Origin of the sequence: Paenibacillus albidus, from assembly GCF_014644435.1 — a bacterium.
Lineage (GTDB): Bacteria > Bacillota > Bacilli > Paenibacillales > Paenibacillaceae > Paenibacillus_AQ > Paenibacillus_AQ albidus.
In genome coordinates this window covers 57,352-172,694 of sequence record NZ_BMKR01000012.1, presented here as the reverse complement: position 1 = coordinate 172,694, position 115,343 = coordinate 57,352, and the positions used below count along the sequence as shown (strand labels likewise).

Annotated in this window: 102 protein-coding genes and 1 pseudogene (2 of these 103 only partly in view); 79 read left to right on the top strand and 24 right to left on the bottom strand. The window is 50.9% G+C overall.

Annotated features, from left to right (window positions below):
* Positions 1-1,414, bottom strand: partial view of a transglycosylase domain-containing protein gene (locus IEY53_RS16360; protein WP_189026739.1) — the 5' portion only. The gene continues 1,604 nt to the left of window position 1, outside the view; the window shows 1,414 of its 3,018 coding nt (coding positions 1-1,414); the start codon lies at positions 1,412-1,414; its stop codon lies off the left edge, out of view.
* Between the two features lie 164 nt (positions 1,415-1,578).
* Positions 1,579-2,178: a 30S ribosomal protein S4 gene (rpsD, locus tag IEY53_RS16355; protein WP_189026737.1), complete on the bottom strand. Its 600-nt coding sequence runs from the start codon at positions 2,176-2,178 to the stop codon at positions 1,579-1,581.
* 395 nt (positions 2,179-2,573) lie between these two features.
* Between rpsD and IEY53_RS16350 the strand changes: the two genes are divergently transcribed.
* The 5 genes from IEY53_RS16350 (at position 2,574) to IEY53_RS16330 (ending at position 7,577) form a co-directional block, all read left to right on the top strand.
* Positions 2,574-4,595 (top strand): diguanylate cyclase, encoded by a 2,022-nt coding sequence (locus tag IEY53_RS16350; protein ID WP_189026729.1) that lies wholly within the window; start codon positions 2,574-2,576, stop codon positions 4,593-4,595.
* A 97-nt stretch (positions 4,596-4,692) separates the two neighbouring features.
* Positions 4,693-5,562, top strand: a complete 870-nt coding sequence (locus tag IEY53_RS16345; protein ID WP_189026727.1) for a hypothetical protein — start codon at positions 4,693-4,695, stop codon at positions 5,560-5,562.
* A 97-nt stretch (positions 5,563-5,659) separates the two neighbouring features.
* Positions 5,660-6,775 (top strand): aminopeptidase, encoded by a 1,116-nt coding sequence (locus IEY53_RS16340; RefSeq protein ID WP_189026725.1) that lies wholly within the window; start codon positions 5,660-5,662, stop codon positions 6,773-6,775.
* A gap of 105 nt (positions 6,776-6,880) precedes the next feature.
* Positions 6,881-7,123: an HPr family phosphocarrier protein gene (locus IEY53_RS16335; RefSeq protein WP_189026724.1), complete on the top strand. Its 243-nt coding sequence runs from the start codon at positions 6,881-6,883 to the stop codon at positions 7,121-7,123.
* A 160-nt stretch (positions 7,124-7,283) separates the two neighbouring features.
* Positions 7,284-7,577, top strand: coding sequence for an Fpa/YlaN family protein (locus IEY53_RS16330; protein ID WP_189026723.1), 294 nt, complete (start codon positions 7,284-7,286; stop codon positions 7,575-7,577).
* A gap of 88 nt (positions 7,578-7,665) precedes the next feature.
* Here the strand turns inward: IEY53_RS16330 and cax are convergent, their stop codons facing one another.
* On the bottom strand, positions 7,666-8,736 hold the full coding sequence (gene cax / locus IEY53_RS16325; RefSeq protein WP_189026721.1) for a calcium/proton exchanger: 1,071 nt from the start codon (positions 8,734-8,736) through the stop codon (positions 7,666-7,668).
* A 164-nt stretch (positions 8,737-8,900) separates the two neighbouring features.
* Between cax and IEY53_RS16320 the strand changes: the two genes are divergently transcribed.
* The gene (locus tag IEY53_RS16320; protein WP_019911482.1) at positions 8,901-9,266 is read left to right on the top strand and encodes an Asp23/Gls24 family envelope stress response protein; all 366 of its coding nucleotides are present in this window, start codon (positions 8,901-8,903) and stop codon (positions 9,264-9,266) included.
* A 135-nt stretch (positions 9,267-9,401) separates the two neighbouring features.
* Here IEY53_RS16320 and ftsW read toward each other — a convergent pair whose 3' ends face one another.
* Both ftsW and IEY53_RS16310 read right to left on the bottom strand, forming a co-directional pair.
* Positions 9,402-10,631, bottom strand: coding sequence for a putative lipid II flippase FtsW (gene ftsW / locus IEY53_RS16315; RefSeq protein WP_189026719.1), 1,230 nt, complete (start codon positions 10,629-10,631; stop codon positions 9,402-9,404).
* A complete protein-coding gene (locus tag IEY53_RS16310) occupies positions 10,628-10,975 on the bottom strand; it encodes a YugN family protein (protein ID WP_189026717.1) in 348 nt (115 codons plus the stop codon). The genes ftsW and IEY53_RS16310 overlap by 4 nt, the downstream gene beginning before the upstream one ends.
* A gap of 172 nt (positions 10,976-11,147) precedes the next feature.
* On the opposite strand from IEY53_RS16310, the gene IEY53_RS16305 reads away from it, so the two are divergent.
* From IEY53_RS16305 to IEY53_RS16255, 11 genes are all read left to right on the top strand, one after another.
* Entirely contained in the window at positions 11,148-12,320 is a 1,173-nt protein-coding gene (locus tag IEY53_RS16305) for a M20 family metallopeptidase (protein ID WP_189026715.1), read from the top strand.
* A gap of 72 nt (positions 12,321-12,392) precedes the next feature.
* A complete protein-coding gene (locus tag IEY53_RS16300) occupies positions 12,393-12,836 on the top strand; it encodes a CBS domain-containing protein (protein ID WP_189026713.1) in 444 nt (147 codons plus the stop codon).
* Between the two features lie 75 nt (positions 12,837-12,911).
* A complete protein-coding gene (locus IEY53_RS16295; RefSeq protein ID WP_189026711.1) occupies positions 12,912-14,615 on the top strand; it encodes a DNA repair helicase XPB in 1,704 nt (567 codons plus the stop codon).
* Complete coding sequence (locus IEY53_RS16290) at positions 14,612-16,486, top strand: helicase-associated domain-containing protein (RefSeq protein WP_189026709.1); 1,875 nt, start codon at positions 14,612-14,614, stop codon at positions 16,484-16,486. The genes IEY53_RS16295 and IEY53_RS16290 overlap by 4 nt, the downstream gene beginning before the upstream one ends.
* A gap of 73 nt (positions 16,487-16,559) precedes the next feature.
* A complete protein-coding gene (locus IEY53_RS16285) occupies positions 16,560-16,997 on the top strand; it encodes a YlbF/YmcA family competence regulator (protein WP_189026707.1) in 438 nt (145 codons plus the stop codon).
* Between the two features lie 40 nt (positions 16,998-17,037).
* Positions 17,038-17,301: a YlbG family protein gene (locus IEY53_RS16280; protein WP_189026705.1), complete on the top strand. Its 264-nt coding sequence runs from the start codon at positions 17,038-17,040 to the stop codon at positions 17,299-17,301.
* A gap of 62 nt (positions 17,302-17,363) precedes the next feature.
* Positions 17,364-17,537 carry a hypothetical protein gene (locus tag IEY53_RS16275; RefSeq protein WP_189026703.1) on the top strand — a complete coding sequence of 58 codons (174 nt, stop codon included), beginning with the start codon at positions 17,364-17,366 and terminating at the stop codon, positions 17,535-17,537.
* 457 nt (positions 17,538-17,994) lie between these two features.
* On the top strand, positions 17,995-18,435 hold the full coding sequence (locus IEY53_RS16270; RefSeq protein ID WP_189026811.1) for a hypothetical protein: 441 nt from the start codon (positions 17,995-17,997) through the stop codon (positions 18,433-18,435).
* An 82-nt stretch (positions 18,436-18,517) separates the two neighbouring features.
* Entirely contained in the window at positions 18,518-19,420 is a 903-nt protein-coding gene (locus tag IEY53_RS16265; protein ID WP_189026701.1) for a selenium metabolism-associated LysR family transcriptional regulator, read from the top strand.
* A gap of 21 nt (positions 19,421-19,441) precedes the next feature.
* Entirely contained in the window at positions 19,442-20,041 is a 600-nt protein-coding gene (locus IEY53_RS16260) for a GNAT family N-acetyltransferase (RefSeq protein ID WP_189026699.1), read from the top strand.
* Between the two features lie 10 nt (positions 20,042-20,051).
* Positions 20,052-20,945, top strand: a complete 894-nt coding sequence (locus tag IEY53_RS16255; protein ID WP_189026810.1) for a PHP domain-containing protein — start codon at positions 20,052-20,054, stop codon at positions 20,943-20,945.
* Positions 20,946-21,082: 137 nt separating this feature from the next.
* Here the strand turns inward: IEY53_RS16255 and IEY53_RS36305 are convergent.
* Positions 21,083-21,238: pseudogene (locus tag IEY53_RS36305) on the bottom strand (transposase); the annotation flags it as partial.
* Positions 21,239-21,621: 383 nt separating this feature from the next.
* Positions 21,622-23,523 (bottom strand): Rqc2 family fibronectin-binding protein, encoded by a 1,902-nt coding sequence (locus tag IEY53_RS16250; protein ID WP_189026697.1) that lies wholly within the window; start codon positions 23,521-23,523, stop codon positions 21,622-21,624.
* Between the two features lie 193 nt (positions 23,524-23,716).
* Here IEY53_RS16250 and IEY53_RS16245 point away from each other — a divergent pair, with 193 nt between their 5' ends.
* The 5 genes from IEY53_RS16245 (at position 23,717) to IEY53_RS16225 (ending at position 31,665) form a co-directional block, all read left to right on the top strand.
* Entirely contained in the window at positions 23,717-26,548 is a 2,832-nt protein-coding gene (locus IEY53_RS16245; protein ID WP_189026695.1) for a calcium-translocating P-type ATPase, SERCA-type, read from the top strand.
* 122 nt (positions 26,549-26,670) lie between these two features.
* Complete coding sequence (dapF, locus tag IEY53_RS16240) at positions 26,671-27,507, top strand: diaminopimelate epimerase (RefSeq protein ID WP_189026692.1); 837 nt, start codon at positions 26,671-26,673, stop codon at positions 27,505-27,507.
* Between the two features lie 168 nt (positions 27,508-27,675).
* Positions 27,676-29,340 carry a spore germination protein gene (locus IEY53_RS16235; RefSeq protein WP_189026690.1) on the top strand — a complete coding sequence of 555 codons (1,665 nt, stop codon included), beginning with the start codon at positions 27,676-27,678 and terminating at the stop codon, positions 29,338-29,340.
* Positions 29,324-30,547, top strand: a complete 1,224-nt coding sequence (locus tag IEY53_RS16230) for a Ger(x)C family spore germination protein (protein ID WP_189026688.1) — start codon at positions 29,324-29,326, stop codon at positions 30,545-30,547. The genes IEY53_RS16235 and IEY53_RS16230 overlap by 17 nt, the downstream gene beginning before the upstream one ends.
* A gap of 20 nt (positions 30,548-30,567) precedes the next feature.
* Positions 30,568-31,665, top strand: a complete 1,098-nt coding sequence (locus IEY53_RS16225; RefSeq protein WP_189026686.1) for a GerAB/ArcD/ProY family transporter — start codon at positions 30,568-30,570, stop codon at positions 31,663-31,665.
* On the opposite strand, the gene IEY53_RS16220 is transcribed toward IEY53_RS16225, so the two are convergent.
* Complete coding sequence (locus IEY53_RS16220; protein ID WP_189026685.1) at positions 31,638-31,895, bottom strand: hypothetical protein; 258 nt, start codon at positions 31,893-31,895, stop codon at positions 31,638-31,640. The two genes, IEY53_RS16225 and IEY53_RS16220, sit on opposite strands and share 28 nt — an antisense overlap.
* A gap of 160 nt (positions 31,896-32,055) precedes the next feature.
* On the opposite strand from IEY53_RS16220, the gene IEY53_RS16215 reads away from it, so the two are divergent.
* The 16 genes from IEY53_RS16215 to spoVM all read left to right on the top strand — a co-directional run bounded on the left by IEY53_RS16215 (position 32,056) and on the right by spoVM (position 49,170).
* Positions 32,056-33,927, top strand: coding sequence for a bifunctional homocysteine S-methyltransferase/methylenetetrahydrofolate reductase (locus tag IEY53_RS16215; protein WP_189026683.1), 1,872 nt, complete (start codon positions 32,056-32,058; stop codon positions 33,925-33,927).
* A 38-nt stretch (positions 33,928-33,965) separates the two neighbouring features.
* Positions 33,966-34,865, top strand: coding sequence for a YicC/YloC family endoribonuclease (locus IEY53_RS16210; protein ID WP_189026681.1), 900 nt, complete (start codon positions 33,966-33,968; stop codon positions 34,863-34,865).
* Positions 34,866-34,917: 52 nt separating this feature from the next.
* Positions 34,918-35,178, top strand: a complete 261-nt coding sequence (gene remA, locus IEY53_RS16205; protein ID WP_006209218.1) for an extracellular matrix/biofilm regulator RemA — start codon at positions 34,918-34,920, stop codon at positions 35,176-35,178.
* Between the two features lie 18 nt (positions 35,179-35,196).
* Positions 35,197-35,766 carry a guanylate kinase gene (gene gmk / locus IEY53_RS16200; RefSeq protein WP_189026679.1) on the top strand — a complete coding sequence of 190 codons (570 nt, stop codon included), beginning with the start codon at positions 35,197-35,199 and terminating at the stop codon, positions 35,764-35,766.
* A 54-nt stretch (positions 35,767-35,820) separates the two neighbouring features.
* Positions 35,821-36,021, top strand: a complete 201-nt coding sequence (gene rpoZ / locus IEY53_RS16195) for a DNA-directed RNA polymerase subunit omega (RefSeq protein WP_189026677.1) — start codon at positions 35,821-35,823, stop codon at positions 36,019-36,021.
* Positions 36,022-36,324: 303 nt separating this feature from the next.
* On the top strand, positions 36,325-37,557 hold the full coding sequence (coaBC, locus tag IEY53_RS16190) for a bifunctional phosphopantothenoylcysteine decarboxylase/phosphopantothenate--cysteine ligase CoaBC (protein WP_189026675.1): 1,233 nt from the start codon (positions 36,325-36,327) through the stop codon (positions 37,555-37,557).
* A gap of 2 nt (positions 37,558-37,559) precedes the next feature.
* Entirely contained in the window at positions 37,560-40,094 is a 2,535-nt protein-coding gene (gene priA, locus IEY53_RS16185; RefSeq protein WP_189026673.1) for a primosomal protein N', read from the top strand.
* An 80-nt stretch (positions 40,095-40,174) separates the two neighbouring features.
* Positions 40,175-40,654: a peptide deformylase gene (gene def, locus IEY53_RS16180; protein WP_189026671.1), complete on the top strand. Its 480-nt coding sequence runs from the start codon at positions 40,175-40,177 to the stop codon at positions 40,652-40,654.
* A 6-nt stretch (positions 40,655-40,660) separates the two neighbouring features.
* Positions 40,661-41,599 (top strand): methionyl-tRNA formyltransferase, encoded by a 939-nt coding sequence (fmt, locus tag IEY53_RS16175; protein WP_189026669.1) that lies wholly within the window; start codon positions 40,661-40,663, stop codon positions 41,597-41,599.
* Positions 41,596-43,017, top strand: coding sequence for a 16S rRNA (cytosine(967)-C(5))-methyltransferase RsmB (gene rsmB / locus IEY53_RS16170; RefSeq protein ID WP_189026667.1), 1,422 nt, complete (start codon positions 41,596-41,598; stop codon positions 43,015-43,017). Before fmt ends, rsmB begins: the two co-directional genes overlap by 4 nt.
* A 153-nt stretch (positions 43,018-43,170) precedes the next feature.
* Entirely contained in the window at positions 43,171-44,211 is a 1,041-nt protein-coding gene (gene rlmN, locus IEY53_RS16165) for a dual-specificity RNA methyltransferase RlmN (protein WP_189026665.1), read from the top strand.
* A 6-nt stretch (positions 44,212-44,217) separates the two neighbouring features.
* Positions 44,218-44,994 (top strand): Stp1/IreP family PP2C-type Ser/Thr phosphatase, encoded by a 777-nt coding sequence (locus IEY53_RS16160; RefSeq protein WP_189026663.1) that lies wholly within the window; start codon positions 44,218-44,220, stop codon positions 44,992-44,994.
* On the top strand, positions 44,991-47,213 hold the full coding sequence (gene pknB, locus IEY53_RS16155; protein WP_189026661.1) for a Stk1 family PASTA domain-containing Ser/Thr kinase: 2,223 nt from the start codon (positions 44,991-44,993) through the stop codon (positions 47,211-47,213). The genes IEY53_RS16160 and pknB overlap by 4 nt, the downstream gene beginning before the upstream one ends.
* A gap of 118 nt (positions 47,214-47,331) precedes the next feature.
* Positions 47,332-48,237 (top strand): ribosome small subunit-dependent GTPase A, encoded by a 906-nt coding sequence (gene rsgA / locus IEY53_RS16150; RefSeq protein ID WP_189026659.1) that lies wholly within the window; start codon positions 47,332-47,334, stop codon positions 48,235-48,237.
* A gap of 4 nt (positions 48,238-48,241) precedes the next feature.
* Positions 48,242-48,907: a ribulose-phosphate 3-epimerase gene (gene rpe, locus IEY53_RS16145; RefSeq protein WP_189026657.1), complete on the top strand. Its 666-nt coding sequence runs from the start codon at positions 48,242-48,244 to the stop codon at positions 48,905-48,907.
* 182 nt (positions 48,908-49,089) lie between these two features.
* Positions 49,090-49,170: a stage V sporulation protein SpoVM gene (gene spoVM / locus IEY53_RS16140; RefSeq protein WP_020431362.1), complete on the top strand. Its 81-nt coding sequence runs from the start codon at positions 49,090-49,092 to the stop codon at positions 49,168-49,170.
* Positions 49,171-49,272: 102 nt separating this feature from the next.
* Here the strand turns inward: spoVM and rpmB are convergent, their stop codons facing one another.
* On the bottom strand, positions 49,273-49,461 hold the full coding sequence (gene rpmB, locus IEY53_RS16135) for a 50S ribosomal protein L28 (protein ID WP_189026655.1): 189 nt from the start codon (positions 49,459-49,461) through the stop codon (positions 49,273-49,275).
* A gap of 192 nt (positions 49,462-49,653) precedes the next feature.
* On the opposite strand from rpmB, the gene fakA reads away from it, so the two are divergent.
* The 4 genes from fakA (at position 49,654) to IEY53_RS16115 (ending at position 54,796) form a co-directional block, all read left to right on the top strand.
* Positions 49,654-51,435: a DAK2 domain-containing protein gene (gene fakA / locus IEY53_RS16130; RefSeq protein WP_189026653.1), complete on the top strand. Its 1,782-nt coding sequence runs from the start codon at positions 49,654-49,656 to the stop codon at positions 51,433-51,435.
* Between the two features lie 83 nt (positions 51,436-51,518).
* Positions 51,519-52,379: a DegV family protein gene (gene fakB / locus IEY53_RS16125; RefSeq protein WP_189026651.1), complete on the top strand. Its 861-nt coding sequence runs from the start codon at positions 51,519-51,521 to the stop codon at positions 52,377-52,379.
* Positions 52,380-52,391: 12 nt separating this feature from the next.
* Positions 52,392-54,443: an ATP-dependent DNA helicase RecG gene (recG, locus tag IEY53_RS16120; protein WP_189026649.1), complete on the top strand. Its 2,052-nt coding sequence runs from the start codon at positions 52,392-52,394 to the stop codon at positions 54,441-54,443.
* 65 nt (positions 54,444-54,508) lie between these two features.
* On the top strand, positions 54,509-54,796 hold the full coding sequence (locus IEY53_RS16115) for a stage VI sporulation protein F (protein WP_189026647.1): 288 nt from the start codon (positions 54,509-54,511) through the stop codon (positions 54,794-54,796).
* 79 nt (positions 54,797-54,875) lie between these two features.
* Here IEY53_RS16115 and IEY53_RS16110 read toward each other — a convergent pair whose 3' ends face one another.
* The 4 genes from IEY53_RS16110 to IEY53_RS16095 all read right to left on the bottom strand — a co-directional run bounded on the left by IEY53_RS16110 (position 54,876) and on the right by IEY53_RS16095 (position 57,966).
* On the bottom strand, positions 54,876-55,673 hold the full coding sequence (locus IEY53_RS16110) for a YitT family protein (protein ID WP_189026645.1): 798 nt from the start codon (positions 55,671-55,673) through the stop codon (positions 54,876-54,878).
* 104 nt (positions 55,674-55,777) lie between these two features.
* Positions 55,778-57,028, bottom strand: a complete 1,251-nt coding sequence (locus tag IEY53_RS16105) for a cation:proton antiporter (RefSeq protein ID WP_189026643.1) — start codon at positions 57,026-57,028, stop codon at positions 55,778-55,780.
* Positions 57,029-57,031: 3 nt separating this feature from the next.
* Positions 57,032-57,526 (bottom strand): cation:proton antiporter regulatory subunit, encoded by a 495-nt coding sequence (locus IEY53_RS16100; RefSeq protein WP_189026641.1) that lies wholly within the window; start codon positions 57,524-57,526, stop codon positions 57,032-57,034.
* Positions 57,527-57,585: 59 nt separating this feature from the next.
* Entirely contained in the window at positions 57,586-57,966 is a 381-nt protein-coding gene (locus tag IEY53_RS16095; RefSeq protein WP_189026640.1) for a hypothetical protein, read from the bottom strand.
* Positions 57,967-58,399: 433 nt separating this feature from the next.
* Between IEY53_RS16095 and IEY53_RS16090 the strand changes: the two genes are divergently transcribed.
* Positions 58,400-61,048 (top strand): calcium-translocating P-type ATPase, SERCA-type, encoded by a 2,649-nt coding sequence (locus IEY53_RS16090; protein WP_189026808.1) that lies wholly within the window; start codon positions 58,400-58,402, stop codon positions 61,046-61,048.
* A 1,091-nt stretch (positions 61,049-62,139) separates the two neighbouring features.
* On the opposite strand, the gene IEY53_RS16085 is transcribed toward IEY53_RS16090, so the two are convergent.
* Positions 62,140-63,066: a C40 family peptidase gene (locus tag IEY53_RS16085; protein WP_189026638.1), complete on the bottom strand. Its 927-nt coding sequence runs from the start codon at positions 63,064-63,066 to the stop codon at positions 62,140-62,142.
* Between the two features lie 295 nt (positions 63,067-63,361).
* Here IEY53_RS16085 and IEY53_RS16080 point away from each other — a divergent pair, with 295 nt between their 5' ends.
* From IEY53_RS16080 to IEY53_RS16015, 14 genes are all read left to right on the top strand, one after another.
* Positions 63,362-64,429, top strand: coding sequence for an ABC transporter substrate-binding protein (locus IEY53_RS16080; RefSeq protein ID WP_189026636.1), 1,068 nt, complete (start codon positions 63,362-63,364; stop codon positions 64,427-64,429).
* A 61-nt stretch (positions 64,430-64,490) separates the two neighbouring features.
* Positions 64,491-65,420, top strand: a complete 930-nt coding sequence (locus tag IEY53_RS16075; protein ID WP_189026634.1) for an ABC transporter permease — start codon at positions 64,491-64,493, stop codon at positions 65,418-65,420.
* Positions 65,404-66,198 carry an ABC transporter ATP-binding protein gene (locus IEY53_RS16070; protein WP_189026632.1) on the top strand — a complete coding sequence of 265 codons (795 nt, stop codon included), beginning with the start codon at positions 65,404-65,406 and terminating at the stop codon, positions 66,196-66,198. The genes IEY53_RS16075 and IEY53_RS16070 overlap by 17 nt, the downstream gene beginning before the upstream one ends.
* 216 nt (positions 66,199-66,414) lie before the next feature.
* On the top strand, positions 66,415-68,139 hold the full coding sequence (locus tag IEY53_RS16065; protein ID WP_189026630.1) for a sensor histidine kinase: 1,725 nt from the start codon (positions 66,415-66,417) through the stop codon (positions 68,137-68,139).
* Positions 68,132-69,697, top strand: coding sequence for a response regulator transcription factor (locus IEY53_RS16060; protein ID WP_189026628.1), 1,566 nt, complete (start codon positions 68,132-68,134; stop codon positions 69,695-69,697). Before IEY53_RS16065 ends, IEY53_RS16060 begins: the two co-directional genes overlap by 8 nt.
* Before the next feature lie 127 nt (positions 69,698-69,824).
* Entirely contained in the window at positions 69,825-71,147 is a 1,323-nt protein-coding gene (locus IEY53_RS16055) for an extracellular solute-binding protein (RefSeq protein WP_373293871.1), read from the top strand.
* Between the two features lie 122 nt (positions 71,148-71,269).
* Positions 71,270-72,154 (top strand): carbohydrate ABC transporter permease, encoded by an 885-nt coding sequence (locus IEY53_RS16050; protein WP_189026806.1) that lies wholly within the window; start codon positions 71,270-71,272, stop codon positions 72,152-72,154.
* 3 nt (positions 72,155-72,157) lie between these two features.
* Positions 72,158-72,997 (top strand): carbohydrate ABC transporter permease, encoded by an 840-nt coding sequence (locus IEY53_RS16045; protein WP_189026624.1) that lies wholly within the window; start codon positions 72,158-72,160, stop codon positions 72,995-72,997.
* A 32-nt stretch (positions 72,998-73,029) separates the two neighbouring features.
* Entirely contained in the window at positions 73,030-74,133 is a 1,104-nt protein-coding gene (locus tag IEY53_RS16040; protein ID WP_189026622.1) for a rhamnogalacturonan acetylesterase, read from the top strand.
* A gap of 125 nt (positions 74,134-74,258) precedes the next feature.
* Positions 74,259-75,050 (top strand): SDR family oxidoreductase, encoded by a 792-nt coding sequence (locus IEY53_RS16035; RefSeq protein WP_189026620.1) that lies wholly within the window; start codon positions 74,259-74,261, stop codon positions 75,048-75,050.
* A 190-nt stretch (positions 75,051-75,240) separates the two neighbouring features.
* A complete protein-coding gene (locus IEY53_RS16030; protein ID WP_189026618.1) occupies positions 75,241-75,957 on the top strand; it encodes an MgtC/SapB family protein in 717 nt (238 codons plus the stop codon).
* 84 nt (positions 75,958-76,041) lie between these two features.
* Entirely contained in the window at positions 76,042-77,031 is a 990-nt protein-coding gene (locus IEY53_RS16025; protein WP_189026617.1) for an aldose 1-epimerase, read from the top strand.
* 70 nt (positions 77,032-77,101) lie between these two features.
* Positions 77,102-77,770: a TraX family protein gene (locus tag IEY53_RS16020; RefSeq protein WP_189026615.1), complete on the top strand. Its 669-nt coding sequence runs from the start codon at positions 77,102-77,104 to the stop codon at positions 77,768-77,770.
* A gap of 96 nt (positions 77,771-77,866) precedes the next feature.
* Entirely contained in the window at positions 77,867-79,384 is a 1,518-nt protein-coding gene (locus IEY53_RS16015; RefSeq protein ID WP_189026613.1) for a copper amine oxidase N-terminal domain-containing protein, read from the top strand.
* 89 nt (positions 79,385-79,473) lie between these two features.
* On the opposite strand, the gene IEY53_RS16010 is transcribed toward IEY53_RS16015, so the two are convergent.
* Entirely contained in the window at positions 79,474-80,883 is a 1,410-nt protein-coding gene (locus IEY53_RS16010) for a metallophosphoesterase (RefSeq protein WP_189026611.1), read from the bottom strand.
* A gap of 218 nt (positions 80,884-81,101) precedes the next feature.
* Here IEY53_RS16010 and IEY53_RS16005 point away from each other — a divergent pair, with 218 nt between their 5' ends.
* Both IEY53_RS16005 and IEY53_RS16000 read left to right on the top strand, forming a co-directional pair.
* Positions 81,102-81,701, top strand: a complete 600-nt coding sequence (locus IEY53_RS16005; RefSeq protein WP_189026609.1) for a nitroreductase family protein — start codon at positions 81,102-81,104, stop codon at positions 81,699-81,701.
* 72 nt (positions 81,702-81,773) lie between these two features.
* Positions 81,774-81,968 carry a DUF2188 domain-containing protein gene (locus IEY53_RS16000; protein ID WP_189026607.1) on the top strand — a complete coding sequence of 65 codons (195 nt, stop codon included), beginning with the start codon at positions 81,774-81,776 and terminating at the stop codon, positions 81,966-81,968.
* A gap of 122 nt (positions 81,969-82,090) precedes the next feature.
* Here IEY53_RS16000 and IEY53_RS15995 read toward each other — a convergent pair whose 3' ends face one another.
* Both IEY53_RS15995 and IEY53_RS15990 read right to left on the bottom strand, forming a co-directional pair.
* Positions 82,091-83,281 carry a peptidylprolyl isomerase gene (locus IEY53_RS15995; protein ID WP_189026605.1) on the bottom strand — a complete coding sequence of 397 codons (1,191 nt, stop codon included), beginning with the start codon at positions 83,279-83,281 and terminating at the stop codon, positions 82,091-82,093.
* A gap of 216 nt (positions 83,282-83,497) precedes the next feature.
* The gene (locus tag IEY53_RS15990) at positions 83,498-83,836 is read right to left on the bottom strand and encodes a LytTR family transcriptional regulator DNA-binding domain-containing protein (protein ID WP_189026603.1); all 339 of its coding nucleotides are present in this window, start codon (positions 83,834-83,836) and stop codon (positions 83,498-83,500) included.
* Between the two features lie 215 nt (positions 83,837-84,051).
* Here IEY53_RS15990 and IEY53_RS15985 point away from each other — a divergent pair, with 215 nt between their 5' ends.
* Positions 84,052-85,170 carry a lactonase family protein gene (locus IEY53_RS15985; protein WP_189026601.1) on the top strand — a complete coding sequence of 373 codons (1,119 nt, stop codon included), beginning with the start codon at positions 84,052-84,054 and terminating at the stop codon, positions 85,168-85,170.
* Positions 85,171-85,302: 132 nt separating this feature from the next.
* Here the strand turns inward: IEY53_RS15985 and hfq are convergent, their stop codons facing one another.
* Entirely contained in the window at positions 85,303-85,524 is a 222-nt protein-coding gene (gene hfq, locus IEY53_RS15980; protein WP_189026599.1) for an RNA chaperone Hfq, read from the bottom strand.
* A gap of 251 nt (positions 85,525-85,775) precedes the next feature.
* On the opposite strand from hfq, the gene IEY53_RS15975 reads away from it, so the two are divergent.
* Positions 85,776-86,291, top strand: coding sequence for a phosphatase PAP2 family protein (locus IEY53_RS15975; protein WP_229696188.1), 516 nt, complete (start codon positions 85,776-85,778; stop codon positions 86,289-86,291).
* Positions 86,292-86,380: 89 nt separating this feature from the next.
* Here the strand turns inward: IEY53_RS15975 and IEY53_RS15970 are convergent, their stop codons facing one another.
* On the bottom strand, positions 86,381-86,872 hold the full coding sequence (locus IEY53_RS15970) for a hypothetical protein (protein WP_189026596.1): 492 nt from the start codon (positions 86,870-86,872) through the stop codon (positions 86,381-86,383).
* A 245-nt stretch (positions 86,873-87,117) separates the two neighbouring features.
* On the opposite strand from IEY53_RS15970, the gene IEY53_RS15965 reads away from it, so the two are divergent.
* Both IEY53_RS15965 and helD read left to right on the top strand, forming a co-directional pair.
* Complete coding sequence (locus IEY53_RS15965) at positions 87,118-88,179, top strand: FUSC family protein (protein WP_189026594.1); 1,062 nt, start codon at positions 87,118-87,120, stop codon at positions 88,177-88,179.
* Positions 88,180-88,406: 227 nt separating this feature from the next.
* Positions 88,407-90,761, top strand: a complete 2,355-nt coding sequence (gene helD, locus IEY53_RS15960; protein ID WP_373293870.1) for an RNA polymerase recycling motor HelD — start codon at positions 88,407-88,409, stop codon at positions 90,759-90,761.
* 123 nt (positions 90,762-90,884) lie between these two features.
* Here helD and IEY53_RS15955 read toward each other — a convergent pair whose 3' ends face one another.
* The 3 genes from IEY53_RS15955 to IEY53_RS15945 all read right to left on the bottom strand — a co-directional run bounded on the left by IEY53_RS15955 (position 90,885) and on the right by IEY53_RS15945 (position 93,503).
* Positions 90,885-92,096 carry an MFS transporter gene (locus tag IEY53_RS15955; RefSeq protein WP_229696187.1) on the bottom strand — a complete coding sequence of 404 codons (1,212 nt, stop codon included), beginning with the start codon at positions 92,094-92,096 and terminating at the stop codon, positions 90,885-90,887.
* Positions 92,097-92,110: 14 nt separating this feature from the next.
* Positions 92,111-92,470, bottom strand: coding sequence for a MarR family winged helix-turn-helix transcriptional regulator (locus IEY53_RS15950; RefSeq protein ID WP_229696186.1), 360 nt, complete (start codon positions 92,468-92,470; stop codon positions 92,111-92,113).
* 154 nt (positions 92,471-92,624) lie between these two features.
* The gene (locus IEY53_RS15945) at positions 92,625-93,503 is read right to left on the bottom strand and encodes an AraC family transcriptional regulator (RefSeq protein WP_189026589.1); all 879 of its coding nucleotides are present in this window, start codon (positions 93,501-93,503) and stop codon (positions 92,625-92,627) included.
* Between the two features lie 210 nt (positions 93,504-93,713).
* On the opposite strand from IEY53_RS15945, the gene IEY53_RS15940 reads away from it, so the two are divergent.
* From IEY53_RS15940 to IEY53_RS15890, 11 genes are all read left to right on the top strand, one after another.
* Positions 93,714-94,760: a glycoside hydrolase family 88/105 protein gene (locus IEY53_RS15940; protein WP_189026587.1), complete on the top strand. Its 1,047-nt coding sequence runs from the start codon at positions 93,714-93,716 to the stop codon at positions 94,758-94,760.
* A gap of 165 nt (positions 94,761-94,925) precedes the next feature.
* Complete coding sequence (locus IEY53_RS15935; RefSeq protein WP_189026585.1) at positions 94,926-97,238, top strand: helix-turn-helix domain-containing protein; 2,313 nt, start codon at positions 94,926-94,928, stop codon at positions 97,236-97,238.
* A 199-nt stretch (positions 97,239-97,437) separates the two neighbouring features.
* Entirely contained in the window at positions 97,438-98,409 is a 972-nt protein-coding gene (locus IEY53_RS15930) for an ABC transporter permease (RefSeq protein WP_189026583.1), read from the top strand.
* A gap of 3 nt (positions 98,410-98,412) precedes the next feature.
* The gene (locus tag IEY53_RS15925) at positions 98,413-99,303 is read left to right on the top strand and encodes a carbohydrate ABC transporter permease (protein WP_229696185.1); all 891 of its coding nucleotides are present in this window, start codon (positions 98,413-98,415) and stop codon (positions 99,301-99,303) included.
* A gap of 62 nt (positions 99,304-99,365) precedes the next feature.
* On the top strand, positions 99,366-100,964 hold the full coding sequence (locus IEY53_RS15920) for an extracellular solute-binding protein (RefSeq protein WP_189026581.1): 1,599 nt from the start codon (positions 99,366-99,368) through the stop codon (positions 100,962-100,964).
* Positions 100,965-100,999: 35 nt separating this feature from the next.
* On the top strand, positions 101,000-102,730 hold the full coding sequence (locus tag IEY53_RS15915; protein ID WP_189026579.1) for a DUF8769 domain-containing protein: 1,731 nt from the start codon (positions 101,000-101,002) through the stop codon (positions 102,728-102,730).
* A gap of 47 nt (positions 102,731-102,777) precedes the next feature.
* Positions 102,778-103,071 (top strand): CBM96 family carbohydrate-binding protein, encoded by a 294-nt coding sequence (locus tag IEY53_RS15910; RefSeq protein WP_189026577.1) that lies wholly within the window; start codon positions 102,778-102,780, stop codon positions 103,069-103,071.
* Complete coding sequence (locus IEY53_RS15905) at positions 103,061-107,434, top strand: CBM96 family carbohydrate-binding protein (protein ID WP_189026575.1); 4,374 nt, start codon at positions 103,061-103,063, stop codon at positions 107,432-107,434. Before IEY53_RS15910 ends, IEY53_RS15905 begins: the two co-directional genes overlap by 11 nt.
* 188 nt (positions 107,435-107,622) lie before the next feature.
* Entirely contained in the window at positions 107,623-108,822 is a 1,200-nt protein-coding gene (locus IEY53_RS15900) for a phosphoenolpyruvate hydrolase family protein (RefSeq protein WP_189026574.1), read from the top strand.
* A 115-nt stretch (positions 108,823-108,937) separates the two neighbouring features.
* Positions 108,938-110,146, top strand: a complete 1,209-nt coding sequence (locus IEY53_RS15895) for a Tm-1-like ATP-binding domain-containing protein (RefSeq protein ID WP_189026572.1) — start codon at positions 108,938-108,940, stop codon at positions 110,144-110,146.
* A gap of 331 nt (positions 110,147-110,477) precedes the next feature.
* Positions 110,478-111,311, top strand: coding sequence for a phosphoenolpyruvate hydrolase family protein (locus IEY53_RS15890; RefSeq protein ID WP_189026570.1), 834 nt, complete (start codon positions 110,478-110,480; stop codon positions 111,309-111,311).
* 163 nt (positions 111,312-111,474) lie between these two features.
* Here IEY53_RS15890 and fsa read toward each other — a convergent pair whose 3' ends face one another.
* Positions 111,475-112,122: a fructose-6-phosphate aldolase gene (gene fsa, locus IEY53_RS15885; protein WP_189026568.1), complete on the bottom strand. Its 648-nt coding sequence runs from the start codon at positions 112,120-112,122 to the stop codon at positions 111,475-111,477.
* 422 nt (positions 112,123-112,544) lie between these two features.
* On the opposite strand from fsa, the gene IEY53_RS15880 reads away from it, so the two are divergent.
* Entirely contained in the window at positions 112,545-113,045 is a 501-nt protein-coding gene (locus IEY53_RS15880; protein WP_189026566.1) for a hypothetical protein, read from the top strand.
* Between the two features lie 52 nt (positions 113,046-113,097).
* Entirely contained in the window at positions 113,098-113,571 is a 474-nt protein-coding gene (locus tag IEY53_RS15875) for a GNAT family N-acetyltransferase (RefSeq protein ID WP_229696184.1), read from the top strand.
* Between the two features lie 8 nt (positions 113,572-113,579).
* Here IEY53_RS15875 and IEY53_RS15870 read toward each other — a convergent pair whose 3' ends face one another.
* Positions 113,580-113,777: a hypothetical protein gene (locus tag IEY53_RS15870; protein ID WP_189026562.1), complete on the bottom strand. Its 198-nt coding sequence runs from the start codon at positions 113,775-113,777 to the stop codon at positions 113,580-113,582.
* A 72-nt stretch (positions 113,778-113,849) separates the two neighbouring features.
* Between IEY53_RS15870 and rpiA the strand changes: the two genes are divergently transcribed.
* From rpiA to IEY53_RS15855, 3 genes are all read left to right on the top strand, one after another.
* Positions 113,850-114,536: a ribose-5-phosphate isomerase RpiA gene (gene rpiA, locus IEY53_RS15865; RefSeq protein ID WP_189026560.1), complete on the top strand. Its 687-nt coding sequence runs from the start codon at positions 113,850-113,852 to the stop codon at positions 114,534-114,536.
* A gap of 68 nt (positions 114,537-114,604) precedes the next feature.
* The gene (locus tag IEY53_RS15860; protein WP_189026558.1) at positions 114,605-115,021 is read left to right on the top strand and encodes a VanZ family protein; all 417 of its coding nucleotides are present in this window, start codon (positions 114,605-114,607) and stop codon (positions 115,019-115,021) included.
* Between the two features lie 10 nt (positions 115,022-115,031).
* A protein-coding gene (locus IEY53_RS15855; protein WP_189026556.1) for a GNAT family N-acetyltransferase crosses the window boundary here: on the top strand, positions 115,032-115,343 show its 5' portion. 129 nt of this gene lie beyond the right edge of the window; only the first 312 of its 441 coding nucleotides appear in the window; its start codon is at positions 115,032-115,034; its stop codon lies off the right edge, out of view.

Genomic DNA, 115,343 nt, shown 5'->3' with positions numbered 1-115,343 from the left:
TCGGAATATGGAAACCATTGCTGCCGTCCTTCAAAATAATCGGCGCATCATCCAGAATTCCGGCAGGCTGAATCAGCCCTGCATTCAGTGCAGGCAAATAAGCGGCGATCGGCTTCATCGTCGAGCCGGGCTGGCGGACCATCTGGGTCGCGTAATTCATCTGTTCAATATTAAAGTCGCGCCCTTCGATCATGCCGAGTATGGCCCCGGTTTTGTTGTGGATCAGCATGCCGGCGGTTTGTTCCTTGCCTTTGGTCTTGCTGTCCTTGGTGAAGTTCTCACTGTTCTCGGAGATGTTGTGCATGGCACTGTATACTTTTTTGTCAATCGTCGTGTAGACACGGTATCCCCCGGTCATCAGCTGCTGGCGGGCTTCCTCCAGCCGGTCAGCACTGTTTGCCTTCTTGCCGGCTTCAGCTTCCGCAGGGGCGGTGGTTTCATCGGTAAGGGTCAGCAGAATCTCTGCCGCCTGGCGCTCTGTTTCGAGCATCAGATAGGGATAGGTGGCATAAGCCTTCTTGGCATGCGGTGCCAGTGCACCCTTGATATCGAATGCAAGGGCCTCCTCATATTGTGAGGTGGTGATTTTGTTCTCCTCCAGCATCCGCCGCAGCACCAGCCGCTGACGGTCCATAGCCCGTTTAAAAGCTTTCTCGTTGAACTCGCCCACTCCGTTAAATGCCGAATAAGCGGAGGGAAGCTGTGGCAGTCCGGACAAATATGCAGCTTGAGCGACATTGAGCTTGTCTAGATCATCCAAGCCGAAGATGCCCTTGGCCGCTGCCTTGATACCGTATACGCTATAGCCGTTGGAACCATTGCCAAAAGGAACCTTGTTCAGATATGCCGTTAATATCTCCTGTTTGGATAAGAAACGCTCCAGTCTCAGGGAGAGAAGGATTTCCTTAACTTTACGGTCCTCCGTTTTGTCGAGACTAAGGAACATGCGTCTGGCGAGCTGCTGCGTAAGTGTGCTGCCCCCGGTCTGAACGGATTCGTTCAACAGCTTTTGCTTGACTGCACGCAAGGTGCCTTTCAAATCCACGCCACTATGTTCATAAAAGTTATTGTCCTCTATAGCGAGAACTGCATCAATAATAAGCTGTGGGATATTGTTGAATTCAATAATTCTGCGGTCTTCATCGGTCCGCAGCTGACCGATCGGTGTACCGTCACGGAAATAGGCAAATCCGGTGATGGAGTTCTGGCTGACTTGCTGCTGAATCAATTCCCCGGAGCGGACAGGGTCATCTTTTACAATGGAGCTGACATAACCTGCGACGGCGCCTCCGCCAAACAGAATGCCCATTATCCCGAGAATAAACATCCATTTAACGACAGAACCGAACCTGCGGAGCCAGGATCTACGAGGTGGATGCTTTTTTGCGGTGTTTTTCTTGTTCTCCTCAACCATCGACGATAATCCTCCTTTTAACGGAACTATTATAGCACAAATTGGCGATTTTGAATGCGCTTCTCCCGGAATAGGCTGTTTATGTATCTTTTTGGGTAATTGGACATAATAAAACCCCCCGGAAAGCTCCGAGGGGTTCTATTAGACTCGCTATAAGCGAGAGATTAACGGTTGTAGAACTCGACGATTTGTTTCTCATCGATATCCTGGGACAATTCAGCACGTTCCGGCAAACGGATATATTTGCCTTCCAAAGCTGCATCGTTGTATTCCAGGTAACCCGGCAGGTGCGAACGGTTAGCAAGTGCTTCTTTGATGGAAGCCATGCTTTGGCTTCTTTCACGAAGACCGATAACGTCGCCCAGGCTTACACGGTAAGAAGCGATATCGACTTTTTTGCCGTTAACAGTTACGTGACCGTGGGATACCAACTGACGTGCTCCGGCACGGGAGTTAGCAAAACCAAGACGGTACACGAGGTTGTCCAGGCGGCTCTCAAGCAAGAACATGAAGTTTTCGCCCGCGATACCTTGGATTTTTTGTGCTTTGGTGAAAAGAGTTTTAAACTGCTTTTCGCCCAAGCCGTACATGTGGCGCAGTTTTTGTTTTTCCAAAAGCTGCATTCCGTAGTTACTTACTTTTCTGCGTTGGTTAGCGCCGTGTTGTCCTGGTGGGAAAGGGCGTTTCAGGTCTTTGCCTGTACCGCTAAGGGAAATGCCCAGACGGCGGCTGAGTTTGAATTTAGGTCCGGTGTAACGTGCCATGTTATAGTAGACTCCTTTATAATTGAAATTTCTGGGTTAGGGCCTATTTGCGCCGCTATTCGTATTCAGTGGATAATAGTAGTCCACACTGCAGAGAAGTTCAGCCGCTGCCCTGACAGTAACGAAAAGCGTGAGGGTGACACAACGTTACGCCCAATATAAGACCTGTTACAGTCTTGTTCAACAATAAATATTATATGAAAACGACAGCCAAAGTCAAGCGCATTATATAAAAGTTTTTGTCTATCTTTGTCGTTAGTGCTTAGGTCCTAAAAAAAATCCCGGAAATCAGGAAAATATAATGCAATACAGGAAGAAAGAGAGTAAAATATAACTAAATTAGATGCTTTCGGAAAGAGCAGTAATCCATAAAAGATGCAAAGGGGATCCTCTTTATGTCAGAACAGGAAGCTTACGGTCCAGTCAGGGACAATCGTATGCTGTTGCAGGACATCGTGCAGGCAAGCGGAGATTTCGAAGATCCCGCCGCTTGGCTAAGGGAAATGGACATTGTATCCCATGATTTTCCTTATGCAGCCAATCTGATTGCAGACAGCTACTATGAATGGCGCGAAGGGCAGTCCGCCCTTGTTTTTGCCGATTCATGGCACTGGGGTGTCCTTAATTATAAAGGTCAATGGATAAATAATATACAATTCTCTCAAGATTATTGGAGGCCGCAATGGGAGGCGGCTGCGGGCATAAGTCTGGCTACCGGCAGAACGCACACCCTTCAAGACAACAAAGACGGACAGGACATGAGGATTCTTACCATTCCCGTGTTCTCCCGCAAAGACGGGGAAATCTTTGCACTGCTCGGCTGCGCCATGCCCGCCGGGCAATATGAACAAGGCGGAGCCCAGACCGCCGAAGCTATGGCTCTGCACTACCGGACCTGCTTCTACCGCAGATTCGAGCATGTGTTTGTGTCTGATCTTGCAGGGGTACACCAGCATGCGGAGCGGGAGAGCAGCCGCCGTTCCCTGCTTTTCCAGATTGTGCAGCGCATGCATGACAACATCGATGTGGATGCTGTGCTGACAGAGGTGATCGGCAGTATATCTGCAATGTACCCCGGGGCCAGGCTGGAGCTCTTTATGTCCCAGGATCATCGGAGCACCCATCCGCAGGTCAAGCCGCTGCCTATGGTCTGGACAAGCAATGATGTATGCGCCAAGGCCTTTAAGGACGGAAAAGTTGCCATCCATCCCGGGGACAGGGGATTTGATCGTCTGGAGGATCACCAGTTTGTGGAAATCGGTCTCCCGCTCAGCGGCAAACAAGGCGTGTACGGTGTGTTTCACATGATCGTGGACAATCCGTCCCTCCAGGGCATTGATCTGCATTTTCTTTCCATGGTGGCCGATACTGCCGGAACAGCGTTTGAGAACGCCAAGCTGTATGAGCGCTCCAACCAGCTGATCCGTGAGCTGCGGATGAGCAATGAGCTGACACAACGCCTGAATCAGAGTCTGCGTCTCGCGGATATTTTTCAATTTGCTTTTGAAGAGCTGCTGGAAATGTTTGGGGCGGACTATTGCTGCATCCTGCATCTGAACGAAGAAAAAGGAGGGCTTGAGGTTGTAGCCTGCAATTATCAGCCACTTCGCAACATGATCCTGGAACCGGGGAAAGGGCTCGGAAGTATGGTATATGCAACGGGAGAATCCCTGATCCTGTCCGATTATAAGGAGAATCCCGGCATGACTTCCCAATTGATGGAGGCGACGGCGTCACAGTCGCTGATCGTCACTCCGCTTAATGTGGGCGGTGAAATACGCGGTGCGATCATGCTGGCTCACCGGGATGCACATTACTTCTCTTATGACAACTTCAGATTGCTGCAAGCCATGGCTGGCCACATTGGTCTTGCGGTCGGCAACGCCCGGCTGCATGCGGAGGTGCGGCGTCTGGCCAACCGCGATAGTCTAACCGGGCTGTACGCCCGCCACTATCTGGATGAAGAAATCAAAGACCGGCAGTCAACCGATTTCTGCGGAACGTTAATTGTGGTTGATATCGACCAATTCAAAACTGTAAATGATACCTATGGCCATCAAAAAGGTGATAAAATCCTTAAGCAGGTCAGTGAGATTGTGAAATCTTCGATCCGCCAAGGCGATATTGCCGCGAGATGGGGCGGTGAGGAGCTGGCGGTCTATCTGCCGCAGCTTGGTGTGCAGCAGGCCGTCTATGTGGCGGAACGGATCCGCAAACGGGTGATGGTCGAGACGGAACCGACAGTTACCGTATCCTGCGGGATTGCGGAATGGAGCTGGACCGATGATCGCGTTAGTGTGGAGTCGCTTTTCTACCGGGCAGATATGGCATTATATGAAGCAAAGAATAATGGCCGCAATCAGGTCGTTATTGACACTAAAAAAAATGAGACGATAATCAAGAACCCTTGGACGTAAGTTCCGGGGTCTTTTTTTGTATAAGCCTTTGCCGCCAGGAGAACCTAACCTCAGGCAAGATTGCTGCTGCAGGATTCAGGGATGAGGGGTGGGCATAATGAACGGCAACAGAACAACGGCAGGGAGCAAGCGAAGAATAGGAGGGCTTATACTGGCTGCAAGTATCGTTTGCTGCAGCTGTGGCTCGATGAATGACAGACCGGCCCAAGAGGGTCTGGCGTTGGCATTGGCCGGAATGGCCGGCAGTGACGGGGTAAGCTTTGAGGGCGGAGCAGCGCTGCTGCAGGGAGGCAAAGCCTTCCCGGGCTCAACGATTTATTATGGAGGACACGTGAAGGACCACAAGAAGGTCAGTCTGTTTACGCTGCTGCCCGATGAGCGTCCCTCTCCTGCAGCGGCCGGAACAGAAGCGCTTAAGCAGCAAGAAACCATCGCGCCTGCCTATTACAGCCAGCTGGAAAAGAGAGAGGGAAAGTGGCAGCTGCTGAACAATAAGACCTCCGCCGGGGAGAATAATCCGTTGCCTGCACTCAACCCGCTCCGCCAGCTGGAGGAACTGGAGCGAATGGACAAAAAAGTAAGCGAGGAGACAGGCGCGGCCAGTGGCACCCGGGTGCTACGCATTGAGCTGACCGCTGCACAGGCTCATGAACAACTCGCTGCCGAGCTGGAGCAGGAAATGCAGGCGCTGCGGCCGGGAAGGGGCTTTTCAGACGCCGGGGCTGCGGCTGGGCGCAAACAGCAGGCCACAGAAGCCATGGTGGCGTTATGGGAGAAGCGCAACAGCGAGATGAAGCTTAGGCTAGAGCAGGCGGAGATCAAGACCGTCTATCACCTAACCGTGGATACGAGGCACAGCCTGCCCAAACGGCTTGCCTGGACCAGAGTAGTCAGTTACCCTGGAGCGGCGAACCGGTCTGCTGACGAGACTTATGTCATGGAGGTGAGCTTCTACGGGTACCGCTGATTAGACTTGCCGCTTGAAGGTCTTGCGCTCAACAATGGGCATGCTACAATAGAAAGGCATTTTTATTTCCGTTTATTAGGAAGGAAGAGAGAGACGAATGAAAGATCCGAGAATTCAGAAGCTGGCGGAGAACCTTGTAAGTTATTCCGTAGATGTACAACCCGGCGAGAATGTGCTCATCGAAATGATCGGCAGTGAGAAGGATTTGATTAAAGCGGTTGTGGAAGAGGTAGGGAAAGCCGGCGGACACGCTTTTGTACAGCTGACAGACCGTACGGTTCTCCGCAGCATGCTCAAATATGCGACCCGTGAAAGTCTTCAGACGTGGGCAGAGATTGACCTGAACCGGATGAAGCAAATGGATTGTTATATCGGAATCCGTGCAGGCGAGAACGTAAACGACCTCTCTGATGTGCCGGAAGAGAATATGAAACTCTATAACTCCGTATATTCCCATCCTGTACATAGCGAGCAGCGTGTAAAGCATACTAAGTGGGTCGTTTTGCGTTATCCGAATGCCAGTATGGCCCAGCTCGCCAATGTCAGCACAGAGGCATTTGAGGATTTCTACTTTGCAGTCTGCAATTTGGATTATGCCAAAATGGACAAGGCACAGGATGCTCTTGCTGAACTGATGAACAGAACCGATAAGGTGCGGATCTTTGGACCGGGAACGGATCTGACCTTTTCGATCAAGGGAATCGGCGGGCAGAAATGCTCCGGCCAAAGAAATATTCCCGATGGCGAGGTATACACAGCGCCTGTCCGCGATTCAGTCAACGGCACCATCAGCTACAATGCGGCTACCCTGTACAACGGCATTACTTTTGAGAATGTGAAATTCCGCTTTGAGAACGGCAAAATTGTCGAAGCAACCAGCAATGACACAACACGTCTGAATGACATTTTGGACTCGGATGACGGTGCACGCCATATCGGGGAGTTTGCTATCGGCTTCAATCCCTACATTCTGCATCCGATGAAGGATATATTGTTTGATGAGAAAATTGCCGGAAGTCTTCACTTTACACCGGGTCAGGCTTATGAAGTAACCGATAACGGCAACCGTTCCTCGATTCACTGGGACCTGGTGCTGATTCAACGTCCGGAGTATGGCGGCGGAGAGATCTATTTTGATGATATTCTGATTCGCAAGGATGGAATATTTGTACTGCCCGAACTCGAAGGTCTGAACCCCGAAAACCTGAAATAAAATGTAAAGAAAAGAAAATCACCTTGCGCGAGTAAGCGGATTCAATGTATCATGGAATTGATTACAAAGACTACAGGTTCATAATCAAGTTGCGGAGGGATTCTTATGTCCAGTAACAATGCGGCAATCGTGGATATTGCCCAAACGGCAAGCCAGTTTAACTCATCGATCGTTCTTCAAGCAGACAACAAGTACATTGATGTCAAAAGTATTCTGGGATTGTTCACCACGCTGGTATCAAGCCAAAGCTACGAGCTTCATGTTCACGGAACAGATGCCGAAGAAGCTAAGAAGGCCATGAGCGAAGTCTTCGCCAAGCACGGTCTGAACTTTACCGTTGTAGCCTAATATCGAAGAGGTTTGAGAACGCCCTGCCGACTGCGGCAGGGCGTTTTTAGGCATAATACAAACTATAATGAACTGAATTCTTGTATTGGGTTCCGATTTCGACTAATATTAAATAAACTAGTAACGCAGCTGTAACTTTTGGACATGGGGGGGAAGAAGCATGACTTCATCGGATTTACAGGAACAGATTAATCTTAAAGCGATCACTCTTCTACAAGAAGATGCCGATAAAATTGAGAAGCTTATTGAAGTACAGATGGAAAATCTGGCCACACGCTACTGCCCTCTCTACGAGGAAGTGCTGGATACTCAGATGTACGGTTTCTCCAGAGAGGTCGATTTTGCGGTCAGAGCGGGTCTGGTGCCCGAAGTTGCAGGAAAACTGATTCTAAGCAAGCTGGAACGCAATTTGGCTGTGCTCTATGAGGCGCTGAACAATAAAGCGACACAATGATAGGTATGCCGAAAGCGCACATGAGGACGGTGGGGTCGCTCATGTGCGCTTTTTGTATTGTCCGGTTGTCTTGCTGCCCGGCTGTGATCTACACGAGATAAAAGGAGACGCCGAGTATCAGGTAGACGACCAGCAGCAGCAATCCTTCGTACCAGTTGGTTGCCCCGTCCTGCGTAATCGACTTGGCTATGAATACGGCGACAGCGATCGCCACCAGCTCTATGGTCGTGAATACGATATCCATGGTATTGCCCATGAAATAACTTGCAAAGATAAGTACAGGTGCGACGAACAGAGCGATCTGCAAGCTGCTGCCGACAGCGATTTCTACCGCAGCTCCCATCTTGTTCTTCATGGCAAGCAGAATGGCGGCACTGTGTTCGGCGGCATTACCGATAATAGCTACCAGGAAAGCGCCAACGAAGAGTTCGCTGAATCCAAAACGTTCCGTCAATGTCTCAAGCGTCCCAACGAGCCACTCACTGACAAAAGCAACCATAACGGTAGCCAGGATCAGGTACAGGATGGAGCGGTTTCTCGACCAGACTGGTGCATGCTCGTTAGGCAGGACCTCATCCTTCTTGTCGGTGACGTCCTCCAGGTACTTCTTGTGCGTAATCATGGAGAAGGATAGCCAGGCCATATAGGATACAATCAGGATGCCGGCCACAATCAGACTCAGCAGCTTGGTGTCCTCGTCCGTAATAGAATGGGTGTTGAAGAACATGGCCGGTACAAACAGGGCGATAATGGCCACAATCATCAGCGAGCCGTTAAGCCCGGCCAGTGTGACATTGAAGTTCTGCACTTTGAACTTCAGACCTCCGGCAAAAATACTTAGTCCCAGGACGAGCAGCAGATTGCCGATAATCGAACCGGTCAGGGATGCCTTCACCATATCGAAGAGTCCTTCCTTGACAAGGAAGAAAGCGATAATCAGTTCAGCGGCATTGCCGAAGGTTGCATTCAGGAAGCCGCCAAGGCGCTGTCCGGCATAATGGGCTACGCTTTCCGTGGCCCGGCCCAGAAATCCGGCCACAAACACGACCGCGATGGAGGACAGAATGAACTGCAAGGTGTGATCCCAGTTCGCATAATGTGCGACGGCGCTAAGGATAAAGGTGATTGCCAGCAGCGCCGGCGATATCCACTTTTTCATTGTAAGCACGCTCCAGTCTCTTATATGTAGGATGAATTCTTAATCAATATACCCAAATTGATTCATAGTGTAAACGGGGAATGATACAAGAAATAGAAAGTCATTTGCTTTTTAGCCTGTTTTGGAATTACAATAATTGATAATGAGTGTAGGGGGGATATGGCATGGCAGAACAACTTCAACTGGAAATGGGAAATATACGGATTTCAAATGATGTCGTCTCCAAAATTGCCGGTTTGGCAGCCCTGGAGACACCGGGAATTGCGGCCATGTCCGGCGGCCTGTCGGAAGGCTGGGCGAAACGCCTGAGCGGCAAAAATGTGCAGAAGGGCGTGACCGTTGAAGTAGGTCAACTGGAAGCTGCGGTAGACTTGCGGATTATTGTGCTCTATGAGACGCCGATCCACGAAGTGTGCCGGATGCTTCAGCAGAACGTACGCGAGGCTGTGGAGAGCATGACCGGCCTGCACATTGTTGAAGTCAATGTCAAGGTGGAAGGCGTCGCTTTCAAGAATGATGAGATTTCCTAGATGACGAATTCTGCAGCACAAGAATAAACCAAACGAGGGTGTCCCATCAGCCAGATTGGCTGCCGGGACACCCTCGTTTGGTGTTTGATGGTATCACCCTGCTTGAAGAAGCGCTGCCTCTTGGGCACGGAGTGCTCAGCGGGCACGACGGATCTGGCGGACAGTAGTTACCGATTTGGTAACCTCTTCTTTCACCGGCAGGTTGGTTTCCCGCGAGATGCTCAGCATGATTCCCATGGACAACATGCTTACCAGCAGCGAGGAACCGCCATAGCTGATGAAGGGCAAAGTCACCCCGGTGAGCGGGATCGTTTTGGTGACGCCCCCGATGTTGACAAAGGCCTGGATGGCGAACAACCCCATCACACCAATACCGACCAAGGTGCCGAACGGGTCCTTGCATCTTAGCGCAATCAGAATGCCCCTCCAGATAAAGTAGAGGTAAATAATCAGGAAGATGGCGGTGCCGATAAACCCGAATTCTTCTCCAATTATAGCAAAGATAAAATCGGTGTAAGGTTCAGGAAGGTAATGCAGCTTCTGCACGCTTTGTCCGAAGCCGGACCCGGTGACACCGCCTTCCCCTAAAGCAATCAGGGACTGGATAATATGATAGCCGCTGCCGTCTTCATCAGCATCTGGATTGAGGAAGGCTTCCAGGCGTTCTATTTTGTAGTTATCATTGAGGGCCTCCCCGGTAGCGGGAGTAAGCGAATCAATGGCGGCCTTGGCCCCCATCACGATTCCGACCCCAAGCACAAGCAGGGCAACCGAGGCCATGATATGTTTCATGCTGGCGCCGCCGGCATAGATCACAAGTCCGCTTGTGGCCACAAGAATCATGCAGGAACCCAAATCGGGCTGCATCATAATCAGGCCGGCTACAATGCCGACGATGACCATAACTGGGATATAGCCTGTCCGGAGATCTCTCAGCCGCTCGCCTTTTTTGCTGATCAGTGCCGCAAGATAAAGGATGATGGCGATTTTGGCCAGCTCGGTAGGTTGAATGCCCAGCGTACCGATGCCGATCCAGCTCTTCGCCCCGTTGATTCTTTCACCAAAGGCCACGATGAGCAGCATAATGAGTGTGATAATAAAGATAGGCGCGTACCATTTCTTGAACTTGGAGTAATGAATATTCATAACGGTAAACATGACGAAAGTGCCCAGCATGATCCAGACGATCTGGCGTTTCACAAAATACAGCGGATCATTCCGGAAAAAAAGACTGGAGCTGGAGCTGAAGACCATAATGAGGCCAAAGCCTACCAGCAGCAGGGTCAGAATAAGCAGTTGAAAATCGGGTGTGCCTCTTTTGGGCAGGTTGACTTTTTTGTTTGTCGTTCCCTTACCCTTACTCAAGCCTCCAGCAGCTGCTTAAGCTCGAGGATGCGTTTGGCAGCCACGTCAAGGACGGGTTTGGGTACAGGGGACTCATATTCCAGGCCATGCGGGAAGGTAGCTCTGCCCAAGTAAACGGCTTCAATGGAAAGGACGGTTTCCGGCTTCTCCAGCTTCCCTTCAACAGCGCGTGTGTTCACACGGAGGAAGTATTCATCGCCGCTTTGTTCATCTTCAATCTTGCTGTCGTAGGTGGCACGGTAATATTCCCACTGCCAACGGATGAAACCTGCTTTTGTCGCACTTTCGTCCAGATAGTGCAGATCACTCTTAAGTCCTACGAGACCCGTGTTCTCAAAAATCATAGCGCACAACTCCCCCTTATGAAGTATAATGATTAATTTGCCATCTGCTTGCAATGTTCTTCCTCATGATAGTATGTTTCCAAGGGTTGTGCAAGGGTGTACAATGCTTATCCATACCCACATTTTTGTGTTTCTGCTACAATAAAAGAAATAGGAAAGGGATGGGGAAGATATGGAGATGTTGCCGATTGAACAACTGCTGCCGGAGCTGGTGAAATGGCGCCGTTATCTGCACAGGCATCCGGAGCTGTCGTATCAGGAGAAAGAAACATCAGCTTTTGTAGCGGGGAAGCTCGCGGAATTTGGAATGGAAGTCAGGAGAAGCCAGACAGGTTATGGGGTAACAGGTGTTTTGCGGGGGACAAGCCCCGGTAAGACGATTGTGCTGCGGGCCGATATGGACGCCTTACCCATTCAGGAAGAGAACAATACCGATTATGTCTCGGAAAAGGAAGGGGTCATGCATGCCTGCGGCCATGATGGCCATACCGCAATACTCCTGGCTGCCGCTTCCTATTACTGCAGCCGCAAAGAGACTCTAAAGGGGGAACTGCGCTTCCTGTTTCAGCCTGCGGAAGAGGTCTGTCCAGGCGGAGCGCTGGGCATGATTGAGGAGGGAGTGCTGGCGGGAGCGGATGCCGTCTACGGACTTCATTTGTGGACTCCGCTTCCGGTTGGAACGGTTGGCACAACGCCGGGTCCGATGATGGCCTCTGCCGATGAATTTTTTATTGATATTATCGGCAAAGGCGGTCATGGCGGCATGCCGCACCGCACAGTCGACAGCATTGTTGCCGGAGCCGCGCTGGTCACCCAGCTGCAGAGCATCGTGAGCCGGTCTGTAGATCCGCTTAGTCCGGCTGTGCTTAGCGTAGGGACTATTCAAGGGGGATTCGCCCAGAATGTTATTGCCGAGAAATGCCGGATTACAGGAACGGTCCGGGCGTTTGATGAAGAGACCCGGCATTTGATCCGGCGCCGGATTGAAGAATTGTCCTCTTCCCTGGCGGCCGCTTACGGTACGGAAGTGAAGATCGACTATGTAATGGGATACCCGCCGCTGGTCAATGATGCAGCGGAAGCCGAGCGTTTTAACCGTGTGGCTCCGGCAGCGCTGGGTGAATCGGTAAAGGTGATCACGCTGGAGAAGCTGATGCCCGCCGAGGATTTTGCATATTATCTCAGACAACTTCCCGGCTGTTTTATGTTTGTAGGCGCGGGCAATCCGGAGAAAGGCCTGATCTATCCGCATCATCACAGCAAGTTTGATTTTGACGAGGATGCCCTGCTGCATGGTGTTAAGCTTCTGGTCGCCATGGCGGATTCTGCTCTGAATGAGAAGTAAGCTCCGTATAATTCAAGCCTATGAGGGAGAACCTATTTCCGTAACATGGAAATTTAGACAGGAGGCTCTTTCATGACAAACAGCAAAACGGTTAAAGAGGTTATGACCCCGAATCCGGTATCGGTTACTTTGAATGATAATATATACGAAGTTGCCGTCAAGATGAAAGATCATGACACCGGTTTTATTCCAGTGGTCCAGTCGGAAGAGGATCAGATTCTGATCGGCGTTATCACGGACCGGGACCTTGTACTCCGCGGGTATGCAGACAAGCACTCCGGCTCTGCCGCAGTGGAGAAGGTAATGACTTCGGATGTCCGTTCGGTTTCCGAAGAGATTTCCGTGGATGAGGCCGCCCGGCTGATGGCTGTGGGCCAGATCCGCCGCCTGCCTGTTGTCAGCGGCAAGAAACTGATCGGGATCGTATCCATTGGCGATCTGGCGGTTCATCATTCTTTTGCGGATGAGGCCGGAGAAGCACTGAGCGGAATTTCACAGCAGCAGCATTTGCATTAAATCATATGAAAGTGGGGAGCTCATGTCCGGCAGCCGGAGGTGGGCTTTTTCTAAGTTGGGTAAGGAGGAGATGAAATGGAAGCTTCAGGTGCCATTATTGTGCAGAGAGACCGGACCCTGCTGCTGGAATGTGCTCATCCCGGATTTGAGACGGCCAGGGAAGAGCTGGCCGCGTTCGCAGAGCTCAGCAAGAGCCCTTCGCTCTACCACACTTACCGGATTACACCGTTGTCGCTCTGGCATGCGGCGGCGCTTGGGCAGACCGCTGAGCAAATCAACTCAACGCTAGCCAGGCTCGCACGCTGGGGGGTGCCGGCAGGGCTTCAAGAGGAGATCAGCTTGCTGCTGTCCAGATATGGCCAATTGACTCTGCACAGGCATGTCGATCAGCCTGACCGGCTTACGCTGCGGGCCGAAGCTGCGGCACTTCTCGATGAGCTGGAGCAGCAGCCCGGCTGGACAGAAATAGGGCTTACGCGGAGCGGGCCTGCGGAGTGTGACTGTTGTGTTGCCTCACGCGGCAAGCTGAAGCAGGAGCTGACCCGGCTGGGTTATCCGGTGCTGGATTATGCCGGCTATCATAAAGGACAGCGGTTAAGCGTGGAATGGCGGAGACCTGACCGGGGCGGGAAAGGCAATGACGGTTCTTTTGAACTGCGTCCCTATCAGCAGGAGGCGCTTCAGCGGTTTCAGGGTGAAGGCGGCATGGGAGGCAGCGGGGTAGTTGTACTGCCCTGCGGGGCCGGAAAAACGGTCGTCGGAATAGGAGTACTGGAAAGCCTGCAATGCGAAACGTTGATTCTGACATCAAATGCCACTTCGGTCAGGCAGTGGATAGAAGAGCTGCGGGAACGGACACAGCTGCAGGATGAAGAGATCGGCGAATATTCGGGCGAAAGGCGCCAGGTGCGGCCGGTAACTGTGGCAACGTATCAGATATTGACACACCGCCGCTCCAAAGGAGGGCCCTTTGTCCATATGAATCTGTTCAATGAGCGGAACTGGGGCTTGATCATCTACGATGAAGTACATTTGCTGCCCGCTCCGGTGTTCCGGGCTACAGCGGAGATTCAGGCCACGCGGCGCCTGGGGCTGACGGCTACCCTGGTAAGGGAGGATGGCAGGGAAGGGGATGTGTTCTCTTTAATCGGCCCTAAACGCTATGATATGCCCTGGAAGATGCTCGAACGGCAGGGCTGGATTGCTTCGGTAGAGTGCATTGAAATAGCTGTGCCTATGGAACCGGTGCTGCGGCGCCAATATTTATATGCGGAGGGGAAAGAGAAATTTCGCCTGGCCGCAGCCAATCCGGCAAAAAGGGCTCTGGTGGCCCAACTGGTGAAAGCGCACCGCGGGGCTGCCGTTCTGGTTATCGGCCAGTATCTTGACCAGCTGGACCAGCTGGCCGAATATATCCGGGCCCCCTTAATTACCGGGAAAACCCCGCAGGAAGAGAGAAACCGGCTGTACGCAGCTTTTAATGAAGGGCGGATTGAGGTGCTGATTGTATCCAAGGTGGCGAACTTTGCGGTTAATCTGCCTGATGCTTCCGTAGCGATTGAGGTGTCCGGCGCCTTTGGTTCCCGGCAGGAGGAGGCGCAGCGGCTGGGCCGTATTCTGCGTCCGAAAGCAGGCGGGAACCGGGCCTATTTCTATACCCTGGTCACCGCAGACAGCCGGGAACAGGATTTCGCTCTGCGCCGGCGGTTGTTTCTGACAGAACAAGGATATGAGTACGCAGTGAGAACAGCGGCGTATGGAGAGGAGAATGTGCTTTGAGACCCTTGTCCCCGGAAGGAAGTGAAGTGCTGCAGCGGATCTGTGCGGCTCATGCCGCGTTGCCTTTTCCCGCAGACAAAGCCGACAGATTGCGGCCGCAGAATCTGTGCCGGGCAGAACATAAACTGGCTATAGCCGAACTATTGGACGCGGGAGTCCTGCAATTGCGCCAGAAAGTATGGGGAGAGCGATTGTATCAGATACCGGCAGAAAAGCTGCCCCTCATTCAGCAGAGCTTCTTCCCCTATGAGCCGCCGTCCGCCGCTGACAGTCAAATACGAATCACTGCTGAAGCCGGACCGGGGCTGGCGGCGGATCTGTTCCGGGCACTGCTGTATACGGGCCGCGAAGGGCTGCCGCTGACGGGCAAAGGCAGTATCCACAAAAAAAACCTCAACCGTCTGGCAGAGCAGCTGTCTTTCAGGGGCGAGCAGCTGATAGGTTTGTCTGTTTCCACGGCCTTGGACGGACCGTATCCGCTCCATACTGCCGTTGCCATAGATCTTATGCTGACACTTGGTCTTCTAGAGCGGGCCGGCACAGCATATTCTTTGCAGCCTGCTGTACTGGAGAAGTGGCTCCGGCTCAGTGAGGACGGGATGAATACCATTCTCTATGAGAGTGTGCTGAACCGTTATGGCAGTGCCAGACCGGCAGAGCAGCATTTGAGGGTATTGATATCGGCCCCCCGGTTTGTACCAGGCGAGTGGTTCGTGCTGGGGGAGGTTCTGGAATGGATGACGGCTTCGGGACTTGCCGCTGCCGAATCAGGCGGCGGCAGTCTGGAGGCCGCAAGTCTAAGCTGGCTGCAGGGACTGGCCAGCTTCGGGTGGTGCGAGACCGGAGAGCTTCGCAGCGGTGCGCCTTGCTTCCGGTGGACAGCAGCGAAGCCGCAGTTGTCCAGTGGTGCCCCCCAGGCGTTGCTCCTCCAGGATGAAGATGCTTCCATGCTTATGGTTCAGCCGGATTTCGAAGTCCTTGTTCCTCCCGGAGTTCCTTACACCGTCCGCTGGACCCTGGCGTGCTGCGCCGAGCTGCGGCAGTGGGAGGGGATGTGGGTCTTTCGACTGACCCGGGAGAAGTTTGCGGCTGCAGCCGATCTGGGGCTGGCTGCGGACGACATTATTTCCTGGCTGAACAGGCTGGCAGCAGGTGGACTGCCGCAAGGCGTTAAGCAGTCTCTGGAGCAGTGGGCCAGAGGGATGGGCCGGACCGTATTGGCCGAGGTTATCGTGCTGGCTTGCCGTCATGCAGAAGATGCAGAGGTTATTGCCGGCCATCCGCGCCTGCAGCAGAGCTTAAGCCGCCTGGGACCGCTTCATTTTGCTGTAAGCTCCGGGGAGGTGGCCCGGGTTCGTCAAGAGCTGGCTGCAGCCGGAATGGCTCCGCCGCGCTTGATAGAAGGGCAGCAGGATGCGGATACGCCGAGAATTCCGCTGTATCTCGGCAAGGAAGCCGCAGCTGCCGATGTTTATAAGATCCCGGATTCAGGTCTGGACTGCGGGCTGTATGGTGCTGGGGCTGAATTCTGCCCCGGGACGTCCGTCTCCCCTGAATCCATGGAGGAGCTGCTGCCGGGAGTGGCCGGAGTGCCAGCGATGTGGAGCAGGGATTGGCGGGTGTATCATACCACTACTGCGCAAAAAATAATGGAGCAGGCGGTGGAGTGGGGCATACGGGTCCAAATTGTGCTCGGTGACGAGCGGGTGGATTTGATTCCCGAAAGAATCACCCGGAACCCCTGGAGGGTAAGCGGGTATATCCTGCGGGCCGGTGAAAGCGATGCGGAGGAGGCCGGGCTTTCGGCAGCGGACTGGAAGGAAATGAAGCTGATGATTCCGGCCGGCTGCAGAAATTCCTCTTCTGCTTGAGCAACCGGTTATGTTATGATAGGAAAGTCTACTGGAAATGGTAGAACATTCACGTAGAAAAGAGTTGAAGTTCATGAGCGTAGCGGAAATAAATACGGTCGATATGGCCGAAGTGCTGACATACGCCTATGAATTGGGCGACATGATTAATCAATCCGCCGAGGTATCGGATTACTTATACTGGAAAGGCCGGGTAGATCAGAACCCCGCCATCCAGGCCATGGTCAAACGGCTTCACCAGAAAAAGGAGCTCTTTGAAGAGACCCAGCGTTTTGGACATTTCCACCCGAATTATCATTCGGCCAAGGATGAAGTGTCGGCAGTAGAGGCTGAGCTTGAGCAGTTCGAGGAGGTTGTCCGCTTTAAGCAGGCGGAGAAGACCCTGGATGAAATACTGCATTCGATGTCGGAAGCGATTGCTTTTTCCGTATCGGACAGCATCAAAGTTCCCAGCAACGACCCATCGCCCAAAGGCGGATGCGGCAGCGGCGGGAAATGCTCCTGCGGATAAGCTGCCCCGGGGCAAGAGAGACAGAAAGGCGGATGAGCTTATGTTTGCGGAACGCACAGGATATATAGTTTGGGTGAGCGACGTCAAGGCGGCGCGCAACCTGGAGAAATACGGCACCTTGCATTACGTCTCCCGCAAGATGCACTACGCGGTTATGTATGTGAATTCGGATCGTGCCGAGGAAGTCATGAAGAATGTCCGCAGGCTGTCCTACGTACGCAAGATCGAAAGATCATACCGTAACGAACTTAAGACGGAATACACCAGCAACGGACCGGACAAGTCCCGCTATTACGGATTGTAACGAGGCTGGTTCTGACAGGCGCCCATGGCGCCTGTTTTTTTGGATACATAGGAAATTATACAATGCCCAAAAATGTGGATATCCTGGAAGCTTCAGATGAAATAGGCGGTGCAGGGGGATTGGGTTCTATCAGCGGAGTGAAGCGGACAGAGAAGCCCTTATTTTGTGAAAAAGTCTACTTTCCTGGCGAATCCGGACTCAGAAGCCGTTATATCGTTCATTTGAGCCTGGAATGAGGGGAGAGGGGGCAATTAGCGGAATCTCTGTCCGTAAGTCCTGCAGAATCGACGAATCCTCCCCAATAAGGGATTTCCTGTCCGCATCAGCGGCGGATAGATCGTGAAGAGACCGAATCAGCCGCGGATAGATCGTGAAGGGAGCTCATCGTGTCCGCAGAAGGACCCCCGCACAATCGCAAAGTACAACAAGGGTCTTAACCACGCTATATGGGCGAGAGTTATGCACGTTTTACAACAGTGTGAGTGCTAAGCAAGCCAAATGATGATAATGTTGCCTCTTGTCTGTTGTACAACAATTAGGGCATCGTAAGCTCCGAGTTGTTATTCAACCGTAGGGTGATTTTGTTCATACACGTGCAAGCAATGCGCTATTCGCGGCCGCTTAGCTTGAACAACCTGCAGCAATAAGGTAAGATGACAACAATAAGTGCATGCCACGGTGGAGTTGATGATGATGCGCGGCAAGGGTACGGAGCGATGGGGGACGTATGAGCCCTTTCACCTCATGCTGAATAACTACAGGGTCGCCAATATTGTAATTTCGAACCACGCCAAAAGCCGGTATATGGACCGGATCAGTCTGGACAGCAGTGATGCCGGGGAAGAGATTGCCGCATGGATGTGGCAATGTCTCAAGCAAAAGCGGATCAAAGCCTATTCGCACAGCGAGTATAATGCATACTTGATTGACGACGATCTGGTCATGATTGCCGAGTTCAACAAGCTGGAAGACGAAAAAAGCCTCTCGGGACAACCCCTTTACAGCATGATTGTTGTTTCGTTCCTGGGCAAAGTATCGCTGACCCCCCAGCTGCGGGAACTGCGGAGTTATTATACGTGGCTGCGGAATTCCCGCCGGATCAAGCTGATGAAGCGAAGGCGTAAGCGCAGATAGCTTGGTTCATACACGACAAGAAGGCATGCGGCTTAGCCGTGTGTTCTTTTTTTGACATTCGTACAAGAAGGAGCAGCAAAGCATGAATTTTCATCAGCTACATATCTTTTATACGGTATCCGAGCGCGGCAGCTTCTCGGCGGCAGCCCAGACGCTGCATATGACGCAGCCGGCGGTGACCATGCAGGTGCAGGCACTGGAGGATTATTTCGGCACGAAACTCTTCAACCGTTCCACCAAAAAAATTGTATTGTCCGAGGCCGGGCAAACACTGATGCCCTTCGCGCTGCGCAGTATTCAGCTGATGCGGGAGACGGATCTTGCGATGTCCGCATTTACGCATATGCTGGAGGGGCGGCTGCAGCTGGGAGCCAGTCTGACGATCGGCGAATATGTGCTTCCCCGGCTGCTGGGTCCTTTCGGAAAAGAATATCCCAATATATCCATTATGATGAAAGTGATGAACACCACGCAAATTATGGAGGAAATCAACAAACATCAGTTGAACTTTGGACTGATCGAAGCTCCGGTAACTCATCCCGATATGGTCATTGAGCCGGTTATGGGGGATGAGCTGAAGTTAATTGTGCCGGCGGAACATCCGCTCGCAGACCAGAATGAGGTTACACTTGAGGAAGCGCTCCGCCATCCGTTTGTGCTGCGTGAGCGGGGCTCCGGGACGCGGCGTGTCATGGAGGAGCAGATGCTGGCTAAAGGCCTTGATCCGGCAGCAATGACAGTGGTTATGGAGCTTGGGAGTACCGGTGCGGTAAAGTCCGCAGTGGAGGCGGGCCTGGGCATCACCATGATCTCCACCTCTTCAGTCAAACATGAGGTAGCCCTCGGTCTGCTCAAAATCGTCAACATTTCGGATGCCTCCTTCAAAAGACAATTTTATGCGATCCATTTAAAGTCCACGCTGCTGCCGATTTCGGCGGTGACGTTTCTGACTTTTTTGCGCCAGCATACGAGTGAAGAGACGTAATTGAGGCTTGGAGGGAGAAAAGTGAGTATTCAACTGATTGGAGAAAAGGTTACTTTGCGTGATATTACGGAAGCGGACATCCATGAAATGTATTTTCACTGCTATGAGTCCGATGACCGCGAACATTTGAAATGGAACGGACCTTATAGGACTCAAGAATGGATCAGCTACAAAGAATTTGCCAGGAAATACGAACCTGAGGTAGTGCTAACAGGCACGGACATGCCACGCAATCATCTGATGATTGAGATTGAAGGTGAACTTAAAGGGACCGTAGGACGATACTGGGTCTCTGAGGTCACCAATTGGTTCGAGATCGGTATTGTAATCTACGATTCCAACTACTGGTCAGGGGGATATGGTACAGAAGCTTTTCGGTTGTGGATGGGATATCTATTCAATTCACTTGATACGGTGCGTTTGGGTATTGGGACTTGGTCTGGCAATGAGCGTATGATAAGGCTGGCGGCAAGATGCGGGATGATCGAGGAAGCGCGTGTTCGGAAGGCGCGTATCGTGCGCGGTGAGTATTTTGACGCCATCAAAATGGGCATTCTGCGGGAAGAGTGGGCAGCAGCCGAAAGCCATAGGATTTCAGACGGAGGTACCATACATGGATAAGGATCTGAAAATGACTACAAAAGCGGACAACGGCACGCAGCCTCTCTCCGGGGACTGCGATCTGCATACGCATACCCAAGCTTCCGACGGCATGCAGCCGCCGGCTGAGAATGTGCGGCTGGCCCGGGAAAAGGGTCTTGCTGCCGTAGCGATAACCGACCATGATACGGTAGCCGGTATCGCTGAAGCTCTGGAAGCTGGACGCACGTATGGGATTACAGTTGTGCCCGGTGTAGAAATCAGCACACGCGCTGGCGGGAAAGATATTCACGTGCTGGGTTATTACATTGATCCTGACGACCCCCTGCTGCGCTCACGTCTGGCTGATCTGCGAAATACCCGTAACCAGCGGAATGAAGCCATACTGGCGAAGCTCCGGGCGCTGGGGATAGAGATCACGCTGCCGCGTGTTATTGCAGGCCTCGGACGTGAACTGAAACCGGACGAGAGCGTCGGCAGGCCCCATATTGCCGATGAGCTGGTCCGGCTGGGAGCAGCCAAGGACATGCGGGATGCCTTTGACCGTTACCTGGCTGAAGGAGCGGCAGCTTTTGTGTCGCCTCCGCGAATCACGCCGGAGGAAGCGGCCAAGTGGATCAATGAAGCCGGCGGCGCTGCGGTATTGGCCCATCCCGGTCTTTATGGCGATGACGGGCTGGTTCGGGACATTGTTCAGCGGTCGGGGTTAGCGGGAATGGAGGTCTATCATTCCGATCACGGCCCTGCCGAGGAGGAACGTTATCTGGCCATGGCCAAGGAGTTTGGCCTGGCGGTGACCGGCGGCTCGGATTTTCACGGAGCGCGGCAGGGCGTGGTTTTTCATGGGGAGCTGGGTAGTAGGACTGTTACTGTGGAAGTGCTTAGCGTACTGAGGGCTTCGCTGGGCAACCGGAACAAGGAATAACAGGCAGACGGGGCGGCGCCCCGAACAGAAGCTGCCCCCAGTAATAAGAGGCTGTCCCAAAAGTAGTTTTCTACGAGCGGAGACAAACCACGTTCATTCTCAAAACCGTAAAATTCAACAGAACAGCGATTCTCCTGTTATTGAAGGATCGCTGCTCTGCGTTTTTGGTCATTTGCAGCTTGCTTCAGTAGATTATGAGCAAGCGAAAGTCATCCGACCTTAAGCGACACTTTTTCCATGCCACGAAGCAGAAATCTCCGGAAGTCCCGGTTGTTCTTCAGTTGGCCAAACACCATCCATTGGCAAGCAAAGTTGGTTCATGGTATATTGGATGTACAAAAGAAACCTCTCCTTTGGAATGGTTGTGTGGTAACTCCATTTTACCAAAAGAGTGGTTTCTTTTTTGCGCTTTTTTAAGAATGTAGATACGTTTCCCGCTTAAACAGCGGAGAGAACGGAACGACCCGCGGAAAAGCGATAGCGTTCGCCTTTGTGTCCGGATTTTTACCACTAAGAGAAATAAATAAAATTCTGGACACAACAGCGATTGGAACAACGGTCCGTTCGCGGAGCGTCCTCACCGAGCGCAACCGTCTATCCAACTCCAAAAACAAGGGTTGTCCCAGTAGCCATTTCATGGCTTTTGGGACAGCCCCTTTTTGGTACAGCAAGGCAATCAGCTTTTGAAGATATTCGGCAAACCCTTAATCCGCTCCTCATCCGGGGTAACGAACAGGGTCTTCTGATGATCATAGATAACAAACCCCGGCTTGGAGCCGCTTGGCTTGCGTACATGACGGATCAGGGTATAGTCCACAGGCACACTGCTGGATAATTTGGCCTGACTGAAATAGGCAGCCAGCTGAGCGGCCTCTTCAAGTGTCGTGTCGCCAAAGGTTTCGCTGCGGATAACGACATGGGAGCCCGGAATATCTTTGGTATGCAGCCAGGTGTCATTTGATGATGCAAGCTTGTTGGTAACATATTCGTTCTGCAGATTGTTTTTGCCGACATAGATGTCGATGCCTTCAGACGAAGTAAATACCTGCAAGGTTGGGCGTGTTGTTTTTTTCTTCTTTTTGCCTTTTTTGCTGCGGTCGCGCAGGTATCCCTGGCTGACGAGCTCCTCGCGGATTTCATCGATATCATGAAGTGAAGCATGGGCGAGCTGCTGGAGCAAATTGTCCATATAGGCGATTTCCTCATGGGTCCTCAGCAGCTGCTCATTGATGATCAGCAGGCTGTTTTTGTATTTGTTGTACTTTTTGAAGTAACGCTGCGCATTATCCGACGGAGTGAGCAGCGGGTCCAGCGGAATCCTGATTTCGGCCTGATTCTCATCGTAATAGTTAATAAGAGAGGCCTCTTTGTCGCCTTTGGATACAGCATGCAGCGAAGCAAACAGCAGCTCGCCCCAGATCCGGTAGCGTTCGGCATCCTGGGCTTCATCCAGATCCTTTTGCAGATTGGCCAGCTTCTTAATGTTTTTGCTGCGTTCATTGCCGAGGAAACGGATCAGATCGCTTACCCGCTGCTTGACGGTATCCCGTTCCGCCTTGTCCCCGTAGAAATCCTCCAGGCACTGGCTGATTGAGCTGTATGATTTCACAGGTTCTCCGATAGACGTCAAGGAAATCGCCGAGAACATCGGTTTGCCTTTGGGATTACGTCCGGATACAGGGGAGAAGCGGAACTCGCGTACAGGCTCCAGAGCGGAGTCAAAAGCTTCCCACAACGCCACCGGCGGTTCTTGTCCGGCAGCTCCGGGAGCCCCCCCAGCCTGCAATATATGGCTGCAGCGTTGAACAATCTCTCCGGCGATCAGCGGACTGATACCGCTGAAGGCGTGCACCATCCAGCCCGCAGGGTCTGACGATGGGGCTGGTCCTCCGGAACCGTCTGCTGGCTGCGGCACCGCTTCGCGCTGAATTAAATTCCCCAGCTCCCCCTCAAATTCCAAACGATCGTCTTCAGCCTCGGGTTCCGGCTCCATGCTTCTAAGCAGTGCCGCTTGCTCTGCTGCAGCAATCAGCTTCAGGAACTCAGGCTTGTGTATGGATAGAGGGTCCAGCTTGTGCTGCTCAGGAGGCTGCGTATAGGCAACACCGGGCATCACTATCCGGTAGCTGCTGATGGACGGCGTGACATGATGGATGCCGTCAATGATGATGCCGGATGCCAGGTCTGTAAGAATGATATTGCTGTGCCTTCCCATCAGCTCGATAATGAGTTTTTTGGCCGACACGTCGCCGAGCTCGTCCCGGGTCTTGATGGTTATTTGAATGATGCGTTCCATTCCCACCTGCAGGATGCTCTCAATGGTGCCGCCTTCGCAGTGCTTGCGGAGCAGCATGCAGAACATGGGAGCTTCGGCAGGGTTAAGGGTACTTCTTTCGGTCAGATGCAGGCGCGGGTATGTAGGATTCGCGGACAACAACAGCTTTCCGCCTCCCCCGGAGCCTCTCAGGGTGAAAATAAGGTCATGAGTGCCGGGTTGATATATTTTGCTGATGCGTGCCCCTGTAAAGGCTTGCAGTTCGTGTACGATCGCTCGCGTAACAATGCCGTCCAATGCCATGATAAAGTTCTCCTGTCGCCTTAAAATTAAAATCTTACTTCTCTATGATGCCACACTTTATCGTGTTCGCGCAAAAGGAGAGCTGCATGCGGTGATATTTTGGGACGACCCTGAATAGACTGGGTCATGAACAGGTGGAAAAGCTGTACGCTACCGAAAGTCAAGAAATGTGGTGGGAGGGGAAAGAAAAGCTATGGAACAAAACAGTTGGCACCGGCTCGGTGCAGAGGAACTGCAGGGAATGTTCAATGTTCAGCCGGATAAGGGTCTTAGCGGAGAGGAGGCCGAAGAGAGACGTAAACAGAGCGGGAGCAATGAGCTGTCGGAAGGGAAAACAGCTTCCCCGCTGCTGCTGCTGCTGAACCAGTTCAAGGATTTTATGGTACTGGTGCTTATGGGGGCTACTTTGGTATCCGGGCTGCTTGGTGAATACCTGGATGCGATTACGATTGTCGCGATTATTCTGCTGAACGGAGTTCTCGGATTCGTGCAGGAGTTCCGGGCCGAGCGTTCGCTCCGGGCCCTGAAGCAGCTGTCTGCACCGTCTGCTAAAGTGCTTCGCAATGGCACGAGCGAGATCATCCCGGCCAAAATGCTGGTGCCCGGAGATATCGTGCTGCTCGAGAGCGGGGACCGGATACCGGCGGATGTGCGTTGGCTGGAGTGCAGCGCCCTGTATGCCGAGGAATCTGCACTGACGGGGGAATCGCTGCCTGTATCCAAACATGCCCTGCCGATTCATGCTGAGGAGATTCCGCTCGGTGACCAGAAGAACATCGGTTTCATGGGCACAATGGTTACAAGGGGAACGGGAAAGGCGATTGTGGTAAGAACCGGTATGGACACGGAGATGGGCAAGATTGCCGATCTCATCCAGAATACCGAATCGCAGGAAACACCGTTGCAGCACAGGCTGGAGCAGCTTGGCAAAATCCTGATCTATGTCTCGCTGGGCCTGACCATTGTCGTCGTTGTTGCCGGTATCCTGCACGGACAGCCGGCCACGGCCATGTTCCTGGCCGGCGTCAGCCTTGCCGTAGCGGCCATTCCGGAGGGCCTGCCGGCCATTGTAACCATTGCACTGGCCCTGGGCGTACAGCGGATGATTAAGCGCAAGGCGATTGTACGCAAGCTGCCCTCGGTGGAGACGCTGGGCTGCGCCTCTGTGATCTGTTCAGACAAGACAGGCACCCTGACCCAGAACAAAATGACGGTAACCCGGTTATGGACCGGAGGACGCGGCATGGACGTTACGGGCCAGGGGTATGAGCCGAACGGGCAGATTCTGCTGAATGGCCGTCCCGTCGATCTCAAGAATGACCAAAGTCTGCGGCGCCTGCTTCAGGTAGGGGCTCTTTGCAACAATGCGGAGATTGTAGAGACGTATCCGGCGGAGCAGCGTGGCAAACGCAAATCCAAGGAGAAAGTGGCGGAAGCCGAAAATATAAATGAGAATCCTTCGACTTGGGTGCTGAAGGGAGATCCGACAGAAGGGGCGCTTGTCGCTTTGTCCGCCAAAATGGGGCTGAACGCCCAATCGCTGGCGGTCACCTATACCCGCGAGCAGGAGTTCCCGTTCGACTCGGAGCGAAAGCTGATGTCTGTGATTGTCGGGCATCCCGGCGGACGGATGCTCTGCACCAAGGGGGCGCCCGATGTCTTGCTCAGCCGCTGTGCATACATGCTGTGGGAAGGCGCGGTTGTGCCCTGCACACCAACACTCCGGCAGAGGGTTATGGATGCCAATGAGGAAATGGCGTCCGGGGCGCTGCGGGTACTCGGCATGGCCTATCGGGATTTGCGCCAGAATGAAGTTGCCGAGAATGAGAAGGACGCTGAAAGCCAGCTGATCTTTGTGGGCCTTACCGGAATGATTGACCCGCCGCGCCGTGAAGTACGGGATGCGATCAGCATTACGCGCCGTGCAGGGATCAAGACCGTAATGATCACCGGAGACCACGGGACAACGGCGGAGGCCATTGCCCATCAGCTGGGGATTCTGCAGCGCGGCGGAACTGTATTGACCGGGAGCCAGCTGACCCGTATGGATGATAAAGAGCTGGATAAAATGTCGGACAGTGTGTACGTGTATGCCCGCGTTTCGCCTGAACACAAGCTGCGGATCGTCAAGTCGCTGCAGCGGCACGGCCACGTGGTGGCCATGACCGGAGATGGGGTCAATGATGCGCCGGCCATCAAAGCGGCGGACATCGGGATTTCTATGGGGATTACCGGAACCGATGTCACCAAGGAGGCGTCTTCCCTCGTTCTGGGCGATGATAATTTCTCGACTATTGTTGCTGCGATTGAAGAAGGACGGAATATTTATGAGAATATCCGCAAGTTCATCCGTTACCTGCTAGCTTCCAATGTCGGAGAGATTCTGACCATGTTCTTCGCCATGATGATGGGTTTGCCGCTGCCGCTCGTGCCCATTCAGATCCTGTGGGTCAATCTGGTGACCGATGGGTTGCCGGCAATGGCGCTTGGTGTGGATCAGCCAGAGAAGGACTTGATGGAGCACAAGCCCCGCGGTGCCAAGGAGAATATTTTTGCCCGCCGGCTGGGCTGGAAAATTATCAGCCGCGGCTTTCTGATTGGCTTATGCACACTGGGAGCCTTCTGGCTCACCCTGCGGATTGCACCGGAGAATCCCGCACAGCTGATCCGGGCTCAGTCTGTGGCTTTTGCAACGCTGGTCATGGCGCAGCTGATCCATGTCTTTGACTGCCGCAGCTCCCGCTCCGTGTTCCACCGCAATCCGTTCCAGAACAAATACCTGGTGCTGGCAGTATTGTCCTCCGTCGTGCTGATGGTTGCCGTGATGTATCTGCCGCTGCTGCAGCCTGTCTTCAAAACGGTGCCGTTAAGCTTCCGTGAATGGTGCCTCGTCCTGGTGGCCGCCGGTATCCCGACCTTCGTGATGGGCGCAGGCAGTGTATGGGGCGGCAAACGTAACCGTAACCGCACCCGCGGCCATGGCGGTAACCGGACGATGATAAAAAGTACAAAAATTTCGGCATAAAGTCAATAGCAATGCTCCACTTCTTACGTTATGCTTGTTGCAGTCAACGGCTCGTACCCGCTGTGCAGCAAAATCTTGAGCGCATAGCGCCAACATAACCTTTTATAGGAGTGGAAATGTCGATGGAATTTACAAAAATGCATGGTTTAGGCAACGACTTTATCGTTGTATTTGGAGAACAGGAGCTTCCCGGCAATGCTGCCGAGCTGGCGGTAACTTTGTGCAACCGGTTCTTCGGCATCGGAGCGGACGGTTTGGTGTACATTCTTCCTTCCGAACGCGGGGATTATATGATGCGGATTATGAACTCGGACGGCTCGGAGGCTGAACAATGCGGAAATGCGATCCGGTGTGTTTCCAAATATGTCTATGAACATGGCCTAGTGAGCTCGGAGCAAATTGTGATTGAAACGATTGGTGCAGGGGAACAGAAGGTTACGCTTTCGGTCAAGGATGGACAGGTGGAGACCGTTACGGTCGATATGGGGGAGCCAGTGCTGTCCGGCCTGCAAATTCCCGTGGCCATCGATGCCGAGCCGGTGCAGGATCAGCCCATTGAAGCGGACGGGACGGAATTCAGATTTACAGCCGTATCTATGGGCAATCCGCATTGTGTGATTTACGTTGACGATGCCGTATCCTTTGATCTTGCCGCTTGGGGGCCGAAGCTGGAGGTTCACCCGCTGTTCCCGAGAAAAGTAAATGTCGAGTTCGCTACGGTTGTGGACCGGAGCCATGTCGATATGCGCGTCTGGGAGCGCGGTGCCGGACCTACATTAGCCTGTGGAACCGGAGCCTGTGCAACGCTGGTGTCTTCCGTGCTGAATGATCTGACGGATCGTGCAGCCTGGATTAGCCTGAAAGGCGGCGATCTGTATATTGAATGGAATGAAGAGGACAATCATGTGTACATGAGCGGCCCTGCTGAGGTGGTATATACGGGTTCAGTGGATATTTAAACACGATAAAGTAGTCTTCTATTTCTAAGAGAAACGGTTACCCTCCTCTTCCAGAGGACGGCGTAGCCGTTTCTTTTTGTGTTGCCGTTAAAGCCCCTGCTGGAGAAGCCGAATAATGGAAGGGCCGGCGGTGAATAATACGGTTAGTGCAGGAAAGGGGAGGGGCGGATGAACATCAAACGATCTGCAAGCCGGAAAGCGGGAACCGGAGAATCCGCTTCGCTTGAGTATTCCGGCCCCAAACTGACCGACAATCTGCAGCAGACCCTGGAGAATATCGTAACGGAGCTTGGAGATGCGCCGGATCTCAAAATCCGCCGGGTCCGGCTGAGCGGCGACCGGAATGTGTTGGCTGCAGCGGTCCACCTAAGTGAACTGGCCGACACTACCGCAGTGAATGAGTTCGTCATCGGCTCCCTGCTCGATCAGACCGGCGAATGGAACGCTGATACCTCCGCATCCGCGGACACCCTGCCGGAGCTTATTTTAAGCCATGCCCTTAACGTCGGGGAAGCGGTGCTGCAGGAAGACTGGAAGGAGATCATGCTGGCCATTCTATCTGGAGACACTGCCATTCTGCTGGAAGGATACAGTGTTTCGATTGTGTGCCAGACCAAAGGCGGGGAATCACGCCAGGTCAGCGAGTCTACGGCACAGCTGGTGGTGCGCGGTTCCAAAGACAGCTTTGTGGAATCGGTCGCCACCAATGTTTCATTGATCCGCCGCAGGATCAAGTCTTCCAAGCTGCGCCTGGAATATATGCAGATTGGCACCGTTACCCGTACCCATGTGGCCCTGATGTTCATTCAGGAGACAGCGGATGCGGATCAGGTGGACGAGGTCCGCAGGCGCCTGGCGAAAATATCGATTGATGGCATTCTGGAGTCCGGCTACATTGAAGAATTGATTCAGGACAAGACCTTTACGCCTTTCCCGACAATCTACAATACGGAACGCCCTGATGTGGTGGCAGGCAATCTCTTGGAGGGGAGAATCATTGTCATTGTGGACGGCACGCCTTTTGTGCTGATTCTGCCGGCTGTATTTACCCAGTTTTTTCAGTCGGCAGAGGATTACTCGCAAAGATTCGACATCGTTATTCTGATGCGTCTGATCCGCTATATCAGCTTTATCGTATTGATTCTGGGGCCTTCCATTTATGTAGCCTTGACTACATATCATTATGAGATGATACCCACGACGCTCCTGATCAATTTACTCGCCCAGCGCGAGAACGTGCCTTTCCCGGCTTTTGTGGAAGCTATGCTGATGGAGATCACCTTTGAGATATTGCGCGAAGCCGGGGTGCGGATGCCCCGTGTCATTGGCCAGACGGTATCGGTCGTCGGTGCGCTCATACTCGGACAAGCCGTTGTCGAAGCCGGAATTATTACGCCGATTATGGTAATCGTCGTGGCTCTGACCGGAATCGCAAGCTTTGCCATTCCGGCTTACAATCTGGCGATTGCCGGGCGGATTATTCGTTTCGGATTCACTCTGCTGGCGGGGATGTTCGGATTCTATGGCGTGACTCTGGGTCTGATTGTGCTCGTGGCACACATGAACAGCCTTCGTTCTTTCGGGATTCCTTATTTGTTCCCCTTTGTGCCGCTCTCCGTCAAGGGACAGAAGGACACCATCCTGAGACTGCCGCTGTGGGCCATGAAGCCCCACCGGTCTCCACAGGAGGCCCGTGAGGACAGACCGGCTGGCACAAAGGTCACTTCAGGCCACAAGGAGAATCTAGCTCCCCAAATCCGCCGGAAAAGCGACGGGGATACGGCTGGGGGAGAAGTTGGACAGGAAGGTGGATGGGATGAAAACAAGAGCTAAAGCTGCTTTTTCGGTCTTGCTGGTTTGTTTGCAGCTGATGTTTTTCCTTAGCCTTACCGGCTGCTGGGACAGTGTAGAGCTGAACCGGAGAGCCATTGTATCCGGAGTAGCGATTGACCGGGGGCCGAATGAAGAGCAGAAATATGTCATCTCCTTTCAAATTATCGTCGCCGACGAAATTTCCGGGGAGAATTCCAGGGGCGTTTCGCCGGTAACCCTGTATACGGGGCGTGGACGCACCATGTTCGAAGCCCTGGCGAATGCCTCCCGGCAGACGGCTCGTTTCCTGTCTCTTGGACATGTAAGAGTTCTGGTCATTTCGGAGGCGTTCGCCCGGGAAGGGATCAAAGGTATCATGGATGTACTGGAACGGGAAAGCGATATGCGGCTCACCACATTGTTCTTCATCTCCAAAGGACAGCCGGCAATAGACTGCATGTCTACCCTGACGGTATTTGGCAAAATTCCTTCCAATGATCTGGTGGAGAAGCTCGAAACTACCTCCAAACAGTTCGGCTACAGTTATAAAATGGAGGTGGACGATGTGATCAGAGGGATTCAGACCATAGGGGGAGGTCCGCTAATCAACGGGGTCTATGTCAGCGGCGCCAGGAGCAAAGCCGATACCAAAAAGAATCTGGAAACTATAGAACCGCAGGCGATTATAAGGATTAAGGGGCTGGCGGTATTTAAGGACGATAAGCTGAAAGGCTGGCTGGAAGGAGAGGCGGCGGCGGGGGCTGCTTTAATAAGGAATAAAATTAAACATCTTCCCGTGATCATCAAAATGAAGGATGGCTCCTATGTTTCCTGTAATGTATATCAGTCCCAGGTGCATATTAAAGCAGAACTTACGGACCCCGAACATCCCGTTTTTTCCGTCAGAATCACCCAGCAGGCAGCGATCAAGGAATCTTCCAATGATTTGGAGCTTACAGACCCTCAGGTGCTTAAAGACATCTCCGTGAAGATTGCCGAGGTTACGCATCAACAACTGGAGACGGCAATTGTTTCTACCCAAAAGCTGAAAAGTGACGTGCTGGGCTTCGGCGAGGTTCTAGAACGGAGCCATCCGCGCGGCTGGAAAAAGATCAGAGACCGCTGGAGCCGGATTTATGCCACAAGCAGAATTGAGATTGCGACGGAAGCGGTGATCAGGCATACGGATATGCGCACGGATTCCTTCCAGGTCAATAAACCGGAATAGGAGCGGAGGTCAATAAAGAGATGAACATCAGGATTGGGTTGATCCAGTTTTTTTCGATAACTCTTTTGTTTGAACTGGGCACGGCATTGGTTGTTAATCTGGGCCTGGAGGCGGGCAAAGACGCATGGCTGTCCATTTTGACGGGAACAGTGATCGGTGTGATTGTGTTCATGGGTTATGCCTATCTGTACTGGACTTACCCGAAACTTACTCTGACAGGCTACACCCGCAAGCTGCTCGGTAAATATATCGGCATACCGGTTTCGCTGCTCTACATCATTCTTTTTCTGAATTTGGCGGGGCGCGATTTGCGGGACGGGAGCACTATGCTGGCCATGGCCACCATGCATAATACACCGCTGTTCATCATCAGCACCTTAATGATCCTGTCTGTTGCCTATGTGCTGCATAAAGGTGTGGAAGTGCTGACGCGGACTTCTCTGGTGTTTACGTTTATTGTCCTGCTGATCGGCATATTCTGTACGCTGCTGCTCATGCTGTCGGGTTCCATCCATTTGCATCGCCTGCTGCCTGTTATGGAGGACGGGTTGAGGCCGATTGCAGCCGCGGTGCTTCAGCAGAATTACATGTTTCCTTTTGGAGAAATGATCAGCTTCACGATGCTGATGCCTTATCTGTCCAATGTCAAAAAAGGCCCATGGGTGATCGCAGCCGCCATCCTGACCTCAGGTCTTCTGCTCAGCTTCACCATGGCCCTGAATATCTCTGTACTGGGGGCCGATATCGTTTCCCGCGCCCCCCTGCCGCTGATGCCGGTCATCAGCAAGATTAGCCTTTCCGATTTCATTCAAAGGGTGGATGTCTTTGTTGTTATGGTGCTGATAATCGGCGTTTTTTTCAAAATTGCCGTCTTTTTTGCCGCCGCCATGATCGGTATTTCGGAGCTGTTCGGATTGCCTTACCGGAGAATGCTGTATCCTTCTGCGTTAATCATTTTGTTCACATCGATGCTGGACGCCCGCAATTTCACCGAGCATTTGGAAGAAGGGGGCAGGCTTTTGTACAGGGTCTATCCGATATTTGTCCTGCTGATTCCTGCCATTCTTATGGTTCTGGCCGCCATCCGGCATCACCGCTCAGCTCCCCGCTCCGGGTAATTGCCAGTGAACCAATAGATCAGATCCGGAAGGAATAGTGCGAGCAGCATGAGGCTCGCTACCAGTTTTTCGGAGAGGGTGTACAGCAGATAATCCAGAATAAAAGCGATATTGCCCAGTCCATATCCGAACAGCCAGTCACCCAGGTACAGATAGCCAAGAGACAGGACAGAGAGCAGCAGGATCACTGCATATTTGCGCAGCAGCAGTTTCCTTATTTTTTTCTTCATGGGACAGCTCCTTTGGCGGGGGATACCGCTAGTATGAAGCATTTGCCGCAGCGTCATACACAGTGGAAGGAGCCGGTGTGCCGCTTTTACGTGTGAAAGCTTATCAAGCCTCCCGATTTATGTTACATTAGTATGAAACTAATGTCAGGGAGGTCTTGCAGTGAAGCCGGATTTACGTTCCGCATGGGGAAATAAAGTGCTGGTTGGCGATGGAGCGATGGGTACCTTTTTATATCAAAAAGGCTTCCCTGTCGGCATCTCCTACGAAGAACTGAACCTGACCTCTCCGGAGGTCATAGAAGAAGTGCACCGCAGTTACATAGAAGCGGGAGCCGTGCTGCTGGAGAGCAATACCTTCTCCGCGAATTATGACAAGCTGTCCAAATACGGGCTGGAGTCCAAAGTTGAAGAAATTAACCGTGCCGGAGTAAGGATTGCCCGCCGTGCAGCCGGAACAAACGGATATGTGGTTGGGGCGGTTGGCTCCATCCGTTCAGGCAAGCGGGCGAATCTGTCTTCCTCCGAGCTGAAAAAATATTTCACGCAGCAGATTGCCGCCTTGCTTGATGAGGATGTCGACGGCATCATGCTGGAGACGTTTTATGATGTAGAGGAGTTGCACCTGGCCCTGCGAACGGTCCGCAAGCACAGCGCCCTGCCGGTCATTTGCCAGCTGGCGGTGGATGATTCGGCGCGTACGCTGGACGGGTTGACGCTGCCGGAAGCTTTCCGCATTCTTGAGGATGACGGGGCGGACATCATTGGATTTAATTGCCGAACCGGGCCCAACGGCATGAAGAGAGCACTTAAACATCTGCAGGGAAGTCTCGTGCTGCCGGTCTCGGTCTATCCGAATGCCGGTATAGCGGATTATGTGGACGGAGAATACCGTTATGGGGCGTCGCCTGAATATTTCGGGCAAATGGCCCGGACTTTCGCCGAAATGGGCAGCCGGATTATCGGCGGCTGCTGCGGCACCACGCCGCAGCATATTGCCGAAATCTCAGCCGCCCTGCGCGAGTACGTACTACAGCCTTTGCCGGAGCCGACGCTACGCAGTGTGGAGCGTGTGACGCTGCAGGAGCATTTGGGTGAGGATCAAGGGAAGGACGGCGGCGAGCCGACCCTGGTAGACCTCGTCAAAGAACGCCACACAGTAATCGTGGAGCTGGACCCCCCGAGGGATCTGGACATCGCCAAGTTCATGAGAGGGGCAGAGGCGCTGCGCCGGGCGGGTGCGGATGCACTTACCCTTGCGGACAATTCACTGGCCGTGACCCGGATGAGCAATATGGCTCTCGGTTCCCTTGTGCAGGCGCGCACCGGTCTGCGGCCTCTAGTGCATATTGCCTGCCGCGACCGCAACCTGATCGGAACACAGTCGCATTTGATGGGCTTTGACGCGCTGGGCATCGACCATGTGCTTGCCGTGACCGGTGACCCGGCACGATTCGGCGATTTGCCGGGCTCCAGCTCGGTCTATGATTTGACTTCTTTTGAAATTATCCGCATGATAAAACAGCTGAATGACGGGATTGCCTTTTCCGGCAAGCCGCTGAAGCAAAAAGCGAACTTTGTTATTGGGGCCGCCTTCAATCCCAATGTCAAACATCTGGACAAGGCTGTGCAGCGGCTGGAGAAGAAGATTGCCTCCGGTGCGGATTACATTATGACCCAGCCCGTGTACGACAAGGAATTGATCGCGAATATTGCCAAGGCTACCGCGCATTTGGATATACCGGTGTTTATCGGCATCATGCCTCTGGCCAGCGGCCGCAATGCGGAGTACCTACATAATGAGGTGCCGGGCATTCAGCTCTCCGAGGAAGTGCGGCAGCGGATGAGCGGACTGGAAGGAGAAGCGGGCCGGGCCGAGGGTGTGGCCATCGCCAAAGAGCTACTGGACGCCGCCACCGAATATTTTAACGGGATCTATCTGATGACCCCTTTTATGTTCTATGAAATGAGCGCAGAGCTCCTGGAGTATGTGTGGGAGAAGTCCGGACGCAAATTGTCCCCCTTGTTTCGCTAGTAAGAATCAATTACAATAGTGTAATGGATGTGATTCCGTTGTCATTTAGCATGACCGGATACGGTCAATCTTCCCTGCAATTCGGCGGCTACAAGATCAGTGTCGAGGTCAAATCGGTAAACCACCGCTACTGTGAAGTTGTACTGCGAATGCCCCGGGATTGGACGGGTTATGAGGATATGCTGCGAAGAAAGGTCCAGCAGCATATCAAACGGGGGCGTGTTGATGTTATTATCAACCGGGAGCTGGACGAAGAAACGGCTGCCGGGCCGGTACTTAACCGGTCTGCCGTGAAGAGTTATCTGGAAGCGGCGGAGCTGCTCAGGCTGGAATTCGGCTTGACAGGCGAGCTGAGTCTCCAGGAGATTCTGGCGTTGCCCGGCATCATGGATAATCCGGAGAGTTCGTCAGCACCGGCTGCCGCCGGGGAGGCATCCGATTATTCAGAGGTTCTGGCAGCCGGGCTGGAAGAAAGTCTGCAGTCCCTGCTTCTTATGCGGAACCGTGAAGGCAGATATCTTGCGTCTGATCTGGAGGGACGCCTGAATCATTTAGAGGAGCTTCATACCGCAATGGCCGAGCTGGCTCCGCATGTGGTCACCGAATACCGCGACAAGCTGCGCCAGCGGCTGCGTGAGCTGAATGACGGAACGTTCCCTTTTGACGAGCATAAATTCGGAATGGAAATTGCAATCTTTGCCGACCGCTGCAATATCGATGAAGAACTGACCCGGCTGGACAGTCATTTTGAACAATGCAGAACCCTGCTGAAGGGGGATGAACCCATTGGACGCAAACTGGATTTTCTCATACAGGAGATGAACAGGGAGACGAATACGATCGGTTCCAAATGCAATCATTTGACACTGGTAGGCTATGTGCTGGAGATGAAGGCGGAGCTGGAGAAGATTCGTGAACAAGCTGCGAATTTAGAGTAGCAGGGTTATTGTATGAAGCAAAGATGTAATTCATGGGGGGAACAACCGGAACATGGCTATCAAACTTATCAACATCGGCTTTGGGAATATCGTATCGGCTAACCGTATTATTTCCATAGTCAGCCCGGAATCTGCACCGATCAAACGGATTATCCAGGAGGCCAGAGACCGGCATATGCTGATTGACGCCACTTACGGCCGCAGAACCCGCGCCGTAATCATTACAGACAGTGATCATGTCATCCTCTCGGCGGTTCAGCCGGAGACTGTCGCCCATCGTTTATCCAGTAAAGACGATGATAATGACGAATAAGATTAAATGGAGTGTACTATGTCAAAAGGATTGCTGATCATTTTATCCGGACCGTCCGGTGTAGGTAAAGGAACTGTGTGCACGGCCCTGCGGCCGAAGATGCCAGAACTGATCTATTCGGTTTCTGCCACCACACGCAGTCCGCGTATGGGCGAAGAGGACGGCGTCAACTATTTCTTCAAAAGCAGAGAGCAATTCGCGGACATGATTGAAGGCGATCAATTGCTCGAATATGCGGAGTACGTAGGCAATTATTACGGGACTCCGCGTGACTTTGTGGAAAGAACTCTCGAAAGCGGAAGGGATATTATTCTGGAGATCGAGGTTCAGGGAGCGCTCAAGGTCAAAGAGAAATTCCCCGAAGGCATTTTTGTGTTCCTGCTGCCCCCGTCCATGGACGAGTTGAAAGACCGCATACGTGGCCGCGGCACAGAACATCCGGATGTAATTAACCACCGCATGTCCGTGGCGGAAGATGAGATTGGCCTTATGCGCCACTATGATTACGCCGTGGTGAATGACGAGATCGATCTGGCCTGCAAGCGAATAGAAAGCATCATTATCGCCGAACATTGTAAAGTGAGATAATGGTTCCGGAAGAAGAATTGCCGTATTAACAGTAAATGACGAAGAGGTGTCTATGTGCTATATCCATCTATTGATGAAATGATGACCAAGGTTGACAGCAAATATTCGCTCGTGGTTGCAGCAGCAAGACGGGCAAGACAATTGCGCGAAGGCGGCAAGACGGAGATCAAGGCGCCGAAATCTCATAAATATGTCGGTGTTGCGCTGGAAGAGATTTACGAAGACCGGATTACGGTAACCCGCGGCGAAGAGTAGGACCTGCCGGCATTTGCCGTTTTCGGGGATCAAAACTTTGAGATATAAGCAATTTATAATCTACTGTTGTAAATTGCTTATATTTTTAGGTTTGACCTGCAGCAACTTAACGATCATAAGCCCGGACCGGGCTGTTCCTGACAACCGGAAGGTTGTTATTTTTTTCTCCAAATATCAATAAAGGGAGCGCTTCTTAGGCTTACCTGGTATTTCTGCGGGAACGGGGACATTTATTAGGATCATGGAGCAGCCGTTATGGCAGGCAGATGAAACATTCTGGAGGACAGGGAAGAGGGGGAGATCATGTTGAATAGCTTAAAGGACAAAACGATACTGCTCGGAATCACCGGGGGAATTGCTGCATACAAGGCTGCTACCCTGACCAGCATGTTGGTCAAAAAGGGAGCAAAGGTCCATGTCATTATGACGGATTCTGCCAAACAGTTCATCACGGAGCTGACACTGCAGACGCTGTCCAAACAGCGGGTATACAGTGACACCTTTCAGGAACGCGATCCCGCTTCCGTGTCTCATATTGATTTGGCAGATGCCGCTGATCTGGTCCTGGTTGCTCCGGCTACTGCCAATATGATCGCCAAAATGGCCCATGGTCTTGCAGACGATATGCTGTCCACAACGCTGCTTGCGACGACAGCTCCGATTATGGTCGCTCCGGCGATGAATGTCCATATGTACCAGCATCCGGCTGTCCTCAGCAACATTGAGCTTCTGGCCAGCCGCGGTGTTCAGTTCATTGAACCGGGTTCGGGTCTCCTGGCCTGCGGCTATGTGGGCAAAGGAAGACTTGAAGAGCCGGAGGAGATTGTTCGGGTAGTTGAGGCTTTTTTTGCGCGGCAAGCCGAGGCGGCAGCCGGACCATTGGCAGGGCGGAAGGTGGTTGTGACCGCCGGAGGGACCGTGGAACGGATTGATCCGGTCCGCTATATCTCCAATGATTCATCCGGCAAAATGGGTTTTGCCCTGGCCCGCGCCGCACAGGCGATGGGTGCAGAGGTCACTCTGGTCGCGGCGCGTACAGATGAAGCACCGCCGCAGAACCCGGGCATCAAGGTCATTCGTGTTCAATCTGCACAAGAGATGTATGAGGCGGTTACCGGAGTATGGGACGGCTGCGACATGCTGATTAAGGCAGCGGCTGTCGCGGATTACCGCCCCAAGGAAGCAGCGCCCTCCAAGCTCAAAAAAAGCGGAGACACCATGACGCTTGAACTGATAAAAACAAAGGATATCCTGGAGACGCTGGGTTCCACGAAGCAGCAGCAGCTGCTAATCGGCTTTGCCGCCGAAACTGGTGGTGCTGAAGCGTATGCCAGAGAGAAGCTGGCCCGTAAGAATTGTGACCTGATCGTTGCCAACGATGTGGGGACCCCTGGCGCCGGCTTTGGTCTGGATACCAATATTGTTTCTATTTATGACAAGGATGGCTTGGTGCTTGAGCTGCCCCTGTTGTCCAAGGATGAGGTGGCAAAGCAGCTGCTGACGCTGGCTGTGAAACGCCTGCCCGGAGCTGAATAGTGATGGATATAGCGAAGGTCATTGTCGATGTTCCTGTTCGCAGCACTGACCGTCCTTATGATTATCTGATCCCGGAATCATTGAAATTGTGGATTGAGGTGGGCAGCCGGGTGGCGGTGCCTTTTGGACACCGCACTGTCCAAGGCTTCGTGGTATCTCTGGAATCGGGGGAGAAGGGGACGATCCCCGGGCTGAAAGCGATCCAGGAGGTGCTGGATCTGCTTCCTCCATTATCCCCGGAGCTAGTAGAGCTGGCGGATTGGATGAGCCGCCGTTATGCCTGCAGGCGGATATCCGCCCTGCAGGCGATGCTGCCTACAGCCCTCAAAGGCAAAGCGGAGCGGCTGATCGCACTGGGCGATACGGCCGAAGAGTCTGAGGCTGCTCAGGAAGACGAGTTGTTCCTGATGTTCCCGGATACAGGCGGGGAGGAAAGGGAGATCACCGAGTTCGTCAGACGGGGCGGTGAAGTCTCCATGAAGCAGCTCACCCGGGCTTTTCCGGAAGCGGCGGAAACCGTCAAATTCATGCTGCGGCGCGGTGTGTTGACGGAAAGCCAGTCGATCAAGGATAAGATGGGCAAAAAAAAGCTGAAGGCTGTGGAGCTGGCAATCGGCATTGATTCGGCCCAGGAAGCGCTGGAGAGCTTCCCGGCCCGTTCAGCGCGCCAAAAGGAAGTGCTGGCGTTCCTTGTTGAGATGGAGGCCATGCTTCCGTTGCCGCTGAAAGAAGTGCTGTCCATCCTGCAGGTGACCGCGGGTACCGTTAAAGCCCTGGAAGAAAAGGGATACATCGAGATCATTGAGATCGAGGTGTACCGGGACCCTTATCGCGGCCGTGATTTCAAGCCGAGCTCACCTCTGCCGCTTACAGCGGAGCAGCAATCCGTGTATAACCGGATTTCGCGGACAGTGGATGAGCAGCTGCATGAGGTTTTCCTGCTGCATGGGGTGACCGGTAGCGGGAAGACCGAGATTTATTTGCAGTGTATTGAACGCTGCATGAACCAGGGCCGGCAGGCTGTTGTGCTGGTGCCCGAGATTGCGCTGACGCCGCAGATGGTGGAGCGGTTCAAGGGCCGTTTTGGCAGCGGCGTTGCCGTCATGCACAGCCGCCTCTCTGTTGGTGAGCGCTATGACGAATGGCGTAAAATCCGGGAAGGCAAGGCGACTGTGGCTGTCGGTGCGCGTTCGGCAGTTTTTGCGCCTTTTGCCAATCTCGGACTTATTATTATGGATGAAGAACACGAGACTTCCTACAAGCAGGAAGAGAACCCGAAATACAACGCCCGTGATGTGGCGGTCCGCAGAGCGGAGCAAGGAGGGGCAGCGGTTATTCTTGGCTCTGCCACACCTTCTTTGGAGAGCTACCATGCCGCAAGGGCGCAAAGCGATATTCATTTCTCGCCGGTGCTGCTGGAAATGCCATCCCGGGCGCTCGGCAATGAATTACCGAAGGTGCATGTTGTGGACATGCGCGAGGAGCTGAAGGAAGGCAACCGATCTATGTTCAGCCGCAGGCTGCACAGCGCGCTGTCCGACAGGCTGGAGAACGGCCAGCAGACCGTATTGCTGCTGAACCGCAGAGGGTTCTCAACCTTTGTGATGTGCCGCAGCTGCGGTTATGTGGCCGGCTGCCCGGATTGTGATATATCGCTGACCTATCATAGCCGCAGCGATAATCTGCGCTGCCATTATTGCGGCCATGCCGAGCCGGCTCCGAAGGTATGCCCGGAATGTGCCAGCGAGCATATCCGCTTTTTTGGAACGGGCACACAGCGGGTGGAAGAAGAGCTGGGCAAGCTGTTTCCCGGTATTCGGGTCATCCGGATGGATGTGGATACAACAACTGAGAAGGGCTCCCATGAGAAGCTGTTGAACCAGTTCAGGGACAAGAAGGCGGATGTGCTGCTGGGTACACAGATGGTGGCGAAGGGACTGGATTTCCCCGATGTGACTCTGGTGGGCGTAATTACGGCCGATTCGGCACTGAATCTGCCGGATTTCCGCGCTGCCGAGAAGACCTTCCAACTGCTGACCCAGGTAGCCGGCCGGGCTGGCCGGCATCAGCTTCCCGGTGAGGTTGTGGTCCAATCGTATACACCCGAGCATTACTCGATTGTCCACGCGAGCGGGCATGATTACTATTCTTTTGTCCGTGAAGAGCTGAAGCACCGCAAAGGGCTGCATTATCCTCCTTACTGCAGGCTGATTCTCGTCACGCTCTCTCATGAGCAGCTGCCGCTGCTGCTCCGTCTGGCCGAGAATTATGCGCTGAATATCCAAGGTAAGGCGCGGCAGCTCAGATGGTATGGCAGCCTGGACAAGCTCTCCTCCGATGCGCTTGATTTACTGGGCCCGGTAGCATCGCCTATTCCGCGACTCAAAGGCAGATACCGGTTCCAGTGCATGATTAAATGGCGGGGCACCATTGACGCCATTGGACTGGCCCGTCAAGTGGCGGAGGAGCTGGAGGATTCGGCGCGTGATACGGGGCTGCAGATCAGCATTGACGTAGATCCGCAGATGTTGATGTAACGGCATGATGTTCGAATGAAATACTAAAGAACCGCTATACTTATGATAAAGATATGTTCAGACAGGGAAGGTGTTAAGGAATGGCAATCAGAATGATCGTTATAGACCCGGATGAGGTGCTGCACAAAACAGCAAAAGCAGTAAGTGTGGTTACCCCCAATGTAAAGAAACTGCTGGATGATATGGCGGATACTATGTATGATGCTGAGGGTGTTGGTCTTGCCGCGCCGCAGGTCGGTATCCTGAAACGGCTTATTGTTATCGATGCCGATGAAGAACACGGACTGATCAAAATGATCAATCCGGAAATAGTATCTACCGAAGGTGAACAGCTTGGACCGGAAGGATGCCTCAGTATTCCCGGGATCAATGGTGATGTACGGCGTGCAGAGACTGTGACCGTGCGTGGACTGGACCGCGAGGGCAAAGAAATCACAATTACCGGGAGCGGACTGCTGGCGCGGGCTTTTCAGCATGAAATCGACCATTTGAACGGGGTGCTGTTCACGGATATCGCCGAGAAAATCTATGAGATGACCGCAGACGAAACCGAGGAGTGAAGCTAAGTGAGGATCGTATTTATGGGAACCCCCGCTTTTGCGGTACCCAGTCTGCAAATGCTGGTGGAGGAAGGCTACAATGTCGTCGCAGTTGTCTCTCAGCCTGACCGGCCGCAAGGAAGGAAAAAGACGCTGATGCCTTCGCCGGTTAAAGAAGCTGCGCTGGCACTGGGTCTGCCTGTATTCCAGCCGGAACGGCTGCGGCGCCCGGAGGCGGTGGCTGAGCTTGCTGCCTATAAGCCGGATTTGATCGTTACTGCGGCCTACGGGCAGATTCTGCCCAAGGCCGTGCTGGACCTGCCGCAGAATGGCTGTGTGAACGTACACGGATCACTGCTCCCCAAATACCGGGGAGGTGCACCTATCCAGCGCTGCATCATTAATGGCGAGGAGGTCACCGGTGTCACGCTGATGTATATGGCGGAAGGACTTGATACCGGCGACATGATCTCCCGTGTGGAAGTGCCGATTGAGCAGACAGACACTTCAGGGACCCTGTTTGACAAACTCAGCCTGGCCGGCCGTGATTTGCTGAAGGCGCAGATGCCGAATCTGCTGTCTGGACGCGTACAGGCTACTCCGCAGAATGACAGTGAAGCCAGCTACGCGCCGAATCTGAGCCGTGACGACGAACGGATTGTCTGGAGTGCGGAATCGCGGGAGATCTACAACCGCATTCGCGGGCTGGTGCCGTTCTCGGGCGCATTTACCCTCTGGAACGGCGAAACGTTTAAGGTGTGGGCTTCTGAACTTCCCCGTTCAGGGAGCACTGCCGGTCCTGAGCTGCCCGGCACGGTCCTTGCGGTCAATGAGAGCGGTGTTGAGGTGCGCTCCGGTGACGGCAGCCTCCTGCTGACCACGGTCCAGCCGGCTGGCAAAAAAGCCATGAGTGCCGCCGATTTCAGCCGAGGCGCAGCCATGAAGCCCGGCACGGTGCTGGAATGAGCGCGGGCGGTAACGGCGGCGGCCAAAGACGCGGAACAGGCAACCCCAAGAACAAACCCGCAGCTCCCCCGGCTTCAGCCCGGGAGGTCGCTCTTGATGTCCTTGTCCGGGTAGAGCAGCAGGGGGCCTACAGCAACTTGCTGCTGAACAGCAGCCTGCAGAAGTCTTCACTCAGCCGGGAAGATACAGGCCTTGCCACAGAACTGGTCTATGGCACCATTTCGCGCATGAACACCCTGGACTACGTGCTTGGCAGCTTTGTCAGCAAAGGGATCGCGAAGCTGCAGCCCTGGGTACGAAGCCTGCTGCGGCTGAGCTTATACCAAATCCTGTATCTTGACCGTATTCCTTCGCATGCTGCGGTCAACGAGGCTGTGAATCTGTCCAAGAAACGCGGACACCAGGGGATCTCCGGGATGGTTAACGGGGTACTTCGCAGCGTGCTCCGTGCCGGGGACCTGCCGGTCTTGGCCGAGGGTCTCAGTCAGGAAGAACGCATTGCGATCCTGCATTCCCATCCGCTCTGGATGGTTCGGCGCTGGATTGCCGAGTATGGGGCCGAGACAGCTGAGGCCATCTGTGCGGCCAATAATGAACCCCCTGCGGTCAGTGTCCGTGTGAATACCACGATGATCAGCCGCGAATCCTTGCTGGAGCAAATAGAGGCCCAAGGTCTGCAGGCAGCGGCATCGGAACTTAGCCCTTATGGAATAGTCGTCAAAGGCGGCGGCAATCTGGCATTGTCTTCCTGGTACCGTGACGGCTACCTGTCTGTTCAGGATGAAAGCTCCATGCTGGTGGCAGAAGCCGTAGCCCCGGAACCCGGAATGCGGGTACTGGACTGCTGCGCGGCACCGGGCGGCAAAAGTGCACATATGGGTGAGCTGATGAAAGATCAGGGTTATATTTACGCCAATGATCTGCATCTTCACAAAGCGAAGCTGATCTCTGATCAGGCTTCCCGTCTTGGGCTTGAGAGCATCCATACAGGGCATGCCGATGCCTTGGATTTGGAGAGCAAGCTTGAGCCTGAATCCTTTGACCGAATCCTGCTGGATGCTCCCTGCTCGGGACTTGGCGTGATCCGCCGCAAGCCGGATCTGAAATGGCGCAAACAGCAGGAGGATGTGGAAAGTGTAGCGGTATTGCAGGAACAATTGCTGCAATCTGTGTCCGCTTTGCTCAAGCCTGGCGGCATTCTGGTCTATAGTACCTGCACCACGGAAAAGAAGGAAAATGATGAGGTGGTGGCAGCTTTCCTGCAGCGGAATCCCGGCTTTAAGGCAGTGAGTTTTGATACGCCTTTGTGGGACAGGCTAAAGGGCACTGCGCTGGCCGGGAGCGAAGGGATTCAGCTGCTGCCTCAGCATTATGGCAGTGACGGATTTTATATTTGCCGGCTTCAAAGAGTCTTGTAGTCAACACTTTGGCAGTCAATGGTTGTTCTGCCCCGCCCGACGGGCTCCCGTGCGGCGGGGTATTTCTTTTTACCGTCTCTGAATTTTGTGTTAAAATAGGAAGAATGAGAAACAATAAGCATATCCTTAAGGAAAGAACAGGTGCAAATTACAATGAAACCTTTAATATATGATTTATCTTTGGAAGAGTTGCAAGAGTGGGCCAAGGCGAATGGTGAACCTGCGTTTCGGGGAGGCCAGATTTTTGACTGGCTCTATGTGAAGCGTGTTAACGAATTTGAGTCCATGAGCAATTTGTCCAAGGGGCTGCGCCAGAAGCTGAATGATCAATTCACTCTTTCGGCGCTCTCGGAAATAACCAAGCTGGAGTCCAAGGACGGAACCGTGAAGTTCCTGTTTGGCCTGCATGATGACCATGCCATCGAGACCGTAATTATGAAGCACAATTATGGCAACAGTGTCTGTGTTACAACTCAGGTTGGCTGCCGCATAGGCTGTACCTTCTGTGCTTCTACGCTTGGAGGATTGAAGCGGGACCTGACGGCAGGCGAAATTGTAGCCCAGGTGGTCCGCTCCCAGCAAATCCTGGATGCCCGCGGCGAACGTGTCAGCAGCATTGTGATCATGGGTACAGGCGAGCCTTTCGAAAATTATGATGCCACCATGAGATTTCTGCGCCTGATGATCCATGAGAAAGGTCTGAACATCGGACAGCGTCATATTACAGTCTCCACAAGCGGTATTGTGCCAAGCATCTACAAATTTGCCGAGGAGAATACCCAGATTAATCTGGCTATTTCGATTCATGCGCCCAATGATGCGCTGCGTTCAAAGCTGATGCCGGTGAACCGCCGTTATCCTTTTGATGATGTGATTGAATCCTTGCGGTACTACCAGGCCAAGACCGGCCGGCGCATCAGCTTTGAGTACGCCCTGATTGGTGGGGTCAATGATCAGAAGGAGCATGCAGAAGAGCTTGCCGGTGTTATTAAGAACATGCTCTGCCATGTCAATCTGATACCGGTCAACCATGTGCCGGAGCGTAAATATGTGCGTACTTCCCGCAATGATATTTTTGAGTTTCAACGTATTCTGGCCGACCACGGCGTGAACGTTACTATTCGCCGGGAGCAGGGCCATGATATTGCGGCCGCATGCGGTCAGCTGCGCGCCAAACATATGGAGTTGGGGTGAGGATATTTGATCAGAACAGTTCATGCCAGCGATATTGGCCGGGTTCGGACGGTCAATGAAGATTCCGTCTGGATCGGCACCATTTGTCACGGATATACCCTCGGCATTATTGCCGATGGAATGGGAGGACATCTGGCGGGTGATATCGCAAGCAGGCTAGCACTAGAGACCATTAAGAACAGGCTCGAAGGTCTGGAGCCCGATCTGCCGGGTGAAGAGCTGGGCACCGAATTATCCGCTGCGATTCTGGAAGCAAATGACAAGGTCTTCAAGGAAGCGGCAAGCGATGAGAAGTATCATAATATGGGTACTACTGTCGTAGCCGTTCTGTTGAAGGGATCGGCCGGATATATTGGACATATCGGTGACAGCAGGGCATATCTGGTTAAAGACGGAGCCGCCTTGCAGCTAACCGAGGATCATACGCTGGTTAATGAGCTGTTCAGAAACGGCCAGATCAGCGAAGAGGAGATGGGTAACCATCCGCGCCGCAATGTGCTTACCCGCGCACTTGGCACCGATGCGGTGACCGCTGTTGACCTGGTTCCGATTGCACTTGAAGAAGAGGATGTGCTTCTTTTATGCAGTGACGGGTTAAGCAACTTTGTCAGTCCGGAGCATATGGGCAAGGTTGCGGGTATTCTTGAGATATCGCTTGAGGAAAGAGCAGACCGCTTGCTTCAGCTGGCGTTGCTTGCCGGCGGCGGTGATAATATCAGCGTCGCTATGTTAGAACATCAAGGAGAGGCCGCTGTGCCCGAAGCAAAGGAGTGGGATAGATGATCGGTCACGAATTGGGCGGCCGCTACCAAGTCATTGAACGGATCGGCGGAGGTGGAATGGCGCTTGTCTATCGGGCCCATGACATTTTATTGAATCGCAACGTCGCCATTAAAGTATTGCGCAGCCAGTTTGTACATGATGAGGAATTTATACGCCGGTTCCGGCGGGAAGCGCAATCTGCGGCATCATTGTCTCATCCGAATGTGGTTAGCATATATGATGTAGGACAGGAAGACGAAATTCATTATATCGTTATGGAGTATGTGGAAGGCAAGAATCTGAACGAAATTATCAAAGAACGGGCCCCGCTGCAAGTGGATGAATCGGTGCGGATAGCTTCGCAGATTTGTGATGCGCTGGACCATGCCCACCAGAATCAGATTATCCATAGGGATATCAAACCTCATAATATATTGATCGGACGGAACGGGCGGGTCAAGGTAACCGACTTCGGAATCGCACGTGCGGTCACCTCCACTACAATTACACAGACCGGTTCTGTCGTGGGTTCAGTCCATTATTTTTCCCCGGAGCATGCCAAAGGCGTCACCACAGGTGAAAAGTCCGATTTGTATTCACTGGGCATTGTACTCTACCAAATGCTGACCGGTAGCCTGCCTTTTCTGGGGGAAAGCCCGATCAGTGTAGCCCTGAAGCATCTGCAGGAGGAGTTTGAGGAGCCGAAGCTCCTTAATCCGCTGATTCCGCAAAGCGTCGAGAATATTATTCTAAGATCCATGCGCAAGAACCCGGAGGAGCGTTACCAGTCTGCCAAGGAGATGCTGCAGGATCTGGAGACTTGCCTGCTGCCTGAAAGGCGCAGTGAATCAAAGGTGTTCTTCGATGATGAAGATGACGAGGAACGCACCCGGATCATTCCGGCCATTAAGCCGATTCAGCGCACCGGTGGTGCAAAGAATTCCGGTGAAGATCAGATGAGACGTGAAGATGAACGCACACCCTTGCCAAAGGGCAAGAAGAAATGGAGCCGTCCGGCCTTATGGATCAGTCTTACCTTGGTACTGTTATTGGCTATGTTCAGTGTAGTTTGGTATGTGAATGCGAAGCTGGTTGTTCATGAGGTTGCAGTTCCCAGTGTAATCAATCTTCCCCTGGAGGAGGCCAAGGCCAAACTCACCGCTTTGGCCATTGAAGTGGAGGAGCCGGTCATTCAGGAATATAACCCGAATTTCGCGGAGAATGCTGTGTGGAAGCAGAGCAAGAAAGAGGGGACAATGGTCAAGGAAGGCAGCACCATTGTGCTTACAGTCAGCATAACCAAACCACTGCCGACCATGCCGGAATTATCGGGCAAGACTTATGATGAAGCTGTACAGGAACTGATCGAGATGGGAGTGCCGCAGAATAAGATAAGTCAAGATCCCCGTTTCAGTGCAGAAGTCGAACCAGGCCTCGTTATCAGCTCTGATCCGGCGGCACAGGGCGAGTTTGACCCGGAGATTGCTTCAATCGTGCTTATGGTAAGCAAAGGCGAAGAGAGCGTTGCGATGCCGGATCTGATGAACCTGACGGAGAAAGAAGCCAAGGCGAAGCTGGAAGAGAAAGGTCTAGTCCTTGAAGAGGTGCTGGAAGACAACAGCTTTTCAGTAGAAAAGGGCCAGGTCATGAAACAGTGGCCCTTCGACAAGGGGGCACCGGCAGCACCGGGTTCCAAGGTGACCATTACGCTCAGTAAAGGATATCCACCGGAAGCCCTGAATTATACATTTAATGTACCGGTTGCTCCAGCACAAGACGGGAAGAAGTCTAAAATCCAGATTGAGTTCTACGATGCACGCAATAATGGCGAAAAACAGGAATGGGGCGACCGTACCATTGGCAAAAGCCAGGTGCTGCCGGTCAATCTGGTGCTGGCTCCCAACAAAGATGGGGTGATCTCCGTTTTCCGTGATGACGAACTCATCGAGACGTATTCCGTTTCCTACATGGATGCCAAGAATGGGACAGTGGAGCAGCCGGAGCCATCCACAGATCCGACACCGGAACCTACAGAAGCTCCTCCTGAGCCTACGCCGACTCCTGAGCCTACACCTACACCGGAACCAACCATTGAACCGGAGATTCTGCCGGAGCCGGGTGCGGAGAACGGCGGTGAAACACCGGTGAATGGAAGTGTGGATCAGACGGGACTTCTAAGCGATTCACCTGCAAGCAACAAGGCGTCTGAGAAGGCTAAGAACAAAGTTAAGAAAGAATGATACAAGCGGCAGCGATACGGAATCCTAACCGATTTGCGATGTCTGCCGCAGCGAAATGACCCGGGGAGTTCAAGCTTGGGTCATTTTCGTAAAATCAGGAGAGGAAGGCTAACGATGTATGCCTGAAGGAATAATCGTTAAGGCACTAAGCGGATATTATTATGTCAAACCGCTCCGTGAAGGGTTGATCGCATCCCATGAGACATCGGTTCAATGCAGAGGCCGGGGAATCTTCAAAAAAAGAGGAGAGTCTCCTCTTGTTGGTGACCGGGTTGTCTATAGTCTGACTGAGAATGGGGAAGGCATGGTGGATGAGCTGCATCCGCGTGAATCCGAGCTGATTCGTCCTCCTGTAGCCAATGTGACGCTGGCTGTGCTGTTATTCTCGGTGCGCGAGCCCGATATGAACCTGAATCTGCTCGATAAGTTCCTGGTTCATATTGAGCATTCAGGGCTGGATACGCTGATTGTGTTAACAAAGCAGGATTTGGCGGATGATGATGGCGAGGCCACCCAAGTGGTTAAGGAGATGTACGAGCGTATTGGCTACGAGGTAATGGTTACCAGCTCGCGAACAGGTATCGGCAGCGAGGACCTGCGGAAGCGGCTTGGCGGTGGCATCAGTGTCTTTGCCGGACAGTCCGGAGTAGGCAAGTCTACCTTGCTGAACCGTATTGTTCCGGGGCTTGAGCTGGAGACAGGAGAGATCAGCCTGCGCCTGGGGCGCGGCCGTCATACTACCCGGCATGTCGAGCTGATGGATATCGGAGATGGCGGTTTTGTTGCGGATACTCCCGGCTTTAGCCAATTGGATTTTCTGGAGCTGGGTGTGGAAGAGCTGTCCACTTGTTTCCGGGAGTTCGCGGATTATGCAGGACAATGCAAATTCCGCGGCTGCACCCATTTGCATGAACCTGGCTGCCATGTCATCAAAGCCTGGGAAGCAGGGGAGATTGCGGATAGCCGTTATGAGCATTACAAACTGTTTTTTAATGAAATGAAAGACAAAAAACGGAGGTACTGAAACGATGATTTTATTAGCACCATCCATATTGTCGGCGGATTTCGCTGCCCTCGGCACCGAAGTGGCAGAAGTGCAGGCCTGCGGTGCGGACTGGATCCATGTAGATGTCATGGATGGGCATTTTGTGCCGAACATAACGCTGGGCCCGCCGATTGTAAAAGCAGTCTCAGCGCATACATCCCTGCCGCTGGACGTTCATTTGATGATCTCCTCTCCGGAACGTTATATTGCCGATTTTGCTGCGGCCGGAGCAGCGGTTATCACCGTTCATGCGGAAGCCTGCGTGCATTTGCACCGCGTAGTGCATCAGATTAAAGAGCTGGGCCTTATGGCGGGGGTAGCCATCAATCCGGGAACTCCGGCTTCCGCGCTGCGTGAAGTGTTGGAGGATCTGGATCTGGCCCTCGTGATGACTGTGAACCCGGGTTTCGGCGGACAAGCGTTTATACCGAATACCCTGCGTAAAATCCGGCAAATCCGCCAATGGGCGAACGAAGTGAATCCGGGACTGCGGATTGAAGTGGATGGCGGTGTTGGAGAAGCGACAGCACCGCTTGTTGCAGAAGCGGGGGCGGATGTGCTGGTTGCCGGAAATGCCGTGTTTGGCCAGCCTGACCGTGCGGCTGCCATTTCGGCGATCCGGGCTGCTGCGGAAGCGGCCGTCCGCTAACGCCCAGATATGAGGTCTTGTGGTATAGGCCAAGTCCTTCATGCATAAATATGGTTACATGAGCAGAAATCTCATGTAGCCTTTTTTTGTGGAGCCGGAGAGGTCTGCAGTACGTTTGCGCTTGGTAATCAGAAGAGAATAAGGTCTCCTGCGTACGGCATGAATTGATGGGAGGGTAAACCATGAAATTTTACACATTTAAGCTGCCAAGATTTTTGGGAGGTTTTGTTAAAGCGATTTTGAACACATTTCAGAAAAGCTAAAGGTTTAAAAGAAAAGAAAACATGAAAAAAAGCACCTTACATACGTAAAGGGTGCTTTTTGCTTCATATGAGATATCGTTCGGTCTTATGAATTGCTAAAGACTAAACGCGTTCAACTTTACCGGCTTTCAAAGCACGGGTGCTGACGTACACGCGTTTCGGTTTGCCGTTCACCAAGATACGGACCTTCTGAACGTTAACTCCCCAAGAACGACGGTTGCGGTTGTTCGCGTGAGACACGTGGTTACCGCTGCTCGGTTTCTTTCCAGTAATAGCACATTTGCGGGACATAGATTACACCTCCTTGTTACTTACACCTGCATAAAACAATACTTAAATATAATATCACAGCAAAAATTGCTTCGTCAACCGATTCAAAAACATTTATTTCTTTTGGCTATTATAGTACAATATAAATTAGTGTATTATGTCCAGAGATTCTACAGAGTTGAATAGGCATGAAGTTAGGAAGGGGAATTCTCATTGAGTAAGCGTTCTATCAACGGAACTGATTTTACCGCAATGGTACTCGCCGGAGCGGAGAAGCTGCAGCAGCATGCAGAGCACGTCAATTCCCTGAATGTGTTCCCGGTACCGGATGGAGATACGGGAACCAACATGAATTTGACGATGACCGCAGGTGCAAATGAATTGAAGAGAAACAATACCGCCTCATTCGGACAATGTGCCGGTGTGCTCTCCAAAGGCCTGCTTATGGGCGCGCGAGGGAACTCCGGAGTTATTCTGTCCCAATTGTTCAGAGGCCTTAGCCGATACGCGGCACAGCATGATGAATTAAATACCCAGCAGTTTGCGGCCGCGCTGCAAACTGGAGTGGATACTGCATACAAAGCGGTTGTGAAGCCTGTAGAAGGAACGATCCTTACTGTAGCAAAAGAAGCTGCCAGGCATGCGGTTTATTTTGCACGCCGCACAACCGATGTTATCGAACTGATGACCGAAGTATTAGCCAAGGCCAAGGAAGCTTTGGCCAATACGCCAGAGTTGCTGCCTGTGCTTAAGCAGGTAGGCGTAGTGGATTCCGGCGGACAAGGTTTGGTCTATATTTATGAAGGCTTCCATCAGCATTTGACCGGCGGCAGTACCAACGTGCCAGCGACGGCAGTGCAAGGACAGGCTCCGGCAGCTGTGCAGGTTCAGGTTCCCGTACTGACGAAACCCGAGCATGTGACATCATCCGTGCAATCTTCGGCCCAATCGCAGCTGTCTACGGAAGACATCGAATTTCTATATGATATGGAGTTTTTCATTAATCGTCAGCTTGAAAGCAGCCAGGGAGCGGATTTTGATGAGGAAAAGTTTAGACAAGCGTTGTCAGTGAACGGAGATTCCATCATTGTAATCTCCGACGATGAGACAATCAAAGTGCATGTGCATTCCAAGGCTCCGGGCGAAGTGATGAACCTGGCCCTCCAGTATGGGGAGATTACCCAGATCCACATCCTGAATATGCGCGAGCAGCACAGGGACTTGCTTACGGCGGGGATGGATATTGCCCCGATGCCTGAGGTATTCGCTGATATTCCGAAAGAGAAAAGCAGTGTAGCTGCTCCTGCCGTTCCTCCGGCGGATGATATGGCGCCTTATGGCTTCATTGCCGTCTCTTCCGGTGCAGGCATTGCCGATATCTTCACCAGCCTTGGCGTTGATGTGGTATTGGCCGGCGGACAAACGATGAACCCGAGCACAGAGGATTTTGTCAATGCGATCTCTTCCATTTCTGCGAAGCATGTCTATCTCTTGCCGAACAACTCCAACATTGTGCTTGCCGCACAGCAGGCCAAGGATTTGCTTGAGGGTGAACGCGACGTAACGGTGATTCCGAGCAAGAGCATTCCGCAGGGAATCGCAGCTGCTTTTGCCTTCCAGGAGGATGACGCTGTTGAGACCAATACCGGCAATATGCTGGAAGCCATCTCGCAGGTCAAGTCCGGTCAGGTCACCCATGCCGTCCGCGATACAGTAATTGATGAAATGCAAATTAAGTCGGGACAATATATTGGAATCTCGAACTCCAAAATTGTGGCTGCGGCGGATGATCTGCTGGGGGCCAGCCAGTCACTGCTGTCCAGAATGCTGGAGAATGGTGATGAGATTATCACCTTGCTGACTGGTGAAGAAGCCGATCCAGAGGTAACGGAAGCGCTGAACACATGGCTGAACGAGAGTTATCCGGATGCCGAAGTTGAAATTCATCAAGGCGGGCAACCGATCTATTATTATCTTTTTTCGGTGGAGTCCTAGACCCTTAGTGCTTAGTTTCCGGGGCTGTGTGATTAACTGGCTGAATGGCGGTTTTTGTTAAATACAGATTGGGGAGGAAGCCTATGAATCGTACTATTATCGTTACCGACAGCACCTCTGATATTCCACCGGAAATGGTGGAGGCTTACGGCATAGAGGTTGTGCCCCTGACACTGATGTTCGGTGAAGAGGCTTTCCGGGACAAAGTGGACATGACACCAGAGCAGTTCTATGAACGCCTTCCCCGTTCCCCGCAGCTGCCAACGACTTCCCAGCCGTCACCGGTTCAGTATATGGAAGTGTACCGCAATATTCTGGAACGAAATCCTGACTGTTCTATTCTTTCTTTTCATATCTCTTCCGGCTTAAGCGGAACTTACCAATCCGCCGTTATGGCTAAATCTATGCTGGAGGAAGATGGGGAGGGGATCACTGTTGTCGATACCCTCTCAGCTTCCTACGGATTCGGATTTATGGTTGTAGAGGCGGCGAGGATGTCGGCAGAAGGCAAAACGCCTCAGGAGATTCTGGAGACGACGGAGAGAATGCGGGTAGCGCGCAAGCTATACTTTCTGGTCGATACCCTGGAATATTTGCAAAAAGGAGGGCGAATCGGCAAAGCGTCGGCCATTCTGGGGACGCTGCTGAACATCAAGCCGATTCTCTCTATTGATCCGGAAGGAACCATATATGCAGTAGAGAAAGTCAGAGGCCGTAAAAAGGCAGTTGCCCGCATGATTGAGCTGTTCAAAAAAGATTTGCCGGGCGTGGACAAAATCAATGTGGCCGTGGGTCATACGGCTGAACCGGCTTCCGGTGAAGAATTTATGAATGAGCTGAAGGGTCACTTCACATTGGAAGAAAAGGTGCTGACGAATGTGGGCCCAGTTGTAGGGAGCCATGTCGGCAACGGTACGTTAGCCGTATTTATCTGGCCCGCATAATGAGGGATGAACATGACACTGTCTTTAAACGAAATTGAAGTGAAGAAAATAACTGGCGTGAGCGCTCCAAAGCAAGCTGAGCTTCACGCCTTTGGCGTATTTACAGTGAAGGATATGCTGGAGTATTATCCTTTTCGGTACGAAGATTACCGTCCCCGTACGCTGAGCGAGGTCAAACACGGAGATAAGGTAACTGTAGAAGCAAAGGTAATCGGCATACCGGTGCTGCAGCGCTTCGGGGGCAAATCACGGCTGAGCTGCAAAATGGTGGCGGAGCCGTGGATGTTCACAGCCACCTGGTTCAACCGCCATTATGTGCGGGAGCAGCTGACCGTCGGGCGGGAGATAGTGATCACCGGCAAATGGGATCAGAAGCGCAGCCAGATCACGGTGACGGATTCCGAATTTCCGGACCGAGGGGAAGGGAAGACGGGAACGCTGCAGCCGGTCTATTCGGTTGGGGGCAAGATTACCCAATCCTGGCTGCGGAAGACGATTAATCAGGCTCTACAGCAGTATGGAGAGCTGATCCCGGAGATTTTGCCGCAGTCTATTCTGCGTAAATATGATTTTATGCCCCGCAAACGGGCGATCGCAACGATCCACCGGCCCGAGGATACACGGGAAGGCCAGCAGGGACGGCGCCGCATGGTCTATGAGGAGCTGTTTCTGTTCCAACTGAAGGTACAGGCGTTCCGGGTGCTTAACCGCGGCAGAATGGACGGTGTGGTCCATACCGTTGATAACGCTACGGTGCGTCAGTTTGTACGCAGTCTGCCGTTTGAGCTTACGGATGCCCAAAAGCATGTGGAGCTGGAGATCTTGCATGATATGCGCTCATCCTACTGTATGAACCGGCTGCTGCAAGGAGATGTAGGTTCCGGCAAAACCGTGCTGGCGGCGATTGCCCTTTATGCATCGGTGAAATCGGGATATCAGGGGGCGCTGATGGTGCCTACCGAAATTCTGGCCGAACAGCATATGCGCTCACTTCTGAGGATGTTTGAGCCTTTCGGCATTACGGTAGCTCTGTTGACCGGAAGTGTGAACGGGCGCAAGCGCAAGGATCTGTTGGCTTCGCTGCAAATGGGCCTCATTGATGTGGTTGTCGGCACCCATGCGCTGATTCAGGAGGATGTCTTTTTCCACAGGCTTGGCATGGTTGTTACGGACGAGCAGCACCGTTTCGGCGTAAATCAACGAAGTGTACTGCGGCGTAAAGGGTACAACCCCGATGTACTCACGATGACCGCGACGCCGATACCACGGACTCTGGCGATTACAGTTTTTGGCGATATGGATGTCTCAACGTTGTCCGAGCGGCCCAAGGGGCGTGTCCCTATCACCACCTATTGGGTCAAACATGACCTGATGGAGCGGGTGTATAAGCTGATCAGCCGGGAGATCGACCAGGGCCGGCAGGCTTATCTGATCTGCCCCCTGATCGAGGAGTCAGAGAAGCTTGATGTGCAGAATGCGATTGATCTGCATATTTCAATGTCGCAGGCTTTTCCGAATTATAAGGTGGGTTTGCTGCATGGGCGGATGACCCCCGGCGAGAAGGATGAAGTTATGCGCGCTTTTTACAGCAATGAGCTGCAGCTGCTTGTGTCGACAACAGTGGTGGAAGTGGGAGTTGATGTACCGAACGCCACGCTGATGATTATTATGGACGCTGACCGGTTCGGTTTGTCCCAGCTGCATCAGCTGCGCGGCCGGGTGGGAAGAGGCGAACATGCCTCTTATTGTGTACTTGTAGCCGATCCGAAGTCGGAGATTGGGCGGGAACGGATGAGTGCGATGACAGACACCGATGACGGCTTTGAAGTGTCCCGGCGCGATCTGGAGCTGCGGGGACCGGGGGATTTTTTTGGGACCAAACAAAGCGGCCTGCCGGAGTTCCGTCTTGCCGATATGACGGCGGATTTCGAGGTGCTGGAGCAGGCACGTGATGATGCTGCCGAATTGCTGCGGGATACGGCCTTCTGGACTTCAGCGGATTATGCTGCGCTGCGGAACTATTTACAGCAGGAACAGATTTTTCAGGGGGATTTAATTGACTGATTAGGCACATGTGCTCTCCGGCGATCATATACTGATAAAGTTGGATATGACGGGAGGTGCTGCGTTTGAGCTATCAGCAATACGGAATCAGTCCTCAGCTCGTGGCCCGCATTAAGCTGAAGATGAAGAATCCTGCGGTCAAAGACCGGATCAAAAACATGATTAACGGGATTTCCAAACATGAGCTTCAGGACACTTCGGTTGTGCGTAGGCTGGTGCGTAATGCATCAGGAGTGCTGGGTGAAAAGCTGACGTCCACACAGGAAGATCAGATTGTCAAGTTTGTGATTGCCCAAAAGATTGATCCGAGCAATACGTTTCATCTGATTCGTCTGTGGGGGATGTTCCGCTAAGGAGAAGGTCAAGAATGAACAGTAGGGATCAAAAAGAGACTGCCCCGGCTATTTTGGCCGTTAAGGGGCAGTCTCTTTTTTACTTGTGGAGAACTCTGCGTGTCCGGTAGCTCTCTGCGGAGCGGATCACGATATGACATTCCGGGTCATGCCGGCGTACAAGGCTCTGAAGCTGCTTAAGCTCTGACCGGTGGATGAGACAGAATAAAGTACCGCTTTTCCCCTCCTGCCAGGATTCCGCAAGAAGAGCCGCTTCACATTGAAGGGAATGTAAAAGCACCTGCTGAATCTCACCCGGGCGTTTGGTGGTCAACCAGACGGCCCGGGAATGAGACAAGCTCCTTAGTGACAAACGAAGACTTTCAAAGGCAAGCAGATAGGCAATAATGGAATACATGGCTTGATACCAGCCAAAGAGAGCGCCTGCGGCGAAAAGAATGGCACAATTCAGCGCCATAATGATCACTTCCGCCGACCTGGGCGGTCCTCCGCTCAGCAGGGAGAAACCTTGTTCACTGGCTTGAGTATACATGCCGCCAAAACGGACAGAGATCCCGATGCCTGAACCGAGACAGATGCCGCCGAGTATTGCGGCGGGAAGCGGATCACTGATCACGGCGGGATAATGATGCAGCGCCAGTGAAGCAATAGCCAGGCAGACCACACCCAGAATGGTATATAGTGCAAAACGCAGATTGATATGCTTGCGCGACATAAAAATGAACGGAAGATTGAATAAAAACAGGAATAGTCCAAGCCGCATTTCTGTAGTATGGGCGAATAAGGCGGAAAGGCCCGTAATTCCGCCAACGATCAAGCCATGCGGCATGAGGAACAGCTCCAGGCCAACAGCGGCCAGCAAGGCTCCGCATATCACGGCAGCCAGGCGGAGCAGTTTGTTCCCACGGCGCTCATATAGGCCGTTGTTAACGCCGGTATCGATAGCAATCTCCTCCCTTCAACAGGAGAAAATGATGAAGCTCAATCACTGTCACCGACAGGTACAGGCTTCTCCTTGGCTTTACGGGCCTGGTACCGCTTTTCAAAGCCGAACACTTTGTCCAGCAGGTTGTAGATCGTTTTGGATTCTTTGGTCAGAATAGGGCCCAGAATAGCCAGCATGAGCACATACATGGCTGCAAACGGCTGGAGAATGGCCAGGAGACCGCCGGCTTTGCCTAAATTCGCCATGATAATAGAGAATTCGCCGCGTGACACGATCGTCAGCCCGATATTGGAGGACGCGCGCGGGCTCAGACCGGCGGTCCGTCCGGCCAGCATACCGGCCAGAAAGTTGCCGAACAAGGTGATAATTACTGCAGCGATTGAATACCATAAGGCTTCTCCGCCCAGTGTCATCGGGTCGATGGTCAGCCCGAAGCTGAAAAAGAAGATGGCTCCGAAAAAGTCGCGGAACGGAATAACCAGCTTCTCAATGCGTTTGACGTGTTCGGTCTCGGCGAGAACAAGTCCAACGAGCAGGGCGCCGATGGCTTCCGCGACATGAATGGTCTCGGAAAATCCGGCGATCAGGAACAGGACGGCAAAAATCACGATGGCGAACAGCTCGCTGGAACGGATATTCAGCACCCGGTTCAGCCAGGGGACAAGCTTTCTGCCGACAATCAACAGCGCCAGCATATAACCCAGTGCAATCAAGGCAGATAACAGGACGCCACCGAGTGAAGATGAACCGCTAAGGACGAGTCCGGACAGAATCGAGATATAGACTGCCAGAAAAACATCTTCAAACATGATTATGCCGAGAATCATCTCGGTTTCGGGATTGGCCGTCCGTTTCAGATCGACCAATACTTTGGCTACAATCGCGCTGGAGGAGATGGTGGTGATCCCTGCGATCACCAATATTTCCTCCAGCGGGAATCTTAGCGCCCAGCCCAGAATAAGTCCCAGGGAGAAATTGATCACAATATAGATGGTCCCGCCGGTTGCGATGGATTTCCCCGCTTTCATCAGCCGGCCAACCGAGAACTCCAACCCCAGATAGAACAAAAGGAATAGGACGCCGATCCGGCCCATAAATTCTATCAGTGCCGTACTTTCAATAAAACGGAAATCCAGATACCAGATTTTGAAAGCGTGAGGACCCACCGCCATCCCGATCAGAATATAAAAAGGGATGACGGAGAAGCGGAGCCTCGTGGCAATAAGTCCAACTATAGCAATAAGGGCGATGGCGAGCCCAACTTCAAGTACAAGATAGTGATGCATCAATTAACCACACCCATTCCGCAGAATGTGCTTAAATTGTTTATGCTGATGTCTCTCGCCGGCGGCAACCACGGTACATTCCGTTGTTAATACCACATCCGGTCCGGGATTGATATGTTTGTTGTGGTTCTTCTCAATTACGGCAATGATACTGACACCGGCGCGTGCCCGGATATCCAGTTGTCCGATGGTATTGCCGACACATTTGAAGCCAGGCTCGAGACGGTACCACTCGATAATCAGATCATCCAGCGCGACTTCGATGGATTCCAGCGCTTTGGGTTTGTAAGTTACTCCGCCCATAATGGCCGAGATATGTCTGGCTTCATCGTCATCAAGCGTCACCATGGAAATGCTCTGGTCAGGATCGTCATATTCAAAATGGTACAGCTCACGTCTTCCATCATCATGAACAATGACCACAAGCTTGTCGCCACTGCGGGTCTGCAGCACAAACTTTTTGCCGATTCCCGGTAAATCACATTCTCTGTAATTCATATAAGTCCAGCCTCCAGTTAGTAGGTTGTATGATTATTCCGCGATTAGCGTTAATTCATTCAGGCGATACCAAGACATACTGGAGGAGGAGCCACAAAATGTGAGGTGAACTTAAGCGGATACAAGAGCAGCCGCTTGAGAAATTTGTAGATCAGGGGCAAAAAAGATACGCAGAGTACTGGCAGCAGCAAAGCTGACGGCACTTCGAAGGTGTTCACCGGATACGTTATCCTGCTTAAAGCAAGCGGGCCGGGGGAATGGTAATGGACCCGGTTATGCTTTATTACTTTCCGGTCAGAATGGTCAGGTTCGTAGGCTTTTTGTTCCTGGACGCTGCTGTGTAAGGCTTCAACATTCAGAGACGGAAAAGAGAACGTCATGACCACAATCAGAACCGTCTGAACCCACCAAATTAAAGGGAAACGCGCTAGATATCGCATGTAGAGAACACCTCCTTACTGCATATAGTATATAAAGCATAACATACACCTTGCTGCTGAGCCAAATTTAAATTTGATATTTACGAAAATAGCAAGTGATGAAAAAACGAAACCGATGCGATAAAACAGCGTATTTCACAGCAAAGTACGCTTTTATGATTATAATCTCATCAGGATGAAATAATTTGAACCAATGGGACGAATTTAGGGTTATTTTACATTTGTTACAGGCACGGAAATAGTCCGTATGGGAGCTGGGCTTCCTGGGTTTCCGCGAATTTTTGCCAAATATACATATCCTTTTAGAATTCTCGCTTGAGTTTTGGGTAAAGCTCTATATAAGGAGTACTACTTGATTAACAGACGGCCGGGAGGAGTGGATGGTTTGAATACAAGATCAACCGAGGTAAAGCAGGAGGAAACCCAGTTTCATATGCTGGAGTCGGAAGAAGTGCTGAAACGGTTGGGCAGCAGTAAAGCCGGGTTGTCGGCGAAAGAGGCGCAGCAGCTGGCGGAGCGGCATGGCAAAAATATGTTGCAGGAAACAAAAGCCAAATCATTATTGGCCAAGTTTATAGAGCAATTCAAAAACGTAATGATTTTTATTTTGCTGGCGGCTGCGGTGTTGTCAGGAATTCTGGGCGAATGGACCGATACCATCATCATTTTGCTGGTAGTCTTGCTGAATGCAGTTCTCGGTGTAGTCCAGGAGAATAAAGCGGAACAGGCGCTTGAAGCGCTCAAAAGCATGTCTTCCCCACTGGCAAGAGTCCGCCGCGGCGGACAGGTAGCCGAGATCAAAAGCGAAGATTTGGTACCCGGAGATATCGTGCTGCTGGAGGCGGGAAATGTGGTTCCTGCTGATCTCAGACTGCTGGAGGCCGCATCCCTGCAGATTGAAGAGGCTGCATTGACAGGGGAATCAGTACCTTCGGATAAGAGCACGGATGTACTTTCCGGAAGCAATCTTGTGATCGGAGACCGCTCCAACATGGCTTACATGAGCAGCAGTGTTACTTATGGGCGTGGTGTAGGAGTTGTAGCTGCTACGGGTATGAATACCGAAGTAGGCAAAATAGCCGGATTTATCTCGGAGGAAGAAACGGATGTAACCCCGCTGCAGAAAAAGCTGGATGAGCTCGGGAAATACTTTACCTTCATTATTCTGGGTGTTTGCCTTGTTATTTTTGCTGTAGGTCTGCTGGAAGGCAGAGACCTGCTGGATATGCTGCTGACCTCCATCTCGCTTGCGGTAGCGGCGATTCCCGAGGGGTTGCCTGCGATTGTGACCATTATTCTTGCCCTGGGGGTTCAGCGGATGGCCGGGCGTAAAGCCATTATCCGCAAGCTCCCCGCGGTGGAGACGCTGGGCAGTACTGAAATTATATGCTCCGACAAGACGGGAACGCTGACCCTGAACAAGATGACTGTCGAGAAGGTGCATGTCAACGGAACAACGATGGATGCCAATGAAACCTTAACTACAGCGCCGGGTGGCGAAGTGCTTCTTCAAGCCATGGCCTTGTGCAATGATTCCAGTATTGATGAAGACAAGTCAGACGATCAGTCCAAAAGCGGAAAAGCCCTTATCGGCGATCCCACTGAAACGGCTCTGGTTGATTATTCATTGAGTATTGGTACCGACAAGCGGGAGCTGGAAAAACGGTATCCCCGTAAAAGCGAGCTGCCGTTTGATTCGGACCGCAAGCTGATGACAACCATTCACGAAATGGAGGCAGGCCATTACCGGGCATTGACCAAAGGGGCCCCGGATGTCCTGGTATCCAGATGCAGTCATATTCTGATTAACGGTGAAACCGTGCCGATTACAGAAGAGCATACCCGGCAAATTACCGCCAGCAATAAAAGCCTGGCGGATGAAGCGCTGCGTGTATTGGCTTTTGCTTTCCGGGACCACGGCGAGCTTCCGGTGAGTCCTTCCCCCGACAAGACGGAGACCGGACTTGTTTTTGTGGGGCTGGTAGGCATGATTGATCCGCCGCGCGACGAAGTGCGCGATGCCGTATCAGTGTGCCGGGCCGCTGGAATTCGGCCGGTGATGATTACCGGTGACCATCGTGATACAGCCGCGGCCATCGCCATGCGGCTGGGCATCATTGAAGATGACAGCAGTGTGCTGACAGGCCGCGAGCTGGATGAGATCAGCGAGGCGGATTTTGCGGAAAGAGTCAGTGATTACAGCGTATATGCCCGGGTGTCGCCAGAGCACAAAGTGCGGATCGTCAAAGCCTGGAAGAAAAAGGGTAAAATCGTGGCTATGACCGGGGATGGAGTGAATGATGCGCCCGCCTTGAAATCCTCCGACATCGGGGTCGGGATGGGAATTACCGGGACAGATGTTGCAAAAGGCGTGTCCGACATGGTACTTGCCGACGACAACTTTACGACCATTGTGGTTGCTGTGGAAGAAGGACGCAAGGTGTACAGCAACATCCGCAAAGCGATTCAATTCCTGCTCTCGGCGAATCTGGGAGAAGTGCTGACCCTGTTCATTGCCACGATGATTGGCTGGCGCATCCTGGAGCCGATTCATATCTTGTGGATCAACCTGGTCACGGACACGCTGCCTGCCTTGGCCCTGGGATTAGAGAAGGCGGGAAGTGATGTAATGTCCAGGAAACCCCGCAAATCCAGCAGCAGTATTTTTGCCGGCGGGGTAGGCGTGGGCATCATCTATCAGGGGATTGTGGAAGCTGCGCTCACACTGCTGGTATACCACTGGGCTCATACGCATTACGATGAAGGGATCGCTGTCACCATGGCATTTGCCACCCTTGGTTTACTGCAGATCACCCATGCTTTTAATGTCAGATCCAATACCAAATCCTTGTTCCAGATCGGATGGTTCAGTAACCGCTATATGCTCGGGGCTTCGGTGATTTCCGGCCTGCTGCTGGTGCTGGTGATTATTATTCCGGGCCTTAACGACTGGTTTGGGGTTTCGCATTTGAACGGACTGCAATGGGGGATTGTATGTGCTGCGGCAATTGCAATAGTAGTGATTGTGGAAATCGTAAAGCTGATTATCCGGCTAAGCGGAAAAGGCAAGTCGTGGGATTAAAAAATATAGTATTTGAGTAGGGTTGACATTAGCACTCGTGTGGACGCTCCGCGAACGGACCGTTGTTCCAAGCGCTGTGTTCTCCGGATTTTTTTTATTTCACTTAGCGGTGAAAATCCGGAGACCAAGGCGAACGCTGCCGCTTTTCCGCGGGTCGTTCCGTCCTCTCCGCTGTTTAAGCGGGAAAAGTTTCAGCCCTACTTCAAAATAAGCTGTTGACGGACTTAACGGACTGGAGAAACGTTATTTTGCGAAATCAACTCATTTTTCTGACCCAACGGACTCAGGAGCCGCTAAATGTTCCATGGACCCTCGTTTTGGGCTAGAGATCATGAAGTAAGCGCTCCTGAGTCCGTATAAAAGGGAAACATCCTTCGTTTCCTCAAATAAGGTCCATGGAGTCCGCTTCCTTGCACAGCTGGTCCCGGTGACGAGTTGTTGCCCGGCCCAAGTCAACCGCTGATTATGGATTTGAGCACAAGTTCTACAATATTTTTAAGATAAAAAAAGAAACCTCTCTTTGATAAAATGGCGTTACCCCCATTTCAAATCAAAGGAGAGGTTTTCTTTTGTACATTCAATATACCAAGATGATATTCCAGAACATCACATCGTTCGTGTCGTTAACGCAGCCGTGAACGACTGGACGACGCTATCTTTGCTGTAGCCTATTTCGGTGCGGTTGTGACAGCTACCATCCTGAAATGCTGACTAAAGTCATTATCTACGCCAACACATACGCACTCTATTCCTCCCGGCGAATTGTTGGGAAGAACAGGAACACCACAGAAACGACCTTGCCGAACTCGGCGGAACTTCGGCCATCAACAGTGAGAAACTTGAAGAACGGACCGTGGCGCTTTACCACAGGGTGATTTCTTTTTTGCAGTTTTTAAGGGTTGTAGCAACTTTTTCTGCTCAAAGCAGCGGAGAGGACGGAACGACCCGCGGAAAAGCAGAGCGTTCGCCTTTGTCCCCGGATTTTCACCGCTAAAGAGAATAAATAAAAATCTGGGGACAAGAGCGATTGGAACAACGGTCCGTTCGCGGAGCGTCCTCCCAAGCAGCCATTTCGCGGCCCTTCGTGCATTTTATAGAACCCGCTGCATGTGCAGGATAACATTGCTCCAGTAGCCGTTATCCAGATCACTGATTTGAACGCCGGGGTCGCCCCAGGTATGAATGAACTCCCCGTTGCCGATGTAAATGCCGACGTGGCCGGGAATAGCATCGCTCTCGAAACGGCCGGGAACGGTAAAAAAGATCAGATCCCCTATCACCAGTTCATTGCGTGTTACCCGGCTGCCGAGATTGTCCTGATCCTTGGCCAGACGGGGCAGATCGACTCCGAATTTCTCGAAGACATGCCTGGTGAAAGAGGAACAGTCAAATGTACGGTTGTCTTCGTAAGGGCCTGCACCGAATTCATAAGGAACGCCCAGAAACTTCTTGGCATAAGCGACGAGCTCCCGGCTGTCCGCCCCCGACAAGCTTTGGGCACGGATCGGCTTGGGCTCATCCTGCCGGTCGCTTTCACCGATAATTTTAGATTCCGAAGGCGGGGCTATATTAATCTCATAGGTGTATGGATTCCAGCCCACTTCGGTTTGCAGCAGCTTGGACAATGCACGGGGGGTGACGTAGATTTTTCCCTTCCGGCGCTGCGGAGTATCCGGCAGCTCCAGCTTATGCCCCAGTGAAATCGCCTGTTTGGTGTCGGGCTGCAGCATAAACATAACATCGCTGTAGCCGATTTTGGCATAACCGCCTGAGGTGCTTTCATCCTTCATGCGGTAACCTAACGCAGCAACTGCGGGCTTCAGCGGAATCCAGAAGATGCCCTGGCGGTCCGTGAAATACTCTTTTTCGTAATAGCTGGCAGAGGCGCTCCCCGCAGGCGTGACGGTGCTCACTTTAGGGGTTTGCTTGCTGGCGGTGTACCCGCATCCTCCGATTGTGAGGCTGACTGACAACACAACGGCGACAGCGGCAGTTTGTTTTGTGGTTTTCTTTGGCATTAAGGCACACTCCATGTTCAAACTTTACTTTAAGTTTGCGTTAGGAGTCTCTTTTTTATGTGCAAAGGTTGCAATGGAATGATGTCAAAAATTATGATTACCACAATTTTCATTAAGCGGGATAAGTGATTGACGGATAAAGCACCTCCATATAATATAAGTTTAATAGATTGGCTGGTGATGATGGAAGAGTGGCGCAAGCTGTCGCTTTAATGCTTTTAAAGAGGAAAGCGACAATGCTGTGTTGCTCCTTTCAGGGCACGCGCTGATACCTTAAACGAAATGGGGTTATTTCATGAAAAGAAAGAAAATTTGGTTAGGGCTGAGTCTGTGTCTGACACTTGTGACTGCCGGTTGCGGAAGCAACAACAATGCAGCCGTAAATTCGGGGAATACGCCAAATTCCGGCACTGCTGCCACTGAAGCCCCTGCGAGTACAGAGACTAAATCCTATAAGATTGCCATCTCCCAATATGTGGAACATCCTTCACTGGATGCTACACGTGAAGGGTTTCTGGCCGCTCTGAAAGATGCCGGACTGGTCGAAGGGGAGAACCTGAAGGTTAATCTGGAGAATGCCCAAGCTGACCAGGCCAACAATCTCTCCATTGCCCAAAAAATTGCGGCTGACGGCAACGATTTGGTGTTGGCGATTGCCACACCGTCTGCCCAAGCTGTGGTGCAAAATGTAAAAAAAGATACTCCGGTTTTGTTCGCAGCGGTAACGGACCCGCTCGATGCCAAAATTGTAACGGATCTTGAGAAACCCGGCGCTAATGTCTCCGGTGCTTCCGATACGAACCCGGCGGCTATCTCACAACTGATGGACTTCATTGCCGAGCAGTTCCCTAACGTGAAGAAGCTGGGACTGGTCATTAATGAAGGGGAACAAAATGCCGTCGTGATGTCAGGTATCGCCAAGGAAGCGCTCGACAAGCATGGGATTGAACTGGTGAAAGCAGCCATTACCAATACTTCCGAAGTAAAACAGGCGGCAGAGTCATTGGTTGGCCGTGTGGATGCCATGTATATTACACTGGACAATACTGTAGTCAGCGGTGTCGACACTATCATTCAAACCGCGAATGAGCATAAGATTCCTTTCTTCTCCAGTGACCGCGATACGGTGGAGAAAGGCGCTTTTGCGACAGTTGGCTTCAAATATTATGATCACGGCTACCAGGTAGGGGAGATGGCTGTGGAGATCTTGAAGGACGGCAAAAATCCGGGCGAGATGAAGGTAACGATGCAGGAGAAGCTGGACCTGATTCTTAACCTCAAAGCGGCGGCGGCGCAAGGCATTGAAGTGACGGATGCCATGAAGGCGGCAGTAACCGATCCGGACAACAATATTATTCAATAAAAGCTTACAAAGGGGCGCTTCCTGAGGGACGCCCTTTGCCGCTTGAAGGAGGAAGTCACCCATGTTTGATTCAATGCTCGGTGCTGTAGAAAGTGGGTTTTTATACGCATTTATGGCCTTGGGCGTATATATCACCTTTCGGATTTTGGATTTTCCCGATTTGACTGTAGATGGAAGTTTTACAACCGGCGGTGCGATTGCAGCCGTTATGATTACGAATGGCTATGAGCCATTTCTCTCTACGCTTGCTGCACTGGCAGGCGGAATGGTGGCGGGGATGTGTACGGGACTGCTGCATACCAAAGGCAAGATTAACGGGCTGCTGTCCGGTATTCTGATGATGATCGCGCTTCACTCCATTAATCTGCGGATTCTGGGCAGGCCGAATGTTTCGCTGATGGGGGAGAACTCCATTTTTACCACGATTGATCCTTTGTATGTTATGCCGTTTGTCCTCATTCTTGTCAAAATATTGATGGATCTTTTTTTGCGCACCGACCTGGGGCTTGCGCTCCGGGCGACCGGAGACAATGCACGAATGATCCGCAGCTTTGGCGTCAACACAGACAACACCAAGATTCTGGGTATCAGCTTATCGAACGGCTTAGTGGCGCTGGCGGGTGCACTGGTTACACAGTATTCTACGTTCGCCGACTCCTCTATGGGGATCGGGATGATCGTCATCGGTTTGGCTTCGGTGATTATTGGTGAGGCTATCTTCGGAAGCCGTACCGTGTTCCGGGCTACGCTGGCCGTTGTGCTGGGTTCTATCGTATACCGTATCGTAGTTGCGCTGGCCTTGCGTGTGCCTTGGCTGGATGCATCCGATCTGAAGCTGATTACAGCGATTATCGTCATTATTGCACTTGTGTTCCCATCCATTCAGCGCTATATGAAACAGAAGAATACAGCGCGCAGGCGGACTGCCGAACTGGCAGAGCAAGTGCTGAGCAGCAAGAGAGGGGGAAGCGCCGATGCTAAAGCTAGATAATGTATCCAAGCTGTTCAACCCCGGTACGGCAGATGAGAAGATTGCGCTGCTTGGTATTGACCTGGAGCTTCATCCCGGCGATTTCGTCACCATTATTGGCAGCAACGGTGCCGGTAAATCAACCTTGATGAATATCATTTCCGGGGTCATGAAGCCGGATTTGGGTGAAGCCCGTATTGAAGGCAGCTCGATCAGCCATTTGGCGGAACATCAGCGCAGCCACTGGGTTGGCCGGGTCTTTCAGGACCCGATGGCGGGAACGGCGCCCCATATGACGATTGAAGAGAATCTGGCCATGGCCTACAAACGCGGAAAAAGCAGAGGCCTGTCCTTCGGAGTAAATGCGAAGAGACGAGCCCTGTTCCGCGAGCAATTAAGCCGTCTGGGCATCGGCCTTGAGAATCGCCTGCGTGCCAAGGTAGGGTTGTTATCCGGCGGGGAAAGGCAGGCGCTCAGCCTGCTCATGGCGACCTTTACCCAGCCGCAGATTCTGCTGCTGGATGAGCATACGGCAGCGCTTGACCCTTCCCGGGCCGAGCTGATTACCAAGCTTACAGAGACGATTGTCCGGGAGATGAAGCTGACCACTCTGATGGTTACACACAATATGGAACAAGCCATTCGTCTCGGCAACCGGCTGATTATGATGGATAAAGGAAGAATTATTCTCGATATTGACGAGACCCGCAAAAAGGATCTGACCGTCGAGCACCTGCTTAGCGAATTTGAAACGATCAGCGGACACAAGCTGGCCGATGACCGCATCGTGCTGGGATAAGAATAGCTAGGATTATACGTGACAGCCATAAGAGGCTTGGAAGTGAAATCTGAAATCAGACTTCAAATCCAGGCCTTTTATGTTGTTTTTATGTTCACATATATTCAAAGCAGTTTATGATACAGTAAAGTAACAGTTGATGATTTCGGGAATGGAGGCTGATTTACGATTCGTATTTATAAGAACGCTTTCAAAAATTCGGGTATTTTTAACAAGATGATTATGCTGATTTCTTTTCTGCTGCTGTTATCGTTTCTTTTTTCCCTGACCGTGCTTCAGTATGTCTACCGGATTTATGACCAGCAAATTTATGAAAAGGCTTCCGAAGTGCTCGGCATGTCTTCCATCAGTATTGAGAATGAGCTTAAAGAATTGGAGCAGCTTTCTTTCACGGTTGTTTCCGACGAACAGATTCAGCAGTCACTGCGCCAGCTTCTGGACGATCCGACACCCTACGAAAGAATGGTGCTGCACAACAAAATAATCAATCGTCTGGTTGCCTTTGCCGGCGCTGAAAAATATGTCTATACCATGATGCTGATGGACGCAAGGGATGGGGTGATGACGGCCGGCAACCGTGAGAGTTTCTCCCAATCGCTCCAGGACCAGCTAAAACCGCTGGCAGCCGGGGCGAAAGGCAGCAATGTCTGGCATATCCAGGGGAGCAAAAACTCCCTGCTTGCAGTCCGGCAGATTAAATCCTACAGAGGTTCAACGTTTACGCTCGATAACTTGGGAACGCTGGTCATTAGAATCCGGATTGACCGCATCATTGCCGACAGCACAGACCATTCTGCCAAAGACGGTCAGCTTATTGTTGCAGATGCTTCCTCAAGGCAGGCGGTTTATCCTGAGGAGGCTATCCTGGAGCCGGACGAGCTCTCTCAAATCATCGACCTTCCGGACGCTTATCACACAGAGAGCTACGGAAAAGGCACCTATTTCATTGCCAAAACAAACTCCTCCTATATGAACTGGACTTATATCAACGCTACCCCTTTTAGCGGGATGTTCAGGCAGATCACGCTGGTCAAACGTCTGGTTGTTATTATTTTTGCTTGTATTCTGCTGCTCGGATTGCTGCTTGGCTATCGTCTCGCCCGGAGTGTCGTACGGCCCATTACTAAATTGACCGGAAAAATGAGGAGGATTGAAAGCGGAGATCTCGATAATCTGGAGGAACAGTCCCTGGGCATCGTCTCCCAGACTGCGGAGGATGAGGTGAGCCAGCTGAACCGCACTTTCAAAATGATGATCCGCCGGATCAGGGAGCTGATTGAGGAGAATTATGCGAAGCAGCTGGTGATTCGGGATACCGAGCTCAAGGCGCTGCAGGCGCAGATTAATCCGCATTTTTTGTACAATACGCTGGAGTCCATTAATTGGCTGGCCAAGCTGAACAAGCAATCCAAAATTTCAGAAATGGTAGAAGCGCTTGGCTACCTGCTCCGCAGTTCCATCGGGATTAAAGTGCCGCTGATCACACTTGAAAAAGAATTAAGCATCGTTCAGAGCTATGTCACCATACAAAAGACCCGCTTTGAAGAACGGCTGGATTTCCATCTGGAGGTACCCGGTGGTCTGGAAGGTACTCTGATCCCCAAACTCACGCTGCAGCCGCTGATTGAGAATGCGATCCGTTACGCGCTGGAGCCGAATATTGAGCCGTGCAGAATCTCGGTGTCCGTCAGGCAGCGGGAGCAAATGCTGGAGCTTACGGTCAGTGATACCGGTCCCGGGATGACGGTGGAATTCATCCGTGATCTGCAGCAGGGCCGGATTCAGACACGGGGTCAGGGCATTGGTCTGGCTAATATTACGGAACGGGTCCAGCTGCTGTTTGGTCAGGAGTGGGGAACAGTCATTGAGAGTAAGCCGGGGTCCGGAACGACGATCCATGTACGTATTCCTTATTTGAAAGGAGAAGAGAGACATGTATAAGCTGCTGCTGGTAGATGATGAACGGCTGATTCTGGAGGGGATTTCACAGGTGGTAGATTGGGGGAAGGCCGGAACTGAGCTGGTCGGGACGGCCCGGAACGGAATCGAAGCGCTGGACAAAATAGCGGCTCTGAATCCCGATATTGTGATTACCGATATCTCGATGCCTGGTCTGGACGGACTGGAGCTGGTAAAGCGGTGCAGTGTAAGTTATCCGCAACTGAAGTTCGTCATGTTGACCGGATACAAGGACTTCGACTATGCCTGTACAGCCATGTTGCATGGGGTGAAGCATTATCTGCTGAAGCCCTGTAACGAGAATCAGATTCACGATGCTCTGGCAGAATTGGTACAGGAGCTGGAAGAGAGAAGCAGCAAAGAACAGTTCGTTAGCGGCATGAAAGAGCGTTTCGCCAAGGTGCTTCCACATGTCAAAGAGCAGTTTCTGAAGGAATGGATCTCCAACAAAACCTATGGCAGCCGGGATCTGGAATATTACCAGGATCTGTTCGGCATGGAGCTGAACGACAAAACGGTCCGCCTGGTTCTGTTCCGTCTGGAGGATTCTTACGAATATGAGCATTTGTTCGCTCTGCAAAATATCGGCCAGGATATTCTCGGCGAGATCCTGCTGAGTGCAACAATCAGCAGCTATCTGCTATTTCTGGTGGAGCATAAGCCGGATGCCGAAGGGGAGGACACGCTGCTTAACCGGATTCAGGAGGCCCGGGAAGTATTCTGCAGATTCTATAATATCACGGTTACGGTTGCCGTAAGCGACGCGGACCAGATGATCCATTCCCGTAAGCTGTACCGCCAGACCCTACAGTGCATGAACCACCGTTTCTATCTGGATGAAGGGAGTCTGATCACCGGCAGCGATATAGAAGGAGCCGAGTTGAGCGAGGGGCAAGAGATCGAACTGGATGAGGATCTAATCTGCCAGCTGATCAAGGCCGGCGACAAAAGCGCGGTAGAGACAGAGCTTGAACGGTTGTTCGGCATATTGTCCGCTCAGCGTCTGGATATCAGCGTAACCCGTTCCTATGTGCTCCAGCTCTATTCCGCGATGATTCGTTTATGTCTGCCGGAAGAAAGAGCCGCTTTCACCTCAGGAATGGCCGAGCTGGCCGGGCTGCGGACATTATGCGCACTGAAAGAGTATGTCAAAGCGGCTGCGGGCCGCTTAAGCGGGATGTATGACCGCCATTTCGTCTCCCGCCAATCGTCCATTGTAGAGAAGATGAAGCGGATTATCGAAGAGGATTATGGAAATGCGGAGTTATCTCTTGGCACGGTAGCTGCGGGTATGCTGTATATGAATCCCGATTATTTAGGGAAGATCTTCAAAAAGATTACGGGCGAGAAGTTCTCCAATTACGTTACGAATTACCGGATCAGCCGGGCCTCGGAGCATATTCTCCGCAGCGGGGATGTCAAGGTATTTGAGCTGGCCGAAATGTTCGGCTTTGGCGGCAATGCGCAATACTTCAGCCAAGTGTTCAAAAAAGTGACCGGGAAAACGCCAACCGACTTTATGCGCCCGCAAACGGACTGATTATTAAACAAACAAGACGGTTTTTTGTATTCTAACCTAACGCGAAATTTGAGAGAATTTGACTATGGAAGCGCTAACAGTGATAACGGCACTTTCAAAATATAGTATGACAAGGGGAGAGTTGAATTTGAAAAAGAGAAGCGCTTTATTGGCAATCCCGTTATTGTTATCACTGCTGTCCGGCTGTGGAGGAGGGAACAACACGGCAACCACCGAAACGAATGGAGGTACGGATGCAGCAGGCAATAAACAGGCGGCAACGACCTCCACAGAACCGGTGACGCTCCGGATCGCCTGGTGGGGCGGAGACACAAGACATTCCTATACACAGCAAGTTATTGATATGTATGAAGAGATGAACCCGCATGTCACCATAGAACCGGAATACGCTTCTTTTGATGACTATTGGAAGAAGCTGGCTCCGCAGGCTGCCGCGAACCGGCTCCCGGACATTGTGCAAATGGATATCTCCTACATCAATCAATATGGTACGAATGGACAGCTGGAAGACATGACTCCTTATCTGAATAAACAAATCCAGGTTGGCGATGTGAACGAAAATGTGCTGAATACCGGCAAAATCGGGGATAAGCAATACGGCGTTCCACTTGGTGTCAATGTGCTTGGATTCCATTATGACCCGGCGTTGCTGAAAAAAGCAGGCGTAGACTCCATTCCGGAGAACTGGACCTGGGATCAATATAAGGAAGTTGCCTTAAAAGCAAAGGCTGCGGGTCTGTATATGGACAGCTCCATGGCAGCCGATATCTTCTTCAATTATTTCCTGCGGACCAAGGGGCTGGCGCTGTACAACAATGAAGGGACGGGGCTTGGTTATGAAGATGATGCCCTGTTCGCTGAATTCTTCGGAATGCTCTCGGGTCTGATTGAGCAGGGCGCTGTGCCTACCCAGGACAAACTCAGCCAGAACAAAGGTGTTGTGGAAGAATCGGATATCGTCAAAGGAACCGGGATCGGGATCTGGCAGTGGTCCAACCAGTATGTAGCCCTGCAAATTGCCGTGAACCGTCCAATGGAGCTGGCACAAATGCCGGGGCCGGATATGGAAAAAGGACTTTATATGCAGCCTAGTATGTACTGGTCCGTTACGGCCAGTTCCAAAGCCAAGGAAGAGGCTGCCAAGTTCATTGATTTCTGGACCAACAATGCAGAAGCCAACAAGCTGATCAAAGGCGAACGCGGAGTGCCGATTTCCAGCAAAATCAAAGAGTCCCTCGCAACTGAACTGACCGAATCCGGCAAACAGGTATTCAAATTCGTGGCCGACATGGAGCCGCTTACTTCACCAATGAGCCCGCCGGTTGGATCGCCGGAGGTAGTTGCCTTGCTTACGGACCTTGCGGAGCAGATGAATTTCGGCCAGATTAAACCGGAAGCCGCCGCTGCGCAATTCCGTAAAGAAGCGAGCGAGATTCTCGCGAACCGGTAATTTAAAGCAGAGCCTGCTGTGTTCCACACACATATAAAAAGGAGTTGGAGATCTTGGCGTTAAGCAATCCGCTTCCTGTACCCCAGCCGGTATTTAGCAAGAAAAAAAACCGTAACCAGCGGCTGAAAAAAAATCTGACCGGCTATGCGTTCATCAGTCCGTTCGTTATCGGATTTCTGTGCTTCACGCTGGTGCCGATGATTATTTCCCTCTACTTGTCCTTTACCAAATATAATCTGTTCTCCCCGCCTCGCTGGGTGGGGATGGACAATTATATCAAGATGTTCACGAATGATCCGAAATATCTGCAATCATTGAAGGTTACACTGCTCTATGTGTTCATCGGGGTTCCCTTGCGTCTGACCTTTGCCTTATTCGTGGCGATGATTCTGAATACGAAATCGCGGATGGTAGGCGCTTATCGGACGATCTATTATCTTCCGTCCATTATCGGCGGCAGTGTTGCCGTATCGATTATGTGGCGCAACATTTTCAGCGATACCGGCATTATCAACGGTTTGCTCGGATTTTTTGGAGTAGGCCCGGTGAGCTGGTTCGGCAATCCGAGTGCAGCGCTGATCATGCTGATTTCCTTGTCGGTTTGGCAATTCGGCTCCTCCATGCTGATCTTTCTGGCGGGACTAAAGAACATTCCTGCGGAAATGTACGAAGCGGCCAGTGTCGATGGTGCAGGATTCTTCCGCAAATTCTTCAAGATAACCATGCCGCTGCTTAGCTCGGTAATTCTGTTCAATCTGGTCATGCAGACGATCAGTGCCTTTATGACCTTTGTGCCAGCCTACATCATCTCCAAGGGTGAAGGGGGTCCGATGGACGGCACCTTGCTGTACTCCCTCTATTTATTCCGCCAGGCCTTTATGTTCAACAACATGGGTTATGCTTCGGCTATGGCTTGGGTGATGCTTCTGCTAGTGGGAATCATGACAGGGATTTTGTTCAAGACCTCAAAATCTTGGGTTTTCTATGAATCGGGAGGAGGTAAGTGATTTATGGCGAAGATTAAAGTCAGATGGCCCATTTACCACATTTTGATCGGCGGGCTTGCCATTGTCATGCTCTACCCGATTCTGTGGATGATCATGAGCTCCTTCAAGGAGAGCCGCCTGGTGTTTGTTACTGCGCAGCAGCTTTTGCCTCATCCTTGGGAGTGGGGCAACTATGCCAAAGGCTGGGAGGGGGTTGCGGGATACTCCTTTGGCGTCTTTATCAAAAACTCGCTTGTAATCGTGGTAGTCGCTACAGTCGGTGCCGTGCTTTCGTCGTCCCTGGTGGCTTTCGGGTTCGCGCGTAACAAGTTCGTAGGTCACGGCCTCTGGTTCGGAATTATGATGATGACCCTGATGCTGCCATCGGACGTCGTGCTGGTGCCGCAATATATTATTTACACCAAGCTGGGCTGGCTGGACAGTATCAGACCTATCGTCATTCCGCAATTTTTCGGAGTTCCGTTTTTTATCTTCCTGATGCTGCAGTTTATCCGGACTATTCCGGCCGAACTGGACGAAGCGGCAACGATTGACGGCTGCGGCAAATTCCGGCTCTACTACAAAATCATCCTTCCGCTGATTCGCCCCGCCATGGCGACTGCGGCAATCTTTTCCTTTTATTGGCGCTGGGAGGATTTGCTCGGACCGGTGCTCTATCTGAACTCACCGTCCAAGTATACCGTCTCTATGGGTCTCAAAATGTTTCTGGACAGTGAATCCGTCTCTAACTGGGGACCGATGTTCGCCATGTCCGTCCTTAGTCTGATGCCGGTAATGCTGATCTTCTTCCTGTTCCAGAAGCAGATTGTGGATGGGATCAGCACAAGCGGGCTGAAAGGCTGAGCTTAAAAAAGTAAAGAAGGGTGCGGCTGAATTTGAATTCCTATCATTTTGATTTCGGCCTCGAAGCGGCGGAGCCGGGCTTTACAAAGGTAAAACCGGATACGCAGTATACCCCGGAGTGCGGATACGGATTCACATCCGGCTCCGTGGTTTTCGGGCGTTACCGGGGCGGAACTGATATTCTGAGAAACGATTTTTGCATTCCGCAGCGTGCCGTCTTACTCATCGATCTACCAGACGGGTTCTATCGGGTTACGGTCCGTCTGGGCGATGCGTGCGCCGAGACCCACACCGTTATCCGGGCCGGAGATGCCCGGTTTGTGCTGCATCCACTCCGGGTGCCGGCAGAACAATATCTGCAGGAAGGTTTCTCCGTACATGTAACCAGCGGACAACTGAGACTGTCGTTCTCAGGAGCTGCACCCCGGATCAATGAGCTTCTTATCACTCCTGACCCTGAAGCGCGGGGATTGTTTCTGGCCGGAGACTCCACTGTAACCGACCAGGGGGAAACGGGCTTTCCTTATGCCGGGTGGGGGCAAATGCTTCCGCTGTTCTTCAAGCCGGGTGTGGCGGTAGACAATCGGGCGCTTTCCGGCCGAAGCTCCAGAAGCTTCATTCAGGAAGGCCATCTGAAGGCTATTATGAGCGCCATCCGTCCCAAGGATTATTTGTTTCTCCAGTTCGGCCATAACGATTCCAAACCGGATGAATTCCGCCATACCGAGCCTTTTACCACGTACAAGGAGCATTTGCTGCAATATATCACGGAAGCAAGGCAGGCCGGTGCTTATCCGGTCCTGGTGACATCGGTACACCGCCGGATGTTTAACCCGCACGGGGAGATCATTGACAGTCATGGCGATTACCTGGTGGCGATGAAGGAGCTGGCCGCTGCCGAGCAGGTGCCGCTGATTGACCTGGCGGCCAAAAGCCGCAAGCTGTTTGAAGAATATGGCCCTGAAGGCACCAAGGAATTGTTTATGTGGACTCATCCGGGCGAATACCTCCACCATCCGGCAGGGGTGCAGGACAATACCCATTTTCAGGTTAAGGGTGCACAGCTGGTTGCAGGCCTGGTGGCCGAAGGAATTCGGGAAGCCGGACTATATGATCTGACCGTTTACATGCGATAGGCAGAAATTACTGTGCTTGATGATAAAGTGTGCGTTCACGATTCATCCTCTGGTATGTGAGGTAAAAGTTAAGGGAAGAACTTAACTGACAAACTTTGCATAGCGATAAGGAGGAGCCCGGAATTATGGCAGACCAAAAGCTTAAAGGCAAGGTAGCGATTGTAACAGGTGGAGGTTCGGGAATCGGCCGTGCGTCCGTGCTGGAATTCGCACGTCACGGTGCCAAGGTAGTCCTGCTTGACCGGACTGTGGAAAAGGCGGAGAAGGTTAAACGCCAGGTTGAGCAGGAGGGCGGCGAAGCGATCGTTATTGGATGTGACGTTTCTCAACCGGAGCAGGTGGAGGCAGCGGTCAATCAAGCTGCTGAACAATGGGGCCGGCTCGATGTCGTGTTCGCCAATGCCGGTATCAACGGAACAATGGCCCCTATTGAGACGATGAAGATGGAGGAATGGGATCAGACGATCCAGATTAACCTTCGCGGAACCTTTGCGACTGTGAAATATGCGATTCCGCACTTGAAGAACCACGGCGGCAGCATTCTTATCAACAGTTCGATCAATGGCAACCGTGTATTCTCGAATATCGGATTCTCTGCATACAGCACCACCAAGGCTGGACAAGTCGCTTTCATGAAGATGGCGGCACTGGAGCTGGCCCAGTTCAAAATCAGGGTCAACGCCATCTGTCCAGGGGCAATTAAGACGGAAATAGGGGACAACACCTTCCCTTCCGACGATCTGGAGGAAGTGAAGATTCCAGTGGAATTCCCCGAAGGGGATCAACCCCTGGAAGAAGGGCCGGGCAGTGCTGCCCAGGTAGCTAAGCTGGCGCTTTTCCTGGCTTCTGAAGACTCGAATCACATCACAGGTACGGAAATTTACTGCGACGGCGCAGAGTCGCTGCTGCATGGCTAAAAGCAAATTGAATAAGGGTCCGTAAAGTGACGGATTCCCTTCCCCTAGCATAAGAAGCCCTGGCGGCTTTGCGAATATGTGAGGGAAGGTGAGTCCGTTTTTTCTGTTTTGGGTAAACCTAAAAATAATGCTAATCATCCACCCTTATTTCCTGTATAATAGATTATTCGTGAAGATAGGAGGAATTCAGATGGATTTACACCTGGAATCAATAATTAAACTGCTGGTGGCCATGCTGTTCGGGCTGTTCATCGGTATCGACCGGCAGATCAAACAAAAACCGCTGGGCATCCGGACCAGTATGGTCATAAGTATTGCCAGCTGCCTGGTAACGCTTGTATCCATCCATGCTTTTGATAAATTTGCCGGTCCCGAGCATCCCAACATGGACCCGATGCGGCTGGCGGCGCAGATTGTAAGCGGGATTGGTTTTCTGGGCGCTGGCGTGATTCTGCGCAGAGGCGGCGATGCCATCACCGGGCTGACTTCGGCGGCGCTCATCTGGACAGCATCCGGGATTGGGATTGCGGTGGGGGCAGGTTTTTACGTAGAGGCATTTTATGCTGTAGTGCTGCTGATGTTTGCCGTCAACGTCGTGCCTCAAATGATTAAGGCGGTAGGCCCGCAGGTACTGAACAAACATGAGGTTTCGGTCAAGATCATTATGGAAGCCAACTTTGTCCTGACCGAGGTCATTCAGAACATTGAGAAACGTCCAGCCAGTGAGAACCGCAAATCGCGGCCTCAGGCCCGTTCTATCCGGCGGATGAAGATCAAGGATCTGGATGATGGCAGACAAATGATTGAGATGGTGTTGTCTGCACCCGACCGTGATTATGCTACTGAAATTTATTATGATGTCAAAAAGATTGCCCATGTCATGAGCGTTGAAGTGGAGCAGTTATAAAATTGCCATGTTTCCACTTGTGAAGATGTGGTAATCTAACAAGTGGAGAGTGATTCTAAGAGAATTGAAGGGAGATTGAGAGTCATGACAATTAGTGCCTATGAAGGGCAATATGAAGGTGAAGCAGCCGTCTGGTTGAAAGCCGGACGTTATGAGGCGGCTATTCTGCCGGGAATCGGAGGCAACCTGATTTGTTTCCGCGATCACGAAAACGGTTACCGTTTCCTGCATGAACCCGGTGCGGAAGAAATGGAGGCCTTCAAAGCAAACCCGGGCATTTACGGGATTCCTGTGTTGTTCCCTCCGAATCGTTATGAGGACGGAGAATTCCCATGGAATGGCCAAACGTATAAATTCCCGGTCAATGAGGCCGCAACACGCAACCATTTGCACGGATTCTTACATACTACAGCGTGGGAGGTTGAAGACTTCGGAAGCAGCAAGACGGAAAGTTTCGTCACCGTTACCGTACGGGTCGATGAGAAGCATCCTTCCTATATCTATCTGCCTCATAAATATACGATAAAGCTGCGTTACAGCCTTGGTGAAGCCGGATTGTCCCAGCAGCTGCTGGTGCATAATGACGGAGAGGAAGTTATGCCTTGTCTCTTGGCTTTCCATACTGCGGTTAATGCCCCATTCGCACCTGGCAGCACAGCCAAGGATTATAAGGTTAAGCTGACGATTGGCGAACGCTGGGAGCTGAGTGACCGGATGCTGCCAACCGGATCGTTCCAGGAATTGCAGCCGGAAGAGCTGGCTCTGCAGGGAGAAGGCGTGAATCCTTTTTATGCGCCGATGGACAATCATTATACCGCCGTGGCCCAGAACGGGCGCAACCGGATGGAATTGACTGACAGCAAAGCGGGAGTAACGCTGGTCTATGATGTAGGTACTTCCTACAAACAGTGGATGATCTGGAACAATGGCGCTACGGAGGGTTTCTTTTGCCCTGAACCGCAAATCAATCTGGTCAATGCACCAAAGGTGGACCTGCCTGCCGATGAGATCGGGTTGTTCAGTCTGAAACCGGGCGAATATTGGGAAGAGAGCAGCCGCTTGTATCTGAAATAACAAACAGTAATAACATCGGGCTGTCTCCATGTTGGGAGACAGCCTTTTGTTCCGCAGAAGGAGGATGCCCATGCAGATTATCGCCATGCTGACTATGCTGATTGACCATATCGGCTATATCTTTTTTCCGGTGGACATAACTTGGCGGGTTGTGGGCCGTATCGCCTTTCCAATCTATTGTTATGCATTGGTCCAAGGTTATCTTTACACCTCCTCAAGGGCGAGATATTTGCGGCGGCTGTTGATCATTGCCGTCATTTCACAGATTCCGTACAATCTGGCCCTAAGTCCAGGAGGCTGGAACGTAGTCTTTACACTGCTGATATCGGCACTTGTGCTGCTCGTATTGGACAAGCTGCCCTCATTGTGGCTGGGGATTCCGGTGGTGGCTGCCGTAATACTGGTCATGGAATTTTTTCCGCTGGATTATAACGCATATGGACTGTTGCTGGTGCTGATTTTCCGGTATACACGTTCCTATGGGCTGGTCCTGGCACATCTGATCCTAAATGCCGTTTACCTGGTCTATTACGGCTGGACTGTACAAATGATCAGCATAGTGCCGACACTGTTTATTGCATATGCACCCGTAGTCTGGAATAAAATCGAGAAATGGCGTATTCCACGCTGGGCCTGGTGGTCTTTTTATCCGGGGCATTTGGCAATTTTAGCCATGGTAAAGATTCTCTGGTTTCGGGAATGGGTAAGTATAGAATGGCGGAGTTTACTCAATTTATGATTTTTTGACCTTTGACGTCAACTCCATTTACAATTCATGCCTCTACCTGAGATAATGAATTGGATTCACACAAATATGATTCAGAGGAGAAATGCTATGAGGAAACTAAAAGCAAAAGCCAAGTGGTTCCTTCCGTTCGTTGCACTGCTGCTGGTGCTATCCGGTTGCCAGTCTGTAGGAGGGCTCGATATCAATAAGGCACTTCTCGACGGGCTGGATGTCAAATCGTCGGAATCAAACACGACATTCTCCATGAACGTTGTGCCCGCTGCAGGAATCAGTGCAGAAGATCAAGAGATGGTTGAACTTATCAATTCCTTTTCCGTCAGTATCAGCAGTCTCAAGCAGCAGGACAATGGCAACCTCTCTGCCAGAGGTACAGTAGGCTACAAACAAATGAAGCTCCCATTCTCCCTCTTCGTGGATAAAGAATCATTGGTGTTCACCGTTGATGGAGCCAAGCAGCCTTTCTATTATCCTATTGCGGGTGTGGATACCCTGCTGGGCACCGCTGCATTTGATACAGAGAAAGCAGAGGCTGTAACCAAGCTGTTCTCTGAATTTGTTGTGAAGAATCTTCCTAATGCCTCCGTAATTAATGTCACGCCGGTCAATGAGGCCGTATACGGAGAGCAGATGAACCTCACGAAGCTACATACAGAAATTACAGGAGATGAGCTTCCCGGCTTATTCAAACAATTCCTTAAATCCATCTCCAAGGATACAGAGGGATTCACTAAGCTGATCGGCGGTCTTTACGACTATTTGTACCCTATCTTCCAGGAAGAAGGGATGGGCAGCCTTAATCTGAATGAATTTGGTTTTGGAGAAATTCCTTTGGACAACAAAGAAGACGTGGTGACTGTTCTGCACGACGCCGCCAAGCTGGCAGTAGATGCTTTACTGCTTGTCTACGATAAAGAGCTGAACAACCTCTATGAGAGCACACCTGAAATCAGCACCGTATTAAGCAAAGATACGAAACTTCAGTATGATGTTTTTGTAGACAGCAGTCTGCATGTGCGCAAACAGAATATTGATCTGCATGTCGTACTGCCGGAAGACGAATATATTCCAATTCGCAGTATCAGCTTCAAATCCCAGAGTGAAGTCTGGAACATCAATGGCCCGGTTACTGCTGATGTCCTAAACAAAGATAACGCTCTGGATGTATCCTCGATTGAGCTTACACCGGGAGAGACTTTGCGGAATTTTGATCCGAATTCCGACATATATCGCTTGCTCAAAAACGAGATGGGAATCACCAAGAAATCCATCAATATCGCTCCGGATGACGAATATTACTATCCGATTGTCGAAGATGGCAACACCTATGTCCCTCTGCGCTACCTGGCTGAAGATCTGGATGCCAAGGTAGAGTGGGATGGAACCTCCCGTTCCATCATCATCACGGAAGACTTAAACGGCGATCAGCTAATCTTCAAGATTGGCTCCGCAGAAGCTACAGTGAACGGAACGAAAGTGAAACTTCCTAAAGCGATCTTTGTAGATGAATACGGGGATGCTTATGTATCGGTCCGCATGTTTGCCGAAGCCCTTCACGCAGAAGTGGAGAAGGACGCCGAGGGATGGATTTATATCAGTCGTGAATAGCAGGTTAATTACATGAAACCCGGCTAACCAACGCAGTATTGCGGACGGTTAGCCGGGTTTTATATTGGGGTACTGCTGATTAAGGCCAGTTATTGCTTCGATAAGACCATCTGGAGAGCCACATTTCCAGGCTGTTTCTCCGCTGCCATGCTTTGAATATAAGCGCTCATAAATCCATCGGCTGTGCTCTCCCATAACTTGTATCCAGGCATCAGTTGAATGTCTTTGGACGAGCTGCCTGCAGTGCCGGCGAAATAATGTAAGTTAAGCTTTGCCATCACTTCGCTCATGGAATGCCGCTGTGCTGTGGAGAAGGGGCTGTCCTTAAGACTGTCCAGCGCTTTGCGATAGGAGGCTTGGCTGAAGCTTTTCGCTGCGTAAGCTCTGAAGTTCAACAGATTAGGGTCCGTGCTTCCGCTGGCCCTGGCCCATCCCTCCACATCGACAGCGGCCGTATGGTAATCCAGGACTCCCGTGAGGGGATCAAAGCTCAAACTTCCATATTGGTGTGGGTTGACAGCAAGTGCGCTTGTAGCAATATCGTACACAGGAATTGCCTGCGGATCTTCAGCAGGAACAGCCGGCTCAAGACGAATATCCTGCATATGAATATGGCCTGATAAAACAAGGTTAAGTCTGTTCTTCCGCAGGGTATTCAGGGCCTCCTGGCTGTTGTTGAGCTTGAAGCCGGATACAGGCATGGATGTATGATCCAGCAGATTATGATGCATTACAGTGACAATAGAGGCATGCTCCGCCGCTGCCAGTTGTACACTTTCATTGATCCAGGAGAGCGTAGAGGCGGCAATACGTCCATCGGTCTGCGGGAATCCGTATTCCCGGTTGTGATGATATTGACTGCTGTCAATCATCAGCAGCCATAAGCCGGGGGCTGCCCGGACGATATAACTGAGCGTTTCCTGATCTCTGGAGAGGGCTTCACTGTAACCAAAATCTCCATACAGTTTAGTAAAATCACTATCGGATATGGAATCAGCGATGACTTGCCGGGTTCCCTTAAATGATCGGGCCCAGGGATTAAACAGATCATGATTGCCGGGGATAACGTAAACCTGAGTTCCTTGTGCTTCCAGACGCTTCAGTTTAGCAGCCAGTTTCTCATGACTGCTCCGTTCCCCGTTGTTGGTCAGATCACCGCTGAGTATAAGGAACTTCGGCCGTTGCTGCTTAGCGGTATAGACCAGGGATTCGGCGATTTCATCACTATAGGGGAGCATTTTGCCGTCACCACCGGAGACATAGGTCTGAAAAGCCTGACCGCCATCCTCAAGGTTTTTATCCAGATAATGCACATCGGTGGCTACCCAGAAGGAGACCGGAGCCAGCTTGTCTCCATGATTCGGAAGGGGGGATTTTTGTTGAGGCAAATTTGTGTCCTCACAGCCGCCCAGGAGGAGGGACAGGGTGAGTAACGCCCACAAGCCGAAATAAAAAGCTGATGGGGCGGTAACATAGCCTTTTTGGTGTCGGAATTTCATGATCTGGACCTTCTTTCCAATGATTTGCTGAATCATTGTAGCTTAACTGGCCCGTTTCTGTATATCGGAAAAAAGATCAGGGAATATTGAAAGGCAGGTCAGCCGGAATAAAGGTCCCGATATCCGACAAAAAAAGTGGTATATTGCTGTTGTAATTCAGGAAGAAAAGTGTTAAGATTTAGAAAAGTAAGCAACTAAATAAATGGAGGTAATTATTTATGTCTAAAAGTTTTTTTGGAGCAGTAAAAGGCAGACGTTCCATTTACGCGATCAGCAAAGAATCTACAATTTCCGATGCCAAAATTCAAGAAATTGTGGAAGAGGCTGTACTACATAGCCCAACCTCCTTCAATTCCCAAAGCTCCAGAGCTGTAGTTCTTCTGGGTGAAGCACATGACAAGCTGTGGGATATTACAACCGACGCTTTGCGCAAAATCGTTCCCGCCGAGCAATTTGAAGGCACCGCGCAAAAACTGGCTTCTTTCAAAGCCGGCTACGGTTCGGTATTGTTTTTTGAAGATCAAACTGTGGTGAAGTCCTTACAGGAGAACTTTGCACTGTACGCCGAGAACTTCCCGATCTGGTCGAACCAATCTTCCGGTATTCTCCAATTTGTAGTATGGACAGCACTGGCCGAAGAAGGCCTTGGCGCTTCCTTGCAGCACTACAATCCGCTGATTGACGATGAAGTTAGATCGGCTTGGGGCATCCCGGCTGAATGGAAGCTAATTGCGCAAATGCCATTTGGTAAGACAGCTGCACCTGCAGGCGAGAAGGAATTTCAGCCGATTGAAGAGCGCGTAAAAGTCTTTAAATAATCTGCAAAAAGGGTTTAAGACCTCCTTGACCGGGCTAATAATGACTATAGCCCAATCAAGGAGGTTTTTGTGATGCCATGGAACAAGGAGAATTACCCGGATTCTTTAAAGAATTTCACAGCGCCGGTACGGAGCAAAGCCATAGATATCGCCAATGCACTGCTGAGTGACGGCTACGATGAGGGGCGGGCCATTTCGATTGCCACAGCTGAGGCCAAGGAGTGGGGCGAGAACCACGATAAGCAGATTCGTAAAAAAGGCCATTGAAAAAGCGGACACAGAGGAAGAGTTCGCATGAAGCAGGTATAAAATAGTAAACAAACAGGACAAGCGGAGAACCGCTTGTCCTGTTATATGTTACCCCGCCCGGGGGCATAAATGTTATAAGCTTACTTCGCAGGTGCTTCGGTTGGAGCCGCACTTGCCTCAGCGGATGGAGCTGGCGTAGCTTCAGCTTCCTTCTCATCAGTTAAGGTGTTGGTGATCTTTGCTTTGGTTGTGGTCTCCTGCAGCCAAGTGGAGGAGAGCTCACTGATCTTTTGGGAAGTCAGAGTTTTCTTGATTTCTTCTTTCTTCTCATCAAGCGTGTAGTTTTTGGCTTCTTTACGGTCGGTCACCTTGATGATGTGGTAACCAAATTCGCTCTTAACCGCAGCGCTGCTGGTTTCACCGACCTTCATTTTGAAGGCTGCGTCAGAGAACTCGGGAACCATTGCTTCCTTGGCAAAGAAATTCAGGTCGCCGCCATTTGCCTTGGAGGCTGTATCCGTTGATTTCTCTGAAGCCAGCTTGGCAAAATCTGCTCCGTCCTTAAGCTGCTTGAGGATCGCATCCGCTTCTTCTTTGGTGGCTACCAAAATATGGGAAGCACGGACTTGTTCCGGTGTATTAAAAGTAGCTTTGTTCTCGTCATAGTATTTTTGAATGTCTTCATCGGTCAGCTTAACTTGCGGCTCGAGAATCTTGCGCAGCTCTACTTGCAGCGGCATTTGCTTCTTGAGGTCGTCAACAGTCATGCCGCTCTGTGCGAGTGCCGCCTGGAAGGCTTCTTCTCCGCCGAATTGCGTTCTCAGATCTTCCAGCTCTTGATTGATATCGGCATCCGTAACGGTGACGTTCGCTTTCTTGGCTTCCTGACTCACAAGTGTTTCGGTAATTAGGGATTGCAGTGTAGTCTCGCCGCCGGCTTCAACCAGCTTGTCATATAATTGAGCTTGGGTGATGTCTTCTCCATTGACAGTGGCGACCGCAGTTTTGCTGTCGTCTTGTTGGAACGGAGGTTTGATCAGCACCACAATAAGCACTGCCGCCAGAAGGATGGAGGCTATCATCCAGCCCTTGCTGCTCTTGGAAGCCGGAGGGGCAGGCGGCGTTGCTTCGCCGATTCTGTTCATTACAGGAACGTTGTCCTTTCTATCTGTATCCGAAGGTGCTTTAGTCAGCCGTCCCTCATTTTCCGTTATAGAAGGAGTGGGTTCTGCATTCGTTGCTGCATCGGCTGGTGTGGAAGGGTTGGGATCTTCCGGTTGTAGAGGGTTGTTATCCAGGTGTTCATTTTCGTTCAAATCTTTTTTGTCCATTATAAGTAATGACTCCCTTCAATATAGGTGTTGCCTGTCTTTCTACAACTTTACCAGAAAACGTGTTCTCAAACCTTAAGAAAGTATAAAAAAGCGCTTTTTCTTTTTAAGTTAATATTAAGAAAAGCAAAAGGTTCTGCTTGATCTCACATGAAACGCAAACAGCGTGCCGACTAGAATTCGGCACGCTGTTTGCGAATCAGCTTCCTTATTTGTTTAAGAGCGGAGACCCTTAAGCAGATGGCGGATACTTTCCTGTTTCCTTTTCGGAACACGGATATTCTTTGCATATAGTCCCTTTTCACCGAAGAAGATGCAGTCATCCTCAATGGAGCTGATTCTGCTCAGATTGACATAACAACCACTGTAGACCTGATAAAAGTTGGAGCTCTTAAGCAAACGGTTTAATTGCTGGGCAGACATTCTCTTTTTAATATTATAGTTTCTGCCGTGAAAAATGACCAGATCATGGTCACCGACCTTAAAGAACAGAATGTCCGTTTCCACCTCGAAGTCCTCATATACGTTTCTGGCTTCCAGCAGGATGCTACTCATTCGTGTTCCCCCTTTATAAAAATAAAAAACTTGATGTTAGCGCTTTCATTATACCATAAGGGTTCGGCCTTGAAAAGTCTTATTTTTAAATGAATTGTGGCCATTTTTACGTACCATTTGTCATAGACGCTGAAAAACGGTAAATTATAAAGATGGCTGCTAAAGAGAATAATGCAATCTGGGCAGTGCAACACTTAGGAGGAGGATGAATAACGATGAAAGAACAACCAAAGCTATTGCTGTTTACAGGCTCCTATGCAAGTGCTGCTGAGAGCGGAGTACAGGTGTTTGAGTTCGATGGACAAGCAGGAGGCACTTTGAAACGGTTGGATCAGGCCACTGGGCTGACCAATCCTACATTTGTAAATGTGGATGCTGCAAATCTGAAATTATATGCTATTGCCGAGCAGCCAAACGGGGAAGGCGGCAAAGAAGGGGAAGTGGTGTCTTTTGCCATTGACCCGCTTACAGGAAAGCTCAGCGAACTTAACTGCATTCAGACTATGCCTGCGGAAGGCAAGTCGCAGACTACAACCTGCCATATCTCCCGGGATATGGAGAGCCGGCATCTTCTTGTCTGCAGCTATCATGGAGGCAGTGTAGGACTGCTCTCACTGGACGATGCAGGACAACCGGTTCGTCTGACCGACACTGCCCTTCACACCGGCCACGGCACCCACCCGGAGCGGCAGGACCGCCCACATCCGCATTCGGCTATTTTTAGCCCGGATGGAAAGTATGTGTTTGTCTCTGACCTCGGACTGGATCTGATTCGGGCTTACCGCATCAACTCAGACACCCAAACGCTTGAAGTTCATGGAGAGACAGCCCTCCATCCCGGTGCCGGCCCGCGCCATCTGGCCTTTCATCCCGATGGAACATCCGCTTATGTAATCAATGAAGTAGACTCCACGATTACCTCATTTACATATGACAGTGCGAACGGAACGCTGCGGACAGCTGCAACAGTCTCGACGCTGCCGGCCGATTTCAGCGGAGAGAATATTTGTGCGGAAATTGCCGTTTCTGCGGACGGACGTTATTTGTACGGTTCTAACCGCGGGCATGACAGCATTGTTGTCTTTGAGATAGAAGCTGCATCAGCAGGTCTCACCTTGGTTCAGCATGTATCCACGCAAGGAGGGCATCCCCGTCATTTTACATTGACTCCGGACAACGGCTTTCTTATTGTGGCGAATCGCGACGGCAATAATCTGGTAGTCTTCTCGGTTGATAAAGATAACGGCCGGCTTTTATTCACAGGCCATACAGCGGAAGTGTCCAAACCGGTTTGTGTGAAGCCGGCCATCTTCCCGGCAGCTTCTGCCCGCTGAAGAATTAACAGTCTAAGGTGACAGCGGATAGACAGACAAAAGGGAACACCGGAAGAAGTGATCCGGTGTTCCCTTTGAATTGAGGCGAAGCTGCTGTGTTGGCTTTTGCGGCAAAGCTGCTGCAGGAAGATCCTATTTCAGAGAGACGGGCCTAAGCGGCACAATAGTCGATACCGCCGATTTGAAGAGCACATTCTGTCTGCCGTCACCCTGACCTTGCAGGGAAATGGTAAAAGCATCATAAGAGGTGATGAGACCTTGCATCTTAACCCCATTCGTTGTAAAAATCGTAACGGGGACCTTGGTTGAAATGAACTGGCTCAACAAACGCTCCTGCAATTTTAGATTTTCCACTTTGGCAGCACTCCATTTTTTGTAGAATGATTATTCCATAGGCAAGTATACCACGGGAAAGACCTTCTCAGGAAATGGGCGTGCTTAACAAAGGGATAGACGAGGGGATGAATATGTTATATTATCGTGACTGGTCCACAGCTTTTCGTTGTTTTTTATGGTTTTTAGCGGGATTTTCCCTAGTGGCTGCCCTGGTTGTTTTCCAAAAGGTCACTTCTTTTGACCGCACAATCATAGAGGGGGTCCAATCTATGGAAACGCCGGCACTAACAGCATTTGCGAAGGCGTTGTCTTTGGTGGGTTCCTCCAGACTGGCGATTGGGATCTCGCTGCTGGCCATGTGCCTGCTCTATTTTCTGCTGAAGCATCGGCTGGAATTGCTTTTATTTCTGTGGGTGGGCATCGGCTCCCAGGTACTTAATACCGTGATGAAGCTGCTCTTTCATAGAGAACGTCCCAATATTAACCGGATTATTGAAGAAGTCGGATATAGCTTTCCCAGCGGACATTCCATGGCTGCTTTTTCATTATATGGAGCACTGGCCTACCTGTTATGGCGGCATATGCGGGTTAGGAACGAACGGATTGTACTGATTGTGCTGGTTGTATTTATGACTGCAGGTATCGGCTGGAGCCGGATTTATTTGGGGGTGCATTACCCGAGTGACGTTATTGGCGGGTACTTGGCGAGCGGGGCATGGTTGATGCTGTCCATCGGCTGTTTTGAAGCTTTCCGCAATTCGAGAATCGAGAGAGTAAAGAAATAAGTCTGATAAATGAGCACGGAGTACATATCATGCGGATACCCTCCAGTTTTGAAAGGTATCCGCCATCTTCATGCAAGAGGGGCAGCAGGTTAAGGTGTTTTGGAAGGTTGTGCTGAAGGTTTACCTGCGTGTAAAGGGCTGCTGATGCTGAGCTTAAGCAATGCCGGAAGTCCTGCTTTAAGCTTCCGTCCTTCTTCGGCGGTAAGGCGGCCTTCTTTCATGATCTGATCCAGCTTTAGACTGGCGGAGTCGCTCAGCTTCTGAATATATTCGGCTTCACTCCAGCCTTTTTTCTCCTTTGCCAGCCCGGATAAAGTGTTGCCTGCCCGCAGACTGCGGATGACCTCGCCGGGCTCCATCTGCAGCAATCTGGCGGTTTCGCCAATAATAAAATGCCCTCCGGCTCTGAAGCTGCGTTCTTTGCCCGGATGCACTCTGTGCGTTTGCTCCCCGCGGAGCGAGTCGGGTCCCGCGCTTGGTGCTTGGTCCGCTGCAACACGGTCCATATGGAATGTCACCGGGGAGAGACTGAACAATACGGCTGCGGTGACAGCCGTGATTCTTAGAATCGTCTTTCTCATTTTTTGCACCTCGTCCTTTGATTGTTGGGTACTGCTGTATTCAGTATCCCCGAAAAGCTGAATAAAAGCTGAAAAGCTGCTTAAATTCTGCTAAAATTCGCCAGACCGCAGCTTGGGTAATAAACGTATGAGCCTGAACGCTACAGAGTGAAGGTAATCTTTTGCATGAATAAACACCTAATGCCGTATGTTAAAAAGATCAGTGTCTGTCATCTGCGGTTAGGCTACACTTAGGAGGGATGAATTTGGCTTTTGGAGCCCGCATATTAAAAACAGGCCTTGCTGTAACACTATCCTTATACCTATCCGCGCTGCTTCATTTTACATCTCCAGTCGGAGCGGCGATTGCTGCTATTTTTGCAATGCAGCCGTCCATTTACCGGTCATGGCGTTACTTTCTGGACCAGATTCAGACGAGTACCATGGGGGCTGTTATCGCTCTTTTGGGCGGAATGTTATTGTCCAATGAACCGATTGCCGTGGGCCTGGTCTGTATTCTGGTCATCATGATCAGCATGAAAATGAACCGTGCCGATACCATCGGCTTAACACTGGTAACTGTAATTTCCGTGATGGAGGCTTCCGGTCAATGGGAGTTTGCACTTACCCGGTTTCTGCTTACTTTAACCGGCATCATTTCCGCCTTTGTAATTAATATTGCAGTATTTCCCCCGCAGCCGCGCAAGCAGTATATTAAGCAGATTGAGAATGTCTTTACCGGTCTGTCATTGCTGCTGAGGACGGCAGTTTCACACGAAATGAAGGAAAGTGTGTTCCGTGACGAGAAAAAAGCCCTTGAAAGCTCCATCAAATCACTGGAGGAAAAATATGGTTTGTTTGAAGAGGAGCAGAAGCAGCTAAGACGGGCAAAATACAGCCAGACCCGGCAGTTGGTTGTCTACAAAAATTTATTATCTTCTCTGCAAAAGGGGTTTGAGGTGCTCGAAGCCGTGGACCGGCATTATTTTCAGGCCGACCGCACAGAGAAGACCGATGAATTGTTTGACCGGCATCTGGAGCAGTTAATTAAATACCATGAGCATATTCTGCTGAAATTTCAGGAGAAGCTGAAACCGGGGAGCAATGATACCGATCCGCTGTCGGAAGACAACGACCGTTTTTTGGAGAAGGCAATCGAAGGATACAATACCGAACGCTCCGGTCTATTACGGCTCTCCGTGGTGGCAGCAGCAATCTATGACTATGGCTATCAGCTGGAGAGGCTGGACCGGGTTGCGGATCAAATTCTCCGGATGACGGGGGAGGACAAGGAGAATACCTCTGAGCCGGAGGAGTTACAAGGCTAGGCATCTGCCGGACAGCCCAAAAAATCCAGTCCCGCGCGGGACTGGATCATCGTACATAATATGAATATCAGCATCAGCTGAGATTGAAGGCGGTAAAAACTTGAAAAAGTACTGAACAATTGCTAAAATAAAAAGATATCAAATGATGATATCTGATTAGACATAATTATACACGATAATTATAACATGAAGATACAACGATGTCAACCTTTTAGAGGGGATGAATGATGGTGGACAATAGGGAACAGGATTGGAAGGAAGAACAGCAGCGGGTTACAGGAATTACGAAGCTTTTGGCGGCGCATATCCGGCGGTTGTCCGAGGAGCTTGGTCTGCACCGCAGCGATGTTGTCGATATGCGTAAAGATTTCTGGGAAGAGGTAACGGTAAATTTCAGCAGCCCGGATGATTTGGGAGAGACATCGACGAGTCTGCGGCAGCAAGCCCAAATCCTTAATGAACGGGAACGGCATCATCTGCAATCCAGCAAAGCACTGAAAAAATATAAAAAACTCGTCGTATCTCCCTACTTCGGGCGAATTGATTTTTCGGAAACGCCGGGTGGAGGGACCGAGCAGATCTATTTGGGCATCGGATCACTCATGGAAGATAATGGGACGTTCCTGATTTATGACTGGCGTGCGCCTATCTCCAGCTTGTATTATGACGGGGCGCCGGGACCGGCGTCCTATGAGACACCTGGTGGGCTGGTATCAGGCACAATGGACCTTAAACGGCAGTTTGTTATTAATGACGGCACGATTGAAGTTATGTTCGATACCGGCGTTACCATCGGCGATGAACTGCTGCAGCAGGTGCTGAGCCACAGCGCCGATGACCGGATGAAAAGTATTGTGGCCACGATTCAAAAGGAGCAAAATGCGATTATCCGCAACGACCGCGCCCGGATGCTCGTAGTCCAGGGTGCCGCCGGGAGCGGCAAAACCTCGGCAGCCTTGCAGCGTGTAGCTTATCTGCTCTATAAATACCGCGAGGTGCTGCAGGCGGATCAGATGCTTCTTTTTTCGCCGAACCCGCTGTTTAATAGTTATGTCTCGACGGTGCTTCCCGAGCTCGGAGAGGAGAACATGCAGCAGACTACCTTCCAGATGTATCTGGAGCATCGTCTAGGGCAGGAGTTTCAACTAGAGGATGTGTTTAATCAGACGGAGAGTCTGCTGAATGCGCCGGATGGTCCGGAGGCGTCCATTCGAAGAGAGGGGATAACCTATAAATCCTCCGTTGCTTTTCTGGATGTAATCCGCCGGTATGCCACTCTGCTGGAGCGGGAGCAGATGCTCTTTAAGCCGCTGGTGTTTCAGGGCAGAGTGGTCGTCAGCAAAGAAGAAATGGCGCAGCAGTTCTACAGCTATGACCCGGCCATCAAGCTGGCGAACCGTATTGACCTTATGACCACCTGGCTGCTCAAGAAAATTGCCGAATTCAGTCTCGAAGAACGTGAAGCCCCCTGGGTTGAGGATCAAATTGAATTGCTGGATTCAAGCGACTACCACCGTGCTTACCAAATGATCCGCCGCAAAAAAGGGGGCACCGGGGAAAGCTTCGACGATTATGAAATGGAAAAAAGCTCACTTTCCCGTTATGTGATCAGCCAGCGGCTCAAACCGCTGCGCGGGTGGACGAAACGGGGCCGGTTTGTGGATGTAAAAGGGCTCTATGCCACACTGTTCAGTAATCGCCTGCTGATGGAAAGCCTGAACGGCAGCGAAGTACTGCCGGCGGCCTGGGACGATATTTGCCGGCAGACGTTGGCTTCCATAGTGGTAAATGAGCTGGCTTACGAGGATGCGACCCCGTTCCTGTATTTGAAGGAGCTGAGCCAGGGCTTCCGCACCAATACGCTGATTCGTCATGTGATTGTGGATGAAGTGCAGGATTATTCCCCGTTTCAGCTGGAATTTATGCGGCGTCTGTTCCCGCGGGCCAAAATGACAGTGCTCGGTGATCTCAATCAGGCTATTTATGCCCAAGGCGAGGTGCTTGGCGATCTGGCCGGACTGGTCAGTGTATACGGCGAAGAGAACACTGAGGTCATCTCCTTGACCCGCAGTTACCGGTCCACTTATGAGATTGTTGAGTTCACACGGTCCATGATCCCTGGCGGGGAACGGATTGTTCCCTTTAACCGCCGGGGGGAGGAGCCGCTGCTTCATGTAGTAAACAGTGAGCCTGAGCTGCTGTCCTTCGTAGAGAAAGATATCCGGGAGCTTCATGCCAAGGGGTATCATTATGTTGCCGTCATCTGCAAAACAGCAGAAGAAAGTGCACGTGTTCATGCCGAGCTGGCAACCCGCCTGCCCGTTAGACTGGTTACGAAAGATACTCCGAACTTTCAGAAAGGCACTTTGGTGCTGCCGGCATACCTTGCCAAAGGCGTCGAATTCGATGCCGTCATCATCTATGATGGGTCGGGGAAGCAATACGGCAGGGAAAATGAACGCAAGCTGTTCTACACCGCCTGCACCCGGGCCATGCATCTGCTGCATATTTATTGTCTGGGTGAACCAAGCCGCTTTATACCGGCAGGAAAAAACGAGTCCGTTACAGCCGGTTCTCTGTAGTCTCCAGATTCAAATTGACATGTAAAAAAACCGTCTTCGCAGGGTGCGAAGGCGGCTTTTTTTGCTTAAAAGAGGACGCTTATGAAGTGGCTTGGTAAAGCCGGACCTTGCGTTCTACGTTAATCATTTTGAAGCGGGTTCTCCCCACGGTTCAGTTGTTCGATGGCTGCGGCGCCGCTTGAGGAACAGGATCGTGATATAAATCAGCAGCAGCAGTGCAGGGGCCAGTGTGGAGAAACGGTACATCACTGCATAACTGGTGAATAAAGCAACGCTGCCCAGCAGCATAGACCCTGCTGCCACACCAAGATCAAGGGAGTTCAGGAACATTCCGTTGGCCATTCCCCGTTGCCGCGGTTCTACGGATTGAATCATCCAGGTCTGCAGGGATGGCTGCATGGACCCAAAACCGATGCCATAGCAAAGCGCCGCAGGAAACAATGCAGCTGTAGTGGAAGCAAAGGACAGCAGGATCAGCCCTCCTATAATAAACACGCTGCCCGGGATGAGTAAAGCGGCCGGGCCGTAGCGGTCATAGATTTTACCGGACAACGGGCGGACGAAAACAATGGCGACGGCATTGAAGAGAAAGAAATAGGCGACATGTTCCAAATGGGCTTCAGAGCCGAACAAAGCCAAGAATCCGAGAAGTCCGCCATACGAGATGGAGAGCAGAAAATTCAGCAGGCAGGGCAGAAACAGCTTGCGGCTTACTCCTGCCTTAGAGCCACCTAATTCCATGGGTGGCTCGGTGTGCCGGGAAGGAAGCGTGGAAGCCAGGCGATAGCCGAGCGGCAGGATCAGTGCGATTACGGCTGCTGTGCAGAGCAGCAATGACCCGAAGCCGGGACCTTGCAGCAGGCTGAGGCCAATGAGCGGACCGGCTGACATGGCAAGACTGGTGGACAGACCGAAGTAGCCCATGCCTTCACCCATCCGCCGAATGGGAATCACATCCGAAGCCATCGTCGGAAATGCGGTGCTGGTCATGCCGAACCCGATTCCGAAAAGCATACGCAGAAGAAGCAAAGTGAAAATGCTTCCGGCCCAATAATAACCGGCAACCGCCGTGAGTGAAATGGCGATCCCTAGAAAAATCAGCAGGTTTCGTCCGCCTTTTTCCATCGCTTTGGCTGAAAACAACCTTGAAGCGATAGCACTGAGTGCGAATAAACTGGTCACGAGACTAATCTGGAAGGAAGAAGCCTGCAGTGTTGCTTCTGCATAGGCAGGCAGTGTGGACAGGGTCATCTGCAGGCCGATGAACAGCAGCAGGTTGCATAAGGTAAGGAGGACAAAAGATTTCGTCCATAATCGTTCTGAAATAGTGATCAAAGTTCAAGCCTCTCCTATTCTTGATGAGAATTTGCAGTATTGTGATGGATGAGCTCAAGCATCATGCGGAGATCCTCAAGCTGCTGCGGCTTCAGACCGGCAAAGGCTGTTGAGGTCACCTGCTGTTCCAGCAGCAGTGTGGTGTCGATCAGGTGTTTACCCTGGTCTGTCGCATACAGAAGAAAAGCCCGGCGGTCGCTGGGGCTCATCATCTTGGTTACGAAACCTTTCTTTTGCAGCAGCTCGACAATCCGGGCTGTGGTAGGCTGATCCTTGGATACACCCAACGCGACCTCTTTTTGGTTGATTCCTTCACGGCCTGCGATCATAAGCAGAACCGACCATTGCTCAGGTGTGATATCATACGGTTTCAACGCCCGGGCGAACAAAGTGGAAATTCTCCGGTGGGCGGATCCGAGCATGAAACCCAAAAATTGTTGAGGAGAGGATTGCGGCATAGTCACGTTTCCTTTCATGGAGTATCTAATTTATATGTTATGACAATTATAGTTAAGACAAGTATATTCGTCAATGGGCCTGCTTTCGGTATGCGCTTGGCGTACAGCCGGTTTCCGATTTGAACGTATGGAAGAAATGCGAAAGGTCGCCAAAGCCAACGGCAGAAGCGATCTCGGTTACAGAGAGCGGAGTATCCATGAGCAGCCGTTTGGCCTGATTGATCCGGTAAATCGTTAAAAAACGATTTAAGGAGTGGCCGGTCGCTTGTTTGAAATGATCGTACATATGTGAGCGGGAGACATTGAACCGTTCATGCAAACGGCTGACCTCGATCGGATCGGCATAATTTGCGGTCAAATACCGTAAAATACGCTCCGCTAAATGGAACGCACCGTTCTCTGATTCGTCTGACTCTGCTGGACAATATTGCTCTCTCGCCAGGATGACGAACAATTCGGCAAGCAGGTGGTGCATCGCTGCCTCGTAAAAATCCGGCTGATTGGCGAGCTCCCGGGCAAGCTGCAGCAACAGCTCCCGGATCGTAGCCATTTTTACTGCAGAAAAGCGCCAGTAGGGTTGCGGCTCGGCCAGTAGGGACCGTACGCAGCTGTTGATTCCGGGTGAGCTGTCGAACGACGACTGCACATAACGTTCGTCGAGCGATAGCACTACACGGTGAAGAGGCCGGGTTCCGACGACGGAAGGCCAGTGCAGAACATGCGGCTTTATGATGACGATGCTGCCCGGCAGCAGGGAGTACATACGATCAGCGACCAGCAGCTTGCCATGGCCCTCGATACAACAATAAAGCTCGTAGCCCCGATGAGCATGCATTTTGCTTTGGCCTATCATACCGTCGCGGAAATGACAATGGACCGGGAAATCATCCAGAAATCGATTCGTAATGTCATCTAACTGATAGCCGGAAAAGTTGTCGTGTGACTCCATATTATAAGTCTCCTGTTCCAAAAGGAATGGTGTGCAGCAGTAAGGATATTCTAACACGGTATCCCGAAGTACTCAGGAGTTTGTGGAAAAAACCCCATAAATCCTGAACAGGAAGCCAAGTATCGTCAGCCTGAATCGCTTACATTAAAGGTAGAACATCTTTGAAGGGAGCTTCTTAAGATGTCATACTTGGGGTTAAGGAGAGGGCATATGAAGGGAATAGACGAACTGAAGGAACTGGCGGAACGGGTCTATCATCGGATGATTGATAAGACTGTGAACGACTGGGGAATGAATATGGAAAGCTGGGATTGGGTACCGGGAGTCGGAGTGATCTCGATCCTGGCTTACGGCCGGCTGCTGGGAAATCAAGAAGCCATTGAATATCTGCAGCAATGGACGGAACGCAATAAGCATTTGAGCGAACAAGTAAAAGTTATCAATTCGATGGCGCCGTATGCGATATTCCCGGACCTGTATCGGCTAAGCGGGGAACGGTGGTATTTGGACACCGGGGTCACAATCGGTGATTGGATGCTGACGGAAGCACCGCGTACACGGGAAGGGGCCTTTGAACATACGGTTACGGAGAATGCCAAGTTCTCCGAACAAGTATGGGCGGATACGTTGTTTATGGCTGTACTCTTTTTGGCCAGGCTTGCGAAGCTAACAGGAGACAGCAAATATGCTAAAGAAGCCGAATACCAATTGCTTGTCCATTTACGGTTGCTGCAGGACCCGTTAACCGGGGTGTTGTTCCATGGCTGGAACTGTGCGGAAGAAAATCATATGTCCTCTGCCCGTTGGACTCGCGCTAATGCATGGGTCATACTGGCGTGCCCCTGGATTGCTGAAGAGATCGGTTCCCTGATTCCGGTTGCCGGGGAAGTGGTAGAACGGTACCGGCAGCTTGCGGCAGGACTAAGGCATTATCAAGGGAAAGATGGAATGTGGAGTACGGTAATGGATCAGTCCGGATTTTATGCAGAGACGTCAGGGAGTGCGGGAATCGCGGCGGGATGGTTAGCCGGAATTCGGATGGGCTGGTTGGATGATACTTACAAGGAAGCTGTTGACCAAACCCTGCAAGGTGTTATGGAGCGAATCGAACCCGATGGGACGGTTCAAGGAGTATCCGGTGGAACGCCAGTGATGCCGAACATTCCGGCCTATGAAGAAATCCCGTGCTATCCGACACTATATGGGCAGGGATTGGCTCTTATTTTATTATCGCTTGCGCACGCAGAAATAGGTTAGTCTATAGGTAACGATAACGGATTCCCCTTTGTGCATAAATTCTCTCGATAGAGACGGGATTTATGGATCAGAAAGGGGATTTTTCCCATCCACTGGATTCTAAAGGATTTCATAGAATGATATAGTTAACCTACTCAATTCAGTCTACTTATGGGGGGATAATTAATGCGTTTGAGTATCTCTGCAAAAACCATGATTATTTATGGCTCGATTTTTATCGCAATTATTATCTTAACCTTCGGTTTGTCTTATTTCGGCACGGTGGGACGTCTGCATAAGGATTTGAAGGATACGCATATCGCGTTGTTAAAGCAGCTTGATAAAAGAATCGAAATTGTGTTTCGGTCCACAGAGAAGGATCTGCTGAACTTGTCACAGGAACTGGAGTACGTATATTTCATGTATGACAGCTTTGATGATGCCTCTCAGAAATATGCGAATTTCTACGGTTTGTCGAACAAATTGAAAACGATGGTGCATGCCAATGAGCAATTTTCCTCCGTTTTTGTATACTCGAATACGAGCGGCGACGTATTGACCGATAAAGCGTTTATAAAGAAAAACGAAGCGAAGGATAATTGGCTGGAAAGCTATATTGAAATGTCAGGTTACTCGAAGTGGATTGCTACGCACAAGATTTGGGATGGGGATAAAATGCAGGATGTGGTCACCCTGATCCGTCCTTATCCACTGATTAGCAGCCCTGGCTACCGGAAAGGGCTGGTTGCTGTCAATATCAACGAGGACATTCTCTACCGGATGATCAGTGATGTCTTTGAAGGGAGTCATGAGGATACACATACCTTCATCGTCGACGACAAAGGGAACATTGTGACGCATGACGACAAAGCGCAATTATACAGAAATATGACCGATGTTCCCTATATTAAGCGGATTCTAGACGGCAATGGAAGCGGGCAGTTCGTGGATAAATCGAACGGGGGCGAGCAATCCGTTTTTTATACGAGGTCTAATTATACGGGTTGGACCATTGTTAGTGTGATTCCGCAGACACAGCTGTACCAGCCGCTGGAATCCATTCGGAATTTAATGCTTGCGATTGTCGTCCTGATGGTTGTACTGGCTTTATCTATTCTGTTCTATGTGAACCGCCGGACCTTTAAGCCTCTGGACCGTCTGGCTAGCAAAATGTCAGGAGCATTCAAGCAGACTGAGCCGGGGCGGATTGCCGGTCTGGATGATTTGGAAACGGTGTTTGATCAAATATTTATGGACCGTGCGTTGTTGGAGAAGCAGGTTCGGGATTCGAAGCCGGTTCTCAAATGGAGAATTGTGATGGATATATTAACGGGCTATCGAACGGATTATGCGTCTGTAAGTCAGCAGCTGGAATTTATCGGGTTTCGCTTCCTCTCCGAAATGTTTGTCGTCTGTACGGCTGAGATTGGGAAGGAGGGCGGCATTAGTTCCAAGGATGAAACATTGTATACATATGCGTTGTGCAACGTTGCGGAAGAATTGATCAATATGGAAACCGCTGGCGTTGCCATCGATTTGGGGAGGGGGCGTGCTGCGATTATTTTTAGTTTTGCAGAAGGCGATAAGGAACAAAACCATCTTCGGGCACTGATGATCTTTGAACTGATTCTGGATGTTACGAAGCGGCAATTTGGGCTCCTGGTAACGGCCGGTGTAGGCAGATGTTACTGCGATATGAAGGATATTCCCAAATCGTACGACGAATCGCAAAAAGCGCTGCAATATCGAATGGTAATTGGCAGTCATTCTGTTATTTCGGTTGAGGATTTAATCGGATCGGATAATCAGGACTATTACCGCATCATCAAGATGACGGACCGGATCGTAGAAGTCCTTAGGCAAACGGAGTATGGAAAGATTCAGCATTATGTAGCGCTTTTGTTTCAGGAGGCGGTCGGCGGCGGTTTGTCTCCGGAACTCATTCGCCAGCTTTCCTATGAACTGATCATGAAATCGCTGCAGGCGATTGCGGCAACCGGTATTGATACGGAAGAAATGCTGGATAACATGGGCAATCTTCACGAAAGAATTAACCGCTGCCACGACTGGCAGGAGCTGGAGCGGATCGTTCTGACCTTGCTCGAGCAAATGGCAAGAAAAGTTGAGGATAAACGTATGCAGCGGGGCAGCAATCGATTGATCGAAAAAATGCTGGCCTATATCGATGATCATTCTAGTGAAAGCGAATTTTCGCTTGCCCAGTTGGCGACCAGGTTCGAGCTGAGTCCGACCTATATCAGTAAATTGTTTAAAGAGCATACAGAGAAGAACTTTATTGATTATCTGATCGAAACCCGGATTAATGCTTCCAAGGAACTGCTTATGGATAAGCATCGTAAAATCAACGATATCGCAGAAGAGGTAGGGTACACGAATACGCGAAGCTTTCTGCGGGCTTTTAAAAAATATACGGGGATGACCCCGACGGAATATCGCGATTGGGTGCTGGATTCGAACGAAAAACTTGCGCTGGAATAAGCGTGGTACTGTCAAATCACAAATAAATGAACGGATCATAAAAAATGTGATCTGGTATTTTGTAAGAAAAGACACCTAACGTATAACGAGTCTCTTTCAAGTAGCGACTTCCTTTTCTACAATTTAAATCGTAGCACACATCAGTAGCTTGTTATGCTGCGAAAGGGTGAAGCGAGATGTTGGGAAAGGGTGAGGCTATATGAAAGAGAGGTTGGCGGTGGAATCGCGAGCCGGGTCGCATGTCGTACGAAGCGGGACAAACAGGCGGTCGGCATGGCGAAGAATGGTGCAGGACAAACATTTGTACTTGATGCTTCTGCCCGTCATCGGTTTTTATTTTCTGTTTAAATACATACCGGTCGTGGGAGAGATCATCGCCTTCAAAGATTACAGGTTCGTGGACGGGATCTTCGGAAGTCCGTGGGTCGGATTCAAGCATTTTCAGATGATCTTCCAAAGTGCAGATTTTTGGAGGATTTTGAGAAACACGCTCGTTCTTAACCTCTATAGTCTTGTGTTTGGTTTTCCCGTACCGATTATACTGGCTCTTCTATTAAATGAAGTACGGAAGAACTGGTACAAGCGCATTGTGCAAAATATGCTGTACATCCCCCACTTCATGTCATGGGCTGTACTTGGCAGCATTGTAGTTGCTGCATTGTCGCCGAGTACGGGGATTGTGAATCTGGTGATGAAGAAAATAACCGGAGGGGAAACTATCTATTTCATGGCTGATTCGTTCTGGTGGCCGATTGCTTATACGATATCAGGCATTTGGCGGGAAGCGGGCTGGGGAACGATACTGTATCTGGCGGCCATGGCTTCGATCGACCCTCAGCTTTATGAAGCGGCCAAAATCGACGGCGCTGCCAAGCTGCGGCAAATCTGGCATATTACATTGCCCGGCATCCGTGGTACGATTGCGATTTTGCTCATTCTCAGAATGGGACAAATGATGGACGTAGGATTGGAGCAGACACTTGTCCTCCAGAATAATTCCGTGCTGGGTGTGGCTGACGTCATTAGTACTTATGTTTACAGGGTAGGGCTGCAAAACATGAACTACAGTTACACGACTGCAATCGGTTTATTCCAATCGGTGATTGGTGTAATACTGGTTCTCGGTGTCAATCGATTGATCCGGCTTTCCGGGGAACGGGGGCTGTGGTAACTGATGAAAAAAATGAATACAGGAATCTCTAACCGAATCGTTTTGGTAAGCGCTTACGTTTTCCTTGGCGGGATTTCGTTGTTAACGTTATTCCCGTTCTGGTACGAAATTGTGGCATCTTTCAGCAGCAGCAGGGCAATTACGTCCGGCGAAGTGTTTTTATGGCCGGTTGAATTCAACACCGTTGCTTATCAACGATTATTTGACGACGGACAACTAATCATGGCGATGGGGAATACCATTGTGGTTACGATTGTCGGAACCGTACTTAACGTGATCATGACGATTATGGCGGCGTATCCGCTCTCCAGAAAAAGACTTGTAGGACGGAATGGGCTGCTGGTGTTCATTACGATTTCAATGCTGTTTGTCGCAGGTTTGATTCCGAATTTTATTCTGATTAAGTCGCTCGGGCTTATGAATTCCTATTGGTCGCTTTGGCTGCTGGGACTGATCAGTACTTATAACATGTTAGTGATGAAGACGTTTATGGAAGGACTGCCGGAGGAAATTGAGGAGTCTGCCTCAATCGACGGTGCCGGTGACTGGCGGATCCTGCTGCAAATTTATATACCGCTGTGCAAACCGATTTTGGCGGCGTTGTCTTTGTTCTATGCCGTTGGCTGGTGGAACAGCTACTTCAACGTGTTGCTGTACATTACTGAATCGACGAAGTTGACCGTCATGGTAAAGCTGTATCAGATGGTCAGCAGGGTAGACGACAACCTGTTGAATAACGCCGGAGGAAACGATGCCATGGAGCAGATTCTTCTGACACCCGAAGCACTCAAGGCGGCTGCCGTCGTCATTGTCGTCACTCCGATTCTGTGCGTATATCCGTTCCTCCAAAAGCATTTTGTCAAAGGCGTATTAATTGGCTCTGTAAAAGGCTGACGGCCGATATCACAGAGCCGGAGGCTCTTGATATAGATCAACAATGATAAGGGGATGAAACGATGAACAAGCTGAAACACGCAGGGAAATCCGCTTTTGCCGCAATGATGGTTATCACGCTATGTACGGCGATGCTTGCCGCATGCGGCTCTAACCCATCCGGCGGGAAACAACCGGGCGGCTCACCTGACCCTTCTAACAAAGTAAGTGAGGGTTCAAAGAAAGAAATCAGCATTTCGATGTTTGATCGCGGTAAAGTACCGACGGAGGAGGGAACTTATGAAAGTAACCGCTGGACCAAGTGGATCAATGAGAACTCGCCTGTCCATGTGAAATGGGTTCCCGTTGCGCGGAACCAGTCACAGCCCAAGCTGAACGCTTTGATCGCTGCCGGCGAAGCACCCGATCTCATCTGGGAATACGATCGGAACTATATCAGCCAGTTGGCGAATCAAGGCGCAATTCAGCCGATAGGCGATTATATCGACAAATACAGTACGACTTACAAAGCGTATCTGGAGAAGCACCCGGAACTGCAGCCGTATTTGAAGTTTAACGGGCAAATGTATGCGGTTTCGTTCGCACGGGAAACTCTTGCCAATCACGGGATATGGATTCGTCAGGACTGGCTGGATAAGCTTGGCCTCAAGGCACCTGCAACACTGGAAGAGTACGTCGATGTTGCCCGCAAATTCAAGACGGGGGACCCGGATGGCAATGGCCAGGCAGATACTGTACCTATCGCGTTAAGTGTGAGTGCCAACTCTATTCACCAAGCGCTCTTTTTTACAAGTGAAAACCAGTGGTATGTGGAGGATGGCAAACTGCAATTTGGCAGAACGGTTGACCGGTATGCGGACACACTGGCACTCCAGAAGCAGCTCTTCGACGAAGGACTGATCGATAAGGAATATATTACGGATACGAATTTTCAGCGTTCCAGCCAACTGTTGACGACAGGCAAAGCAGGCATCTACCTTGGAAATTGGGATATAGAAGAAATCAATAACAACCTGATTAAAAATGATCCGAACGCAAAAATGGTGCCCCTTGAATCGCTCAGCAGCAAATACGGCAAAAACGGATTGTATCAAGAAGCACCGCCAAGCGTATTTACCGCATTCAACAGCAAGATGAATGAAGAGCAAATTAAATCGGCAATCCAGTTTATCGATTGGATGTTGCAGGATGGTTGGGTGCCGCTCAAGTATGGGGAAGAAAATGTCCACTATAACCTGGTCGACGGTGTCCGGCAAAAAATCGATCCGGACAAATTCAAGAAGGAAGTCTCTTATGCTTCTGAATATGCGATTATGATCGACAACGTGTTGCTGCCGGAAATGTTCCTTGCTATGGCTGCAAAAGATGAGGTTTCGCAGAATTACGCCAAGGAGAAGGGAGAATCCCTTGAATTGGTGATGAAGAATAAATACCGCAGAGATATTCCGTTTAATCCCGATTTTCCGGAGTTGACTCAATTGATAGCGACTTTTAGTCCGATCGCTCAGCAGATTGAAGCGAAAGTCGTTACGGGGGGCAGTTCAATGTCACCTGAAGAAGGGCTAATCGAGTTACGGAAAGAATGGAAACGCCTTGGCGGTGACAATGTCGAGAAGCTGGCGCAGGAATGGTATGACACCAATAAAAACAACCTGAAATAACGGATATAAGGCAGATTTTTCAAGGAGGTAGGATGATGACTGGCATGAAGTACAAAAGTATACAGGAAGAGGAAGCCAGATGGCTCCCTTGGTTAAAGAAATCGCTTGCGCAGAAGCATGCGAACTACAATGAGGAGAACAGGATGCTGCGTACGCCGTTCACGAGTCCTGGTTATCATACGACGATTAAAGGAGTGGAATACGTCCACTCAACCAGGGAATCGCTTGACTACGCACTGGCTATTCTGGATAGCGGCGAGGAACAGCATTACGAGCGGGCGCTGGATATTCTACGAACCGTTCTGTCGCTCCAGGATCAACAGCCGGATTCACCGACCTTCGGTATATGGTCCTGGTATTGGGAGGAGCCGCTGGCCAAGATGTCCCCCCCAGATTGGAACTGGGCAGATTTCATCGGCAAACGTCTGCTGCAAGTTGTGATCCGGCACGGAAGCCGGCTTCCGGCCGATCTGCAACAATTAACAACTCAAGCGATCTGCAACAGCTGTGAGGCAATTATCAAACGAAACGTCGGGCCGGATTATACGAACATCTCGATTATGGGAGCATTCGTTACATTGATTGCGGGCGAATGGTTGGAAAATCACAGCTATTTCGTTTATGGCATGGAACGGCTGAAGCGGTTATACGATTATTCGATGCAAACCGGGGCTTTCCTGGAATATAACAGCCCGGCGTACAGTACGGTAGCGATTCTGGAGCTGTCCGCGTTAGTGACCTATTCACAAACAGAGGAAGCAAGAGAATTAGCGAACGAGTTGCTGGATGCGACCTGGGTAATGACTGCCGAGCATTTCCATCCGTTGCTTAAGCAGTGGTCCGGTCCCCATGCCCGTTCGTATAGTACATGGATAACCCCGTCACATCTGTCGTTTCTTCAAATGGCTTGCAGGGGTGAAGTTCCTTTTGTGAGCGATGACAATTTCGTTTACGGATATGACTGGTATGGCCAAGGGGTAGTCTGTCCACAGCGGCTGTTTGGGCTGTTTACCAGCATCGCTGTGCGGGAGCTGCGGCAGGATTTGCCTCCCTATCATGAGTTCCGGACGCGGACGGCTTATACGTACATGACTCCTGAATATTCGCTGGGGACGTTCAATCACAATGTCATGTGGAACCAGTGCCGAAATCTGCTGGGTTACGTTCAAACAGGGAGTGGAGAGCAGAGTTATATCCAGCTGCGGGTTTTGCACGACGGTTACGATTTTTGTTCAGCGGTGTTTACAAGCCAGCAGAAGCAAGCTTCCGTGCTGTACGGCATCCAGTTTACCTTGGACGGCGGGGATACTCACGTGAATTTGGATCCCATCCATGGCCGGATGACGGCTTCGGATCTGCGGATCCGGATTCAAATTGGAAGTTCTGGCAGAGTGCCGGTATGGAAGAAGACCGGTGATGTGTACCAAGCACTGCTTGGGGAGACTTCTTTATCGGTCCAGACCTTGTATGGTGCGTTGGACGGATTCGGCAAGTTCCGCTGGGAAGTGGTCGAGAAGGACTCCGTTGTGAGTTTGGACTATATTCTGTACGAGGGAGAACCGGCGGAGATCGATTTTCATGCCATGGCGGAAGCTTTGTTCTTGTTCGCTATGACGCTTTCAGGGCCTGGTGAATGTCCGCTACCCGGAACATTGGTGACTCCGTCGGAGCAAGCCGTTGAGGCGTCGCTGAATACACCGGAGCAGCCGATCACATTGAGGCTTGCGAAAAAGCCGGCTGAACGGATCGTTTTGTTCCACAGTTAGAAGATTTCATTATAAGTCGGCTAACAAAAATGATTGGGGTGAAAAAGATGTTCAAACTTAAACGTGTGAAAGTAGCCTCTCGTATTTTTAAAGTGTTTTTGGTTGGCGTATTGCTTCAAAGTTTTGTGGTGACTTGGAATGGTGCTGCACCGATTTCTGCGGCGGAGTCCGTGGGGGATCCGGCTAACGATCCGACTGTCGTGCAATGGAGTCCGATCGAGGATACCTATGTGAATGCCGGAGGGAATGCGGGCAATAATTACGGCTCCTCGAACCTGCTTCTGGTCAAAAATTACGATATCGACAGCAACCTGAACAGGGCAAGCGTATTTGAAATTTGACCTGAGTACACTTGATGGCGAGATAGGTTCGGCCAAGTTAAAGGTGTATGCCGTCGATACGGAGAATTCGACGATTGGCGTGCAGGCCTACGGCATGGAGAATGATGCTTGGGCGGAAAATACGGTTACCTGGAATAATAAACCTGAAATCGATCATTATTTGGCGGCCGTTAATGTCGGAAGAACGGCAAGCTGGCATGAATGGGATGTTACCAGCTTCGTCAAAAAACAATCAGCCTTAGACGGAATAGCCAGCCTTGCGCTGGTGGAGCAGGCAGCGAAAGGCCATGCTGTTTCGGTCAACAGCAAGGAACATACGGATAACCGCCCTTATTTGGAAATCTCCGTCAATCGAACGAATGAAAACGCTCCGGGTTGGCTTGATGGCGGGGTTCTCAATGTCTCGGACATTACCGAAAACGGCATGAAACTGGAATGGTCTGCTGCGACTTACCCAGCAGGTGTGACCGGTTATACCGTTTATCAGAATGGCAGCGTTATCGGGAAGGTGAACGGCACAACGACCTCCTATGCCGTAACGGGACTTGCGGTCGGCCAGAAGTATACGTTTAAAGTTGAAGCAGGGAATGCCCTCAATGAGTGGAGCCACGATGGGCCGTATGTTACTGCGGAGACGCCGACGACGAAACTGATCCAGGTCCGTCCAGGCAATGTATATTCAAACGGCGAACCGGTCCGCTTTAAAGTCCGAACGGCGAGACCAGCCGTATCATGGGCTGTTTATGACTATCAAGGAGCGCTTGTACAAGAGGGCGCTGCGCCGTCGGTTCACAATGAAGCCATATGGACAGTGCCTCATTCGAGTTATGGGTATTTTACGCTGCAGGTCAGAGCCGATCTGGAGGGGAGCGATCCGGTTAGGATCAAGACGCCATTTGCGGTACTTGCATCCCGGGATGAACCCGGAAATGAGGATTCGCCGTTCGGGGTGTCGACGCATTTGCACCGTTTTCCACAAACAATGACTACCGATCTCGTGGGTCTCATGAAGGATGCCGGCATCGGCCTGGTACGGGGCGGTTATGAGTGGCGAGGCATAGAAAAACAGCTGGGCAACTATACGTTTACTCCTCAGCCGGACTATTATATGAACTTGCTCCCTAAGGAAGATTTTGACTTCGTTTTCGTTTCGGGATATACGAACCCCAATTATGACAATGACAGCACTCCGTATACAGATGCCGGGCGGGAAGGGTTCGCCAATTACATGAAGGCTTACGTGGATCAATATCAAGGCCAGATGGATGCCGTCGAAGTGTATAACGAATTCTATGGCAGTTTCGGAGATCGCGGTAATGGACCTGCCGATTCCAAACCTGAAAATTATTATCCTCTGTTAAAGAAAACGTATGAAACGCTCAAAGCCTCTCACCCCGATTTGCCGGTACTCGGAACATCAACGGCAGGGGACCTGAAATGGATTGAAGACGTGCTTAAACTTGGCGGGATGCAGTACATGGACGGCTTTTCGATTCATCCCTATTTATATCCCGGCCCGCCGGAAGGGTATGAGAACCTGATCACGGGTCTGAAGGATTTGATCCGAAAGTACAACAATGGAAATTTGAAACCGATTTGGATTAATGAAACAGGTTGGCCAACGCAACTGGATGCGCGGGGCGTGGATGAGAAGACGCAAGCGAATTATCTGCTCCGTGCATATATCGTTGCCTTGGCGAATGGCGTGGAGAAGATCGTTTGGTACGATTTGATCAATGACGGGATTCAAAATATTAACGAGGACAATTTCGGTCTTTTACGGAATCCGAACGATAAGCTCGGGAGCCTTACCCCGAAACCCGCATATACGTCTTTTGCAACCATGACCAAAATGCTGAAAAACGCTTCATTCGTAAGACGCGATTCCACAGACAGTGATATCCGAAGTTATGTGTTTGACAAGGATGGCGGCAATGTCCGTGCAATATGGTCAACAAGCGCATCGGTTCCTGCTGTCATTCATACAACGAGTCCCATACAGATCACAGATATGATGGGGAATACGCAGACGTACACGCCTTATAACGGTAACGTATTTGTGACCTTAAGCAATGAACCATTTTTTGTGGTTGGGGAAGTGGCCTCTGTCGAAAAGAATTCGACGTTTGCGCTAATCGGGGAACCGGCACAGGCAGGCGATTCGATGTCGTTCACCTTGGAAACCGATAACGCGATGTCCGAGGATTTTGATTTCAGTCTGAACGTGGAAGGTAAGCTCTATCCTGTCCAAACACCAAGCGGGCAAAAAACCGAACAAACGATTCAGGTTCCGAGCGGAAACGAGCCAGGCAGCCGTTTGGTAACGGGTGTTTTGATGAAAGGAAATGAAAAAGTCGGACTGCTCAGGAGTTCTGCTTCGGCGCTTCCATCTTATAATGTTCAGGTTCGCCCTATTATGAACGAACCGGATAGGAGTAAAGCGCTTAGGGTTGCAATCAAAAACGAATCGAAATCAAAGCCATTACAGATTCAAAAAGTAGATTGGAGGTTCGGGACCCAATCGGGAACTGAAGTTCTGAACGTTGCGGTTCCGTCCGAATCTTCAACCTCTGTGGAATTTCCGCTGACCGGCTTTAGCACGGGTGTTACCAGTCCGATTAAGGTGACGGTTTATATGGATGGTTTCGATCCGTACACGTATGAGGGAACTGCCGAGTTTAATCCCGTTCCGGGAAGATCCGTCACGGTGGATGGGACGATTGATCCAGATACCGCAGAGAGTGCTCCCACGATCGATCTGTCGAAAGGTACGGTGAAAATGACCGGATATCAAGGGGGAGGCGATTTAAGCGGAAATGTTTGGCTAAGTCACGATTCCAATCACTTCTATCTGTCCGCAAAGATTAAGGATGATATCCAGGCATCGCTGTCCACAGGGGCCGATATCTGGAAAAACGACAGCATTCAATTTGCCGTTGCGAACGGTCTTCCCGGAGAAAGCCCGTATTGGCACGAATTTGGAATCTCACAAACCCCTGAGGGTCCGCAAATCTACAGATGGATTACTCCTCCGGGTGTGGAGAAGGGGCCGGTTGAGAGTGGAAGTCTAGCCATAACAAGAGACGAAGATCAGAACTATACGCTCTATGAATTATCGCTGCCCTGGTCCGAAATAGCACCGATCCAGGCGGAGAAAAACGAAGTAATCAGCTTTTCGATGCTTGTCAATGACAATGATGGAAACGGCAGAAAAGGGTATATTGAATGGGGAGGGGGAATCGGAGACGGGAAGTTGTCTTCAAAGTTCCGCTCCATGCAGTGGATGGTTACAGCAGACACCACCCCGCCGAAAACGGTCGTTTCTCTGGAAGGAACGCAGCAGAATGGCTGGTATGCAAGTAAAGTACAGGCAACACTTAACGCTGCGGATGACGTATCCGGCGTAACAACGACGGTATATAGCCTGGATGAGAAAAAGACATGGCTGCCTTACACGGCACCCTTGACGTTTGATGAAGACGGTTCGTATACTCTTTCATTTCAATCGACTGACAAAGCAGGGAATACAGAGGAGGCACAAACGGTTACTTTCCGCATAGACCAAACCGCCCCGACAGCTTCGGTCGCTTACAGTATTACAGAGCCGACTAATCAAGAGGTCATCGCTACGATCACGCCAAGTGAGCCGGTTACGATTACGAATAACGGAGGGGGCAACAACTTTACGTTTCGGGAGAACGGAAGTTTTACCTTCGAATTCGTCGATGCTGCGGGTAACAAGGGGACAACAACGGCGGTTGTCAACAATATCGTATCGAGCGCGGAAGGGGTACCGGGTAAACCTGAACTATCATCCGATAACGGTCACGATTCGGGCCAAAAGGACGGGAACCACCAGATAACAATGAACATGTGGTGGGGGAATAACGGTACGAGCTACAAATTATACGAGAACGGCATGCTGATAGATACGCAGATGCTGACGGACGCTTCACCCAATGCGCAATCCGCAGTCACGTCCATTGCGTCCAGGGGAAACGGCACCTACGAGTACCTCGCTGAACTTACAAATGCGTTTGGTACAACGCGAAGCGGCGTTCTGGCCGTGCAGGTGACCGATGCTGAGCCGGGCAAACCTGTGCTCTCGAATGATAACTGGGACGGAGATGGAAATTTCAACCTTAACATGAACATGTGGTGGGGCACGAATGGGGTAACGTACCGGCTGTATGAGAACGAAGTTCTCATTGATACGCAAAACCTCGCCGATAAGTCTCCGCAAGCCCAGTCGGCGGTGACGGCGATCCAGGGCAAACTGGCGGGCACGTATGAATATCGCTGCGAGCTTGTTAACGAAGCCGGAATCACATCGAGTGAATCCATCACTATAAAAGTGAATTGAAGACGAATTGACTCGCATCCGAATCCGGAACAGCGCCCTTACCTTGTGAGGTGGGGCGCTTTTTCGTGTTTGATTTGTAGAAGCTTACTTCAACGATTACTGGATAGGGTTCCACTGGTATGTAAAGCACGTACTTGTTATACTGGTTTTGCATCTGCTCCATCCTATAGGTAAGGGGATTAGTAAGTATGAAAAGAGAACAAATACTGGATAATCTCAAATCCCAACTGAAAATGGGGAATCATATTATTGGAGTATCAACAAGTGCGGGAATAACTGCGAAGTATGCTAAACAAGGTGGAGCTGATTTTATTTTGACGTTAAATTCAGGTAAATTCCGCCAAATGGGAAGAAGCTCATTAGCCGGATTTTTGCCGTTTTGCAATAGCAATGATATGGTAATGGACTTTGCATCTAGAGAGATTATACCATTGGTGCAGGATCTGCCTATTATTTTTGGGCTTAATGCAACCGATCCTACCAAGGAAATGGAAACTTACATAAATGAAATCAAAGATATGGGGTTTTCCGGTATTAATAACTACCCCACAGTTGGACTCTTAGACGGACTATTTAGTGAAGCTCTCCAAGAAGAGGGGAACGCTTATCTGCTTGAAGTAGAAGCAATAAGAATAGCCCGCGAAAGAGATATGTTTACAGTTGCCTTTGTATTTGATGAAATACAAGCGGCTCAGATGATTGAGGCGGGTGCTGATGTTATTTGTGCACACTTAGGTTTAACAGAAGGTGGATTATTAGGAGCAAAAAAGGTATTCTCCCTGGAAGCCGCAAAGGTTAAAGCGGACAAGATATTTAATATATGTAATGAGTTGAAGCCGGATTTAATTAAGCTGGTGTATGGTGGCCCTGTGAAAACACCCATTGATGTTCAATATATGTACAGTAATAATGAAGACTTAATGGGATATATAGGGGGGTCTGCTTTTGAGAGAATTCCTTCCGAAAAGTCCATTACAAATATAACCAAAGCCTTTAAAGGATCGGGTAAGCTTGATGAAGATGATTTAATGGTTAAAATGTTGGACGGAGTAACAAAACACTATGATTATGTTGAATTCGTGAAAGAATACGTTGCCCAAAATTACATGAATGATATTTCGTTTTTGGATTTAGCCAAGGTGGCTCATGTATCCAGGAGTTACTTAAGCAGTTTGTTTAAAAAGAAAGTGGGCTGCAGTTTCCAAACGCACATTGTTAAATTCCGGATGGATAAAGCAGCAGAAATATTAGACAGAGAAAATATCCAATGTTCTGAGCTAGCGCCATTAGTCGGGTATCAGGATTATGCACAGTTCAGCAAAATGTTCAAAAAGTATAAAGGTTATTCTCCAAAACAATATAAATCTAACCTAAACACAAAAAGATAAGACATTAAAGCGTTTTCGAAAATAAGCCGAAACAGTATGATTAATTTGTTGTTAATCATACTGTTTTTTTTATGAGAACGTTCTTAAAAGCCAAAATTTAAAAGGAGGTTAAAAAATGAAGACCATCGCCATTGCGGGGACATTTGACACTAAAGGTGAAGAGTATCTATACCTTAAACATTTGCTTGAAAGTTTGGGACTAAGTACTTTTACCATTCATACAGGTGTATTTGAGCCTACATTTAAACCGGATATATCCAACAGTGAGATCGCAGAGGCAATAGGCCTGGACATTACAACGCTCGCTGCTAAGAATGACAGAGCTTTAGCAACGGAAGCATTATCCAAAGGTATGGAACAACTAGTGCCTGAATTATACAAACAGGGTAAATTTGATGGAATCATCTCCTTAGGGGGTACCGGAGGAACTTCACTAGTGGCACCAGCTATGAGAGCGCTGCCCATTGGTGTACCTAAAGTTATGGTATCCACAGTAGCATCTGGAAATACTGCGCCATATGTAGGTACAAGTGATATTGTCATGATGCCGTCCGTAGTAGATGTTGCAGGGCTCAACTCAATTTCAACAAAGATTTTTACAAATGCAGCATTTGCAATCGCAGGTATGGTTAAATTTGAAAATACAAAGGTCATAGAGAAAAAGCCATTGATTGCTGCAACTATGTTTGGGGTGACCACTCCTTGTGTAACCGCCGCCAGAAAATACCTTGAGGATAGAGGGTATGAAGTACTAGTGTTCCATGCCACAGGTATAGGTGGACAGTCCATGGAAGCGCTTATTGAGGCTGGATTTATTGAAGGGGTATTAGATCTTACAACAACAGAGTGGGCAGACGAAATTATCGGTGGCATTCTGAATGCAGGACCTCATCGTTTGGAGGCAGCCGGTAAAAATCATGTTCCACAGGTTGTATCCGTAGGTGCACTTGATATGTGTAACTTTGGACCTTACGATACCATACCGGAGAAATTTGCCGGACATAAGTTCTATAAGCACAATCCTACAGTAACACTCATGAGAACAACTGTAGAAGAAAATGAAGCGATCGGTAAAAAGCTTGTCGATAAATTAAATATGGCAAAAGAGAAAACCGTTTTAATGTTGCCTCTCAAAGGCATATCAGCCATTGATGTTGAAGGTGAAGCCTTCTATGGAGCAGAGGAAGATAAGATGTTATTTGATACCTTAAGAGAGGGTATAAACAGAAATGTTGTAGAGGTAATTGAAATGAATTATGCCATAAATGATGTAGCGTTTGCAGAAGCAGCAGCACAAAAATTAATAGATTTAATGAGTAAATAAGAGGCTTTACCTCAAAATAAGCTGTTGACAGACTGAACGGACTGGAGAAACGTTATTTCGCGAAATCAGCTCATTTTCCTGGTCAAACGGACTCAGGAGCCGCTAAATGATCAAATGACCTTCGTTTTGGGCTAGAGATCATAGAATAAGCTCCCCTGAGTCCGTGAAAAAGGACAACACCTTTCGTTGCCTCAAATAAGATCTCCTGAGTCCGCTTCCTTGTACAGCCGCTCCCAGTGACGAGTTGTTGCTGGGGCCAAGTTAACCGCTGATTATGGATTTGAGCCAAATAAGACACATAAAAAATATAATGATTATGGAGGATTTACAAATGAACAAAAATACGAGAAAAGAAATTATTGCAAAGTTTAAGGAAGAAGTGAAAAACGGAAAGATCCTATTGGGAGTAGGAGCCGGTACAGGTATTACTGCTAAAAGCAGTGAAGCTGGCGGCGCTGATATGCTTATTGTCTATAATTCTGGAAGATATAGAATGGCAGGCCGTGGATCATTAGCCGGATTATTATCTTATGGGGATGCAAATCAAATTGTAGTTGAAATGGGTGCTGAAGTATTGCCAGTTGTAAAAAATACACCAGTATTAGCAGGCGTATGCGGAACAGATCCTTTTAGAGTTATGGAGGTTTATTTAAAACAGTTAAAGGACCAAGGATTTAATGGCGTGCAAAATTTCCCGACAGTAGGTTTGATTGATGGCGTATTCAGACAAAACTTAGAAGAGACAGGTATGGGATATGATTTAGAAGTAGAAATGATTAGAACAGCACATGAATTAGACATGCTTACAACTCCGTATGTATTTGATCCCGAGCAGGCAAAAGCAATGGCAGCGGCAGGAGCAGATATCCTGGTAGCACATATGGGCTTAACTACCAAAGGTACAATTGGCGCAAAAACAGCCCTAACATTAGATGATTGTGTTAAGAAAATTGAAGCTATTATTAAAGCCGGTAAAGAAATTAATCCGGATATAATGGTAATATGTCACGGAGGACCTATTGCAGAACCTGAAGATGCTGCATACGTAATTGAAAGAACAGAAGGAATAGACGGTTTCTTTGGTGCATCCAGTATTGAAAGATTTGCAGCCGAGAAAGGTATAAAAGATCAGACCGTTGCGTTTAAGTCAATAACATATAAATAATTAAGATCACAAGTGAAAACGGCTACGCCGTCCTTTTAAAGGACGGGTGTTTTAGCGAGAAATAGAAGGATAATATATAGCGTGAAACATATAAATTCTTATATTTTAAAAAAGCCCTTATCCGGATGGCCGGATAAGGGCTTACTGTTATAAAAAGGTGGTATTAGGCTTTAGGAACACTTTCCCAATCCTTCAGGAAACGTTCGATTCCGCTGTCTGTAAGCGGGTGTTTCCACAGGGAAGGCAAGAGAGAGCCCGGAATCGTCGCAATATGGGCACCGGCGATAGCAGCTTGTTCCACATGCGCGATATTGCGGATGCTCGCGGCGATAATTTCCGAAGGAAGATTAAAGTTGGTCAGAATGGTCTTCAGATCCTTAATCAGCTGCATGCCATCCACACCGATATCATCAAGACGCCCTACAAACGGGCTGATATAGGTTGCGCCTGCTTTGGCAGCCATCAGTCCTTGTGCGGCGGAGAAGATCAAGGTTACATTGGTTTTGATGCCTTTTTTGGTCAGCTCATAACAAGCTTCCAAGCCGTCTTCGGTCATAGGCAGTTTAATCACAACGTTCGGCGCCCACTCGGCGATTTCATAGGCTTCCTTAAGCATGTCTTCAGCTTTGAGCCCGATGACTTCCGCGCTGACCGGCCCTGGCACGATGGCGACGATTTCTTTGATTACATCTTTAAAGAGTCTGCCTTCTTTGGCGATGAGTGACGGATTTGTCGTTACGCCATCCACTAATCCGAGGCGGGTGATACGTTTGATTTCTTCAATATTCCCTGTATCCAAGAAAAACTTCATGTACAATTTCCTCCCTTGATTTCCATATGGATTGACAAGCAGCATTCCTATCACCATTATGAGACATCGGGTTCGAAGTTTCAACTGTTATTTTGAAATATTCAAATTAACTATATAAGATGAACTTAAGAGGTTAACGTAAGATTAGCCCGTCACTACGGTGAATGTTTGGACTTCCAGCCGCTGTTGTCTTCAGATTTCTTTAATTAAACACTACTTTTGGTTGAAATCCGAAGACAGCTTATGCTTACGATGCGAGCTTTCCTGCGGAAAGCTTTCGGGCGGTCGCTATCGCTCCTCCAGTTCCAAACTTCCCCTTCCCTCCTTCTCGTCTTTGTTATTTATCTTTTGTTCAGCTTAAATATAGTAATTATGCCTATACTCTAAAACAGCATTTCCCGGCAGCTTCCTCTCATGATAATATGAAGTCATGTGGTTTGAAGGTTAGGATTCGGGGGGCGGGGGATGAGGTACATATGATCTATGGCTTAGGGGCAGTTGGATTCCTGCTGCTGTTGGCGGCCGGAATCCTTGCTTATCAGAACAGCAAGCTGATCTCCAGCCGGACCCGGGAGGGGAAGGAACTGCCAAGCGCTTACAGCACCTACTCGGTGTATCATCTGACCGGGCCGGGATTGCCCGAAGCCGATCCGGGTATGCCTTTGTTCCGCTTGACGGTCCCGGCAGTGTCTCCTGCAGACAGATCCGCTTCCTTGCAGGAGGAGTATTCACTTGTTCTATGCAGGCTGCCGGGAGGCCAGGGAGAGATGCGGCTTGGGGAGGCCAAGCTTTTTATGCTCAGCAGCATCAGGGAATTAAGGGGAGAGGGCACTATACTAGAGTATAAGAGCTTCGAGGACCTCACAGTGACTCCGGAGGAAGCAGCATTGCTCCGAACACTGGAAGAGGCGCTGTCAGACTAATTTTATGCGGCCTTGCGCCTTAAAGAATGGAGTGTATTTCAAGTTGTCTCTAGTGAATTTTGAACTTGTAGAACCGGTGAATAAGGACCTGCGCGCCTTGATTGAGCACCTGGACGTTGAGCTTGTGGAGCGTTACCCGCATGAAACCATCTATGTCGTGGATTTTGACGACCCGAAGGTCAAAGAAATGACGTTTGTAGTTGCCTATGCAGACGGGAAGCCGGCAGGCTGCGGCGGGTTGCGGCCGCTTCATGACAGGAAGCCGGGAGAAGCCCCGGCCATGGAATTGAAACGCTTTTATGTAGCTCCGGACTGCCGCAACATGGGCATAGCCACACGCATGCTGCTATATCTGGAAGAGAAAGCGGCCGCAGCAGGTTATCGGGAGATTCTGCTGGAGACCGGGATCAAGCAGCCGGAAGCCATCGGACTGTACGTGAAGCATGGCTACAGCCCCATTGAGCTGTTTGGGCCGTATGTAGGCGACCCGGATAGTCTATGCTATGGCAAGGTACTGCCGGCTTAACAAGACGCTTAAGCATGATATTTGCCGGCAGGGGCATTCAGGACCCATTCCAGCATCATGATCATATCTTCGGTCCGCTCCATTTGGATTTGCAGCTGATTCCGCTGAGGGTCTTGCTCCGCTAAGGGAGCGAGTCTGGATTCCAGGGATCTTTGCTGCAGGGTTAGTTCGTTGATTTTGGACTTTATTTGGTTCTCGCTTCTCATCTTGCCTATTCCTCCTGGGGATGGTGTGGGATCATTCTATTACATTATAACGGAAACTATGGAGGGTTAAAAATGAGTCTCAATGTAAAGCAGCTGGCAGCAGAGAAAGCAGTGGAATATGTTAAAGATGGCATGAAGGTAGGCCTCGGCACCGGCTCTACCGCCTATTGGGCGATCCGCAAGCTGGGCCAAAGGGTTCAGGAAGGGTTGAACATTACTGCAGTAGCTACTTCACGCGCTTCCGAAGATCAGGCGCGGGAACTGGGGATTCCACTGGTGTCTTTTGGAGACATTGACAGCCTCGACCTGACCATTGACGGAGCGGACGAGCTGGACAGCGAGCTGCAGCTGATCAAAGGGGGCGGAGGCGCCCTGCTGCGGGAGAAGATTGTCGCCAGCAACAGCGGCCGGATGATTGTAGTGGCAGACGAAAGCAAGGCGGTAGCGGTACTCGGCAAGTTCCCGTTGCCGGTAGAAGTGGTTCCCTTTGCGTGGGAGTGGACGGTTGCGGAGATTGCCAAGCTGGGCTGCAAGCCCGAGCTGCGCCGCAGTGGGGAAGAACTCTACAAGAGCGACAACGGGAATTATATCGCGGATTGCCGCTTTGAGGCCATAGAGTCGGCTCCAGAGCTGGCGAACGCCTTGCAGAATATTCCCGGCGTCGTCGAGCATGGCCTGTTCATCGGCATTGCGGATCTCGCAATAGTAGGCAAACAGGACGGGAGCATCGAAGTGATAACTACCCGGCGGAATGCTTAATTGTGGGACAGCTTCGGACGAGAGCTCTTTCAGGGCCGGGGAAGGGGCTCCGGCAGCCGCTGCGGGGATTGACATGGGTTATTCTGACTCTGTATAGTGCTACTGTTGTCTATTGGATGTTTATCGGTTTTGGCCGTGAGGCCGGGACCGGAGGACCGCTGCACTATAACCTGGTTCCGCTAAAGACCATAAAGCTTTTTTTTAACCTGGAGAACGGACTGACACTGGGAAGCCGGCTGGTCAACCTGCTTGGCAATGTAGCCGTATTTGTGCCGTTCGGGATACTGTTGCCTCTGCTGAAGCCACGCCTTCAGTCCGTGTTCTGGATTGCGGTGGCCGTAGTGCCGAGTATTCTGCTGCTCGAAACGCTGCAAATGCTTCTGCGGGTAGGGAGCTTCGATATTGATGACCTGCTGCTGAATATGCTGGGTGTATGGACCGGCTGTGTCCTCCTGAAGGCAGGCAGAAGAATAAGAAGAAGATAGGAAGGATCATATGCTGATTGATTTGAAGACAAGAATCGGAACTCCCGAAGTGGACGAACTGTTAGTCTACGCGTTAATTGAAGAACCGGAGGAACTGGCAGGAATTTCGGCTGAATACGCGGGACAATCCCCGCTGCAATTAAAAGGCTGGGAAGACGAAGGTCTCCTGCTGGGTCTGATAGGGTATGAGGAGACGGAAGACGGTTCCTTGGTTATCCGTCATATTGCGGTCCTTCCGGAGAATCGGGGCAAAGGTTACGCACGCGGAATGATCCTGGAGCTGCTGACGGTGCACCAGCCCCGGTATGTGCTGGCGGAAACC

What these genes read in the sequence shown, in the direction of transcription:
- IEY53_RS16015 (WP_189026613.1), top strand. Translation starts at nt 77,867, where the DNA reads ATGAGGAAACTAAAAGCAAAAGCCAAGTGGTTCCTTCCGTTCGTTGCA.
- rpmB (WP_189026655.1), bottom strand. Translation starts at nt 49,461, where the DNA reads ATGTCCCGCAAATGTGCTATTACTGGAAAGAAACCGAGCAGCGGTAAC.
- IEY53_RS15870 (WP_189026562.1), bottom strand. Translation starts at nt 113,777, where the DNA reads ATGAGAAGCGAGAACCAAATAAAGTCCAAAATCAACGAACTAACCCTG.
- IEY53_RS16045 (WP_189026624.1), top strand. Translation starts at nt 72,158, where the DNA reads ATGGCGAAGATTAAAGTCAGATGGCCCATTTACCACATTTTGATCGGC.
- IEY53_RS16275 (WP_189026703.1), top strand. Translation starts at nt 17,364, where the DNA reads ATGCCCAAAAATGTGGATATCCTGGAAGCTTCAGATGAAATAGGCGGT.
- IEY53_RS16285 (WP_189026707.1), top strand. Translation starts at nt 16,560, where the DNA reads ATGAGCGTAGCGGAAATAAATACGGTCGATATGGCCGAAGTGCTGACA.
- IEY53_RS15920 (WP_189026581.1), top strand. Translation starts at nt 99,366, where the DNA reads ATGAACAAGCTGAAACACGCAGGGAAATCCGCTTTTGCCGCAATGATG.
- def (WP_189026671.1), top strand. Translation starts at nt 40,175, where the DNA reads ATGGCAATCAGAATGATCGTTATAGACCCGGATGAGGTGCTGCACAAA.
- IEY53_RS16255 (WP_189026810.1), top strand. Translation starts at nt 20,052, where the DNA reads ATGACTACAAAAGCGGACAACGGCACGCAGCCTCTCTCCGGGGACTGC.
- cax (WP_189026721.1), bottom strand. Translation starts at nt 8,736, where the DNA reads ATGAAAAAGTGGATATCGCCGGCGCTGCTGGCAATCACCTTTATCCTT.
- rpiA (WP_189026560.1), top strand. Translation starts at nt 113,850, where the DNA reads ATGAGTCTCAATGTAAAGCAGCTGGCAGCAGAGAAAGCAGTGGAATAT.
- IEY53_RS15940 (WP_189026587.1), top strand. Translation starts at nt 93,714, where the DNA reads ATGAAGGGAATAGACGAACTGAAGGAACTGGCGGAACGGGTCTATCAT.
- IEY53_RS15985 (WP_189026601.1), top strand. Translation starts at nt 84,052, where the DNA reads ATGAAAGAACAACCAAAGCTATTGCTGTTTACAGGCTCCTATGCAAGT.
- priA (WP_189026673.1), top strand. Translation starts at nt 37,560, where the DNA reads ATGGATATAGCGAAGGTCATTGTCGATGTTCCTGTTCGCAGCACTGAC.
- IEY53_RS16345 (WP_189026727.1), top strand. Translation starts at nt 4,693, where the DNA reads ATGAACGGCAACAGAACAACGGCAGGGAGCAAGCGAAGAATAGGAGGG.
- IEY53_RS16070 (WP_189026632.1), top strand. Translation starts at nt 65,404, where the DNA reads ATGCTAAAGCTAGATAATGTATCCAAGCTGTTCAACCCCGGTACGGCA.
- helD (WP_373293870.1), top strand. Translation starts at nt 88,407, where the DNA reads ATGGTGGACAATAGGGAACAGGATTGGAAGGAAGAACAGCAGCGGGTT.
- IEY53_RS16220 (WP_189026685.1), bottom strand. Translation starts at nt 31,895, where the DNA reads ATGAAGAAAAAAATAAGGAAACTGCTGCTGCGCAAATATGCAGTGATC.
- IEY53_RS16265 (WP_189026701.1), top strand. Translation starts at nt 18,518, where the DNA reads ATGAATTTTCATCAGCTACATATCTTTTATACGGTATCCGAGCGCGGC.
- IEY53_RS16225 (WP_189026686.1), top strand. Translation starts at nt 30,568, where the DNA reads ATGAACATCAGGATTGGGTTGATCCAGTTTTTTTCGATAACTCTTTTG.
- IEY53_RS16270 (WP_189026811.1), top strand. Translation starts at nt 17,995, where the DNA reads ATGCGCGGCAAGGGTACGGAGCGATGGGGGACGTATGAGCCCTTTCAC.
- IEY53_RS16005 (WP_189026609.1), top strand. Translation starts at nt 81,102, where the DNA reads ATGTCTAAAAGTTTTTTTGGAGCAGTAAAAGGCAGACGTTCCATTTAC.
- IEY53_RS16030 (WP_189026618.1), top strand. Translation starts at nt 75,241, where the DNA reads ATGGATTTACACCTGGAATCAATAATTAAACTGCTGGTGGCCATGCTG.
- IEY53_RS16235 (WP_189026690.1), top strand. Translation starts at nt 27,676, where the DNA reads ATGAACATCAAACGATCTGCAAGCCGGAAAGCGGGAACCGGAGAATCC.
- rpe (WP_189026657.1), top strand. Translation starts at nt 48,242, where the DNA reads ATGATTTTATTAGCACCATCCATATTGTCGGCGGATTTCGCTGCCCTC.
- IEY53_RS16310 (WP_189026717.1), bottom strand. Translation starts at nt 10,975, where the DNA reads ATGATTTTTGAGAACACGGGTCTCGTAGGACTTAAGAGTGATCTGCAC.
- IEY53_RS16245 (WP_189026695.1), top strand. Translation starts at nt 23,717, where the DNA reads ATGGAACAAAACAGTTGGCACCGGCTCGGTGCAGAGGAACTGCAGGGA.
- rpsD (WP_189026737.1), bottom strand. Translation starts at nt 2,178, where the DNA reads ATGGCACGTTACACCGGACCTAAATTCAAACTCAGCCGCCGTCTGGGC.
- IEY53_RS15930 (WP_189026583.1), top strand. Translation starts at nt 97,438, where the DNA reads ATGAAAGAGAGGTTGGCGGTGGAATCGCGAGCCGGGTCGCATGTCGTA.
- IEY53_RS16280 (WP_189026705.1), top strand. Translation starts at nt 17,038, where the DNA reads ATGTTTGCGGAACGCACAGGATATATAGTTTGGGTGAGCGACGTCAAG.
- fsa (WP_189026568.1), bottom strand. Translation starts at nt 112,122, where the DNA reads ATGAAGTTTTTCTTGGATACAGGGAATATTGAAGAAATCAAACGTATC.
- IEY53_RS15995 (WP_189026605.1), bottom strand. Translation starts at nt 83,281, where the DNA reads ATGGACAAAAAAGATTTGAACGAAAATGAACACCTGGATAACAACCCT.
- IEY53_RS15945 (WP_189026589.1), bottom strand. Translation starts at nt 93,503, where the DNA reads ATGGAGTCACACGACAACTTTTCCGGCTATCAGTTAGATGACATTACG.
- IEY53_RS15915 (WP_189026579.1), top strand. Translation starts at nt 101,000, where the DNA reads ATGACTGGCATGAAGTACAAAAGTATACAGGAAGAGGAAGCCAGATGG.
- IEY53_RS16350 (WP_189026729.1), top strand. Translation starts at nt 2,574, where the DNA reads ATGTCAGAACAGGAAGCTTACGGTCCAGTCAGGGACAATCGTATGCTG.
- spoVM (WP_020431362.1), top strand. Translation starts at nt 49,090, where the DNA reads ATGAAATTTTACACATTTAAGCTGCCAAGATTTTTGGGAGGTTTTGTT.
- IEY53_RS16020 (WP_189026615.1), top strand. Translation starts at nt 77,102, where the DNA reads ATGCAGATTATCGCCATGCTGACTATGCTGATTGACCATATCGGCTAT.
- IEY53_RS16035 (WP_189026620.1), top strand. Translation starts at nt 74,259, where the DNA reads ATGGCAGACCAAAAGCTTAAAGGCAAGGTAGCGATTGTAACAGGTGGA.
- IEY53_RS16075 (WP_189026634.1), top strand. Translation starts at nt 64,491, where the DNA reads ATGTTTGATTCAATGCTCGGTGCTGTAGAAAGTGGGTTTTTATACGCA.
- IEY53_RS16060 (WP_189026628.1), top strand. Translation starts at nt 68,132, where the DNA reads ATGTATAAGCTGCTGCTGGTAGATGATGAACGGCTGATTCTGGAGGGG.
- pknB (WP_189026661.1), top strand. Translation starts at nt 44,991, where the DNA reads ATGATCGGTCACGAATTGGGCGGCCGCTACCAAGTCATTGAACGGATC.
- IEY53_RS16090 (WP_189026808.1), top strand. Translation starts at nt 58,400, where the DNA reads ATGCTGGAGTCGGAAGAAGTGCTGAAACGGTTGGGCAGCAGTAAAGCC.
- IEY53_RS16250 (WP_189026697.1), bottom strand. Translation starts at nt 23,523, where the DNA reads ATGGCATTGGACGGCATTGTTACGCGAGCGATCGTACACGAACTGCAA.
- IEY53_RS15880 (WP_189026566.1), top strand. Translation starts at nt 112,545, where the DNA reads ATGAAGTCATGTGGTTTGAAGGTTAGGATTCGGGGGGCGGGGGATGAG.
- IEY53_RS16080 (WP_189026636.1), top strand. Translation starts at nt 63,362, where the DNA reads ATGAAAAGAAAGAAAATTTGGTTAGGGCTGAGTCTGTGTCTGACACTT.
- recG (WP_189026649.1), top strand. Translation starts at nt 52,392, where the DNA reads ATGACACTGTCTTTAAACGAAATTGAAGTGAAGAAAATAACTGGCGTG.
- IEY53_RS15910 (WP_189026577.1), top strand. Translation starts at nt 102,778, where the DNA reads ATGTTCAAACTTAAACGTGTGAAAGTAGCCTCTCGTATTTTTAAAGTG.
- coaBC (WP_189026675.1), top strand. Translation starts at nt 36,325, where the DNA reads ATGTTGAATAGCTTAAAGGACAAAACGATACTGCTCGGAATCACCGGG.
- rsmB (WP_189026667.1), top strand. Translation starts at nt 41,596, where the DNA reads ATGAGCGCGGGCGGTAACGGCGGCGGCCAAAGACGCGGAACAGGCAAC.
- IEY53_RS16100 (WP_189026641.1), bottom strand. Translation starts at nt 57,526, where the DNA reads ATGAATTACAGAGAATGTGATTTACCGGGAATCGGCAAAAAGTTTGTG.
- IEY53_RS16025 (WP_189026617.1), top strand. Translation starts at nt 76,042, where the DNA reads ATGACAATTAGTGCCTATGAAGGGCAATATGAAGGTGAAGCAGCCGTC.
- IEY53_RS16330 (WP_189026723.1), top strand. Translation starts at nt 7,284, where the DNA reads ATGACTTCATCGGATTTACAGGAACAGATTAATCTTAAAGCGATCACT.
- rsgA (WP_189026659.1), top strand. Translation starts at nt 47,332, where the DNA reads ATGCCTGAAGGAATAATCGTTAAGGCACTAAGCGGATATTATTATGTC.
- IEY53_RS15935 (WP_189026585.1), top strand. Translation starts at nt 94,926, where the DNA reads ATGCGTTTGAGTATCTCTGCAAAAACCATGATTATTTATGGCTCGATT.
- IEY53_RS16340 (WP_189026725.1), top strand. Translation starts at nt 5,660, where the DNA reads ATGAAAGATCCGAGAATTCAGAAGCTGGCGGAGAACCTTGTAAGTTAT.
- IEY53_RS15900 (WP_189026574.1), top strand. Translation starts at nt 107,623, where the DNA reads ATGAAAAGAGAACAAATACTGGATAATCTCAAATCCCAACTGAAAATG.
- IEY53_RS16095 (WP_189026640.1), bottom strand. Translation starts at nt 57,966, where the DNA reads ATGCGATATCTAGCGCGTTTCCCTTTAATTTGGTGGGTTCAGACGGTT.
- IEY53_RS16105 (WP_189026643.1), bottom strand. Translation starts at nt 57,028, where the DNA reads ATGCATCACTATCTTGTACTTGAAGTTGGGCTCGCCATCGCCCTTATT.
- gmk (WP_189026679.1), top strand. Translation starts at nt 35,197, where the DNA reads ATGTCAAAAGGATTGCTGATCATTTTATCCGGACCGTCCGGTGTAGGT.
- IEY53_RS16230 (WP_189026688.1), top strand. Translation starts at nt 29,324, where the DNA reads ATGAAAACAAGAGCTAAAGCTGCTTTTTCGGTCTTGCTGGTTTGTTTG.
- IEY53_RS16320 (WP_019911482.1), top strand. Translation starts at nt 8,901, where the DNA reads ATGGCAGAACAACTTCAACTGGAAATGGGAAATATACGGATTTCAAAT.
- IEY53_RS15895 (WP_189026572.1), top strand. Translation starts at nt 108,938, where the DNA reads ATGAAGACCATCGCCATTGCGGGGACATTTGACACTAAAGGTGAAGAG.
- rlmN (WP_189026665.1), top strand. Translation starts at nt 43,171, where the DNA reads ATGAAACCTTTAATATATGATTTATCTTTGGAAGAGTTGCAAGAGTGG.
- IEY53_RS15970 (WP_189026596.1), bottom strand. Translation starts at nt 86,872, where the DNA reads ATGAGAAAGACGATTCTAAGAATCACGGCTGTCACCGCAGCCGTATTG.
- IEY53_RS16335 (WP_189026724.1), top strand. Translation starts at nt 6,881, where the DNA reads ATGTCCAGTAACAATGCGGCAATCGTGGATATTGCCCAAACGGCAAGC.
- IEY53_RS16065 (WP_189026630.1), top strand. Translation starts at nt 66,415, where the DNA reads ATGATTATGCTGATTTCTTTTCTGCTGCTGTTATCGTTTCTTTTTTCC.
- IEY53_RS16010 (WP_189026611.1), bottom strand. Translation starts at nt 80,883, where the DNA reads ATGAAATTCCGACACCAAAAAGGCTATGTTACCGCCCCATCAGCTTTT.
- IEY53_RS15975 (WP_229696188.1), top strand. Translation starts at nt 85,776, where the DNA reads ATGGAAACGCCGGCACTAACAGCATTTGCGAAGGCGTTGTCTTTGGTG.
- remA (WP_006209218.1), top strand. Translation starts at nt 34,918, where the DNA reads ATGGCTATCAAACTTATCAACATCGGCTTTGGGAATATCGTATCGGCT.
- IEY53_RS15990 (WP_189026603.1), bottom strand. Translation starts at nt 83,836, where the DNA reads ATGAGTAGCATCCTGCTGGAAGCCAGAAACGTATATGAGGACTTCGAG.
- IEY53_RS16085 (WP_189026638.1), bottom strand. Translation starts at nt 63,066, where the DNA reads ATGCCAAAGAAAACCACAAAACAAACTGCCGCTGTCGCCGTTGTGTTG.
- dapF (WP_189026692.1), top strand. Translation starts at nt 26,671, where the DNA reads ATGGAATTTACAAAAATGCATGGTTTAGGCAACGACTTTATCGTTGTA.
- IEY53_RS16305 (WP_189026715.1), top strand. Translation starts at nt 11,148, where the DNA reads ATGGAGATGTTGCCGATTGAACAACTGCTGCCGGAGCTGGTGAAATGG.
- fakB (WP_189026651.1), top strand. Translation starts at nt 51,519, where the DNA reads ATGAATCGTACTATTATCGTTACCGACAGCACCTCTGATATTCCACCG.
- IEY53_RS15925 (WP_229696185.1), top strand. Translation starts at nt 98,413, where the DNA reads ATGAAAAAAATGAATACAGGAATCTCTAACCGAATCGTTTTGGTAAGC.
- IEY53_RS15890 (WP_189026570.1), top strand. Translation starts at nt 110,478, where the DNA reads ATGAACAAAAATACGAGAAAAGAAATTATTGCAAAGTTTAAGGAAGAA.
- IEY53_RS16000 (WP_189026607.1), top strand. Translation starts at nt 81,774, where the DNA reads ATGCCATGGAACAAGGAGAATTACCCGGATTCTTTAAAGAATTTCACA.
- IEY53_RS16295 (WP_189026711.1), top strand. Translation starts at nt 12,912, where the DNA reads ATGGAAGCTTCAGGTGCCATTATTGTGCAGAGAGACCGGACCCTGCTG.
- IEY53_RS16300 (WP_189026713.1), top strand. Translation starts at nt 12,393, where the DNA reads ATGACAAACAGCAAAACGGTTAAAGAGGTTATGACCCCGAATCCGGTA.